Source organism: Kitasatospora sp. NPDC056273 (assembly GCF_042268845.1).
GTDB lineage: Bacteria > Actinomycetota > Actinomycetes > Streptomycetales > Streptomycetaceae > Kitasatospora.
Genome location: NZ_JBHJSJ010000034.1, coordinates 1 through 89,323, shown reverse-complemented (window position 1 = coordinate 89,323; position 89,323 = coordinate 1). Strand labels below are relative to the sequence as shown.

Sequence of the window (89,323 nt, the reverse complement as noted above, 5' to 3'; positions counted from 1 at the left end):
CCGTAGTTGACCGCCCTGCCCCCGCGCCCGAAGCCGCCGGGGGGGGGCGCCCCCCGCGTTCCGGGTCGGGGGGGGGGGACCACCGAGGACGTACGGCTCAGAAGGCGTACGGCGGTTTGCCCGTCCACCAGTTGCCGGGCGCGTCCGGGTCGCGGCTGGTCCAGAACTCGACGATCGCGTTGGTGAACTCGGCCGCGGAGAGCACGCCGTCGCCGTCGGTGTCGAGGTGGCGGAAGGCCTCGTCGGCGTCGTCGCGGGACAGGCCGGCGAAGTGGCCGCGCTGGAAGACGAAGAACTCGCCGGCGTCCACCGTCCCGCTGCGGTCGGCGTCGGCGACGGAGAGGAAGGCCCCGGCGAGCGCGCCGAGGATCTCCTGGGCGGCCTCCGGGTCGTCGGCGAGCGAGCCGGTCGAGGCGACGAACTGCTGCCGGGTGATCGCCTCGGTGCCGGCGGGCAGCCGGGCGAGGTGCAGGTCGTGCCAGGTCGTCAGGTAGGCCCGGACTATCACGGCCTCCGCCTCGGAGCCCTCCTGGTGGCCGAGCGAGCGGGCCACCGAGAGGCCCATCAGGACGTGGTCCCGCTCGGTGAGCAGCCCGTCGCCGTCGGCGTCGAGGTGATCGAAGCCGTGATTGATCTTTGCGATGAGCAGGTCGTCCGACAAAAGTGCCCCCTCGATTGGTGATTCCTTGCCCGGGTCTCCTACGTCACATCGCCTGCACGCTAGCGCCTCGAACCGGACCGGCGCAGCCGAACGACCTGCCGCTTCACCCGCCGGGCCTCGATGATCATCGGTCATCTCAGTGCACCGCGGCCAGCAGTTCCCTCGTGTACTCGGTGTGCGGCGCCGCGAACAACTGGTCCCGGTCGGTGGACTCGACCAGCCGTCCCCGGTGCATCACCGCCACCCGGTCGCAGAAGTGCCGGACCACCGCGAGGTCGTGGGAGACGAACAGGAAGGCGACACCGAGCCGTTCGCGCAGCTCCATCAGCAGGTTGAGCACCTGGGCCTGCACCGACACGTCGAGCGCGGAGACCGGCTCGTCGGCGATGATCAGGCGCGGCTGCGGGGCCAGCGCGCGGGCGATGCCGATCCGCTGGCGCTGCCCGCCGGAGAACTCGTGCGGGTAGCGGTCCAGGTGCCGGGCCTCCAGGCCGACCTGCTCCAGCAACTCGGCGGAGCGCTCCCGCCGTTCGGCCCGGTCCAGCGGGGTGTGCAGGCGCAGCGGGGTGTCCAGGGTCTGGGCGACGGTCCGGCGCGGGTTGAGCGAGGCGTACGGGTCCTGGAAGACCAGCTGGATCTCCCGGCTGAGCCGCTTCCGCAGCTCCCGGTCCGGTCGGGTGACGTCCTGGCCGTCGTACAGCACCCTGCCGCCGGTCGGGCGTTGCAGCCCGGCCAGGACCCGTGAGGTGGTGGACTTGCCGGAGCCGGACTCGCCGACCAGCCCGAGCGTCTCGCCGGGCGCGATCCGCAGGCCGACGCCCTCGACCGCCCGGACCGGTTCGGCCCGCAGGCCGGGGAAGCGCCGGCGTCCGGGGAAGCGCACGGACAGGTCGTCCACCTCGACCAGCCACCGCTCGGGGCGTTCGACGGTCCGCGGCCGGAACGTCCGCGACGGGGCCGGCTCGTCGACCGTCGGCAGGGCGGTGCCCGGCACCGAGTCCAGCCGGAGCGCCGCGCCCACCAGCGCCCGGGTGTACGGCTCGCGCGGTGCGGCCAGCAGTTCGGCGGTCGGCGCGGACTCGACCTCGACCCCGCCGCGCAGCACCAGCGTGCGGTCCGTCGTCCCGGCGACCACGCCCAGGTCGTGGCTGACCAGCAGCACCGCCGTCCCGTGCTCGCGCTGCAACTCGCCGAGCAGGTCGAGGACCTGCCGCTGGACGCGGGCGTCCAGGGCGGTGGTCGGCTCGTCCGCGATGAGCAGCCGGGGGTCGTTCATCAGCGCCATCGCGATCATCACGCGCTGGCGCATGCCGCCGGAGAACTGGTGCGGGTAGTCGCGCGTCCGGGCCGTCGGGATGCCGACCCGGTCGAGCATCTCGGCCGCCCGTCGGCCCGCCTCGGCCCGGCCCGTGCCCGGGTGGTGCAGCCGGTACATCTCGGCGAGCTGGGCGCCCACGCCGTGGAAGGGGCTGAGCGAGGTGAGCGCGTCCTGGAAGACCAGCGCCGCCCTTCCGCCCCGCACCCCGCGCAGCGCGGACTCCTCGGTGCCGACGACCTCCTGCCCGTCGAGCCGGATCGAGCCGGTGACGGTGGTGGTGCGCGGGTCGTGCAGGCCGAGGACGGCGAGCCCGACGGTCGACTTGCCGGAGCCCGACTCGCCGACCAGGCCCAGAACTTCACCCGGGGAGAGGTCGAAGGAGAGGCCCTGGACGGCGGTCACCGGCGCACCGCCGCGCGGGTCGGCGAAGGAGACGGTCAGATCGCGGACGCTCAGCACCGGCCCGACGGTCTCCGCCGCCGTGCTCTCCACCTCTGCGGTCCGCACGCCGGCCCCCGGGACAGTGGAATTCATCGAAGGGCTCCCCATCAGTTCAGCCGGACACGCGGGTCGAGCCAGGCGACCGCGAGGTCGGCCAGCGCGACGAACAGCACCATGAAGCAGGCGGCCAGCAGCACCGCGCCGACCACGGCGGGCAGGTCCTGCCCGGCGACGGCCTCGGCGGCGAACCGCCCGACCCCGTTCAGCCCGAACACCGTCTCGGTGATCACGGCTCCGCCGAGCAGCACCCCGGCCTCCAGCCCGATCAGCTGCACCAGCGGTCCGGCGGCGCCGCGCGAGGTGTACTTGAGGTGGGCGCGCAGCCGTCCCAGGCCCTTGCCGCGGGCCGTGCGGACGTACTCCTCGTTCATCGTCTCCAGCAGCTGCGAGCGCGAAAGCCGGGCGAACACCGCGGAGTTGACGAAGCCGAGGACGAACCAGGGGAGCAGCATCCCGCCCGCCCAGGCGGCCAGGTCGTCGGCCGGCGGGGTGTAGGAGGGCAGCGGCAGCAGCCCGGTGGAGTAGACCAGCAGCCACTGCGCGACGTACCCGAGGAAGTAGATCTGCAGGCTGGCGCCGACCAGGGTGAAGCCGGACAGCAGCCGGTCGGTCCGCCGCCCGTGCCGCAGCGCGGAGACGAACCCGGTGCCGAGGCCGAACACCAGCAGGACGGCGAGCGCCCCGGCGGTCAGCGAGAGGGTGACCGGCAGGTGGTCGGCGAGGGCCTCGCTGACCGGCTGGTGCAGCCGGTAGGAGTAGCCGAGGCAGGGGGCGTCGCAGTGGATGGTCGAGCCGTCCACGTCGCCGATGTCCCGCCCGGCGACGACCCCGGCCAGGTAGTCGGTGTACTGGGTGAGCAGCGGCTGGTCCAGGCCCATGCTCTGGCGCACCGCCGCGACCTGCCCGCTGTCGCAGCGCGGGCCGCAGGCGGCGCGGGCCGGGTCGGCGGGCGCGGCGTAGAAGAGGGCGAAGGCGGCGGCGGAGACCGCGACCAGGACCGCGAGGGCCTGGGCGGTCCGCCGCAGGACGAAGGAGAGCATGGCCGATCCGGGGTCGACGTGACGGGGGGAGGCGTGCGAAACGGACGTGTGCGGGACTGAGGCGGAACCGGGGGCCGGAACCGGAGGCGGAACCGGGGCCCGCTCCCGCCACCGCGCACGGGCGGCGGGAGCGGGCCCCGGTCGGCTCAGGACTTCAGGTACAGCCAGGCCAGCGAGACGGTCCCGTAGATCGGGTGGATGAACGCCCCGCCGACGTTGCTGCCGCGCAGCTGGTTGACCGTCGGGTAGGCGAACGGCAGCACCGGCACGTCCTTCATCACGGTCTGCTCCAGCGCGTACAGCTCCTTGGCCTTGGCGCGCGGCTCGCCGATCTGGTTGATCCGGTCGATCTCCTTGTCGACCTCCGGGTTGCGGTAGAGCGCGGAGTTGATGTCGCTGCCGGCCCGGCCGTCGAAGGAGAACGGGATCAGGGTGGACGGGGTCGGCCAGTCGACCGAGCTGGTCTCCTCGAACAGGTCGTACGGGGCGCCGTCGCGGTGCACCTCGTCCAGGAAGGCCTTGGGGTCGATCGGCTTGGGCACGACGGTGATGCCCGCCTTGCCGAAGCCCTCGACCAGCACCTGGGCGACGCGCTGCCCGGTCGGGGTGTTCCGGTACGCGTAGGTCAGGCTGCCGGGCGCCTGCTTGGCCTTGGCGAGCTGGGCCTTGGCGGCCTCCGGGTCGCCCTCGGGCTTGACCGGGTAGAGGTCGTACTTCTGCCAGTCGATCAGCGCGGGCGAGCTGAGCGTGGTGGCCAGTTCGCCGGTCCGGGCGCCGCCCTGGACCTGGCGGGCCTGCTGGCGCGGGTAGGCCAGGTGCAGCGCCTTGCGGACCTCGACGTCCGACACCCGCTGGTTGTTGATCATCAGCTGGGTGACGAAGGCGCCCTGCCGGCCGGAGACCACCAGCTCCTTGGCCTTCGGGTCGGTGTCGGTGGTCTGGTACAGCTCGGCGGAGAGGGTGTCGGCCGCGGTGGTGGCGTTGGCGCCGCCGTCCCGCCCGGAGAGGATCTCCTGGTTGAGGTTGAGCGCCTCCTTGCCGTACGTGAAGACGAACTTCTCCGGGTACTGGCTGCGGATCGGGTCCGTCTCGGGCTTCCAGGCCGGGTTGCGCTCCAGCACCATGCGGGTGTTCTGGACGTGCTCGACGATCTTGTACGGGCCGGTCGCGAACGGCAGGCGGTCGTAGTCCGTCCCGGTGTCCTTGTCCCGGCGCACCGGGGAGGAGGAGGACTGCGCGGCCATGTACGGGACGTCGGCCTGCGGCTGCGGGAAGTGGAAGACGATGGTGCGCTCGTCCGGCGTCTCGATCGCGTCGAGGTCGCCGGCCTGCGGGCCCGCGTACTTGGTGCGCGCCGCCTCGTAGCTGGCCTCGCCCGTGAGCCACTGCGGCCAGTACGGCGGGCCGACCTCGTAGCCCTTGCCGAAGGTGCGCTCGATGCCGTACTTGACGTCCTGGGCGGTGATCGGCTGCCCGTCCTCCCAGGCGACGCCCTGCTTGAGCTTGTACGTCCAGGTGCGCCCGCCGTCGGCCGGGGTGCCGGTGTCGGTGGCCAGGTCGCCGACCAGCTTGGCCTTGCCGTCCACGACCTGGTACTGGGTCAGCTGGCGGCCCCAGAGCAGCGAGGCGTTGTAGGCGGCGCCCGCGTAGACCTTCTGCGGGTCGAGGTGGCGGAACTCGACGCTGTTGTACACGTTCACGGTGCCGCCCGCACGGGCGCCCGGGGCGGCCGGGGCGGGGCCGGCGCTCTCCTGCTCGCTGCCGAGCACGGCGGTCAGCGGGGAGGTCTCCTTGGCGGAGGCCCCGGCGCCGCCGGAGCCGGTGGTGCTGCCCGCGCCGGCCGAGCAGGAGGTCGCCAGCAGGGCGGTGGCGATGACGGCGAGGGACGGTCTGGTCCAGCGCATGGCGAATCTCTCCTTGCCCCGGCGGTCGTGCCGGGACGGGCTCGGGTGATGGTGGGGAGGGGTGAAGGGTCTTGGGAGCGGCGGGAAGAAGGGGCCTCGGGAGGGCCGAGGGGCTTCAGCGGGCGGTGCCGGCGCGCGGGTCCAGCGCGTCCCGGACGGCGTCGCCGAGCAAGTTGAAGGCGATGACGAACAGCAGCAGCGCCACACCGGGGAACACCATGTAGGTGGGGTCGGCCTGGAAGACCTCGGAGCCGCGCGCGATCATCCGCCCCCAGTCCGGGACCGGCTCGGTGACGCCGACGCCGAGGAAGGACAGCGCGGCCTCGGAGGCGACGAAGGTCGGCACCGCCATGGTGGCGTGCACCAGCAGCTGCGAGCGCACATTCGGCAGGAGTTCGTGGACGACGACATGGAATCGGCTCGCGCCCTGGGCCCGCGCGGACTGCACGAAATCCCTTTCCCGGAGCGAGCGGACGGTGGCCCGCAGGGAAAGCGCGAGCGGAATCCAGCCGAACGCCGAGAAAACCAGGATCAGCACCAGGAACTGCATCCACTCCGGTTCCGCGGTGCCCGGGTCGACCAGCCGGGACTGGATCACCGGGCTGAGCGCGAGCAGTAGGAGCAGCGTGGGAAAGGCCAGCAACACATTGGCGAGGAATCCGAACAACCGGTCGGTGATCCCGCCGAGGTAGCCGACCGCGACGCCGACCAGCACGCCTAGCGTGGTGGTCACCACGGCGGCCGCGAAGGCGATCAGCAGCGAGGTGCGGATGCCGTACAGCAGCTGGGTGAACACGTCCCGGCCGAGGCCGGGCTCCAGGCCGAACCAGAAGTCCCCGGAGATGCCGCCGTTCGGCAGCATCGGCAGGCCGCTGTCGCTGAGCAGGCCCGGAGCGTTCTGGCCGTAGTGGTCGACCGGGTTCTTCCCGTACAGCGCGGCGACCAGCGGAGCGCCGAGGGCGAGCAGCAGGAACAGCACCACCACCGCCAGGGCGGAGGCGCCGACCCGGTCCCGCAGGATCCGGCGGAGCGGGCCGGGGTCGGCGGCGGGCACGGGCCCGGCCGCGGTGCCTGGGACGGTGTCGACCACTGCCATGAGGCGTAACCCCCGAATTCTCCGCCGCCCCATGGGTGAGGGTGCGCTGGTGTGTATTTCCGGTACGGCCTCCGGGGGTTTCCCGGCGGCTGTTCGAGCGCCATTTGATCGGATGCGTCCGAGGTTCCGCAAATCACCTTTGGCGGACGTTCGGGTCATTCCTTTCGAACTGTTTCGGGAAATGTGGCGGCTTCATTTCGCTGAAACACTCGCGTTGCAAAAGAACGGACATACCATGCTGAAACGGACTGCCCGTTCCGCATTCTGAGACCTCCGCCACAGTCCCTCCGGTGTTGGTACGATCCCGGTGGGCCGCAACTGGCGCGTAGGGATGGAATCAACCATCGGGAAGCGGCCCCGTGAATCCTCACGTGAACTTGCCGAGCGCCTGGGCCCCCGCATCCCCACCAGGAGACCGCCATGGCCCAGCAGCCCCACACCGCCGCCTCCGCCGCGGCCGACACCGCCTTCCGCAGCGCCCTCGACGTGGTCGCCGGCGTCGAACCGCGGATCGCCGCCGCGATCGGACAGGAGCTGGCGGACCAGCGCGGCTCGCTCAAGCTCATCGCCAGCGAGAACTACGCCTCCCCGGCCGTCCTGCTCACCATGGGCAACTGGCTCAGCGACAAGTACGCCGAGGGCACCGTCGGCCGCCGCTTCTACGCGGGCTGCCGCAACGTCGACACCGTCGAGGGCATCGCCGCCGAGCACGCCCGCGAGCTGTTCGGCGCCGACCACGCCTACGTCCAGCCGCACTCCGGCATCGACGCCAACCTCACCGCCTTCTGGGCCGTCCTCTCCCAGCGGGTCGAGAGCCCGGCGCTGGAGCGCGCCGCGGTGCGCAACGTCAACGACCTCACCGAGGAGGACTGGGCGCGGCTGCGCCAGGAGCTCGGCAACCAGCGGATGCTCGGCATGTCCCTGGACACCGGCGGCCACCTCACCCACGGCTTCCGGCCCAACATCTCGGGCAAGATGTTCGAGCAGCGCAGCTACGGCACCGACCCGGCCACCGGCCTGATCGACTACGACGCGCTGCGCGAGACCGCCCGCGAGTTCCGCCCGCTGATCATCGTGGCCGGCTACTCCGCCTACCCGCGGCTGGTGGACTTCCGCCGGATGCGCGAGATCGCGGACGAGGTCGGCGCGACCCTCATGGTCGACATGGCGCACTTCGCCGGCCTGGTCGCGGGGAAGGTGCTGACCGGCGACCACGACCCGGTCCCGCACGCCCACATCGTCACCACCACCACCCACAAGTCCCTGCGCGGCCCGCGCGGCGGCATGGTGCTGTGCCAGTCCGAACTGGCCGAGCACGTCGACCGCGGCTGCCCGCTGGTGCTCGGCGGCCCGCTCTCCCACGTGATGGCCGCCAAGGCGGTCGCCCTCGCCGAGGCCCGCCGCCCCGAGTTCCAGGCCTACGCCCGCGCCGTCGTCGCCAACGCCCAGGCGCTCGCCGAGGGCCTGCTGCGCCGCGGCGGGAAGCTGGTCACCGGCGGCACCGACAACCACCTGGTCCTCGCCGACGTCTCCGGCTACGGCCTGACCGGCCGCCAGGCCGAGGCGGCCCTGCTCGACTCGGGCATCGTCACCAACCGCAACTCCGTCCCGCAGGACCCGAACGGCGCCTGGTACACCTCGGGCGTCCGCCTCGGCACCCCGGCCCTCACCACCCGCGGCCTCGGCACCGCCGAGATGGACGAGATCGCCGACCTGATCCACACCGTCCTGCGCGCCACCGCCCCCGCCACCACGGCCAAGGGCTCCCCGTCCAAGGCCGCGTACACCCTGGACGCAGCCCTCCGCGACGCCACCGCCAAGCGCGCCGCCGACCTGCTCGCCCCGTACCCGCTCTACCCGGGCGTGGACCTGGTCTGACGGCGAACGGCGAACAGATGACAGATTTCGAAATCTGTCATCTGTCATCTGTTCGCTGAAAGTTGTCAGCCGTCAGCCGTCAGCCGTCAGCCGTCCGCCGTTCGTCGGCCCCGCCCCGCCCCGTGCACCGGGTCCGCTAGTACTGCAGGGACTTGTACTGCAGGAACTCCTCCAGCCCGTGCCGGCCCAGCTCCCGGCCGAGGCCGGAGCTCTTGTAGCCGCCGAAGGGCGCGAGCGGGTTGAAGCGGCCGCCGTTGAGGTCCACCTGGCCGGTGTCGAGGCGGCGGGCGAAGGCGGCGGCGGTGTCGGTGTCGCGGGCCCAGACGCCGCCGGCCAGACCGTACGGGGTGCCGTTGGCGAGTTCGGCGGCGTGGTCCTCGTCGCGGTAGCGGAGGATCGCCAGGACCGGGCCGAAGACCTCCTCCTGGGCCACCGTCATCTCCGGGGTCACGTCGGCGAGCACGGTCGGGCGGACGTAGTAGCCGGTGGCGGGTTCGGTGACCGGCTCCGAGCCGCCGACGACCAGCCGGGCGCCCTCGGCCAGCGCGCCGTCGATGTAGCCGCGCACCTGGGCCAGCTGCCTGGCGTTGACCAGCGGGCCGATCCGGGTCTGCGGGTCGGTCGGGTCGCCCGGCCGGTACTGGGCGGCGACCTCCTCGGCCCGGGCGACCGCCTCCTCGTACTGGTCCTCGTGCACGAGCAGGCGGGTCAGGGCGTTGCAGGTCTGGCCCGAGTTGGCGAAGACGTTGGCGACGTTCGCCTTGACCGCCCGGGCCAGGTCGGCGCCGGGCAGCACCACGTTGGCCGACTTGCCGCCCAGCTCCAGGGAGACCCGCTTCAGCCCCCGGCCGGCCGTCTCGGCGACCTGCCGGCCGACGGCGGTGGAACCGGTGAACGAGACCAGGTCCACGTCCCGGTGCCCGACGAGCGCCGCGCCCGCCACCGCCCCGGTGCCGGTCACCAGGTTGAAGACGCCCGCCGGGAACCCGGCCGCGTGCACCAGCCGGGCGAACAGCCGGGCCACCAGCGGGGTGTCCTCGGCCGGCTTGAGGACCACCGGGCAGCCGGCCGCCAGGGCCGGGACGGTCTTGGCGACGATCTGGTGCAGCGGGTAGTTCCACGGCGTGATCGCCGCGACCACCCCGGCCGGCTCGGCGTGCACCACCGAGTTGCCGATCCGCTCCTCGAAGGGGTGCTCGGCGAGCAGGGTCAGGTAGGAGGTCGCCACGGCGAGCGGCAGCCCGGCGTGCACGGCGCCGGCGAAGCCGACCGGGGAGCCCAGCTCGGCGACGACCGTCTCGGTGATCTCGTTCTGCGCGGCGGCGATCCCGTCCCGCAGCCGGGTCAGCAGCGCCAGCCGCTCCTCGGGGGTGGTCGTGCCCCAGGCGCGGGCCGCCCGGCGGGCCGCCGTCACCGCCGTGTCGACGTCGGTCGTGCCGCCGGCCGGCACGGTGGCCAGCACCTGTTCGGTCGCCGGGTTCAGTACGGTGATCGACCCGGCGTCCCCGGAGGGCCGCCACTCGCCGTCGATGTACTGGTCGCTGTACTCCGCGTACTGCCGCACCGATCGTCCTCTCGTCCGCCCTTCAACTAGCAGCGCTAGTCGAAGGTCAGTCAATGCGGCCCGGGCGGCCGCGCGCAAGAGTCAATCCCGACCGGCGGACCTGACGGTTACTTCGGAGCGAACCGCGCGGTGTACTCGTCGAACGGCTCGATGCCCACCTCCGCGCGCCGCTCGTCCAGCCGCTCCGGCTCCTCGCACGGCCACGGCACCGGGCGGCCGTCCGCCACCGCGCCGATCTGCGTCCCGTAGCGCTGCTCCCGGCCCTCGTTGACCGCCAGCCGGTCCTGGAGGAAGGCCAGGTCGCGGGCGCTCGCCTCACCCCGGGCGACGGCCTCGCCCATCAGTGCCGCCGCCCGCCGCTGGACGTCGAGCTGCCGGTCCGCGTGCTGCGCCACCAGCCACGCCGCCCGGGCGGCCTCGGGGCCGACGGCGCGCTCGGTCGGCCAGCCGTGCGCCGCCATGATCTCCGCGAGCCGGTCCCCGTGCCGGGCGGTCAGCCGCCGCCAGGCCGCCTGCTCGGCCAGGTCGGGGCTGTTCGCCAGCCGGGCGGCCGCGCCGTCCTCGGCCATCATCGCGACCAGCTCCCGCGCGAGGACCGGATCCTGACCGTACCGCTGTGCTTCCGTCACGTCGACGACGCTCCCTGTAGCCGGGCCCTCCTGCCGAGGACCGCCCGCCACCACGCTAGGCGCGGAGAACGCGACGAAGATCATCCCCGAAGACGGTGACCCGGGGGTGCCGCCCACGGCAGAATGGATGCACACCGGGAACGAAGCGCACCGCGCACGCGGCGACGGAGCGCTCCACGCACACGGCGACGGAACGCACACTCCCGCGAGAGACGCCGAAGGGCCGGTCGGAGGAATCCGACCGGCCCTTCACCGTGTGACGAGGATCAGACCCGGGACGGCTCCGCCGCCTCGGCGCCCTCGGCCTCCAGCATCTCCTCGCGGACCGCGGCCAGCGAGGGGTTGGCCCAGGCGCTGGCGACGCCCCAGTAGTAGAACGCCAGCCCGATCGCGGCGACGATCAGCAGGTCCCAGCCCTCCGGCAGGTAGCCGTGCCCGCCGAAGTCGGCGCTGCCCGCCCAGGAGACGCCGGCCATCACGAACAGGTACGCGACCATCCAGGCGCCCGCCTTCAGGTGCGGCTTCAGCACGGCGAACGGCTTGCGCAGCTCGTACCAGGCCCAGATCGGCAGACCGGCGGCCATCAGCAGGATGACCTTGCCGGTGAGCGGCCAGCGGGCCCAGTAGAGCACCAGCGAGCCGAAGATCATCGCGATCGGGGCGATCACCGGCATGGCGCGCAGCCGGACCGGCCGCGGCAGCTCGGGGGCCAGGCGGCGCAGCGCCATCACGGCGACCGGGCCGGTGATGTACGAGATCACGGTGGCCACCGAGACGATCTCGGCCAGCGAGCCCCAGCCGCGGAAGACCGCGAGGAACATGAACGCGACCACCAGGTTGAGCACCAGCGCCGGGCGCGGGATGCCGGTCTTGGCGTCGACCCTGCCGAAGATCTTCGGCAGGTGGCCGTTCTCCTGCACGCCGTGGATCATGCGCGAGGTGGTGGCGGCGTAGATCATGCCGGTGCCGGAGGGGGAGATGAAGGCGTCCGCGTAGAGCGTGATCGCGAGCCAGTTGAGGCCCCAGGCGATGGCCAGGTCGGCCAGCGGCGAGGTGTAGGAGAGGTTGCTCCAGCCGTTCGCCAGGTCGCCGCCCGGGATGGCGCCGAGGAAGGCGATCTGGAGCGCGACGTAGATCACCAGGGCGATCAGGATCGAGCCGATGACGGCCTTCGGCAGCGACTTGCCGGGGTTCTTGGCCTCGCCGGCCAGGTTCAGCGGGGACTGGAAGCCGTTGAAGGCCCAGACGATGCCGGAGACCGCGACGGCGGTGAACACCGAGCTCCAGCCGTTCGGCGCGAAGCCGCCGTGGTCGGTGAAGTGCGCCGAGTCGAAGTGCGCGAAGAGCAGCGCACCGGCGGTCACCGTCGGGACGACGACCTTGAAGACGGTGATCGCGGTGTTGGTCTTGGCGAACAGCGTGATCGCGAACCAGTTGAGGGCGAAGTAGACGAGCAGCAGCACGCTGGCCAGCGCCACGCCGCTGAGGGTCAGCTCCTTGCCGTCGTACAACCCCTGCGCCCAGCCGAAGTGCCAGGAGCTCATGTACTGCACGGAGGCGGTGGCCTCACCCGGGATGACCGAGACGATGGCGATCCAGTTGGCCCAGGCCGCCAGGTAGCCGGCCAGCGAGCCGTGCGAGTACTGGCCGTACCGGACCATGCCGCCGGCCTTGGGGAACATCGAGCCCAGCTCGCTGTAGGTGAGCGCGATGGTCAGCGCCACCGCGGCACCGATCACCCAGGCGAGGATCGAGGCGGGTCCGGCGAGCTTGGCGGCCCGCTCGGCACCGAACAGCCACCCGGAGCCGATGATCGACCCCAGCCCGACCGCGGTCAGGCTGATCGTTCCGAGCGATCGGCGGTAGTTCTGGTGTGATGCCGTCGACGATTCGGGCTCACTCAACGTATCGGTCCTCTCGCTCGTGGTTCATCGGGTGGTGTCGGTGTTTTTGCGATTTTGCGTCGGTATTTCGGACAAACGGAGAGCAGCCTAAGGTCCAAAAAGGGGCGAAAACCTCAGAGGAAGCTCAAACCATCCGATTGTTGCCATCTCGTGTCCGGCGTCCGGGCCGATGCGGACCGGCGAGGAGACGGACGCCACAGCGCCAGGGAGGGCGGTGGCCAGGGACGGCGACCGGGGCCGGCCCGGGGGAAAGGGGCGGCCCGAAAAACGAAATTCCCCGTGGAAGCCTTTCGGCCTCCACGGGGAATTTCGGCTGTGTCCGAGGGGGGACTTGAACCCCCACGCCCGATAAAGGGCACTAGCACCTCAAGCTAGCGCGTCTGCCATTCCGCCACCCGGACTGGGTGTGTGCTTCGGGGGCTTTTTCCTCGCCCCCTCGGCGACAGAGAGAACATTACCAGGGTTCTGGAGTGCTTCTCACCTGCGCTTCCTCGGGGCCGCGCCGACCGACATCCTGGTCGGGCCGCTCCGGGGTCGCGGGGCCGCGGCGCACCGCCCGCACAGGTTGGTACGGCCTGTGAACGCGCTCGAATCCGGCCCGAACCGGTGGGGTCCGCGAAGGAACCGGTCGACTCCCGCACCGCCCGCGGTCGGTTGCGGCCGGAAGCGGTCCGACACGGGCAACTTGTCGACGGTGCCGCACCCGCCGCGACGGCTCTCCTAGCCTCTGTGGACCGAGGGCGCCATGAAGCGGATCGCCTGATTCCCGGGTCGCGGACGAAGGGCGGCTGGACGTGGAGCAGATCAGCGGAGCGGCGAAGGCCGAACCGAGACGCGGCAGGCGGGGGGAGGGCCCGGTCGGGGCCACGGCATCCGCGGGCCCCACCGAGGGCGTGTGGCGCTTCCCGGTGCCCGCCACCGAGGCCTCGGTGCCGCTCACCCGGCACGCGGTGCGCGACCGCCTGCTGGCCCAGGGCATGACCGGGGTGCGCTACCAGGAGCTGGTGGACGACCTGCTGCTGATCGTCTCGGAGCTGGTGAGCAACGCGGTGACGCACGCCGCCGAGCTGTCGCCCGAGGTGGTCACCGAGCTGTCGCTGCGCCGGGCCTGGGTGCGGGTGTCGGTCGAGGACGGGGACCCGTACCGGCCGAAGGCGCTGGAGAACGACACCGGACGCACCGGCGGGCGCGGCCTGCTGCTGGTGAAGAGCGTCACCCTGCAGGCCGGTGGGGTGTGCGACGTCGAAGACACGGGGGAGGGCGGCAAGGTCATCTGGGCCTCGCTGCCCGTTCCCCCGGGGCCCGACCACTGACCGGCCGGGCCGGACGCCGGACCGACGGCCGACACCTCCGGACCGCCGGTCGGGACGGCCGGACCACCGGCCGGGGCGGGCGGACTACCAGTCCCGCCCGGCGATCTCCCGGATGCCCGGCAGCGCGGCCTCGAAGACCGTCTCGAACCAGACCGAGAACGGCCGCTCCGCCCGCAGCTCGCGCAGCTCCTGCGCGGTCACGAAGGCGAAGTCGTCCACCTCCTCCGGGGCGGGCTCGACCGGCGCGGTGACCAGTCCCACGAACAGGTGGTTCCACTCCCGCTCGATCAGCCCGGACGCCTCGTCCGGCAGGTCGTAGCGGACGGTGCCCGCCTCGCAGAGCAGCGCCGGTGCGACACCCAGCTCCTCGGCGGTGCGCCGGGCGGCGGCGACGAACGGCGGCTCGTCCGGGTACGGGTGGCCGCAGCAGGTGTTCGACCAGACGCCGGGGGAGTGGTACTTGCCGAGGGCCCGGCGCTGGAGCAGCAGCCGGCCCTGGCGGTCGAACAGGAAGACCGAGAAGGCCCGGTGCAGCCGGCCCGGCTGCTGGTGGGCCCAGAGCTTCTCGCCGGTGCCGATCGTGACGCCCGCGTCGTCGACCAGTTCCAGCAGGATCTCGGTTCCGACGGGGGCGGACCCGGTGGCCCGGGGGTCGACCGTCACATCGGTCTCCACGTCGAGACCGGTGTCGATCTCGGCCGCGAAGTGCGTGGGATCGGTCGGAAGACTCTGGGGCATGGGGCCTCTTTCGGGAGCGGGAGCAACGGGAGCATCGGGTGTCTCCGACACACCGGGCGGAGTGCGGCGGACACAGCGGGGGCACCGGCGCCGGCGTCGGCATCCAGTCTGCCGTATGGGTGGCGGTCGGCAGGGGTCCCACGCACAACCGGGCGGATCATGACCCGGAGGAGTCGGAAACCGTCCAGAGAAGGGTCCGGGATGCCCTCGTAAGAGTCACAGAATTCGCAGAACCGTTCGGCGTGCGTTCGGAGCCCGTTCGACCGGCCCGGCGCCTCCTCACGGCCTCCTCGCACCGTCCCGCGGACGGCGCCCGGGCGGATCCGGTGCGGCCCCCGGGCGGCCCGACGGCCGTTCGACGGGCCCTCGGCGGCCGCCCGTCCGCCGCCCCGCTGCCGCCCCCGGGCAGGGCGGGCGCGTTCTGGCCGGTGGCCCCGGTCGCCTACCATCACATACGACACGGTGCCCGGATCTGTGCCGGCACCGGCGCGCCGCCGCCCGGCCCGGTCGAACACCGGACCGGGGGTCCCGGTGGCGCCGCCGCCCCCGGCACGGCCCCGCGCACAGCACGACGGATCAGGAGACCCGCATGATCGGCCTCGTTCTGGCAGCCGGCGCCGGCCGCCGGCTGCGCCCGTACACCGACACCCTGCCCAAGGCGCTGGTGCCGGTCGACGGGGAACGGACCGTCCTGGACCTCACGCTCGGCAACTTCGCCGAGGTCGGTCTGCGCGATGCCGCGATCGTCGTCGGCTACCGCAAGGAGGCGGTGTACGACCGCAAGGACGCCCTGGAGAGCAAGTACGGCGTCAAGCTCCACCTCGTCGAGAACGACAAGGCCGAGGAGTGGAACAACGCCTACTCGCTCTGGTGCGCCCGCGACCTGTTCGCCGAGGGCCTGCTGCTCGCCAACGGCGACACCGTCCACCCGGCCTCCGTCCAGCGCACCATGCTGGAGGGCAACCGGCGCCTGACCGACGCCGGCGCCGCCCCCGGCATCCTGCTCGCCCTCGACACGGTGAAGAAGCTCGCCGACGAGGAGATGAAGGTCGTCGTCGACCCGGCCACCGGCATGCGCCGGATCACCAAGCTGATGGAGCCGGCCGAGGCGAGCGGCGAGTACATCGGCCTCACGGTGATCAACCCGTCCGCCGCCGCCGACCTGACCGACGCGCTGCGCGCCACCTACGAGCGCGACCCGCAGCTGTACTACGAGGACGGCTACCAGGAGATGGTGAACCGCGGCCTGCGGATCGACGTCCAGCCGATCGGCGAGGTCTCCTGGGTCGAGGTCGACAACCACGACGACCTGGCGAAGGCGCGGGAGATCGCGTGCCGGTACTGACCCGACTGGTCCCGTCGCCGCTGTTCGTCGAGATCCGCCCGGGCGCGCTGGACGCGCTCGGCGGCATCCTCGCGGACCAGCGGCTGTCGGCCTCGGGCCGGATCGCGGTCGCGATCAGCAACGGCTCCGGCTCGGCCATGCGCCGCCGCCTGGAGCCGGCCCTGCCCGGCGCCGACTGGTACAACGTGGACGACGGCAGCCTGGACAGCGCGGTGCGGCTGGCCGAGGCGATGCGCGGCGGCCACTACGACGCGATGGTCGGCCTCGGCGGCGGCAAGATCATCGACGCCGCCAAGTACGCCGCGGCCCGGGTCGGCCTGCCGCTGGTCGCGGTCGCCACCAACCTGGCCCACGACGGCATCTGCTCGCCGGTCTCCACCCTGGACAACGACGCCGGCCGCGGCTCCTACGGGGTGCCCAGCCCGATCGGCATCGTGGTCGACCTGGACGTGATCCGGCAGGCCCCGCAGCGCTTCGTGGCGGCCGGCGTGGGCGACGTCGTCTCCAACATCTCCGCGTGCGCGGACTGGGAGCTGTCGCACGCGGTGACCGGCGAGCCGGTGGACGGTCTGGCCGTGGCGATGGCCCGCTCGGCGGGCGAGAACCTGCTGCGGCACCCGGGGAGCACCCAGGACCAGGACCTCCTGACGGCGCTCGCCGAGGCCCTGGTACTGTCCGGCATCGCGATGAACATCGCGGGCAGCACCCGGCCCTCGTCGGGTGCCTGCCACGAGATCTCGCATGCCCTGGACGTGCTGTATCCCAAGCGGTCCGCCCAGCACGGCGAGCAGGTCGGCCTCGGCGCCGCCTTCGCCAGCTTCCTGCGGGGCGAGCGCGAGCTGACCGGTCTGATCGTGGAGCGCCTGGCGAGCCACGGACTGCCGGTGACCGCGGCTCAGATCGGCTTCACCGAGGCGGAGTTCACCGAAGCGGTGCACTACGCTCCGAACACCCGACCGGGGCGCTTCACCATCCTCGAACACCTCGACCTCTCCCCTTCCGCAATCAGGGACGCGTACGCCGACTATGTCCAAGCCGTCAACAGCTGACCCCTCCACCGCGGGCGCCGAACGGCCCCCGGTGGACCTGACCCGCCGGCCCTCGATCGAGGAACTGCGCGCGGTGATCCACCCGGAGGGCATGCTCCAGCGCCGCAGTGCCGAGCACTGGGCCGGTCGCCTGTACATGCGGAAGATCTCGCTGCGGATCACCCGGGTGCTCTCCACCGTGACGGCGATCACGCCCAACGGTCTGACGTACCTGATGATGGTCACCGGCATCCTGGCCGGTGCCGCGCTGGTCCTGCCGGGCATCGCGGGCGCCGTCCTGGGCGCCCTGCTGATCCAGGTCTACCTGCTGCTGGACTGCGTGGACGGCGAGGTGGCCCGCTGGCGCCGGCAGACCTCGCTCACCGGCGTCTACCTGGACCGGGTCGGCCACTACATGTCCGAGGCGGCGCTGCTGACCGGCCTCGGCCTGCGCGCCACCGACCTGCTGCACCGCGAGGGCACCGGGTCGCACTGGGAGTGGGCCTTCCTCGGCACCCTGGCCGCGCTCGGCGCGATCCTGATCAAGTCCGAGACCGACCTGGTGGACGTGGCCCGCGCCCGCAGCGGCCTGACGGCCGTCGAGGACAGCGCCTCGGTGCCGCGTTCGGCCTCCGTCGCCAAGGCCCGCCGGGCGGCCTCCTTCCTGAAGTTCCACCGCCTGGTCGGCGCGGTCGAGGCCTCGCTGCTCATCCTGGCCGCCGGCGTCGCCGACGCCGTGCACGGCGGACTGCTCTTCACCCGGCTCGCGGTGGTCGTCCTGGCCGCGATCGCGATGCTCCAGACCGTGCTGCACCTGCTGAGCATCGTCCTCTCCAGCAGGCTGCGATGAGCGCGCCGGGCACGGCGGAGGACTTCCGCCTCGGTGCCGTGATCATCACCATGGGCAACCGGCCCGCCGAGCTCAACGCCCTGATCGAGGCCGTCCGCGCCCAGGAGGGCCCGGCGGTCGAGCTGGCCGTGGTCGGCCAGGGCGTGGAGCTGCCCCCGCTGCCGGAGGGCGTGCGCACCGTCGAGCTGCCGGAGAACCTGGGCATCCCGGGCGGGCGCAACGTCGGCATCGAGCTGTTCGGCCGGGACGGCGCGGAGGTCGACGCCGTCCTCTTCCTGGACGACGACGGGAACCTGCCGCGCACCGACTCGGCCCGCCTGCTGCGTGAGGCCTTCACCGCCGACCCGGAGCTGGGCATCGTCTCCTTCCGGATCGCCGACCCGGACACCGGTGTCACCCAGCGCCGGCACGTCCCCCGGCTGCGCGCCAGCGACCCGCTGCGCTCGTCCCGGGTGACGACCTTCCTGGGCGGCGCGAGCGCGGTGCGCTGCAAGGTGTTCGAGCAGGCCGGGCAGCTGCCCGCCGAGTTCTTCTACGCCCACGAGGAGACCGACCTCGCGTGGCGCGCGCTGGACGCCGGGTGGGCCATCGACTACCGGGCGGACGTGGTGCTGCATCACCCCACGACCTCGCCCGCCCGCCACGCGAGCTACTTCCACAACGTGGCCCGCAACCGGGTCTGGCTCGCGAGGCGGAACCTTCCGGCCCTGTTGGTGCCTCTCTATCTGGGAACCTGGTTCCTGCTGACCCTGGCCCGCCGCCCCTCCCCGGAGGCGCTGAAGGCCTGGTGGGGCGGGTTCCGGGCGGGCTGGCGCGAACCCTGCGGTGCGCGGCGGCCCATGCGGTGGCGTACCGTCTGGCGACTGACCAGGCTGGGCCGACCTCCGATCATCTGATCACATCTGATGGCATCCGCATCGGATGATCGATCGCTGCGGCCGGTGCCCACACACCGGCCGGCTCCCCCGAGATCCCAGTGGATCCCCATCGGCGCACGACCGGCGGACCCCGCCGACCGGCCGCCCCGACCGATCCCGCGTGAAGGACGAATGTGTCGACAGTGAGTGAACCCGTCAGCCTCTCGGCCCCCAGGGGGGCGGACGCGGGCCTGACCCCCAAGCAGCTTGCGGACAAGTACGGTCTGGCGGTGAGCGGCGCCCGTCCCGGCCTGTTCGCCTACTCCAAGCAGCTCTGGGCCCGGCGCCACTTCATCTGGGCCTTCGCCACCGCCCGCCTGGTGGCCCAGTACACCAACGCCAAGCTCGGCCAGCTGTGGCAGGTGGTGACCCCGCTGCTCAACTGCGCGGTGTTCTACCTGGTCTTCGGCGTGATCCTGGCGAGCAAGCAGGGCTTCCCGGACAACACCTACATCGCCTGGCTGTGCATCGGCGTCTTCGTCTTCCAGTTCACCCAGAACGCGGTGCAGGCCGGCACCCGGGCGATCTCCGACAACCTCGGGCTGATCCGGGCGCTGCACTTCCCCCGGGCCAGCCTCCCGATCGCCTTCACCGTGATCCAGCTCCAGCAGCTGCTCATCTCGATGGTCGTCCTGGTCGTCACCGTGCTCGCCGCCGGCATCACCCCGGGCCGGACCTGGCTGCTGATCATCCCGGCGCTGCTCCTGCAGACGCTCTTCAACACCGGCATCTCCCTGGTGATGGCCCGGCTCGGCTCCCGGACCAGCGACATCTCCCAGCTGATCCCGTTCGTGATGCGCGCCTGGATGTTCCTGTCCGGTGTGATGTTCAGCATCCAGGACAAGATCACGCACTGGCCGCACTACATCCAGACGCTGATGTCGCTGAACCCGGCGTCGATCTACATGGACCTGCTGCGGCACGCCTTCGCGCCGGTCATCTACAACCCGCACCAGCCGGTGCACCAGACCCTCCCGCCGCACCAGTGGGCGTACGGCCTGGCCTGGGGCGTGGGCATGTTCGTCGTCGGATACGTCTTCTTCTGGAAGGCCGAGGAGGAGTACGGCCGTGGCTGACATCGACCTGAGCAACAACGACACCGTCACGGACGCGGACGTCGCCCGCGAGCCCACCGTCGTCGTCGACGACGTGCACATCGTCTACAAGGTGCACGGCGCCGGCTCCGGTAAGGGCAGCGCCACCTCGGCGCTGAGCCGCATCATCAGCCGCAAGCGCGCCTCCGGCGTGCGCGAGGTGCACGCGGTCAAGGGCATCAGCTTCACTGCGTACAAGGGCGAGGCGATCGGGCTGATCGGCTCCAACGGCTCCGGCAAGTCGACCATGCTGGCCGCCATCGCCGGCCTGCTGCCGACCGAGAAGGGCGGCATCTACACCAACGGCCAGCCCTCGCTGCTGGGCGTCAACGCCGCGCTGATGAACGAGCTCACCGGTGAGCGCAACGTCGTCCTCGGCTGCCTGGCCATGGGCATGACCCCGGCCCAGGTGAGGGCCCGCTACCAGGACATCGTCGAGTTCTCCGGCATCAACGACAAGGGCGACTTCATCTCCCTGCCGATGCGCACCTACTCCTCCGGCATGGGCGCCCGGCTGCGCTTCTCGATCGCGGCCGCGAAGACCCACGACGTGCTGCTGATCGACGAGGCCCTCGCCACCGGCGACCAGGCCTTCCAGCAGCGCAGCAAGCGGCGGATCGACGAGCTGCGCAAGTCCGCCGGTACGGTCTTCCTGGTCAGCCACGACAACAACTCGATCCGCGAGGTCTGCGAGCGGACCATATGGATCGAGGCCGGCGAGCTGGTCATGGACGGACCCACCGAGGAGGTCGTGAGCCGCTACGAGCGCGGCGAGCGACCGTAGTCCCCGTCACACTCCCGCGGGGCCGGTTCCGGAGCTTCCGGAGCCGGCCCCGCGCCTTTCCCGCCGCCCGGCGCGGAGGCGAGCGCCCAGTGCCCCGGCGGGGCGCTCTTCTCCGGCGCGCCCGGGCGTGTCAGCCTGGTGGTCGCGGGGGCGGTGTGCCGTGCGTGACGCCCGCGCTCGGACGCGTGTCCGAGTCGGACCGGTCGTGCCAAGCGGTGTAGAACGGGGGAGTGACAGCAGTGTCGGCTTCGGCCCAGCCCAGAGATACGCCGGTGAACGGTTCCGCAGGACAGACCCTGGACAAGGCGGGCGCGGAGAACTTCCCCGTCGCCCCGTTCTTCCTGCCCGCGGCCTGGCGCGACGACCTGATGGCGGTGTACGGCTTCGCCCGCCTGGTCGACGACGCCGGCGACGGCGACCTGGCCGACCCGGCCGCCACCGCCCGGCTGCTCGGGGTCGAGCAGACGCCCCCCGCCACCCCTTCGGACCAGTCCGGCCCGCCGGCTCCGCAGGAGACCGCCTTCCGGCTCGCCCTGCTCGACGGACTGGAGCAGGACCTCGACCGGGTCTTCGAGACGGCCCTGCGCACCGCCGGCGGCTCCGGAGCGGCCGGCGCGGACCGCCCCCGCCACCCGCTGATGAGCGCGCTCGTCCCGCTGGTCGACCGGCACGGCCTCACCCCCGAACCGTTCCGCCGTCTGATCGAGGCCAACCGGGTGGACCAGACCACCTCCCGCTACGCCACCTTCGACGACCTGATCGGTTACTGCACCCTCTCCGCTGACCCGGTCGGCCGCCTCGTGCTGGCCATCGCGGGCGTCTCCACCGCCGAGCGGACCGAACTCTCCGACGCCGTCTGCAGCGGCCTCCAGGTGGTCGAGCACATCCAGGACGTGGCCGAGGACCTGGCCCACGGCCGGATCTACCTGCCCGCCGAGGACCTGGCCCGCTTCGGCGTCACCGAGGCCGACCTGGCCGCGCCCTCCGCCGACGGCGCGGTGCGCGAGCTGATCGCCTTCGAGGTCGAGCGGGCCCGCACCCTGCTCGACCGCGGCGCACCATTGGTAGGTACGGTTCGGGGGAGGCTTCGATTGCTCCTGGCGGGATTCACCGCAGGCGGCTATGCGGCCCTGGCGGCCGTCGAGGACGCCGGGTACGACGTGCTCGCCCAGCAGGCGAAGCCGGACAAGCGCCGCCTCGCAGCGAAGGCGGCGGCCATCTTCGCGAAGGGAAGGTGAACGCCCGCGTGGCGGCATCACCACTGGCGTCGGCCCAGGTCATGGCGGCGTACCGGTACTGCGAGGCAGTCACCGGACTGCAGGCGCGCAACTTCAGCTACGGCATCCGGTTGCTGCCAGAACCCAAGCGGTTGGCCATGTCGGCCCTGTACGCCCTGGCCCGCCGGGTGGACGACATCGGCGACGGCGACCTCCCGGACGACCGCAAGGCCGAGGCGCTGGTGCGCACCCGGGAGCTGGTGGACGAGGTCCGCTCCGGGGTGGTCGCCGACGACGACACCGACCCGATCAAGGTCGCCCTGGCCGACGCGGCCCGGCGCTTCCCGATCCCGCTCGGCGGTTTCGACGAGCTGATCGACGGCGTCGAGATGGACCTCAAGGGCGCCGAGTACCAGACGTACGACGAGCTGAAGGTCTACTGCCGCTGCGTGGCCGGCGCGATCGGCCGGCTCTCGCTGGGCGTCTACGGCTGCGACGACCCGGAGCTCGGGGCGCGCTACGCGGACACCCTGGGCCTGGCGCTGCAGCTCACCAACATCCTGCGCGACCTGCGCGAGGACGCCCTGACCGGCCGCACCTACCTGCCCGCCGAGGACCTGGTCCGGTTCGGCTGCGAGCAGGGCTTCGCCCTGCCCGAGCCGCCGGTCGGCGCGGACTTCACCGGCCTGGTGGCCTTCGAGGCCGCCCGTGCCCAGGCCGCCTTCGAGGAGGGCCTGCGGCTGCTGCCGATGCTCGACCGCCGCAGCCGCGCCTGCACCGCCGCGATGGCCGGGATCTACCACCGGCTGCTCGGCCGGATCGCCGCCGAACCGGAGTCGGTCCTGCGCGGCCGGGTCTCGCTGCCGGGCTGGGAGAAGGCGTACGTGGCGCTTTCCGGGCTCGCCGGGGGGCGTTCTTGATTCTCGCAACAGTTCTGTCACGCTGTGTCAGCTGGGAATCACGTGCGGGTAGTTCCATGTTGAACAAACGAGGATCTTCTTCAGGGACCGCCCGCGGGCGGTCCACCGACTGCGAGGGGGAGGGCCGATGACCGGGCGAGCCGATGCCGCGCGCCCGGCGGCCGTGGTGGTCGGCGGCGGCCTCGCCGGGATCACCGCCGCGCTGCGCCTCGCTGAGGCGGGCCACCGGGTCACCCTCGCGGAGGGGCGGCCCCGGCTCGGCGGCCTGGCCTTCTCCTTCCAGCGCGGCGAGCTCACCGTCGACAACGGCCAGCACGTCTACCTGCGCTGCTGCACCGCCTACCGCGGCCTGCTGGAGCGCCTCGGCGCCTCCCGGCTGGTCCACCTCCAGGACCGCCTCGACATCCCGGTGCTCTCCGTCACCGGGCCGCCGGAGGCCCCGGTGCGCACCCTGGGCCGACTGCGCCGGGCCGGCCTGCCCGTCCCGCTGCACCTGGCCGGCAGCCTGGCCCGCTACCCGCACCTGTCCCCGGCCGACCGCGCCCGGGTGGTCCGCGGCGCGCTCGCCCTGCGGGGCCTGGACCTCGTGGACCCGGCCCTGGACGAGGTCTCCTTCGGCGACTGGCTGCGCCGCAACGGGCAGAACGCCGCCACCCAGGCCGCCCTGTGGGACCTGGTCGGCGTCGCCACCCTGAACGCCCGGGCCGACCAGGTCTCGCTGGCGCTCGCCGGGATGGTGTTCAAGACCGGCCTGCTCTCCGACCCGGGCGCCTCGGACATCGGCACCGCCGCCGTCCCGCTCGGCGTGATCCACCACGACCGGGCGCTCACCGAGCTGGAGCGGGCCGGCGTCCGGGTGCTGCTGCGGTCCCGGGTGGCCGAGCTGAAGCCGGCCGCGCCGCAGCACGCCGTCCGGCTGGAGGGCGGGGAGCTGCTCACCGCCGACACCGTCGTGCTGGCCGGCGCCCAGGACAGCGCGGCCGCGCTGCTGCCGCCGAACGCGGTCCCCGGGCAGGAGCGGCTGGCCGGCTTCGGCACCGCGCCGATCCTCAACGTGCACGTGGTCTACGACCGCAAGGTGCTGCGCCGGCCGTTCTTCGCCGCGCTCGGCTCCCCGGTGCAGTGGGTCTTCGACCGCACCGCGCACTCCGGCCTGGCCGCCACCCCGACGGGCCGGGCCCACCCGGGCGCCCAGTACCTGGCGCTGTCGCAGTCCGCCGCGCAGGACGAGATCGACCTGCCGGTGGCCGAGCTGCGCGGCCGCTACCTGCCCGAGCTGGGCCGGCTGCTGCCGGCCGCGGCCCAGGCCGAGGTGCTGGACTTCTTCGTCACCCGGGAGCGCACCGCGACCTTCGACCCGGCGCCGGGCAACGGGGCACTGCGTCCCTCGGCCCGCACCGAGGTCCCCGGCCTGCTGCTGGCCGGCTCGTGGACGGCCACCGGCTGGCCCGCGACCATGGAGGGCGCCGTGCGCAGCGGCCACGCCGCGGCCGACGCCGCGCTCGCCGCGGCCGGCGCCCGGACGCCGGTGGACCGCGGCGACGGGAGGTGGCCCAGGTGACGGCGGGCCCCGCCGCCGGAGAGCCCGCCAGAGCCGACGGGCGTACCGTCGAGCGCACCGGCGCATCCACCGGGAGCGGCCCGGCCGGCCGTACCGGCACCACCGGCACCGCTGGAACCACCGGCACCGGCACTCGATTCGACACCAGCCGCACCGACAGCGCCCGGCCGCCCCGTGCGGCCCGGCACCACGAGGAAGAGGGAACGCACGTGGAGTCACGCACCGGCTACGCCGTCGGAGGCACGGCGCACGCCGAACCGGTCTCGGTGCCGGAGCTGCTCGCCCGCAGCCGTACGCTCTGCACCCCGCCGCTACGGGCCGCCGTCGCCCGACTGGCCGCACCCATGGACACCGTCGCCGCCTACCACTTCGGCTGGATCGACCGGGACGGCACCCCGGTGACGGGGGACGGCGGCAAGGCCGTGCGCCCGGCGTTGGCGCTGCTGTCCGCCCGGGCCACCGGCGCGGCGGCCGAGGTCGGCGTGCCCGGTGGGGTCGCGGTTGAACTGGTGCACAACTTCTCCCTCCTCCATGATGATCTGATGGACGGTGACGAGACCCGACGGCACCGGGCCACCGCCTGGACGGTCTTCGGGCCGGCCCAGGCGATCCTGGTCGGCGACGCCCTGGCGACGCTCGGCACCGAGGTGCTGCTCGACGCCGCCGTGACCGGCGGGGCGAGCGCCACCGACGCCGCGCGCGCCGTCCGGCTGCTCACCACGGCGACCCGCCGGCTGATCGACGGCCAGGCCATGGACGTCGCCTTCGAACAGCGCGACAGCGTCACGGTCGCCGAGTGCCTGGAGATGGAGGGCGGCAAGACGGCGGCACTGCTGGCCGCCGCCTCGGCGATCGGCGCCGTCCTGGCCGGCGCCGACGACAAGGTCTCCGACTCGCTCCAGCGCTACGGCCACCACCTTGGCCTCGCCTTCCAGGCGGTGGACGACCTGCTCGGCATCTGGGGCGCCACCGAGGTCACCGGCAAGCCGCACTGGGGGGACCTGCGCCAGCGCAAGAAGTCCCTGCCGGTCGCCGCCGCCCTGGCTGAGGGCGGAGCGGCCTCGCGCCGGCTCGCCGAGGAGCTGGCCGACCCGAAGGGACGCGGGGAGGAGAGCGAGCCCGAGCTCGCCGCCCGCGCCGCGCTGATCGAGGAGGCCGGCGGCCGCGCCTGGACCCGGGAGGAGGCCCGCCGCCAGCACACGACTGCCCTCGCCGCCCTGGACGAGGTGCCCATGACCGACGAGGTGCGGGAGCACTTCGTCGCACTCGCCGAATTCGTGGTGGTACGAGAGAGGTGACGTTACGTTGACAGCAACCGCGGACGGCCGGCTCGACCCTGAGTACGATTCCGAGCCGGTCGCGGTGGGCGACCGCCCCCCGGCCCTGCTGGGCACGGGGCGGTGGCAGCCCGAGGACACCGACCAGCCGCGGCCGGCCGGTGAGACGGACCACGGACCGGCCGACGCGCGGGAGGCCCTGGCCCGCGCCACCACCCACCTGCTCTCCCTGCAGTCGTCCGAGGGCTGGTGGAAGGGCGACCTGGAGACCAACGTCACCATGGACGCCGAGGACTTACTGCTCCGCCAGTTCCTGGGAATCCGCACCGAGGAGCAGACCCGCGCCACCGCCGAATGGATCCGCTCCCAGCAGCGCGAGGACGGCACCTGGTCCACCTTCCACGGCGGGCCGCCCGAGCTGTCCACCACCGTCGAGGCGTACGTCGCCCTCAAACTTGCCGGGGACGACCCGGAAGCCCCGCACATGCTGGCCGCCGCGCGCTACGTCCGCTCCGCCGGGGGCATCGCGGCCGCCCGGGTGTTCACCCGGATCTGGCTCGCCCTGTTCGGCTGGTGGCCCTGGGAACGGCTGCCCGAGATGCCGCCCGAGATCATCTTCCTGCCCAGGTGGCTGCCGCTGAACATCTACGCCTTCGGCTGCTGGGCCCGCCAGACCATCGTCCCGCTGACGGTCGTCTCCTCCCACCGCCCGGTCCGTCCGGCGCCCTTCCCGCTCACCGAGCTGCACACCGACCCGAACGACCCGTACCCCCACCGGCCGCTCGCCCCCGCCACCACCTGGGACGGCCTGTTCGAACGCCTCGACAAGGCGCTGCACGCCTACCACCGCCGGGCCTTCCGCCCGCTGCGCCGACTGGCCCTCTCGCAGGCCTGCCGCTGGATCGTCGAACGCCAGGAAGCCGACGGCTGCTGGGGCGGCATCCAGCCCCCCGCCGTCTACTCGCTCATCGCCCTGCACCTGGAGGGCTACGAGCTGGAGCACCCGGTGATGAAGGCCGGACTCTCCTCCTTCGACCGCTTCACCGTGCACACCGAGGACGGCAAGCGCTGGCTGGAGGCCTGCCAGTCCCCGGTCTGGGACACCTGCCTGGCCACCATCGCCCTGGTCGACGCCGGGGTGCCGGCCGACCACCCGGCGCTGGTCTCCGCCGTCGACTGGATGCTCGGCGAGGAGATCCGCAAGCCCGGCGACTGGACCGTGAAGCGGCCCGGGCTCGCCCCCGGCGGCTGGGCCTTCGAGTTCGAGAACGACACCTACCCCGACATCGACGACACCGCCGAGGTGGTGCTCGCGCTGCGCCGGGTCGCCCACCCCGACCCGGCCAAGGTCGACGGGGCGGTGGACCGGGGCGTGCTGTGGAACCTCGGCATGCAGTCCAAGAACGGCGCCTGGGGCGCCTTCGACGTGGACAACACCAGCACGCTGCCCAACAAGCTGCCGTTCTGCGACTTCGGCGAGGTGGTCGACCCGCCGTCCGCCGACGTCACCGCGCACGTGGTGGAGATGCTCGCCGAGACCGGCCGCTCCCGCGACCCCCGGACCAGGCGCGGCATCGAGTGGCTGCTGCGCAACCAGGAGGCGGACGGCTCCTGGTTCGGCCGCTGGGGCACCAACTACATCTACGGCACCGGTTCGGTGCTGCCCGCCCTGGTGGCGGCCGGCGTCCCCGACGAGCACCCGGCGATCCGCCGGGCGGTGCGCTGGCTGGAGGACCGGCAGAACGCCGACGGCGGCTGGGGCGAGGACATGCGCTCCTACGACGACCCGGCGCGCTGGGCCGGGCGCGGCGACTCCACCGCCTCGCAGACCGCGTGGGCGCTGATGGCGCTGCTCGCGGCCGGCGAGGGGCCCAAGGACCGGGCCAACCCGGCGGTGGAGCGCGGCGCGGAGTGGCTGGTGCGCACCCAGCTGCCCGAGGGCACCTGGGACGAGCCGCAGTTCACCGGCACCGGCTTCCCGTGGGACTTCTCCATCAACTACCACCTGTACCGGCTGGTCTTCCCGGTCACCGCGCTCGGCCGCTACCTCAACGGCGCCCCGGGCACGATCCGGGCCGACGGAACCCCGGCGATCGGGACGGCGCGGTGACCACCGCGCCCCTGCTGGTGCTCTGCGCCCTGGGCCCCGAGGTCTGGGCCCTGCGCGGCGGCGACTGGCGCGGTGCGACCGGAGGGTCCCCGGTGCTGGTGCGCACCGGGGTCGGCCGGCGCCGCGCCGGGCTGGCCGTCCGGCGCCTGCTCGGCTCCGCGCCCAGCGGCTACGGCGCCGTGGTGGTGGCCGGCTTCGGCGCCGCGCTCGGCCCGGGCGTCCTGCCTGGCGACGTGGTCGCCGCCGACGGCGTGCGCGACGCCGAGGGCCACCTGTACCCGCTCGACTCCGGCGCGGAGCTCACCCGGGCGCTGAAGGAGCGCGGCCTGACCGTGCACACCGGCGTGCACCACACCGCCGACCACGTGGTGCGCGGCATCGAACGGCGGGCGCTGCACCTCCAAGGCGCGCTCGCCGTCGACATGGAGGCCGCCGCCGTCCTGGCCGCGCTGCGCGAGGTCCGGCCCGTGCTGCCGGCGGCCGTCCTGCGGGTGGTGGTGGACACGCCCGAGCACGAGCTGCTGCGGCCCGGCACCCTCCCGGCCGGGGTGCGCGCCTGGCGGACCCTGCGGGCGACGGTACCCGCCCTCGTCGACTGGTACCGGCAGGAGCGCGCGCCCGGCTCCGTAGACCTGAACCACCCCACATCCTCGACGCTCCCCCAGGAGGCGAGCTAGCCATGGCCATGCCGTTGCGCCAGACCGTGCGGGTCGGCACCTACCTCATGCAGCAGAAGCTGCTCAAGCGCCGGGACAAGTTCCCGCTGATCGTGGAGCTGGAACCGCTCTTCGCCTGCAACCTCGCCTGTGAGGGCTGCGGCAAGATCCAGCACCCGGCGGGTGTCCTGAAGCAGCGGATGCCCGTCGCCCAGGCGGTCGGCGCGGTCCTGGAGTCGGGTGCCCCGATGGTCTCGATCGCCGGCGGCGAGCCGCTGATGCACCCGCAGATCGACGAGATCGTCCGGCAGCTGGTCGAGCGCCGCAAGTACGTGTTCCTCTGCACCAACGCGCTGCTGATGCGCAAGAAGATGGACAAGTTCACGCCCTCGCCGTACTTCACCTTCGCGGTGCACATCGACGGCATGCGCGAGCGGCACGACGAGTCGGTGGCCAAGGAGGGCACCTTCGACGAGGCCGTGGCCGCGATCAAGGAGGCCAAGCGGCGCGGCTTCCGGGTCACCACCAACAGCACCTTCTTCAACACCGACACCCCGCAGACCGTCATCGAGGTGCTGGACTACCTCAACGACGAGCTCAAGGTGGACGAGATGATGATCTCGCCCGCCTACGCCTACGAGAAGGCCCCCGACCAGGAGCACTTCCTCGGCGTCGAGCAGACCAGGGCGCTCTTCCGCGCGGCCTTCGCCGACGGCAACCGCAAGCGCTGGCGCCTCAACCACAGCCCGCTCTTCCTGGACTTCCTGGAGGGCAAGGCCGACTTCGAGTGCACCCCCTGGGGCATCCCCAACTACTCGCTGTTCGGCTGGCAGCGGCCCTGCTACCTGATGGCCGACGGCTACGTGCCGACCTACCGCGAGCTGGTCGAGAAGACCGACTGGAGCAAGTACGGCCGCGGCAAGGACCCGCGCTGCGAGAACTGCATGGCCCACTGCGGCTACGAGCCGACCGCCGTCCTCGCGACGATGGGCTCGCTGCAGCAGTCGCTGCGCGCCATCACCGAGACCGTCAACGGCAACAAGGGCCGCTGAGCGGGGAGCCGACCTCCGGGTCGGCGCCCCGGGCCCCGGGCCCCGCGCCCGGGGCCGGCTCCGCCCCCGCAGCCAGGCCGGCCCGCGCCCGGGCCGGGTGGAGGCACCACCGCACCGCTCCGAGTCGTGAGGTGAACCCATGTCACTGCTCTCCCGCGTCACGTCCCCGGCCGAGCTGCGCAAGCTCCCGGCCGTCGAACTGCCCCTGCTCGCCGACGAGATCCGCGACTTCCTGATCGAGGCCGTCACCCGCACCGGCGGCCACCTCGGGCCCAACCTCGGCGTGGTGGAGCTGACCATCGCGCTGCACCGGGTCTTCGACTCGCCGTACGACCGGATCGTCTTCGACACCGGCCACCAGAGCTACGTCCACAAACTGCTCACCGGCCGCCAGGACTTCAGCCGGCTGCGGATGCGCGGCGGACTCTCCGGGTACCCCGCGCGGGGCGAGTCCGAGCACGACCTGGTCGAGAACTCGCACGCCTCCACGGCGCTCTCCTACGCCGACGGCCTGGCCAAGGCGGCCCGGCTGCTCGGCCAGCACGACCGGCACACCGTCGCGGTGATCGGCGACGGCGCCCTCACCGGCGGGCTCGCCTGGGAGGCGCTCAACAACATCGCCGAGGCGCGCGACCGGCCGCTGGTCATCGTCGTCAACGACAACGAGCGCTCCTACGCCAGGACCATCGGCGGCCTCGCCAACCACCTGGCCACCCTGCGCACCACCCAGGGCTACGAGCGCTTCCTCGCCCTGGGCAAGGAGGCCCTGCAGCGCACCCCGCTGGTCGGCCAGCCGATCTTCGACGCGCTGCACGGCGCCAAGAAGGGGTTCAAGGACGCCTTCGCCCCGCAGGGCATGTTCGAGGACCTCGGCCTCAAGTACCTCGGGCCGATCGACGGCCACGACCTGGGCGCGGTCGAACAGGCGCTGCGCCAGGCCCGCAACTTCGGCGGACCGGTCATCGTGCACTGCCTGACCGTCAAGGGCCGCGGCTACCGGCCGGCCGAGCAGGACGAGGCCGACCGCTTCCACGCCGTCAACCCGATCGACCCGTACACCTGCCTGCCGATCTCGCCCAGCGGAGGGGTCTCCTGGACCTCGGTGTTCGGGGACGAGCTGCTCACCCTCGGAGCCGAGCGGCCGGACCTCGTGGCGATCACCGCGGCCATGCTCCAGCCGGTGGGCCTGGCCCCGTTCGCCAAGGCCTACCCGGAGCGGACCTTCGACGTCGGGATCGCCGAGCAGCATGCCGTCACCAGCGCGGCGGGGCTGGCCACCGGCGGACTGCACCCGGTGGTCGCGGTCTACGCGACCTTCCTCAACCGGGCCTTCGACCAGGTGCTGATGGACGTCGCCCTGCACCGGCTGGGCGTCACCTTCGTGCTCGACCGCTCCGGGGTGACCGGGCCGGACGGCGCCTCGCACAACGGCATGTGGGACATGTCGATCCTCCAGGTCGTCCCCGGCCTGCGGCTCGCCGCGCCGCGCGACGCGGAACAGCTGCGCGCCCAGCTGCGCGAGGCCGTCGAGGTCGGCGACGCCCCGACCGTCGTCCGCTTCCCGAAGGGGAACGTCGGGCCCGCGGTGCCGGCCGTCGAGCGGACCGGCGGGGTGGACGTGCTGCTGCGCACCGGGCGGGCGCCGGAGATCCTGCTGGTCGCCGTCGGCACCACCGCCTCCGCCTGCCTGGACGCGGCCCGGCTGCTGCTCGCCGAGGGCTTCACCGCGACCGTGGTCGACCCGCGCTGGGTCAAGCCGGTCGACCCGGTGCTGCCCGAACTCGCCGCCGCCCACCGGCTGGTGGTCACCGTCGAGGACAACGGCCGTACCGGAGGCGTCGGTTCGGCCGTCGCCCAGGCGCTGCGCGACGCCGACGTGGACGTGCCGGTGCGGGTGCTCGGCCTGCCCCAGGAGTTCCTCGGCCACGCCTCGCGCGGGGAGATCCTGGAGGAGGCGGGGCTGACCGGGACCGGGGTCGCCGCCCAGACCGCCGTCTTCGCCAAGAACCTGCTACCGACCCGAGGAGCGAACCCGCGCCATGCCGGCTGAACCAGACCGCCCCGCCTTCGACCTCGCCGCGCTGATCGCCGAACGCGGCGGCGAGCGCTACGAGTTGCACGGCCGCTACCTCAACCCGCAGCTGCCGCGGATGCTGCGCACCATCGGCTTCGACAGGTACTACGAGCGCGCCCGGGGCCAGTACTTCTACGACGCCGAGGGCAACGAGTACCTCGACATGCTGGCCGGCTTCGGCATCTTCGCGCTCGGCCGCCACCACCCGGTGGTGCGCTCGGCGGTCCAGCAGGTGATGGACCTCGACCTGCCGGACCTGGTCCGCTTCGACTGCTCACCGCTGCCCGGGCTGCTGGCCGAGCGGCTGCTGTCGTACGCGCCCGGACTGGACCGGGTGTTCTTCGGCAACAGTGGCACCGAAGCGGTGGAGACGGCGCTCAAGTTCGCCCGGTACGCCACCGGACGGAAGCGGATCCTGTACGCCGACCACGCCTTCCACGGGCTGACCACCGGCTCGCTCTCCGTCAACGGGGAGAGCGGCTTCCGCAAGGGCTTCGACCCGCTGCTGCCGGACACCGCCGTCCCGCTCGGCGATCTCGGCGCGCTGGCCAAGGAGTTGAAGCGCGGCGACGTCGCGGGGCTGATCGTCGAGCCGATCCAGGGCAAGGGCGTCCAGGCGCCGCCGCCCGGCTGGCTGCGGGCCGCCCAGGCGCTGCTCCACGAGCACCGGGCGCTGCTGATCTGCGACGAGGTGCAGACCGGCATCGGCCGCACCGGCGAGTTCTTCGCCTACCAGCACGAGGAAGGCGTGCTGCCGGACCTGGTCTGCGCCGCCAAGGCGCTGTCCGGCGGGTACGTGCCGGTCGGGGCGACGCTCGGCAAGGGCTGGATCTTCGAGAAGGTGTACTCCTCGATGGACCGGGTGCTGGTGCACTCGGCCAGCTTCGGGTCCAACGCCCAGGCCATGGCGGCCGGGCTGGCGACCCTGGAGGTGATGGGCGACGAGCAGGTGGTGGAGAACGCCCGCAAGGTGGGCGACTACTTCCGTGGACGGCTGACCGCGCTGGTCGACCAGTACGAGCTGCTCGCCGAGGTGCGCGGGCGCGGGCTGATGATCGGGATCGAGTTCGGCCGGCCCAAGTCGCTGAAGCTGCGCACCGGTTGGACCGCGCTCCAGGCGGCGCGCAAGGGGCTGTTCGCGCAGATGGTGGTCGTGCCGCTGCTGCAGCGGCACCGCATCCTGACCCAGGTGTCGGGGGACCACCTGGAAGTGATCAAGCTGATCCCCCCGCTGATCATCACCGAGCGTGACGTGGACCGGTTCGTGGACGCCTTCACCGAGATCATGGACGAGGCCCACCGGGGGAGCGGGTTGATGTGGGACTTCGGGCGGACGTTGGTGAAGCAGGCGGTCGGCGGGCGCTGAGGCTGCCGGGGCCACTGGGGTCGGGATCATGGGTGGCACGGTGTGGGAAGTCGACGGCACGGAGTGGGAAGTCGGCGGGGTCGACTTCCCACTCCGTGGGAGACACCGCGTCAGAGCTCGGTCCGGCGGCGCCGGATGACAACCACGAGATCGACGGCGGCGAACAGGGTGAGCAGGCCGCAGGCCACGGCGAAGCCGGTGAGGGTGCCCCGGCTGGGCGCGCCGTAGGCGGGCGAGACGGCCGCCCAGACGGCGAAGCCCGCCGTGGCCAGCGCGAACAACGGGGTGAAGGTGAGCGAGAGCAGGTAGCGGAGCTTGAGGTCGCTGCGGGCGGTGGCCGGCTCGGTGCCGCTGCGCCAGCGGCGCGGGGTGGTGGTGCGCATGCCGTTCACCTCCGGACCGCGTGGGTCGGGCTACGATTCCAGCGTACGTCCGAGGAGCGAGCCGGGGGAGGCGCGATGTCGGGTTCGGACGCGGTGGGGGCGGGGTCTGGTGCGGCGGGTTCGGGTTCGGGCTCCGGTGCGGGGGCGGCGGGTCAGGACGGCGAGGGGTACGCGGGGCTGCGGATCGAGCGGGCCCGGGAGTTGGCCCGGCGGCACGGCTGGGCGTCGGTCCGGGTGCTGGAGCCGGGGGACCTGATGACCATGGAGTACCGGCAGGGGCGGCTCAACCTCGCGGTGCGCAACGGTGTGGTCGAGCGCAGTTGGGAGGGGTAGGACCGTGGTGACCCGTCGGCTCTGGTTCGGGCGGGCCCGGGTTCAGCAGAGCAGGTGCCGGCGGCCGAAGCGCCGGTGGAGCCGCTGTTCGGCGGCGGCGACCAGGGGTTCCAGCAGCGGCAGCGAGAGCAGGACGAGCAGTCCGGCGGCCCAGCCGGCCAGGACGTCGGTGACCCAGTGGGTGCCCAGGTAGACCGTGGTCAGACCGATCGAGCAGGCGGTGGCGGCGGCGATCACCGCACCGGTCCGTCGCCAGCGGACGGCGAGGTAGGCGAGCACGCCCCAGGTGACCACCGCGTTGGCGGTGTGGCCGGAGGGGAAGATGGTGCCGCCGGAGAAGAGCTCGGGCGAGCCGACGTACTGCGCGTAGTGCGGGCCGAGCCGGCCGGTGACGATCTTGACCGCGCCGACGGTGACGTTGAGCAACAACAGCGCGATGCCCATGACCAGCAGCGGGCGCAGTCGGCCGAGGCGGTGGGCCCGCCAGCCGAGCCAGACGAAGGCGGCGATCGCCGACGGCCCGCGCTGCCCGGCGACCACCCAGGTGTCGAGCAGCGGCTCCAGTCGGGGCCACCGCTCGTAGGGGCGCAGCAGCCGGACCGACCAGTCGAGGTCGACCAGCGCGGTGTTGAGCAGGACACCGGCCAGCACCAGCAGGTAGCCGGCCAGGGTGACGGCGAGGAGGGCGGCCTGCCGTCGGCTCATCGGCGGCCAGCCGGGCTCGCCGGGGTCGGGGCCGAGCGGGGCGAGGTGGCGCGCGGGGGCGGTGGGACGGTCCAGGCGGCCGGTCTCGGCGGTGCGGCGCTCCGGCCCCTGGCGCGGAAGGGGAACGGGGGTACTTCTGGATTGCACGGGGTGACCTTACCCATCCGGACAGGGCTATTCCGGTGGTAATTGTCATTTTCCCGGGAAATCGACAATTGGGCCGACCAGGGGTGGTCCGAGGGGTGATTTCCGCTATTTCAGGATCGAAAACCAGTGTGGTCGTCGAATGGTTCTGCAAAAGCCCCGGTAAAGCAAACGGAGTGGGAGGCCGGTGCGCCCGGCTTCCCACTCCGTGGTAACCCTGTGTAGGTTCCGTGCTCAGTCGAGGGGGCCGCCCGCGACGTAGATCACCTGGCCGGAGACGAAGCCGGCGCCCTCGCTCGCGAGGAACGCGATGGTGTGGGCGACGTCCTCGGGCTGACCGACCCGCTGGACCGGGATCTGAGAGGCTGCGGCCCGCTTGAAGTCTTCGAAGTCCATGCCGACCCGGGCCGCGGTGGCTGCTGTCATGTCCGTGGCGATGAAGCCCGGGGCGACCGCGTTGGCCGTGATGCCGAACTTGCCCAGCTCGATGGCCAAAGTCTTGGTGAAGCCCTGGAGACCGGCCTTGGCGGCCGAGTAGTTGGCCTGGCCGCGGTTGCCCTGGGCCGAGGACGAGGACAGGTTGACGATGCGGCCGAAACCGGCGTCGACCATGTGCTTCTGCACCGCGCGGGTCATCAGGAAGGCGCCGCGGAGGTGAACGTTGATGACCGTGTCCCAGTCGGACTCGGACATCTTGAAGAGCAGGTTGTCGCGGAGCACACCCGCGTTGTTCACCAGGACGACGGGGGCGCCGAGCTCGGCGGCCACCCGGTCGACGGCGGCCTGGACCTGCTCGGCGTCCGAGACGTCGGCGCCGACGGCGAGCGCCCTGCCGCCGGCGGCGGTGATCCGGTCGACGGTCTCCTTGCCGGCCGCTTCGTCCAGGTCCAGGACGGCGACCGCGTAGCCGTCGGCGGCCAGTCGGACGGCGGTGGCGGCGCCCAGGCCGCGGGCGGCGCCGGTCACGACGGCGACCCGGGGGGCGGTGCTCTGCTCGGTCATGCTCGCTCTCGTCTCTCTCGGGAGTGCCTCCCGGGGAGAGCCCCCGGAGAGGGTGGCCACACCCTACCGGCGGGTAGGGGGAGCGGCCAGGGTGGAGAGACGCAGGTGACGGTGGGTAAGGACCGACCGGTCGGCTTTCTGCTGAGAACGGGTTACTGCAAGCTGTTCGCAGCGAGTAAATATGCCAATGTTGCCGAACCTGCGTCTACTATCCGCCCCTGCCTGCCAGCAAGGGCCCGCCGTTTGTATAGTGTCCGCCAGCAGCCACCGGCTGCACGGCTGGAGCGCCCTCCCTCATAGCTGGACGCCCACTCGCCGTTACTGCCCCACCCGGGTGTCCCACACACACCGGGTGTGACATCGGGACGGATACATGGTGCTGGGGGAGATCCCGACAACCCGCGTGTCTACGCGACTGCAGCAGTCGCCAGGACACCTGATTCGCGTGGCACAGCAGGTCCACACCCGCTTGTGGTCCGAACACGTCGGAGCCGATCTCACGGCTCCGCAGTTCGCCGTGCTGCTGGTCCTGGCCCTGGAACCGGGTGCGGACCAGCGGACGGTCGGCGAGCGGGCCTCGCTCGACAAGGCCACGATGGCCGAGATGGTCGCGCGGCTGGTCCGTCGTGGCCTGGTGCTGCGCAGGCGCGACCCGGCCGACGGCCGGCGCAAGCTGCTGGCCCTCTCGCAGGGCGGCGCCCAGGCGGTGCGCGAGGCCACCGGTGGTGTGGTCCGCGTTCAGCGCGTCCTGTTCGAACCGCTCACGGCGGAGGAACAGGTCGAGATCGTCCGGGTGATGGCCAAGATAGCCAGGCTGGAGCCCGCGGCGGTCGCCGTCATCACCGACGCGCGGCCGATACTGGACGCCCAGCGGGCGATCGGCTACCTGATCAGGGTGGGCCAGCAGGTGCACACCAAGCTCTGGTCGGAGCACGTGGGCGCCGAGCTGACGGCTCCGCAGTACGCGGTGCTGGACGCGTTGGAGCTGGAACCGGGCGCCGACCAGCGCACGGTCGGCGAGCTGGCCTCGCTGGACAAGGCCACGATGGCCGAGATGGTCAGCCGGCTGGTGCGCCGCGGTCTGGTGCAGCGTCGGCGCGACCCCTCGGACGGACGGCGCAACCTGCTCTCGCTCTCACCGGCGGGACAGGACCTGCTGCACCGCTCGGCCGCTGGGGTGGCCGAGGTCCAGCGGCTGCTGCTGGCACCGCTGGAGGAGGGTGAGCACGAGGCCGCGCTCGCGCTCATCGCCAAGGCGGGCAGGCTGTAGGTCAAAAGTTCGCCACCGTAGCCAAAACGATTCGCCAAAACGCTGAGGGTCCATGGCCATGGGCTTTGGCGCATCGGGGCACACCGAAGGCCGCCCGCTCCTGTAGAGGTGCGGGCGGTCTTCGTGCGACCGGTGGTCAGCCGGTCGGGTGCTCAGACGGTTCGGGGGCCCGGGAGCCGGGACCCCGGGCGCGTCAGTTCCAGTCGAACTCCTGCGGGTCCGGGCCGATCCGCTTGCCGGTGGCCACGGCGGCGATCGCCGCGAGGTCCTCGGCGTCCAGCTCGAAGCCGGCGACGTCCAGGTTCTCCCGGATCCGGGACGGGGTGACCGACTTCGGGATGGCGATCACACCGCTCTGGAGGTGCCAGCGCAGCACCACCTGGGCGACCGTGCGGCCGTGCTTCTCGGCGATCTTCACCAGTGCGGGCTCGGCGAGCAGCTCCTTGCCCTGGCCCAGCGGGCTCCACGCCTCGGTGGCGATGCCGTGCTCGGCGTGGAACGCGCGCAGCTCCGTCTGCGGGAAGTACGGGTGCAGCTCGACCTGGTTCAGGGCCGGGGCGACGGAGGCCTCGTCCAGCAGGCGCGTCAGCTGCTCGGTGCCGAAGTTGGAGACGCCGATCGACTTGACCTTGCCGTCCGCCTTCAGCTGCTCGAAGGCCTTCCAGATGTTCAGGTAGCTGTCGCCGTGCATCGGGCGCGGCCAGTGGATCAGGTACAGGTCGAGCTGGTCGAGGCCGAGCTTGGCCAGCGAGGCGTCGAACTCGCGCAGCACCGCGTCGCGGCCCTGCTCGCCGGACCAGTCGCGGGTGCCCGAGTTCCACAGCTTGGTGGTGACGTAGAAGTCCTCGCGGGCCACGCCGCCCGCCAGCGCCTCGGTGATCGCCGCGCCGGTGCCGGCCTCGTTCTCGTAGATGGCCGCGGTGTCGATGGAGCGGTAGCCCGCCTCGATCGCGGCGCGGACGGCGGGGGTGGCCTCGGCGTCCGGGACCTGCCACACGCCGAAGCCGAGCTGCGGGATCTGCGCGCCGTCGTTGAGGGTGACGGTGGGGATGCTGCTCACGGGAAGAGGTGCCCTCCTGATTGTCCTGCTGTTCCAGTGGGGGCAACTGGTGTCCCGGTGTGATTGTTCCCGCCGAACGGGCGAATCTTGGGTGAAGCTTTGCGGGGGTTTGGCCTGGGCGGCGGCCGGCCGGTGACGGGGCGGAACCGCCCTGGTGGGGGACGTGCGGGGGGCTCGCGGGAAGCCTGCCGGGAGCCCGCGGGGGCGCACAGGGGGAGTGCGGGCCCGGCGCGTGGCGGGCGGGGCGTGGCACGCGCGGTCGGCGGAGGAAAAACCTGTTGCGCGGATCACATCGAGGTTGGCAGGCTCGCGGCCATGACCTCCTGACTTCCGGGCCCTTCGTGCCCATTCCATGTCCGTCCGGTGTCCGCTCCGGACGCAGCGTCGATGTCGCGCCGGGCGCCGTGCCGCAGCGCCGCGCATCCTCCGCCCGCCGGCCCGGGCCGCCTGCCGTTCGGCCGCCGTGCGTGCTGTGCGCACGGTGCTGAGGCGTTCCGTGCGCCCTGGTCCCCCTGCTTCCCGGTTCCCGGCTCCCCTTGCTTCCTGGCTCCCCCGCACCCCCGTGCGCCCGTGCCCCGCACCCGCGCACCGCTCGTATCGGAGTGTCATGCTGCTCACCCCCCTGCCGCTGGCCGATCCCGGCCGTCCCGACCTCTCCTCACCCCTGGCCTTCCTGCGCTGGCTGCAGCGCGGCCAGCGGCGCGGGCAGCTGCTCGCCACCCTCTGGGCGCTGATCGAGATGGGGGGCCAGGCCGCCCTGCCGATACCGCTCGGGCTCGGCGTGCAGGCCGCCGTGGACGGCGACGCCGGCGGGATCTGGCGGGCCGCCGGGCTCCTCCTGCTGCTGGGCGCGGGCGCTTCGGTCGGCACCGTGCTGTTGCACCGCCAGGCGGTCTGGAACTGGATCCACGCGGCCACCCACGTACGGCAGTTGGTGGCCCGGCAGGCCTCGCACCTCGGCGCCGGGCTGTCCCGCCGGATCGCCACCGGCGAGGTCGTCGCGGTCGGCAGCGGGGACGTCGAGCGGATCGGCTGGTACGTCGAGCTGGTCGCCCGGGTCCGGTCCGCGGTGATCGTCTGGCTGGCCGTCAGCGTGGTGGTCCTGACGGTCGATCCGGTGCTCGGGGCCGGGGTGCTGCTCGGCGTCCCGGTGCTGGCGGCCTCCGTCTGGCCGCTGATCGGGCCGTTCGAGCGGCGCTACGAGCAGCAGCGCGCCCTCGGCGGCAAGGCCACCGAGCTGGCGGCCGACACCGTCGCGGGGCTGCGGGTGCTGCGCGGCATCGGCGGCGAGGAGCTGTTCCTGGAGCGGTACCGGGCCGCGTCCCAGAAGGTCCGGGCGGCGGCCGTCCGGTCGTCCCGGATCTGGTCGCTGATGCAGGCCCAACAGGTGCTGCTGCCCGGCCTGTTCGTGGTCGGCGTCACCTGGTACGGCGCCCGGCTGGTGGCCTCCGGCGAGCTCGCCGTCGGCACCCTGATCGCGGTGTACGGCGCGACGGCCTTCCTGGCCGCTCCGCTGCGCATCCTCGGTGAGGCGGCGCACGCCTGGAGCGTGGCCCGGGTCTCCGCCGGGCGGGCCGTCCGGGTGCTCTCGCTGGACCGGACCACCGGTACGGCCGAAGCCGCGCTGGCCAGGCCGGACAAGGCCGACCTGCACGACCCGGCGAGCGGGCTGACGGCGCGGGCCGGCGAGCTGACCGCGGTGGTCTGCGGGGACCCGGACTACGCCGGGGCGCTGGCCGAGCGGCTCGGCGGCCACGTGCCGTTGGCCGAGGGCGAACGGGCAGAGGCCTCGGCGCGGCTCGGCGGCACGGAGCTGGACGCGGTGCCGTTGGCCGAGGCCAGGGCGGCGGTGCTGGTCCACGACAAGGAGCCGGTGCTGCTCTCCGGCACGCTGGCCGAGCTGTTCGACATCCCGTCCTCGGGGCGGGTCCCGGCGGCCGAGGCCCTCGCGGCGGCCCGGTCCGACGACGTGCTGGAGGCCCTGGTGGAGGGCTCGCCGGAGTGCGGGGGAGACCCGATGCGCGCCCGGATCACCGAGCGCGGACGCTCGCTCTCCGGCGGACAGCGCCAGCGGCTCGCGCTGGCCCGCGCCCTGCTGGCGGACCCTCCGGTGCTGGTGCTGGACGAGCCCACCAGCGCGGTGGACGCGCACACCGAGTCGCGGATCGCCTCCGGGCTGCGGGACACCCGAGCCGGCCGCACCACCGTGGTGTTCGCGACCAGCCCGCTGCTGCTCGACCAGGCGGACCGGGTGGTGCTGCTGCAGGAGGGCCGGGTCGTCGCGGCCGGGCGGCACCGTGAGCTGATGCGGACCGAGCCGGCCTACCGGGCCGTGGTCACCCGCGACGAGGAAGCGGCCCGCCCGGTGGGTGGGGCCGTATGAGGACCACCGTCAACTTCCCTGCCACGCACGCGAGGAGTACGTCATGAAGCCCCCCGTCCAGGAGGAGCAGGGGCCGGCCACCACCCTGCCGGTCGGCTCCCCGGCCGCCGTGCGCGGGTACCTGCTGCTGCTCGCGCGGCGGCACCGCCGCGGGTTCTCCGCGGTGGTGACACTGCACTCGACGGCCACGCTGGCCGGGCTGGTCGGCCCCTGGGTGCTCGGCCGCCTGGTCGAGTCGCTGGCCACCGGGACGGCCGGGTCCACCATCACGGTGGCGGTCGCCTGGTACCTGCTGGCCCTGGTGGCGCAGGCGGCGTTCACCGGCTGGTCGCGGATGCGCGGCGCGGTGCTCGGAGAGAAGGTGCTGGCCGACCTGCGCGAGGACTTCCTGGTCCGCTCGGTGGCCCTGCCGACCGGGGTGCTGGAGCGGGCCGGCACCGGGGACCTGGTCTCCCGGGGCACCACCGACATCGACCGGCTGGACAAGTCGGTGCGCGAGGCGGTTCCCGAACTCGCCGTCGCCGTGGTGTCGTTGCTCCTGGTGCTCGGTGCGCTGCTGGTCACCTCGCCGCTGCTCGCACTGACCTCGCTGGTCGGCCTGCCATTGCTGCTGGTCAGCTCCCGCTGGTACTTCCGGCGCGCGCCGCAGTCCTACCGCAGCGAGTCGGCCGGGTACGCGGCGGTGAGCAACGTGCTGGCCGAGACGGTCGACGCCGGGCGGACGGTCGAGGCCCTGCGGCTGGGCGACCAGCGGGTCCGGCTGACCGACCGCAAGCTGCGCGAGTGGCTGGCCTGGGAGCGGTACACCCTGTGGCTGCGCTCGGTCTGGTTCCCGACCATCGACGCGGTCTACACCTCGGCGGTGCTCGCCACCCTGGTGCTCGGCGGGCTGTTCACCCTCCGGGGCTGGATCACCGTGGGCCAGTTGACCACCGGCGTGCTCTACGCGCAGATGCTGACCGGCCCGGTGGACCTGATCCTGCGCTGGTACGACGAGCTCCAGATCGGCCAGGCCTCGTTGGCCCGGCTGGTCGGCGTGCGCGAGGTGCCGGAGCACGAGGGGGACGAGTCCGCTCGGCCGGACGGCCGTCGGGTCGAGGCGAAGGACGTCCGGTTCGGCTACCGGGAGGGCGCCGACGTCCTGCACGGCATCAGCCTGGACGTCGCCCCGGGCAGCCGGGTCGCGCTGGTCGGGCCGTCGGGCGCGGGCAAGTCCACGCTCGGCCGGCTGCTGGCGGGGATCTACGCCCCCGGCCGCGGCAGCGTGACCCTCGGCGGTGCGGCGCTGGCGCGGATGCCGGCCGAGCGGGTGCGCGCGCAGGTCGCCCTGGTGAACCAGGAGCACCACGTCTTCGTCGGCACCCTGCGGGACAACCTGCGGCTGGCCGCTCCCGACGCGGACGACACCGAGCTGCGGGCCGCGCTGGACGCGGTGGAGGCCGGGGCCTGGGTGGACGCCCTGTCGGAGGGCCTGGACACCGAGGTCGGCTCCGGCGGCACCTCGCTGACCCCGCCGCAGGCCCAGCAGCTGGCGCTGGCCCGGCTGGTGCTGGCCGATCCGCACACCCTGGTGCTGGACGAGGCCACCTCCCTGCTGGACCCGCGGGCCGCCCGGCACCTGGAGCGCTCGCTCTCCAGGGTGCTGGAGGGCCGGACGGTCATCGCCATCGCCCACCGGCTGCACACCGCGCACGACGCGGACGTGATCGCGGTGGTCGAGGGCGGGCGGATCAGCGAGTACGGCAGCCACCCGGACCTGGTCGCGGCGGGCGGTCCGTACGCGGCGCTCTGGCGGTCCTGGCGGGACGAGCGGTAGCGCGACGGCCCGGGGCGGGACGAGCGGGGAGCGGGCCGTCCCGCCAGGAGGGGGCTTCAAACCCGTACGGGGCCGGATTGCCCCGTACGGGTTACTCCCTGGCCCGGAGGGGCGCGTAACCGGGCAAATCGGCCGCCCGGCCCGCAGACTGCTCCGGTGACCAAGATTTCAGACGGCTCGTCCCGCTCCCCGCGCGGTGAGATCGGCGGGATTCCCACGCGCTACATCGGGATCGGCGCCATCGTCGTCCTCGCCGTGTGGTTCCTGTTCGCCAACCTCGACAAGGTCAAGATCCAGTTCTGGGTCTTCACCGTCACCGCGCCGCTCTGGATCGCGCTGCTGGCCACGCTGATCGCGGGCGTCGCGCTGGGCTGGCTGCTGAAGGGACGGCGCAGCAGGTGACCACAGCCCCCGGGCCGGCCCCGGCCGGCGCATCGGCCTTCACCCCGCTGATCGAGATGCGCGGGGTCAACAAGCACTTCGGGGACCTGCACGTGCTGCAGGACATCGAGCTGACGGTGGGACGCGGCGAGGTCGTCGTCGTCATCGGCCCGTCCGGCTCCGGCAAGTCCACCCTCTGCCGGGCCATCAACCGGCTGGAGCCGATCGAGAACGGCACCATCCTGATCGACGGCCGGCCGCTGCCCGAGGAGGGCAAGGGGTTGGCCAGGCTGCGCGCCGAGGTCGGCATGGTGTTCCAGTCCTTCAACCTGTTCGCGCACAAGACCGTGCTGCAGAACGTCTCGCTCGCGCAGATCAAGGTCCGCGGCCGGCCCAGGGCGGAGGCGGACGACAAGTCCCGCGCGCTGCTGGAGCGGGTGGGCCTCGCCGATCAGGCGGCCAAGTACCCGGCGCAGCTCTCCGGCGGGCAGCAGCAGCGGGTCGCGATCGCCCGCGCGTTGGCGATGGACCCCAAGGCGCTGCTGTTCGACGAGCCCACCTCGGCGCTCGACCCCGAGATGATCAACGAGGTGCTGGACGTCATGCGCCAGCTCGCGAGCGAGGGCATGACGATGATCGTGGTCACCCACGAGATGGGCTTCGCCCGGGCCTCCGCGAACCGGGTGGTGTTCATGGCCGACGGCCGGATCGTCGAGGACCGCGCCCCGGAGGACTTCTTCAGCGCTCCTGAGAGCGATCGTGCCCGGGACTTCCTGTCCAAGATCCTGAAGCACTGAGGCGGCGCCGTGAACCGTGAGACGACGCCGGCGGCGAGGCCCGCGGGAAGATCTGTGGGAAGGCCCGTGGCGCGGGCGGGGCGGCGCGTGCTCGCCGCCGCCCTGCTGTTCACCGCGCTGGTGGCGGGCTGCGGCAAGCCCGGCACCCCGCCGCCCAAGGGCCCGCAGCCCAGCGCCCTGCCCAGCTACCAGGTGCAGGACGCCTCCGCGATCACCGGCTCGCCGACCCTGGACGCCGCCCGCGGCCGGGGCCACCTGGTGGTCGGCGCCAAGGAGGACCAGCCGTACCTGGGCCAGAAGAACCCGGCCACCGGCGTGTACTCCGGCTTCGACATCGAGATCGCCAAGATGGTCGGCGCCTCGTTGGGCTTCCCGCCGGACCGGATCCAGTTCAAGACGATCGCCTCGGCCAACCGCGAGACCGCCCTGCAGAACGGCCAGGTGGACTACTACGTCGGCACCTACACCATCAACGACAACCGGAAGAAGCTGGTCGGCTTCGCCGGCCCGTACTTCATCGCCGGGCAGTCGCTGCTGGTGCGCAAGAACAACACCACCATCCACGGCCCGCAGGACCTGGACGGCAAGAAGGTCTGCTCGGCGGCCGGCTCGACGCCGTACCAGCGCATCCAGTCGCAGTACCCGAAGGCCAAGCTGATCGGCTACGACACCTACTCGGCCTGCGTGGACAACCTGATCACCAACCAGGTCGACGCGGTGACCACGGACAACGCGATCCTGCTCGGCTACGCGGCCAAGGTGCCGGACGAGCTCAAGGTGGTCGGCCCGCTGTTCTCGACCGAGCCGTACGGCATCGGGGTGCCGAAGAACGACACCGTGCTGCGCGGCGCGATCAACGACGCTCTGGAGCACCACATGCAGAACGGCGACTGGAGGAGGGCGTTCGAGGCGACCCTCGGCCTCTCCGGGGAGCCGGCGCCGAACCCGCCGCAGATCGACCGGTACTGAGAGGGCCGCGCCGTGAAAACGCTGACCGACAACTGGTCGACCTACTGGGACGGGTTCCTCGGCACGCTCTCGCTGTTCGCGGTGAGCGCCGTGCTGTCGCTGGTGCTGGGCGTGCTGATCGCGGGCTTCCGGGTCTCGCCGGTGAAGCCGCTGCGGGTGTTCGGGACGCTGTGGGTGACGGTGCTGCGCAACACGCCGCTGACCCTGCTGTTCTTCATCGTGGTGCTGGGCCTGCCCCGGTTCGACATCACCCTGCCCTTCTACACCTTCGCGGTGCTCGCGCTGGGCTGCTACACCTCGGCCTTCGTCTGCGAGTCGATGCGGTCGGGCATCAACACGGTGCCGACCGGGCAGGGCGAGGCGGCCCGCAGCCTCGGCATGAACTTCGGGCAGACGATGAGTCTGGTGGTGCTGCCGCAGGCGTACCGCTCGGTGGTGGCGCCGCTCGGCAGTGTGATGATCGCGCTGGCGAAGAACACGGCGATCGCCGGCTCGTTCAGCGTCACCGAGCTGCTGGGCACCTACCGGACCATCAACGAGCTGGGCTACAGCATCATCTGGACCTTCGTCTGGATCGCCGTCGGCTACCTGATCATCACCCTGGCCATCAGCGCCGTCTTCAACCTGCTGGAACGACGAGTGGCGGTGTCCCGATGACGGTCGAATCCTCGGCGCTGTACGACATCCCCGGCCCGAAGGCGCTCTCCCGGCACCGGCTGTACGGCGGGATCGCGCTGCTGCTGATCGCGGCGCTGATCGGCTGGGTGGTCTACATGCTCTTCCACACCCACCAGTTCACGTACGCCAAGTGGCAGCCCTTCGAGTACCGGGGCGTGCAGGACCTGCTGCTGCGCGGGCTCGGCAACACCTTGCAGGCCTTCGGCTGGACGGTGCTGTTCGCGCTGCCGTTCGGCGCGCTGTTCGCGGCCGGGCGGCTCTCCGACCACCGGGTGGTGCGCTGGCTCGCCACGCTGGTGGTGGAGTTCTTCCGGGCCATGCCGGTGCTGGTGATGATCTTCTTCGTCTTCGTCGCGCTCAAGGTGCAGCCGCTCTGGGCGCTGGTGGCCGGGCTGGTGCTCTACAACGGCTCGGTGCTGGCCGAGGTGTTCCGGGCCGGCGTGCTCGCGGTGCCCAAGGGGCAGCGGGAGGCGGCGTTCGCGCTGGGGATGCGCAAGACCCAGGTGATGACGTACGTCCTGGTGCCGCAGGCCAACCGGGCGATGCTGCCGGCCATCATCAGTCAGCTGGTGGTCGCGCTCAAGGACACCTCGCTGGGCTTCCTGATCACCTTCGAGGAGTTCCTGCACGCGGGCAAGCTGATCGCCACCAACCTGGACTACGACCTGCCGTTCATCCCGGTGGTGATGGTGATCGCGCCGATCTACATCGGCATGTGTCTGCTGCTCTCCTGGCTCGCCCGCTTCGTGGAGCGGCGCAGCCGGCGCAGTCCGAGCGCGCGGGGCGGGGCACCGGTGGCCAAGGCCGGGGTGCCGGTGGGGCTGCCGCCGTCGGCGCAGCAGTGAGGCCGGCGCGGCGGTGAGGTCGGTGCAGCTGTGAGAAGGCCGGTTCGGGGCTGAACCATAGGTACGGGTGGGGTTGGGGTCGGTACCTCCAAATTCCTCTTATGATTCTCGGGCGCCCGGGCGCGGCCCGTGGACGACCGGAGCGCGGCCGGAACGGGGCTGCCGACGGTGGACGAGAGGGCGGGAGGGACCATGGAGCCGGTGTTCGATTCGCGGCACATCAGGACGTTCCACGAGGTCGTCCGGGCCGGCTCCTACTCGGCCGCCGCCCGCGAACTGGGCTACACCCAGCCCGCCATCACCCAGCAGATGAAGGCGCTCGAACGCACCGTCGGCGTCCCGCTCTTCACCCGGGCCGGGCGCGGACTGCGGCTCACCGAGGCCGGCGAGGCGCTCTCCCGGCACGCCGAGCTGATCCTCGGCAGCATGTCCGCCGCCCAGCAGCAGCTCGCCGCGCTGGCCCGGCTGCGCGCCGGTCGGGTGCGGGTCTGCGCCTTCCCCAGCGCCAACGCCACCCTGATACCCCAGGCGATGGCCCGGCTGCTGGCCGAGCACCCCGGTGTGCGGGTCGAGCTGCTGGAGGCCGAGCCGCCGGACTCCGTCCAGCGGCTGCTGCGCGGGGAGTGCGACATCGCGCTGGCGTTCCGGTACCCCGGCGCAGCGGCCGAGGTGCCGGAGGGCGTGGACGAGATCCCGCTGATGGAGGACCTGCTCACGGTGCTGCTGCCGGTCGGGCACCCGCTCGGCCGCCGGCACGCCGTACGGCTGGCCGACCTCGGCGGCGAACGCTGGATCGCCGGCTGTCCGCGCTGCCGGGCCAACCTGCTGCACGTCTGTGCGGAGGAGGGCTTCGCGCCGGACATCGTCTTCTCCACCGACGACAACCTCGCGGTGCAGTCGCTCGTCGCCGCCGGGGTCGGGATCGCGCTGATGCCGGCGCTGGTGCTCTCCTTCATGTGCCACCGCAAGGTCACCGGGCGGGCCGTCGAGCCGCACCTGCGGCGGCAGGTGAGCGCGTACGTGCTGCGCGAGCACCGGCGGATCCCGGCCACCGGGCTGGTGCTGGACCACCTGCGGCAGGCGGCGGCGAGCCGGGTCGGGTGCTGACCCGTCGGCGGGCGACATGACCGACGAGCAAGGACTGCCACCCGCGACCTATAAGCGTTGATGGGGAGATTGCTTACAAACCCTCCTTGGACGTGATGGGTCCATAGGTTCGAACCTGCTGGGATGACACCCTCAGCCACGGTCGGCAGCGACCGGCTCACCGAGCGGATGACCGCGCTGATCAGTGAGATCCGCGCCGTCGTGGACCGCGGGCTCCCGCCGGAGCTCACCGCCTACCTGGTCGGCGAGCGCCTCGCCCCGCACCTGCACGCCGACCCGGACGGGCCCGACGCGCTGCTCACCCTCGCCCAGCGCGAGGGCGACCCGCAGCGCTACCGCCAGCACGTCCTGCACGCCGAGGGGGACGGCAGCTTCTCCGTCGTCGCCCTGGTCTGGCTGCCCGGGCAGCAGACCCCGATCCACGACCACGTCTCCTGGTGCGTGGCCGGCGTCCACCAGGGCCAGGAGAGCGAGACCCGCTACCGGCTGGTCTCCGACGGCCCCACCTCCCGGCTGGTCGAGACCGAGCACGTGGCCGGCCCGGCCGGCACCGTGGCCGCCTTCGCCCCGCCCGGCGACATCCACCTGGTGCGCAACTCCTGTAGCAGCACGGCGATCTCCATCCACGTCTACGGCGCGGACGTCTCGCGGCTCGGCACCAGCATCCGGCGGGTCTACCGGCTGCCCGCCGACCGGCAGCAGTGAGGGCGGCGTGGCACTGACCCTCAGGCACCGCACCGCCGGCACCCGCTCACTGCCCCCGATGCGCGGCGACGCCCCCGGGCTGCTGCTCGCGGCCCTCGGAGTGGCCGCCGCGCTGGGCATCCACGCGCTGGTGCCGGCCGTGCCCGAACTCACCGCCGCCGTCCTGCTCGGCATGCTGGTGGCCCACCTGCCCGGGCTGCGCCCGGTGGTCCGCGGGATCGCCCGGCCGGGGCTGTCCACGGCCGGGAAGCGGCTGATGCGGCTCGGGATCGTCCTGCTCGGGCTCAAGCTCAGCCTGGACGACGTGCTCGGCCTCGGCTGGGCCACCGTCGCCATGGTGCTCGCGGTGGTCGCGGCCACCTTCGCGGGCACGCTCTGGCTGGGTCGGCGGCTCGGCCTGCCCGGGGACCAGCCGCTGCTGGTCGCCACCGGGTACTCGATCTGCGGGGCCTCGGCGATCGGCGCGGTCAGCCAGGCGGCGGGCAGCGAGGAGGAGGACGTCGCGGCCTCGGTGGCGCTGGTGACCCTCTGCGGGACGCTGGCGATCGCCGTGCTGCCGCTGCTCCAGCACCCGCTCGGGCTCGGCGAGCTGGAGTTCGGGCGCTGGGTCGGGGCGAGCGTGCACGACGTCGGGCAGGTGGTCGCCACCGCGCAGACCGGCGGGGCCGGGGCGCTGCGCGAAGCGGTGCTGGTCAAGCTGATGCGCGTGGTGCTGCTGGCGCCGCTGGTCGCGGGGGTGGCCGTGGCGGTGCGGCGGAACCTGCGGGCGGCGCGGGTGGCGGCCTTGGCGGAGGTTCCGGTCGGGGCGCCGGTGGGCGCTCCGGTGGGGGTCTCAGCGGCGGGCGGGGCGGGTGAGGAGGGCGCGGCGGGCGCAGTGTCGGGCGATAAGTCGAGCGCGAAGCCGGCTGAGAAGTCGGTGAAGACCGGCAGCCGTCCGCCGATCGTGCCGCTGTTCGTGGCCGGGTTCCTCGCGATGATCGTCCTGCGGACCACCGGGGTGCTGCCCGAGCGGGCGCTCGACCTGGCCGCGGACGCCCAGGGGCTGCTGCTGGCCGCCGCGCTGTTCGGCCTGGGCAGTGCGGTGCACCTGCCGACCATGGCCCGCACCGGCGGGCGGATCGCCCTGCTCGGACTCGGGTCCTGGGTGGTCGTCGCGGGCGTCTCGTACGTCGGGGTGCTGGTCACGGCCTGACGGACCCGGGTGCGGACTCGGCTATTGTCGGGCAGGTGCCCGCCCCGTCCGTACGGGGGCGGCACCGCAGCCGAGTTCGCCCGAGTCCACCAAGGGGGACGGATGACCACCGCACTGCCCGAACGCGACGGCCACGAGGCCGTCGTCACCCTCGACCGGCGGGAGGGTCCGTACGGCGAGGTGGTGCTCCGGCAACGCGGTCGGGACTTCGAGATCATCGCCAACGGCTGCTTCCTGATGGACACCGCCGACGGGCGCTCGGAGCGGCTGCTGATCCAGGCGGCGCTGGACGAGTTGGACCGCACGGGCGGCCCGGTCGAGCGGCCGTCGGTGCTGATCGGGGGCCTCGGGGTCGGCTTCTCGCTGGCGTACGCGGCGGCCGAGCCGCGCTGGGGGCGGATCGCCATCGTCGAGCGGGAGACCGCGATCATCGACTGGCACCGGACCGGCCCGCTCGGCGCCTTCTCCGACGGTGCGTTGGAGGACGCGCGGGTCGAGGTGCTCCACACCGACCTGCTGGAGTACCTCGCGGCGGCGGACGGCGAGCGCTACGACGCGCTGTGCCTGGACATCGACAACGGGCCGGACTGGACCGTCACCGAGTCCAACGACGGGCTGTACGGCGCGGACGGGCTCGCGGTGCTGTGGCACCGGCTGCGGACGGGCGGGGTGCTGGCGGTGTGGAGTGCGCAGCCTTCGCCGGCCTTCGAGGAGGCGCTGCGGGCGGTGGGGTTCTCGGACGTGGTGACGCACGAGATCCCGGTCGCCCGGGGGGTGCCGGACGTGGTGCACCTGGCCCGGCGGGCGGGCTGAGGGCGCGCCGAGGGCCGGCTGAGGGCGGACGCGGATCGGGCCGGGTGCGGCCGGATCGCGGGTGAACCCGGCTGTGGCGGCGGGTGGTTGGCGCCTGGTGCGTCAACTGCTGTCGGCACCACGGCTGTTGAACGGCAGGTTGATGGTGGGATCGGGTGGCTGAGAGCGGGAGTCCCTCGGAGCGGATCGCGGCCGAGCTCCGACGTCGCATCGCGGTAGGGGAGTTGGCGCCGGGGGCGCGGGTGCCGTCGACCCGGCGGATCACCCAGGAGTGGGGCGTCGCGATGGCCACGGCGACCAAGGTGCTGAACCGCCTCCGGGAGGAAGGGCTCGTACGGGCCGTTCCCGGGGTGGGCACGGTGGTGGCCGGGAAGGCAGCTCCGGAGGAGGTCCGGGCCCGGGAGCCGCGGCGGGAACCGGCGCGGGAAGCGCGGCTGGTGGCGGAGCCGACCGCGGAGCTGACCGTGGCGCGGCGGGTGAGAGCGGGCGGCGAGGGTGAGCTCACCCGGGAGCGGATCGTCGCGACGGCCGTCCGGGTGGCCGACGAGGAGGGGCTGGCGGCGCTGTCGATGCGCCGGGTCGCGACCGATCTGGGCGTCGCGACGATGTCGCTCTACCGTCATGTGCCCGGCAAGGACGAGCTGTTGCGGCTCATGACGGACGTGGCGTTCGGGGAACAGCCGCTGCCCGAGCCGCCGGCGGAGGACTGGCGGGAGGGGCTGGAGACGGTCGCCCGGCTGCAGTGGCGGATCTACCGGCGTCACCCGTGGCTGGCCTCCACGATGTCCTTCACCCGGCCCGTGCTGGCGCCGGACGCCGCAGTGCACACCGAGCGGTCGATGGCCGCCCTGGCGGGGCGGGGTCTGAGCGGCGAGGAGATGGCCCAGGCGGCCGTCGCCCTGGCGGCGTTCGTGTGCGGGCTGGCCGTCCACTTCGAGCGGGAGGCGCAGGCCGAGCAGGACAGCGGGCTGTCCGCGGAGGAGTGGATGGACCGGGTGGAGGGTGAGGAGCACGCCCGGCTGATGGCGGATCCGGAGCGGTTCCCGATGTTCGACGCGATGAACCGGGGGCCGGAGATCGACCTGGGCCTGGAGGCGCTGTTCGAGTTCGGGATGGCGCGGATGCTGGACGGGGTCGGTCTGATGATCGAGCGGCGGGGCAGGGGGCGGCGGGGACAGGGGACGGCGAACAGCTGACAGATGACAGGTAACAGATTTCAGATTTCGTTCGCTGTTATCTGTCAGCTGTTATCTGTCGGTTGTTACCTGTCAGCTGTCCGTTGACGGCCGTCACCCGTTCGCGGTGACGGCGCGCAGCGGCTTCCCCCGCCTCCGGCTCAGCCGAACGGGCGGTTCTGCGGCTCGGCGTCCGCCTCCTCCGCCGGCTCCGGTTCGGGAGCCGACAGGTCCGGGAGGCCCCCGATGGCGAAGGGGTTGAAGTCCGGCGGCGGGACCATCACCGGCGTGCCCTTGCCCGGAGCCGGCTCCTCCGCGTCCCCGCCCTGCCCCGAACTCCGCTCCGCCGCCGCCGCCGCGGCCGCGGCCGCGGCGGGCGGTGCCTGGGCCGGGATGACGGGCGGGGTCGAGGGCGGCGGCGGGACGGCCGGGCCCTGGGAGGGGAGAGTCGTGCCGAACGGGTCGGCCTTCTGCTCGGCCGCGACCGTGGTGCCGAACGGATCGGCGACCGGAGCCGCCCCGGCGGGCCGGGTGGCGGGCGCGTCGCCCGACACGTCCGGGACGCCCCCCATGGCGAAGGGGTTGAAGTCCGGCGGCGGGACCATCACCGGGGTGCCCTTCGGTCCGCCCTCGGCGTCCGGTGCCGCCTGGTCCCCACCGGCGGCGGGGACCTCCGGGGTCTCCGCGACCGGCGCGAAGGGGTTGAAGTCCGCGGGAGGCACCCGCACCGGTGTGCCGCGCAGGTGCACCGGCCTCTCCTCCGGCGCCTCCGCCGGGGCCTCCTCGACGGCGGCAGCAGGCGACGGGGTCGGGGCGGGAGCGGGCGCCGGGGTCGGAACACTGCTCACCGCGGCGGCCGGGACGGCGGCCGCGGCGCCTGGGACCGGTACGCCGTCCCAGCCGAACTGGATGCTCTTCAGCAGCTCCGCGAACGCCTCCGTGTACAGCTCCCAGTCCTCCGGCCGTGCCGTGGACAGCTGGGCGCACAGCACTGTCCCGCCGTCCGGCAGCGGCACGAAGGCCTGGACGGCCGAGGTGACCACCCAGCGCCGCTGTCCGTCGGCGGCCAGCGGTCCGGGTACCGGGACGGTCCGGCCCTCGACCAGGACGGCGGCCGGTCCGGCCGGCAGCAGTACGGTCCACACCTCGGCGTGCCGCCGGACGGTGGCCAGCTCGGTGGCGAGCGCGGTGATCGGCAGCGGGTGCCGGGCGAGCGAGACGACCAGGGCGGCGTCCGAGGCGCGGTCGTCCAGCTCCAGGGCGCAGACGCCGGCGTACACGACGCCCGCGTCGCGGATCAGGTCGGCCAGGGTGGCGGAGATCACCGCGAAGTCGCGCCGAGGCTCCGGACCGGTGGCGCTGAACAGCTCCTCGGCGACCTCGGCCAGGTGCCGGGCCAGCTCATCGGCGGCCGCCACGGTGGCCGGGGCGCTCCCGCCGCTCGCACTCCCACCGCTCGCACTCCCACCGGTCGCGCTGCCGCCGGTCCGGTCCGCGCCGTCGGGCAGCGGGGGCACCGTACGGGCGGAGACGCCGGGCGGGCCGCCCGGGGAGGTCAGCGAGTGGAAGCCGGGCGGTACGACCAGCCGGACCTCGGCGCCCGCGCCGGTGGGCAGTTCGACCGGCTGGCGGGTCTGCTGCCCGGCCGCCAGCGCGGCCAGCGCGGGGGCGAACGGCGGACGCAGCTTGGCGTCGGCGAACTCGCCGGTGACCGGGAGCTGGAACAGCGCGGCCGAGGTGGTGCCCCGGTCGGCGATGGCACCGCGCACCGCGCCGCCGCCGTACCGGGCCTGGAGCGCGGTGACCACCCGGTCGGTGAGCCGCGCGCCGGTGCCAGGCCGTCCGGTGCCCGCGGTGGTCACCGTGCCGAGCCGGTCGAGGGCGGTGTGCACCGGGCCGTTGGGGGCCAGCGGCAGGGCGAACAGCGCCTCGGCGGCGGGGTGTTCGGCCGTCCGCAGGGCGCTCAGCGAGGCCGCCGGGTGGCGCGAGGTGTGTTGGTCGAAGAGGGCGTCGGTGAGGGTGCCGAGGGTCGCGCAGACCTGCTCCGCTGCCGCGAAGGGATTGGCCTCCACGCTGAACTGGACGTCCTGGGTCACCTGGTGAGCCCCCCGCTCTGCTCCGTCTGCTGTCGGTGGTTCGGGTGGGACCGGCCCCGGCGCGGCGGCGCGCCGTCAGATCCCTGCTCATTCCTATCAGAGCCCACTGTCCTGACCGAACCGCAGGATCACCCGATGATCACTTGGACGGTCGGCGAGCGGCGACGAGTCCGGCGCCGACCCCGGTTACCGCTCCGCCGGGCACGGCCGTCGATCCGCCGACCGCGCGGCTCACTCGGCGGCGGCCCCGGTGGCCTGTGCGGACCCGTCGTCGGGGGTGCCGGCCGCGAGCGCGGTGACCGCCTCGACGATCCCCGGCACGGCGAACAGCCCCGCGAGGTCCCGCACCAGGCGCCCGGTCGGGCCGTCGGGGCGCTCGTCGGCGAAGAAGGAGGCCAGTTCGGCGGCGAGGGCCGGCTCGCGGGCGGCGGTGAGGGTGAGCGCCGCGACGAACTCCTGCACCAGGTGCAGCTGGAGCTCCGCCAGCGGCACCGAGCGCTCGGACAGCCACTCCAGCGAGGTGATCTCGGCGTTGGCGATCCAGGCCCGGACGGTCAGCCGCAGCCCGACGCTCGGCGCGGGGATCGCCAGGTGGGCCAGGATCTGCTCCTGCGCCGCCCGGCGCACGTCGTCGATCACCGCCGAGGTGCCCGCGCTGGCCGCCACCGAGCCGCCGCGCAGCAGGGCGGCGAAGCCCGGCCCGTGGCTCTGCACGAAGTCCAGGTAGCGGCCCATCACCCGGTGCAGCCGCTCCGACAGCGGCCCCTCCATGGGCTCCTCGAACCGCGCCGACAGCTCCTGCCCGGCCCGCCGCAGCGACTCCTCGTACAGCGCCTGCTTGCCGGGGAAGTAGTGGTAGACCAGCGGCCGGGAGGCGCCCGCGGCGGCGGCGATGTCGTCGATCGACACCTCTTCCGGCGGCCGGCGGCTGAACAGCTCCAGCGCCACGGCGATCAGCTGCTCCCGCCGCTCGTCCACGCTCAGCCGCCGACGCGGCCGCCCGCCCGCCGCCCCGGCGGATGCGGAGGTCCGTGCTGCGTGGTCGGCCGTCGGAGACGGCGTACGGGAGGCCATGCGCGCCACCCTAGTTCGTCGCGGGCCCTCCGGTGGAGCCTGGGGCGCGCCGCCCGTCGGCCCGCACGCCGTCTCCGAAGCCCGCACGCCGCCCCGCACCCCGAACCGTCGGCTCCGAGGCCTCGGCGGCGCTAGGCGGACCGGAGCTCCAGGTAGCGGCGGTAGGCCTCCAGGCCGTCGGGGACGAAGGTGTCGCGGGTGAGGCGGTCGGCGAGTTCGGCGGGGGTGAGCCAGGCGTGCCAGGCGACCTCGGACTCCTGGGGGGAGACCGGGCCGTCCCACTCCGCCTCGTACATGTCGCACCACCAGGAGAGCCGGTCCTGTTCGAAGAGGAACTTGAACAGGGGCCGCGGGGTGACGCCGTGGACGCCGAGTTCCTCCTCGGCCTCGCGGACGGCGGCCTCGGCGTAGGTCTCGCCGGAGCCGACCACGCCGCCGACGAACATGTCGTACGCGCCGGGGGCGAACAGCTTGGTGTCGGTGCGGCGGTGGACGAAGATCCGTCCGGCCGGGTCGCGGACCAGGATGAAGACGCAGCGGTGGGTGAGCCCGCGCCGGTACACCTCGCCGCGCAGGGCGGTCCCGATCACGCGGTCGTGCTCGTCGACGATGTCCAGCAGTTCCTCGGCAGGGTTGGTCATGGGGGACAGGTTAGGGTTTCGGGGCTCGGTTCGAACGAATTCGATCGAAGAAGGATCGAAGGAGATCGAAAGCGAGCGCACATGGCATGAGAAGCAGCGGAACTGGTCGAGGACGGCACGCGGTGGTGGAGATCTGGGGCGAGACGGCCGAGGGGTTCGAGCCCGTACGGGAGGCCTTCGCACGGAACTTCGCCGACTACGGCGAGCTCGGCGCGGCCTTCGCGCTGTACGTGCGCGGCCGCAAGGTGGTCGACCTGTGGGGCGGCGACGCCCGGCCGGAGGTCGGCGGCCGGCCGGCGCCCGCGGTGCCGTGGACGGCGGGCACCGCCCAGGTGCTGCGCTCGGTCACGAAGGGCCTCACCGCGACCGCCGCGCTGCTGCTGGTCGAGCGCGGCCTGCTCGACCTGGACGCCCCGGCGGCCTCGTACTGGCCGGAGTTCGCGGCGGCCGGCAAGGGCCGGGTCCCGGTGCGCCAGCTGCTCTCGCACCAGGCCGGGGTGCCCGCGCTGGACGTGCCGCTGCGGCTGGAGGACGTGCTCACCTGGGAGCGCGCGGCCGCCGCCGTCGCCGCGCAGGAGCCCGCCTGGGAACCCGGCACCGCGCACGGCTACCACCCGTACACCTTCGGCTGGCTGGTCGGCGAGGTGGTGCGCCGGGTGAGCGGCCGGACCATAGGCCAGTACTTCGCCGAGGAGGTCGCCCGGCCGCTCGGGCTGGACCTGTGGATCGGGCTGCCGGCCGGCGCCGCGCCCCGGGTCGGCAAGCTGGTCGACCTGCCGGCCCCGGAGACGGCGCGGACCGGTCCGAGCGGGCTGCGGCTGCGGCCCAAGCAGTCCGTCCGGGACGCCTACCAGGACCCGGCCTCGCTGACCGCCCGCTCCTTCGCCTCGGTGCGCCCCGGCGTGGACCTCAACGACCCGGCGGTGCAGGCCGCCGAGATCCCCGGGGCCGGCGGCATCGGCACCGCCCGGTCGCTGGCCCGGTTCTACGCGGCGCTGATCGGTGCGGCCGACCGTGCGGACGGCTCCGGCGCGCTGCTGCCGCCGCTGCTCGGCCCCGAGGTGCTGGCGCGCGCGGTCGGGCCGGCGGTAAGTGGGCCGGACCGGGTGCTGATCGTCAACTCCACCTTCGGCCTGGGCTTCTGGCGGCACGGCCCGACCGCGCCGATGGCCTCCCCGGCGAGCTTCGGCCACCCGGGCCGGGGCGGCTCGCTCGGCTTCGCCGACCCCGACCTGGGGCTGGGCTTCGGCTACGTCACCAACGGCATGCAGCCGGGTGTCACCGGGGACGTCCGCTCGCGGAACCTGATCCGCGCGGTGCGGGGGTGCCTGGGGCTGGACCGGTAGCCCCGGGGTCAGCCTGTAGCCCCGGTCCCGGCCGGTAGTCCCCGGCCTGGCTGGTGGCCCCGAGCCAGGCCGGTCGCTTCAGGCCTGGCCGGTCTCGAAGCGGCGGATCTTCCCGCCGTCGACGGTGAAGCGCCACGCGGTGCGCATCGTGCCCCAGGTCTCGTTGGTGAACTCGGCGACCAGCGCGTGGCCGCCGTGCGACTCGGTCTGGACGGCCATCCGGCCGTTCGGGCCGAAGATCTCCCGGTCGACCCAGTCCGCCAGGTCGCGCTCGGACCCGTCGTCGGACATGGTCGCGTCCGCGGCGAGCAGCGCGAAGAAGGCCTCGCGGTCGCCCGCGTTGACCGCGGTGACGAAGGCGCGGACGGCGGGGTCGCTGAGTTTCGTGGGGGCGATGGTCACGCGGGACTCCCGGATCGGGGGTTGGGGTACGGGGAGTCCTGTCTACGGCTTTCGCGCGGGCCGTCCGGGCATGTCGGCGGCGCGTCGGTGAATTGGGCGCATTCATGTGCTTTGATCCCCGGAACAGGCGAATCGCCCCGGAGCCCGCCACGGGGAGTGGCGAGGAGCGGGAGGCCCCGGTGGGCCTCCCGCTCCGCTTTGCCGCTCCGCTTCCTGGAGGAAGCCGACTTCCTAGAAGAAGCCGACCGCGTCGGGGGAGTAGCTGACCAGCAGGTTCTTGGTCTGCTGGTAGTGCTCCAGCAGCGCCTTGTGGTTCTCCCGCCCGATGCCGGAGTTCTTGTAGCCGCCGAAGGCCGCGTGGGCCGGGTAGGCGTGGTAGCAGTTCGTCCAGACCCGGCCCGCCTGGATGGCGCGGCCGGCCCGGTGGGCGGTGTTGAGGCTGCGGGTCCAGACGCCCGCGCCGAGCCCGTACTGGGTGTCGTTGGCGAGGGCGACGGCGTGGTCGAAGCCGTCGAAGCGGGTGACCGAGACGACCGGTCCGAAGATCTCCTCCTGGAAGACCCGCATCGAGTTGTCGCCCTCGAAGACCGTCGGCGTGACGTAGTACCCGCCGGCCAGCGCACCGCCGAGGTCGGCCCGCTCGCCGCCCGCCAGGAGCTTGGCGCCCTCTTCCTGGCCGATCTCGAAGTAGGAGAGGATCTTCTTCAGCTGTTCGACACTGGCCTGGGCGCCGACCTGGGTCTCGGTGTCCAGCGGGTCGCCCTGGCGCATCGCCCGGACCCGCTCCAGGCCGTCGGCGAGCAGCCGCTCGTAGATCGCGGAGTCGATCAGCGCGCGGCTGGGGCAGGTGCAGACCTCGCCCTGGTTGAGGGCGAACATCGCGAAGCCCTCGACGGCCTTGTCGTAGAAGGCGTCCGAGGCGGCGGCGACGTCCGCGAAGAACACGTTCGGGCTCTTGCCGCCGAGCTCCAGCGTGACCGGGATCAGGTTGTCGGCCGCCGAGCGGGCGATCAGCCGGCCGGTGGTGGTCTCGCCGGTGAAGGCGACCTTGCGGACCCGGGGACTGGCGGCGAGCGGGGCGCCGGCCTCCTCGCCGAAGCCGGTGACGATGTTGAGCACGCCGGGCGGCAGCAGGTCGGCGGTCAGCTCGGCGAGCAGCAGCACCGAGGCCGGGGTCTGCTCGGCGGGCTTGAGCACCACCGCGTTGCCGGCCGCGAGCGCCGGGGCGAGCTTCCAGATCGCCATCAGGATCGGGAAGTTCCACGGGATGATCTGGCCGACCACGCCCAGCGGCTCGTGGAAGTGGTACGCCACGGTGTCCTCGTCCAGCTGGGAGAGGCTGCCCTCCTGGGCCCGCAGCGCACCGGCGAAGTAGCGCAGGTGGTCGACGGCGAGCGGGAGGTCGGCGGCCAGCGTCTCGCGCACCGGCTTGCCGTTCTCCCAGCTCTCCGCGACGGCCAGCCGCTCCAGGTTGGCCTCCATCCGGTCGGCGACCCGCAGCAGCACCTGCGCGCGCTCGGCGGCCGAGGTGCGGCCCCAGGCCGGGGCGGCGGCGTGGGCCGCGTCCAGGGCGGCCTCGATGTCCTCGGCGGTGCCCCGGGCGACCTCGGTGAACACCTCGCCGGTGACCGGGGTCGGGTTGCCGAAGTACTCGCCGCGCACCGGGGGCGTCCAGTCGCCGCCGATCCAGTGCTCGTACCGGGAGCGGTAGGCGACGATGCTGCCGGGGGTGCCGGGGGGCTGGTAGACCGTCATGCTCGGTGTCTCCTCGCTGCGTCGGGTGCCGTCGGCGCGGCTCGGGCCGCGGGCGGCACGCCGGACCGCCCGGTCAGGGGGCGGTCCGGCGGGAGGGGTGGGACACGCCATCGGACCGGCGCCCCGCCGGGCGCCCGCCGTCGAGCACGATAACCGCCCGGCGCCCGGCGCGGCTACGGTCCGTACGCCGGGCCCGTACGGAGGGTGTGTCCGCCGGCCGCTCCCGGGGGTGTGCCGACGGGAGTCCGGGACCGATCACCAGGGGCGCCCCGGAGCGGATCACCTCGGGCGCCCGGAACCGGATCGCTGCGGGGCGCGCGTTCCGGCCGCGTTCCCGCGGCGTGCCGCCGCACGCCGCCGCGTGGCCCGGACGGCGCTCCCGGCGGGCCGCCGTACGCCCGTCGGGCGGTTCGGGGCGGACGCCGGTCAGACAGCGTGGTACCGCCCGGTGCGGGCCTCCCAGCTGAGGTAGCCGGCCAGCCAGGTCAGCAGTCCGTCCGCGTACCGCTCGGCGATCACGCGTTCGATCCGGGAGAGGCCCAACTCGCGGTGGACGTCCGGCAGTCGGTCGCGCAGCTCGGCGCATCGGTCGACCATCAGCTGGGCCTCGGCGATGACCGCCGCGCAGGCCTCCTCGGCCGAGCAGCACCGCTCCCGCTGGACGATCATGACCAGGTTGTTCACGTCCCCGCGCGGCGCCTCCAGCGGGTAAGAGCGCACGTCGTTGCTGAGGGACGGTATGTCGGCGGCCAGCTGGCGGAGTTGGCGCAGCACCGGGTGGTGCAGGACGGCGGCCGGGACCTCGAACTGGCCCAGGCGTTCGACCATGTCGAAGATGGTCTCCATGGCCGCGGTGCCCCGTCGGAGCTCCAGGTAGCCGTCGCGGTCCGGCGGCCGGGTGGAGATCCGGCCGGCCGCCTCGGCCGGGTGACTGGCCAGGTAGTACTCCCAGTTGTAGGCGGCGCGGGCCTGCCAGCGGGCCGGCATGCCCTGGACGCTGCGGTCCCACAGGTCGGCGAACGCGGTCTCGACCGGGGAGTCCTGGTCGGGGCGGGCACCGTGCAGGACGGCGATCAGCCGTTCGCAGATCGGGGCGACTTCGGCGGGGCGGCGGCCGAGCGGGCCGTCGAACTGGTCGTCGAAGAGGAAGTAGAAGCCCATCAGGTCGGCAGCCAGGGCGAGTTCGTCCGGACCGGCGTCCGGGTAGCCGAGCGCGGCGAGGTCCACCACTTCCCAGTGGGCGTAGCCGGGGTGGTCGGCGTCGGGTAGCAGGGGGTGGCGGATGAGCCAGTCCCGGTGCAGTGCGGTGGCGCGCGGGCCGTGCGGACTGCGGCGGTGCGGGAACGGAATCTGAAGTGAGGTGTCGTCAGACATCGGACTCCCGGTGCAGCGGAGGTTGGGGGCGCTTTTTGTTCGAGCGCTGATGGTGGGGGGAGTTGACGCGGCGAGGCGCGGGCGGTGGGGGTGGGTTCCGCAAGATCATCCGAACCTCGAAGGCCGTAGGGTATCTGATGCAATGATCGGACGTTAGGGATATAGGGCAGTTGCCCTTGACAAGCCGCCCGAACCCTCACCGTCCGCCCCAGCCTGCACGAATGCCCCACGGGAACGGCCGCGCGGCGCTAACCTCGGCTGCACGCAGTGATGGAGCTGTGACGCGAGCGGGCGAGGCGGAGGCACGACGGTGACCGAGCAGGAGAACGCAATTCGGGCGGGTGCTGGTTCCGCCCACGAGGGCGACGGCACCGCGCCCCGGGTCCGGCTGCACGACCGCGACTCCGAACTGCGCTCGGTGGAGGCCGCCGTGGACCAGCTCTGCCGCGGCTTCGCCGCAGGTGGCACCGAGATCGGTGACCTGCTCACCTTCTCCGGCCGCCCCGGCATCGGAAAGACCAGTCTGCTGCACGAGGTCCGGCGGCTCGCCAAGCTCCGCGACGGCGCCACCGTGCTCTTCGCCCGAGGCGGAGAACGGCAGTTCAAGGATCCGTACCACGTGCTGCGGCAGCTGCTCCAGCCCGTGCTCAGTGACCTGCCGCCGGACGTGTTCGCCCAGGTCATGGGCACCTGGGAGGAGGTCGTCGGACCGGCCATGGGCCTCAAGCAGCCCAAGGCCGGCGCCCGCCGCCTCGACCCGCAGGGCGTGCGCGACGGCCTCGACTACGTCCTCACCCAGCTCGCGCCGCGCCGGGCGCCGATGGTGATGATCGTCGACGACCTGCACTGGGCGGACGGGGAGTCACTCTCCTGGCTGACCAAGTTCGCCATCCGATCGAGTGAACTTCCCGTCCTGCTCGTCTTCGCCTTCCGGGAGGACGAGAGCGACTGGCCCACCGAGACCCAGGAATTCCGCCGGGCCGTCCTCGGACTCAAGGCGCGCAGGCACGAGCTCAACCGCCTCAACCTCAGCTCGGTCACCGACATGATCCGTGCCGAACTCGGCGACAAGGCCGAGGAGGCCTTCTGCTACGAGTTCTGGAACGTCGTCAACGGCAACCCGTTCGAGGTCATCGCCCTGCTCGACCAGGTCCGCGACCAGGAGCTCGAACCGGTCGAGGAGAACTCCCGGCAGCTGCGCGAACTCGCCGTCGACGCCACCGGGATGACCCTCAAGAGCTGGCTGGACCGGCTCGGCGCCAGCACCCTGCGGTACGCCTGGGCCTGCGCGATGCTGGGCACCGACATCCGGGTGGACCTCGCCACCCGGATCTCCACCCAGAGCACCGAGGGCGCCCGCGAGTCCATCAAGCAGCTGCGCAAGCAGCGCGTGCTGACCCAGACCCCCAACGGGAACCTGGAGTTCGTCCACCCGCTGATCGCCAGCTCCATCTACAACACCATGCCGGACGCCACCCGCCTCGGCATGCACGGCATCGCCGCCGCCGAGATCGAGAACGCCGGACTCGGCCTGCTCGCCGCCTCCCGCCACCTGGTCGAGACCCACTCCGGCGAGGGCGACGACCGGATCGTCAAGAAGCTGCGCCGCGCCGCCATCGAACACCAGCTGATCGGCGCCCCCGAGGCCGCCCAGCGCTGTCTGCACCGCGCGCTCAACGAGCCGCCCGCCGACGAGATCAAGGCCGAGGTGATGTACGAACTCGGCTGCTCCGCACTGCTCACCGACCCCGTCGCCACCGTCAACCAGCTCAAGCTGGCCCTCGACCCCGACGAGCTGCCGCTGCGGCCCGAACTGCGCGTGGACGCCACCTTCCGGCTCTCCGAGGTGCTCGCCCACGCCGGTGAGCTGGGCGAGGCCGCCCTGGTCTGCCAGCGCGAGGCCGAGCAGACCGTCGACCCGGCCGGCCGTCAGCGGCTCCAGGCCGCCTCGTTCATGTGGCACGCCTTCCGCAAGTCCGAGGAGGACGGCCCGGGCCGCTCCGCCCGGCTCGGCGAGATGTGCCGGAGCCTGAACGGCAAGGAGGCCTCCGCCCGGGCCGTACTCGCCATGCGCGCCTGGGACCTCACCCTGCGCGGCGCCCCGTCCGCGGAGGCGCTCGCGCTCGCCGACGAGGTCCTCGACGGCGGACGGCTGCCCAAGGGCCTCGGGTGGACCGACACCACCTGGGGCTTCGAACTGCCCTCGATGCTCTGCCTCACGTACATCTACAACGACCGCATCGCCCAGGCCGAACGGCTGGCCGCGGACGCCATCATCCAGTTCGAGGTGGCCGGTTGGAGCGGTGCCCACCGGGGCTTCGCCTACTTCCTGATGGGCCTGGCCCGGTTCCGCCGCGGCCTGCTCGCCGAGGCCGAGGACTTCCTGCGCCGGGCGCACCGCATCTCCGAGCGGATCGGGGACATGCTGCCGCTGGCCTGGGACGCGGTCGGCGTGCTGGTCGACACCCTGCTCGCCCGCGGCCGGATCGACGAGGCCTGGCAGCTGGCCAACGACTCCGGCTTCCACCCGCCGTACCACGCGACCGCCATGGTGCTGCCGGACGCCGCCTCGTTGTACGGCAAGCTGCTGGTCGCCAAGACCCGCAACGCGGGCGCGGCCGCCGCGCTCACCGAGGCCGGCTCCCAGCTGGAGATCCGCGGCTGGCGCAACACCGTCTGGGCGCCCTGGGCAGGCCACCTCGCCATCGCGATCGCGGGCGACGAGCCCGAGCGTGCCCGGGAGTACGCCCAGAAGGCGGTCCATGACGCGCGGGCCTTCGGCACCGCCTCGGCGATCGGCAGCGCGCTGCGGCTGTACGCGCGGATCGAGCACGGCCGACAGGCGGTCGAGCTGCTGGAGGAGGCCGTGGCGTACCTCGGGCAGTCCCCGGCCGGCTACGAGCACGCCGTCGCGCTGGTCGACCTCGGGGCCGCGCTGCGCCGGGTCGGTCGGCTGGACGACGCCCAGGAGTGCCTGTACCAAGGCATCGAGCTGGCCCAGCACTGCTCGGCGGAGGGGCTGGTCGACCGGGCGCGGCAGGAGCTCGCCAACTACGGCCTGCGGCCCAACCGGGTGGGGCTGCGCGACTTCCGGGACACCCTGGAGACGCTCAGCAGCTCGGAGTGGGAGGTCGCCAAGCGGGCCGTGCAGGGCGTGCCGCCGCAGCGGATCGCCGACGAGCTCGGGGTGCCGATCGGAATCGTCAACCGGCGGCTGGCGGCGGTCTACCGCAAGGCGGGCAGCGGGCCGGACGGCCTGGCCTCGGCGCTCGGGCTGCCGCCGCAGCAGCGGGACCTGGGGCGGCTGGGGGACCTGAACGACTAGGCGGGCGACCGGCCGGTGCCGGGCGCGGCGGTCAGCGCCCGGCGGTCGGGTCCGGCGCACGGCGTGCGGATGGTGGACGGCGGCGCGCGGGGCGGCGCGTGGGCTGGTGGAAGCGCCCCCGCTGCCGCCGCCGTCGCTAGGCTGACGGACACGGGGCTGCCGCGGCGCCCCCTCGACGGACCCGGAACCGGGCGGCCGCGGTGCAACGCCCGCCGCCAGTGAGGAGCAGGCCAATGGCGAGCGAGGCCACCAGCGTGCGGCAGGAACCCCTGGACCCTTCGGGCGCGGGTGCCGCGATCGAGCGCTGGACGCTCACGGCCGGCCCGTACGAGGCGAGCGTGCTCACCCTCGGGGCGACCCTGCACACCCTGAGCGCACCGGACCGCTCCGGCCGCTCCGCCCAACTGCTGCTGGCCACCGACCGGTTGTCCGAGATCCTCGGCCCGGCCCGGCACTACGGCACGGTGGTGGGCCGGTACGCCAACCGGATCGACCGCTCGTCGGTCACCATCGACGGCGAGGAGCACCAGCTCGCTCCGACCGGCGGCGGCATGACCATCCACGGCGGTCCGGACGGCTTCGCGCACCGGATGTGGGCGGCCGAACCGGTCGAGGGCGGGGTGCGGCTGGCGCTGCACAGCCCGGACGGGGACCAGGGCTTCCCCGGCGCGTTGGACGTCACCGTCACGTACACCCTGGACGCCTCCGGCGAGCTGGTGATCGCCTACCGTGCCGTCACCAGCAAGCCGACCGTCGTCAACCTGACCAACCACGCGTACTTCAACCTCTCGGGTGAAGGCAGCGGTGATGTCCTGGGCCACCTGCTCACCCTGGACGCCGACGCGTACACCCCGGCCGACGAGCGGCAGATCCCGTACGGTCGGACCGAGCCGGTGGTCGGCACGCCGTTCGACTTCACGGCGGCCACGCCGATCGGCAAGTCGGTGCACGACGAGCACCCCCAGCTGGCCGGGCCCGGCGGCTACGACCACAACTGGGTGCTGCGCGCCCGTCCCGCGGACGGGGCCCCGGTGCGGGCCGCGCTGCTGGAGGACCCGGTCAGCGGCCGCACCCTGGAGGTGCTGACCACCGAGCCGGGCATCCAGGTCTACACGGCGAACAAGTTCCAGGGCGCGGTCACCGGCGCGAGCGGCGTCCCGTACGGGCCGTTCGCCGGGATCGCCCTGGAGACCCAGCACTTCCCGGACTCCCCGCACCACCCGGCGTTCCCCAGCACGGAGCTGCGGCCGGGGGAGGAGTTCCGCTCGACCACCGTGCTCCGGCTGGGGACCCACCAGTAGGACCGGTGGGAAGGGCTGACGGCTGGGACCGACCGGCAGGGCTGATCAGGAGGACCGGCCTGCCGGGGCCGGCGCTACGGCCGCAGGTCCCGGCGCATGCAGAGCCGGGGCCAGCGGTCCAGGCCGTGCTCGGCCTCCTTGCGGCGGATCTCCCGCAGGCCCGGCGTGAGTTCCTCCTCGGCCAGCGGCCGGAAGCCGCAGCGGGCGTAGTAGGGGGCGTTCCAGGGGACCTCAACGAAGGTCGTGAGGGTGAGCGCCGGGGCGTCGGCGGTTTCGGCGAGGTGCTCGATCAGCGCCCGGCCGATGCCGCGGCGGGCGTGGTCGGGGTGCACGGAGACCTGTTCGATGTGGAGGGCGCCGTCCACCGGCTCGGCGAGCAGGTAGGCGGCGACGGTTCCGTCGGCGGCCTCGGCGAGCAGGGCGACGCCCCGCTCCAGGTAGTGCGCCAGCTCCTCGGGTGCGGGGGGTTCGTCCTCGGCGATCTCCGGCATGCCGATCGCGGCGAAGGGTGCGCCGGCGGCCCGCTCCAGCTCGGCGAGCAGCGGAAGTTCGTCCCTGGTGACGGCTCTGATTCGCATGCGTCCAGTCTGCTGCAGAGCGTTTCCGGCCACGCACGGTGGTTCCGTCGGCCAGCCCACGGAGGGGTGAATCGGGCGAAACGGGGCAATCGGTGCCGCCGTCAACTACCGAGTGGCTACGTCCAGGACACGCGGGCGTAACGATCGCGGTTTCTTGCAGAAACTTGCTGCAAGGACTTTCCGTCCCTCTTGCGCCGCTGTTAACTTCCTTCCCGAGCCCGACGGCAGCAACGGTGCGGTCGGCACGAGGCAGCCATTATGCGCCTGTCTCGGAACATCTCGGGCACCCCCACCCTCCCTAGGAGTTCTCATGCGGCGTGGCATCGCGGCCTCTGCCCTCGTTGTGGCCCTCGCGGTCTCGATGGCTGCCTGTGGCAGCAGCGGCTCCAGCTCCGACGGCAAGGCCGACGGGCCGGTCACCCTCACGTACTGGGACACGTCGAACGCCACCAACGAGGCGCCGAACTACCAGGAGCTCGTCAAGAAGTTCGAGGCTGCGAACCCGACCGTCAAGGTCGACTTCGTCAACGTGCCGTTCGACCAGGCGCAGAACAAGCTGCAGACCGCCATGGGGGCCAAGGGTGCTCCGGACGTGTTCCGCTCCGAGGTCGGCTGGACCGCCGCCTTCGCCAAGGCCGGCTTCCTGGAGCCGCTGGACGGCACCCCGGCCGCCGCCGACACCTCCGCCTTCCAGCCGAGCCTGATCCAGCAGGCCAAGTACGAGGGCAAGCTGTACGGCGTTCCGCTGGTGACCGACACGCTCGGCCTGCTCTACAACAAGGAGCTGTTCACCAAGGCCGGCATCACCGAGGCGCCGAAGACCTGGGACGAGCTGAAGACCGACGCCGCCGCCGTCAAGGAGAAGGCCGGCGTGGACGGCTTCTGGCTGAAGGCCGCGGACGGCTACTACGCGATGCCGTTCCTGTACGGCGAGGGCACCGACACCGTCGACGCCGCCGGCAAGAAGATCAGCGTCGCCTCGCCGGAGGCCGTCAAGGCCGTCGAGACCTACAAGACGATGTTCACCTCGCCCGGCACCGTCAAGGCCGACGTCACCACCGACGCCTACGCCCACATGATGGACGCCTTCAACAGCGGCAAGGTCGCGGCGATCGTCCAGGGCCCCTGGGAGATCACCAACATCTACAAGGGCTCGGCCTTCGCCGACAAGAACAACCTCGGCATCGCCGCCGTCCCGGCCGGCTCCAGCGGCAAGGCCGCCGCTCCCACCGGTGGTCACAACATCGCCGTGTACGCGGGTGCCGACAAGGCCCACAAGGCCGCCGCGGAGAAGTTCGCCGCCTTCATGACCTCGGCCGAGAGCCAGGCGTTCATCGCGCAGAAGAACTCCACCCTGCCGACCCGCTCCGACGCCTTCACCGCCGACGTCAAGGCCGACCCGGGCATCGCCGGCTTCCAGGCCGTGCTGAGCAGCGCCAAGCCGCGCCCCGAACTGCCCGAGTACAGCTCGCTGTTCGCCTCGCTGAGCACCAACCTGGGCAAGGCCGTCCAGGGTACGAGCACCCAGGACGCGCTGAACACCGTCTCCACCGACTACGCCAAGCTCCTGCCGGGCTTCGCCAAGTAGTCCCTGTGCCCGGCCCGCCGGTCGACGGGTGACAGCGGACGAGGAGCGGCCGAACGCGTGACGGCGAACGAATAACAGAGAACAGATTTCATCATCTGTCAGTTGTTCACCGTCCGCCGTTCGGCGCCGCCCCTCACCTGTCGCCCCCCGGAGGGCCGGGCCGTCGGCTCCCCCCGAGAATCCCCCCGAGAAGGTGCAAACGATGTCAGTCGCCGTGCAGGGCGCCACCGGCAAGGGCAGCCGGGAGCGCGAGCAGCGTCCGGGCCTGCTGGAACGCGTCAAGCGCTCCTACGCCAAGCACTGGTACGCCTACGCGATGATCGCCCCGGTCGTGCTGGTGCTCGGCGTGCTGGTGCTCTACCCGCTCGCCGAGGGCATCTGGCTCACCCTCACCGACGCCAACAGCCTCAACATGGCGCGCAAGATCGGCGTCAACGAGATCCCGGCGACCTACCAGTTCGTCGGCTTCCACAACTACGCCGACATCCTGTGGGGCCCGGGCTCGTACGACCGCTTCTGGTCGCACTTCGTCTGGACCATCGCCTGGACGGCCGTCTGCGTCTTCCTGCACTACACCCTCGGCCTCGGCCTCGCGCTGCTGCTCAACCAGAAGCTGCGCGGCCGCGCCGCCTACCGGATGCTGCTCATCCTGCCGTGGGCCGTACCGACCTTCGTCACCGTCTTCTCCTGGCGGCTGATGCTCGCCGACGGCGGCGTCGTCAACAGCATCCTCTCCTTCCTGCACCTGCCCGAGCCGGGCTGGCTCACCGAGCCGTGGGCGCAGAAGGCGGCCGCGATCATGGTGAACACCTGGGCCGGCGTGCCGTTCATGATGATCTCGCTGCTCGGCGGCCTCCAGTCGATCCCGGCCGAGCTGTACGAGGCCGCCGAGATGGACGGCGCCACCGCCTGGCAGCGCTTCCGGTACGTCACCCTGCCCGGCCTGCGCTCCGTCTCCTCCACGGTCGTGCTGCTCGGCGTGATCTGGACGTTCAACCAGTTCAACGTGATCTTCCTGCTGTTCGGCACCGGCGCCCCCGACGCCCAGCTGCTGGTCACCTGGGCGTACCGCCTCGGCTTCGGCCAGATCCCGCGGGACTACGCGCAGTCCGCCGCCTACGGCGTGATCCTGCTGTCCATCCTGATCGTCTTCACCGCCTTCTACCGGCGCTGGCTCGCCCGCAACGAGCAGGCCAACGGCTGAGGCCCCGGACCCAGTTGACCCACGAAGGCAGGTACCCCCGATGAGCACCACCACCGAACTCCCGGCCCGTGCGGCGGCCCCGGCCCCGGCGGCCCGGCCCGCCAAGGTCCGCCGTCGCGGCGAGCGCAGCCCGCTGGCCCGGGCGCTGTCCCACGGCACCCTGATCCTGGCCGGCCTGATCGCGCTGTTCCCGGTCGCGTGGATCCTGTTCGTCTCGCTCGGCCCGGACAAGACCGACTACCTCCACCCCGGCCAGATCCTCGACAAGCTGACGCTGTCGAACTACCAGCACGTGCTGTCCGACACCGACTTCTTCACCTGGTTCGGCAACGCCCTGCTGGTCTCCGGGGTCACCACCGTGTTCGGCGTGATGCTCGCCGCCACCACCGGCTACGCCGTCTCCCGGATGAAGTTCCCCGGGCACAAGCCGCTGATGTGGTCGCTGCTGGTCACCCAGATGTTCCCGATCGCGGTGCTGATCGTGCCGATGTACACGATGCTCTCCGAACTCGGCCTGCTGGACAGCTACACCGGCCTGATCCTGGTCTACTCGACCACCACCGTGCCGTACTGCGCCTGGCTGCTGAAGGGCTACTTCGACACCATCCCGGTGGAGATCGACGAGGCCGGCCGGGTCGACGGGCTCAGCCCGTTCGGCACCTTCTGGCGGCTGGTGCTGCCGCTCGCCCGCCCGGGCCTGGCGGTGGCGGCCTTCTACTCGTTCCTCACCTACTGGGCCGAGGTGCCGTTCGCCTCCACGTTCATGCTCAGCTCCGACAAGTACACGCTGGCCGTGGGCCTGCAGACCTTCGTCAGCGAGCACGACGCCCAGTGGAACCTGATGGCCGCGACCGCCGTGCTGATCGCGATCCCGTCCGCGGCCTTCTTCTACCTGGTGCAGCGCCACCTGGTCACCGGTCTGACCGCCGGCGCCTCCAAGTCGTAGCGCGCCACCGCGTCGTCACGCACCACCCGCAACGCCGCCGCTCCCGACCACGTCGTCACGCGCCTCCACGTCCCGGCGCCTTCCGCTCCTCTAGTCCCCAAGGGATACCGTCCATGACCCAGAACCTGGCCGACACCTCCCGGCCTGCCGCCGACACCGCTCACGAGGCGAACGTCAGCGCGTCCAGAGGCTGGTGGCGGGACGCGGTCATCTACCAGGTGTACCCGCGCAGCTTCGCCGACTCCAACGGCGACGGCATGGGCGACCTGCCCGGCGTCCGCAGCCGCCTGCCCTACCTGCGCGACCTCGGGGTGGACGCGGTCTGGCTGTCGCCGTTCTACGCCTCGCCGCAGGCGGACGCCGGCTACGACGTCGCCGACTACCGCGCCGTGGACCCGATGTTCGGCACCCTGCTGGACGCCGACGCCCTCATCCGGGACGCCCACGACCTGGGCCTGCGGATCATCGTCGACCTCGTCCCCAACCACTCCTCGGACCAGCACGAGTGGTTCCAGCGCGCCCTGCGGGAGGGCCCCGGCTCCCCGCTGCGCGACCGCTACCACTTCCGCCCCGGCAAGGGCGAGCAGGGCGAACTCCCGCCCAACGACTGGGAGTCCATCTTCGGCGGCCCGGCCTGGACCCGCAGCGAGAACCCGGACGGCACCCCCGGCGACTGGTACCTGCACCTGTTCGCCCCTGAGCAGCCCGACTTCAACTGGGAGAACCAGGCCGTCGCCGACGAGTTCCGCTCGATCCTGCGGTTCTGGCTCGACATGGGCGTGGACGGCTTCCGCATCGACGTCGCCCACGGCCTGGTCAAGGCCCCCGGCCTGCCCGACCTCGGCGGCGCCGACCAGCTGAAGCTGCTCGGCAACGACGTCATGCCGTTCTTCGACCAGGACGGCGTGCACGAGATCTACCGCAGCTGGCGCACGATCCTCGACGAGTACCCGGGGCAGCGGATCGGCGTCGCCGAGGCCTGGACCCCGACCGTCCAGCGCACCGCCAACTACGTCCGCCCCGACGAGCTGCACCAGGCCTTCAACTTCCAGTACCTGGGCACCGGTTGGGAGGCCGCCGCGCTGCGCGAGGTGATCGACCTCTCGCTCGACTCGATGCGTCCGGTCGACGCCCCCACCACCTGGGTGCTGTCCAACCACGACGTCACCCGGCACGCCACCCGGTTCGCCAACGAGCCCGGCCTCGGCACCCAGATCCGCACCCCCGGCGACCGGGCGCTCGGCCTGCGCCGCGCCCGCGCCGCCACCCTGCTGATGCTCGCGCTGCCCGGCTCGGCGTACGTCTACCAGGGCGAGGAGCTCGGCCTGCCGGACGTCACCGACCTGCCCGACGAGGTCCGCCAGGACCCGTCCTTCTTCCGCCAGGCCGGCCAGGACGGCTACCGCGACGGCTGCCGCGTCCCGATCCCGTGGTCCGGCACCGAGGCCCCGTACGGCTTCGGCCCGGTGGCCGGCGGGCCGTCCTGGCTGCCGCAGCCGGCCGAGTGGGCCGAGCTGAGCGTCGAGGCGCAGACCGGCGACCCGAACTCCACCCTGGAGCTCTACCGCAGCGCGCTGGCCGTCCGCCGGGCCCAGCCCGACCTCGGCGCCGGCACCGGGGTCGAGTGGCTGGAGAGCCCCGAGGGCACCCTGGCGTTCCGCCGCGGCGCCTTCGTCTGCACCGTGAACACCACCGGCGAGCCGGTGCGGATCGCGGCCCCGGGCACGCTGCTGCTCGCCTCGACCGACCTCGTGGTGGACGGCGGCGAGACGGTGCTCGCTCCGGACAGCACCGGCTGGTGGGCGGTCTGACGTGGTTGGAATAGGCTCTGGGACCGTGACTACGGCGCGACTCTCAGACATCGCGGCGCAGGCGGGGGTCAGCGAAGCCACCGTCTCCCGCGTGCTCAACGGCAAGGCGAACGTTTCCGCCGCCACCCGGCAGACCGTGCTGGCGGCACTCGACGTGCTCGGGTACGAGCGGCCGACCCGCCTTCGCCAGCGCAGCGCCGGGCTGATCGGTCTGATCACGCCGGAGCTCAGCAACCCGATCTTCCCGGCGCTGGCCCAGGTGATCGAGCAGGTGCTCAGCCGGCACGGCTACACCCCGGTGCTGTGCACCCAGACGCCGGGCGGGTCCACCGAGGACGAACTGGTGGACATGCTGGTGGACCGGGGCGTGGCGGGCATCGTCTTCGTCTCCGGCCTGCACGCCGACACCACCGCCGACCACGACCGCTACGCCCGGCTGGCCGGGCGCGGGGTGCCGTTCGTGCTGATCAACGGCTACAGCGAGAAGATCGACGCGCCGTTCATCTCGCCGGACGACCGCGCCGCGATGTGGATGGCCGTCCAGCACCTGGCCGAACTCGGGCACGAGCGGATCGGGCTGGCCGTCGGTCAGCGCCGGTACGTACCGGTGCTGCGGAAGATCGAGGGCTTCACGGCGGCGATGCGCGAGGTGCTCGGGCTCGGCCGGGAGGAGGCCGAGAACCTCGTCCACCACACGCTGTTCAGCGTGGAGGGCGGGCACGCGGCGGCTGGCGCGCTGCTCGACAAGGGCTGCACGGCGATCGTCTGCGGGAGCGACATGATGGCGCTCGGGGCGATCCGGGCGGTGCGGCAGCGCGGGTTGTCGGTGCCGCAGGACGTGTCGGTGGTCGGCTTCGACGACTCTCCGCTGATCGCCTTCACCGAGCCGCCGTTGACCACGATCCGCCAGCCGGTCGAGGCGATGGCCACGGCGGCGGTGGACGCGCTGCTGGAGGAGGTCGGCGGGAACGCCGCCCAGCGCGGCGAGTTCATGTTCCAGCCGGAGCTGGTGATGCGCGGGTCCACCGGGGCCTGCGCGCGCTGAACCCCGGCCGCCACGGCCGTCGGACGGGCCCCGGAGGGCGATCGCTCTCCGGGGCCCGTCGGCGTGCGCGCGGTCGGCCGTCGCGGGCCGTGCCGGACCGTGGCGGGCCGTGGGGTGGGTCAGCCCTCCTGGGCGGTCGGGCGGTCGGCGGTCAGGCGGTGCCCGTCGGCGGCCTCGCCGGTACGGGTCTCGGTGCGGCGGCCGCGGGCCAGGTAGTCGCGCAGGACCAGTTCGACGGCGTCCTGGGGGCTCTTGGTGCCGGAAAGCATCATCGCGTCGATCGCGAGGTTCGCGTCGAGGGTGACGGTGACCTGGGCCATGTGACTCCTCCTCGGGTGCAGAGCAGCAGCATGCCCGCTGGGGCGGCGATCCACCACGGAACGGGGCGGAACCGCGGTCGGGAACGGTCGGGCACGCCGTGGCCCCGGGAACGCCGGAACCCCCGGGGAGGAGCGACCAGACTCTCCCCGGGGGTGGTGGGCGGTCAGCGTTCGGACGACGGCCGACAGCTGACGGATAACAGCTGACAGATGTTGAAATCTGTCAGCTGTTATCTGTTACCCGTCAGCTGTTACCGGAGGTCCGTCAGCCGTGGACCGTGGACCGCGCGCCGTCCTCAGACCCGGCCGGCGAAGTCCGGGGCCCAGTTGGCGATGCTCTGCTCGCGGACGCCCGAGCTCGGGTTGGCGGCCTCGACGTACTTGCCGTTGCCGATGTAGATCGCGACGTGGTAGACGCCGGAGTCCTTGCCGTTGTTGGACCAGAACAGCAGGTCGCCCGCCTGGAGGCTGTCCAGCGAGACGTGGGTGCTGGCGGCGGCCTGGTCGGCGGCGACGCGCGGGACGGAGACGCCCGCGGCGCGCAGCGCGGCCTGGGTCAGGCCGGAGCAGTCCCAGCCGCCGTTGCCGGTGCCGCCGTAGACGTACGCCTGACCGACCTTCGACTCGGCGAAGGAGACCGCCGCGGCCATGCTGCCGGTCACGGCCGGCGCCTGGGTCTGGGTCTGGGTCTGCGTCTGGGCCTGGGGCTGCGGAGCGGGCTTGGTGGCGGGCTTCGCGGCCGGCTTGGTGGACGGCTTGGCGGCCGGGGCCTCGGGCTGCGCGGTCGGCTGGGCGTTCACGGCACCGCCGTTCGCGGACTGGCCGGACTTCTGCGAGCGGTCGAACCAGGTGAAGTCCGAGCCGGACGTGCCGGCGGAGGACTGGCCGGCCCGGGCCTGGCCGTTGCCGCCGAAGGACAGCTGCTGGCCCGGGTAGATGGTGTCCGGACCCTCGGTCAGGGTGCCGCGGTTGAGGTCGTACAGCCGCTGCCAGCCGCCCTGCACCTTGTGCTGGTCGGCGATCGCGGACAGCCAGTCGCCCTCGACGACGGTGTAGTCGCCGCCCTGGGCCTGCTGCTGGCGCTTCTGCACCCAGTCGCTCCGGTTGCCGGAGGCGGCGGAGTCGGTGGAGGCCTGCGCGTCGCCCTGGGCGGGCGCGGCGGGCTTCGCGGCGGGGGTCTGCGGCTGCGCGGGCTTGGCGCTGGGCTTCGCGGCCGGAGCGGCCGGAGCGGCCGGCTTGGCGCTCTGGGCGGGCGCGGCGGGCTTGGCGGCGGTCGAACCCGCCGAGGTGTCAACGGCGGCCGCGGCGCCGCCCTTGGTGAGCCCGGCCTGGACGGAGCAGACCGGCCAGGCGCCGGGGCCCTGCGAGGCGAGGACCTTCTCGGCGACGGCGATCTGCTGGTCCTTGGTGGCCAGGTCGGCGCGGGCCGCGTAGGCCGTGCCGCCGAAGGCGGACCAGGTGCTGGAGGTGAACTGGAGGCCGCCGTAGAAGCCGTTGCCGGTGTTGATGCTCCAGTTGCCGCCGCTCTCGCACTGGGCGACCTTGTCCCAGGTGGCGACGGAGGCGGCCGAGGCGGTGCCGGTGGTGAGGCAGGGGACGGTGAGGCCGACGCCCGCGACGCCGAGGGCGGCGATCACGCGACGGGTACGGCCGGACAGACGGGTGCCGTTGGTGGGCAGCATGAAGACGTGGTCCTCTCCCACGCCTGCGAGGTGAGCTGTCGGATTCGGGCTGGAGTTGCCCGGCCGTGCGGTGAGCACGGCTTCACCCCTAGCCCTGGACCGTTCCGGAGAGCGGTCCGGGGCGACTTACCTGTGGGTCCCCCGCTCCTGCCGTGGTGCGTTTTCGCGCTTCCAGGACATCCGACGGCAGGACTCGGCGTTGCGGATGACCGGGTTCGTGTGGTCACGAACGGGGAGCACGTTAATCAGACTTAAGTTCAAACTGCAAACCACTGTGATGTGCATCACGGTTTAGTGGAAACTGCCAAAATTGCCACTCACCATGATCGTAAATGATCGTTTTCAGGCAATGCTGTTGTGGAAGCCGACAACTGGCTCCGCCTCAGGAGTGGCGTGACGGTGCGTCGAATCGCGGAGTGGCGCACTCCGGCGGGTGGGGGAGCGGTCGCGATCGGAGCATGTGAATCCACGCTCCCTATTTCCTTTCAAATAGCGCCAGAACGGACATTCCCCTTCATTGCCGGGTGACTCCCGTACGGGACGGACGGGGTGGGGGAAGTACACGGAAGGGCCCGGAACGCGATCCGTTCCGGGCCCTTCGGTGCGCGCGAACCCGCGCGCGGTGTCCTTATCGTCCGCCAGGCCCCTCGGCGGCCGCGTGGGCGCCACGGGAGCCCTCCACGACCCCCTCGGCCTCGGCGGCGGCCGCCGCCTCCGCCTCGGCCCGTGCCAGGTCCTCCGGGGACGGCGTGGGCAGCGCGGCCAGGTAGGTGGAGGCGATCAGCTGGCCGACCGACGGGTAGGCGCCCAGCGGCGCGGCCGACGGGCAGCCGGTCTCCTCGGCGGCGGTGGCGAGCAGCTCGGAGTCCGCCTCCGGGCCGATCACCAGCGGGGCCAGCGCCGGGCGCTGCGAGCCGGTGTCCTTGAGGTGGTTGACGGCCGCGGCCACCGAGCCGGGCACGTCGAGCGCGGCGGCGACGACCGGCACGGCCAGCCGGGCGGCCAGCAGCACGCCGGTGATGCCGGCCGCGGCGGCCGCGTCCTCGCCGCCGACGGTGGTCAGCACCACGCCGTCCGCGGCGGTCGCGATGGCGAACAGTCGGGCGCGGTCGGCCCGGGCCAGCCCGGCCTCGGAGAGCCGGACGTGCACGGCCTCGGCCAGCAGCGGGTGCGGGCCCAGCGGGTCGGTGACGGGCGCGCCGTACTCGGCGGCGAGCGCGTGAAGCCCGGTCAGGAAGGTGTGCGGGCCGGGCACCAGCGGCACCAGGACGGGCATCGGCCGCCCGGCCTCGGCGGCCAGGGCCAGCAGCTCGGCCACGGTGCGGTCCTCGCCGCTCGCGCCCGCCGCACCGTCACCGGGGAGGTAGCCGACGGCCGTCTGGACGCCGTTCTGCTCGGTGCGGACGATCGAGAGCAGCTCCTCGACGACCGAGCGGGACTCGGGCCCGGCGGTCGCGGGCACGGCGAGCACCAGGGCCGGGGCGCCGGCCGGGATCTCGGGGCGCTCGGGACGACGGTGGCGCCCCCGCGCACGGGAGCCTGGAGTACGGACGGGCAGTGGCGCGCCCGGAATGGCTGCGGTGCTCATGCCGGAGATCGTAGGACATCGGCCCGTCCGGCTTGCAGTCGGCTGCCGTACGGGTTTCGCGTGCTCGCGGTACGGACCCGGTGCGTCTCCGGCGCCGGTCCGGGCGCTTTGCCTACAATCCGGACATTCTTCGCCCAACCCCCGCGTGGTGGCCGGTGCTTGTCCCGACGCGATCCGAGGGGGCGGGCGTTGCACCCGGGGCGCGTGAGATGTCTCACAGCATGAGCCCGGCTTGACGGAGGGTCACGGGCGGGCGACTCCCGGCATTCGAAGATCAACATTCAGCGGGGAGGTGCTCACGGCCGGTTATCGCGGGCTCGACGATTCATCGGCTATGTCCGTTTACGTACCGTCAGGGGAAGGGCCCGTGAAGAGTTCGCGGCTGCGGGTAAAAGGCCTCGTGCACCTGCAATGTCCCGTGCTGATGCACGTGCACTGCGGCTATCATCACGTCAAGTGAGGCGTTGTGCCGGACCGGTACGGGGCCGGTCCGTTCGTTTCGGCGGTGCCGGGGGCGCCGCGCTGGACGACAACTCCGGAGCTCTTCGGGAGATTTCTATGCACGACTCGCAGGACACGCACGGCTCGTACGACACCTACAACGGGATGGCCGCCGCCGATCTCCAGGGGGTGGTCTGGCAGAAGAGCCGGCACAGCAACTCCCAGGGCAACTGCGTCGAGTTCGCGGCCCTGCCGGGCGGCGATGTGGCGATGCGCAACTCGCGGTTCCCGGACGGCCCCGCCCTCATCTACACCCGGGCCGAGATCTCCGCCCTGCTGCTGGGGGCGAAGGACGGGGAGTTCGACCACCTGGCGGTCTGACCGGCCGCCGTGCTCCATCATCGGGGGGCCGTCGTGGGTGCCGACACCACGACGGCCTTTGTCTTTGTCTCCTCCGGATGTCTTCGCTCCGGAGGCCTCTCCCGGATCCGTCCGGCCGCCCGGCCCGCCCGGCCGCGCTGAGCCGCTCGCGGTTCCGTGGTGCCGGAGGCTCTCGACGGGGCCTGCTGGAAGCGCCCGGGGTGCGGTCCTCCCGGGGTGTCCGTCGACCGGCCGCGCGCCGTCCGGCGCGGGGTCCGTCCCGAAGGCAGGGCTCCTCCGGAGCGCAGGGCCTGTCCCGGGGTCAGGGCTCGTCCGGAACGCCGGGCCCGCTCGGAGCACGGGGCCCGCTGGGAGTACAGGACCCGCTCGGAGCGCGGGGCCCGTCCTAGGCCGAGCGCCGATGCCGTCCGCCGACGTCGACGGGACCGTCGAGCGGTGAGCGGCCGCCGAGCCCGGGGTGTCCGTCCAGCGGGGAACCGCCGACCGACTCGGCCTCGAACATCGCCCAGACCACCTTGCCGCTGCCCAGCGGGTGCCAGCCCCAGGAGCGGCTGAACGACTCCACCAGGTGCAGCCCGCGGCCCGATTCGGCGACGAAGTCGGCCTCCCGGGCGACCGGGCCGGTGCTGCTCGGATCGCTCACCGCGCAGACCACCTGGGGTGCGCGGTGCACCAGGCTTATTCGGATCGGCAGCCGGCCGTCCGCGGTCGGCTTCATGGGAAAGTCGTACTCGCCCAGGGCGCCGCCCGACGGGTCGGGCCGTGCGCCGATCGCATGCCGGAGCGCGTTGGTCACGAGTTCCGAGGCCACCAGCGCGACGTCGTCGAACAGTTCCGTCAGGCCCCAGAGCTGGAGCGTGCTCCGAGCGAAGTCCCGCGCGGTTCTGACGGCTTCGAAGCGAGGAGCGAGCGTACAGGTGACCACATGGGGGTCAACCGCCAAAGCCGTACCGGTGCTCATGAAGAGCTCCTCCCATAAGGGGGCGGACACGGCTGGACCCGCCGGGGTCATGCCGGTCACCTCCGACTCGCTCGGCCGCTCGGCCGCCCCCTCGACCAGGCGCGCGCGCACTCGAACGCCCGATGACGCGGGGGACGCCGTCGGGTCGGTGCACGGAGTCGCGCGTGGGGTCGACGCGGAGCCCGCGGGATTGCCAGGGATGTGCAGGTGCACGTGCACCATGGTGGTGTGCGCTCACTGCAGATGCAAGAGTCGATTCACGTGCAGTCGCACTATTGGCATATGCAAGCGCCGAATGCACGTGCATCCTGGTGCGTGGAGTGCAGAACTGATAGGAACATCCGTCAGTATCGGCACCGTGAGCGCTCAACTGATGGCAGACTGTGCGCTGTTTGCCCTAGGTGGAGGTTTCGACCGCATGACCACAGTTCAGCCGGGCGGCGGCTCGATGGTCCGCCGGATCCTCCTCGGCTCGCAGCTGCGCCGCCTGCGTGAGGCGCGCGGCATCACCCGCGAGGACGCGGGCTACGCGATCCGGGCCTCCGAGTCCAAGATCAGCCGCATGGAACTCGGCCGCGTCAGCTTCAAGGAGCGCGACGTCGCCGACCTGCTCAGCCTGTACGGCGTGGACGACGGCATCGAGCGGGAAGCCCTGCTCGGCCTCGTCCGCGAGGCCAACAAGTCCGGCTGGTGGCACAGCTTCAACGACGTGCTGCCGGGCTGGTTCCAGACCTACGTCGGCCTGGAGGAGGCCGCCCAGCTCATCCGCACCTACGAGGTGCAGTTCATCCCCGGACTGCTGCAGTCCGAGGAGTACGCACGGGCGGTTTTCGGCCAGAGTCGGCCGGTCATCAGCGAGGAGGAGGTCGAACGGCGGGTCAGCCTCCGGCTGCGCCGTCAGAAACTGCTGACCGAGGGGGCCAGCCCGCGCCTGTGGGCGGTCATCGACGAGGCCGCGCTGCGCCGGCCGGTCGGCGGGCCCCAGGTGATGCGCGGTCAGGTGCAGTACCTGATCGACGTCGCCGAGCAGGCCAACGTGGTGATCCAGGTCATGCCGTTCCGGTTCGGCGCGCACGCGGGCGAGTCCGGGGCGTTCACGATCCTGCGCTTCCCGGAGCAGGACCTCGCGGACGTGGTCTACCTGGAGCAGCTCACCAGCGCGCTCTACCTGGACAAGCGCGACGACGTCGACGCCTACATCCAGGTCATGGAGCGGCTCTGCGTGGACAGTCTCACGCCGGAGCGCACGATAGACCTGCTCGCCTCGATCCTGAAGGAACGCTGAGCCGCTGCCGTCCGGGGCCTGTGAGATCCCTCCCTCGCGAGGCCCCCGGCAGTCGGTCCGCCAGGCCGCCCACCCGCCGTCAGTCGCGGGCCGGCGGCCTCTCGCGTTCCGGCGGGGACGGTTGCGGCGGGCGGCCCAGCTCCCAGGCCAGGTCGTAGCGGCGGAAGAGGTCGGCCCGGATCGGCGCCAGCGGGATCTCGGCGCCCGGCAGCAGCACCCCGATGCAGCCGCCCATCAGCGCACTGCGCAGGACGGCGTGCTCGGCGACCGGGTCGGGCGCGCCCCAGTCGAGCAGCAGGCCCTGGAGCAGGGCCCCGAGCTGCTGCTGCTCCGGGTCCTGGACGAAGGCGCCGGTGTCCGGGTCGAGGATCAGCGCCAGGTGCGAGCGCATCACCCGGGGGTGGTCCAGCGCCAGCCCGAGGACGGTGTCGATCGCCCGGGCCAGCCGCGCGTTCGGCGAGGAACCGGGTGCCAGTTCCGCCAGGGCGCAGGCCAGCGACTGGTGCATCATCCGGTGCGTCGCGGACTGCATCAGCAGCCGTTTGCCGTCGAAGTAGTACGAGAGCAGCCCGCGGGCGAGTCCGGCCCGCTCGGCGATGTCCGTCAGCGTGGTGCCCGCGTATCCGCGTTGGTCAACCAGCTCGACGGTGGCCCGCATGATGCGTCGGCGGGAGCGTTGCCGCATCTCCTCATTGACCGAATCCCCGCGAGGTGCCATCGTGTCTGCTCCGAACGTTCGTTGGCTGCGAGCCAATATACTTGCGGAGCCGACAGCCGCACCGAGGAACCGTGCCCCGAGGGGCGCTGCCCGGGCGGCCGGCACGAAGACGGCCGGCTCCACCAACACGGGGGTTTGGTGGAGCCGGCGCCACGGCCCGACGGCCCGGAGATCGGCCGCGGGCGGGGCCCGGGGTCAGCGCTCGGTCAGGACTTCGGCGCGGGCCGCGGTCGACCCGGCTGATGAGTAATCATAATCCGGCACCGGCGCGGGAGTTGAGGCGCGGCGCCGGTCCACCAGGGCGCCCGCCGCCGCGACCACCAGGCCGACCAGGGCGACCATCGTGACGAACAGCAGCGCCGGCCGGTAGCCGTCCAGCTGGGCCTGTGGGCTGTCGCCGCCCGCGCTGCCGGCCGTGATCATCGCGGTCGCTCCGGCCAGGACCACCGCGGTGCCGACCTGGATCGCGGTGTTCACCAGGCCCGAGGCCAGGCCCTGCTCCTCGTCGCCCACGCCGTCGGTGGCGGCGATGTTCACCGAGGGGAAGGCGAAGGCGAAGCCCACGCCGAGCAGCAGCATCGAGGGCAGCACCAGGCCGGGGTACGAGCTGTGCTCGTCCAGCCGCAGGAACAGCGCGAAGGCGGCGACCAGCGAGAGCAGGCCGATCGGCAGCAGCCGCCCGGTGCCGAAGCGGTCCACGATCGGGCCCATGAAGGGTGCCGAGAGCGCGATGAGGGCCGCGGCGGGGAGCAGGCCGAGGGCCATCTCCAGGGCCGACCAGCCGAGCAGGTGCTGGAGGTAGAGGGTGACCACGAACTGGAAGCCGCCGTAGGCGCCGGTCATCGCGAAGGCGACCACGTTGGCCCGGGCGACCGAACCGTTGCGGAAGATGCCGAGCCGGACCAGCGGGTGCGCGGCGCGGCTCTCCACCCGCAGGAAGGCGGCGGCCAGCAGGGCGACGACGAGCATCGAGCCGAGCGTGCGCGCGCTCAGCCAGCCGGCGCCCTGGGCCTCGGTGACGGTGAAGACCAGCAGCAGAACGGTCGCGGTGCCGGTGATCGCGCCCAGCGCGTCGTAGCCGCCCTTGGCGCGCTCCTCGACCGGGCGGGGGAGCAGCCGGACGGCGAAGACCAGCGCGAGCAGTGCGACCGGGACGGGCATCAGGAAGGTCCAGCGCCAGCCGACCGAGGTGAGCAGGCCGCTGAGCACCAGGCCGAGCGAGAAGCCGCTGGCGCCGCAGGTGGTGTAGATCGACAGGGCGCGGTTGCGGGCCGGGCCCTCCGCGAAGGTCGTGGTGATGATCGACAGGCCGGCCGGGGCGGTGAAGGCGGCGCTGACGCCCTTGAGGAAGCGGGCCGCGATCAGCAGGCCGCCGTCGTCGACCAGGCCGCCGACCAGTGAGGCGGCGGCGAAGACGCCCAGGGCGACCAGGAACACCCGGCGGCGGCCGAGCAGGTCGGCGGCGCGTCCGCCGAGCAGCAGCAGACCGCCGTAACCGAGCACGTAGCCGGAGACCACCCACTGCAGGGTGGAGGTGGACAGGTGCAGGTCGGAGCCGATGGACGGGAGGGCGACGCCCACCATGGAGACGTCCAGGGCGTCCAGGAACATGGCGGCGCAGAGCACGATCAGGGTGCCCCAGAGGCGGGGAGTCCAGTGCGGCCCGCTGGTTGACGGGGCATCGGGTGATGGGACGGTCGCGGTGGTCATGGGGAGGACAGTACATGCACATGCATTCAATGCAAGTGAATTAGATGTGAACGCAATAATTGTCGATGCACGTGCTAGGGTGGCGGCGTGGCTGAACTCGACTCCCCGGCGGAGACCGGTCTCGTCGCGCAGTGGCGCGAGCTGCTGGCCCGGCACGCTGCCGCTGCCTGCATGCTCGACCGCGAGCTGGGCGACCGGTACGGGCTGGGCATGAGCGAGTTCGAGGTGCTGGAGCGCCTCGTCGAGGAGTGCGGGGGCGGCGGCGGGCCCGCGGTGCGGGTGAGCGAGCTGGCCCACACCGTCCACCTGAGTCAGAGCGCGCTCTCCCGGCTGATCGCCCGCCTGGAGAAGGCCGGACTGGTCACCCGGGCGATGTGCGAGAGCGACCGGCGGGGCGTCGTGCTCACCCTCACCGAGGCCGGGCGGGAACGGTACGAGCAGGCCAGGCCGCTCCACCGCCAGGTGCTGGAGCTGACCCTCGGCGGCGGACTCGGGCCGGCCTGCGGATCGTCCACCGACTGACGGATCGGCTTTCCGGCTGACGGAACGTCAAGAACCCCTGGCTGACGCCGGGTTGGCCTCAGAGTAGCGAGTGCAGCCCCGGTGCGGCGGCCAGCAGGACGACCACGGCGGGCGCGGCGAGCGCCCCGACGGTGAGCCGCAGCCGGTGCGGGACGGAGAGCCGCGGACGGCCCGCGAGCAGCCGGTCGACCCGCTTCGGGGACTGTGCCAGGCCGGGCGGACAGGAGCCGAACACCCCGCGGTCCAGGTTGAGTTCGGCCAGCGCGAGGGCGGTGGTGTGCCGACCGTGCCGACGGGCGGCCCGGTCGTCGGCGGCCAGCTCGACCAGCTCCGCCACCTGGTCCCGGAAGGCGCTGAACACGCCGACCCCGGGGAAGCCGGAGGCGAGCGCCTGGGCGAACTGCTGGAGCCAGTGGTGCCGGGCCCGGACGTGGCCGCGCTCATGGCTCAGCACGGCCGCCAGCTCCCGGTCGGTCAGCTGCCGGAGGGCGCCGGTGGTGACCACCAGCCGGGAGTCCGGTCCGGGCAGCGACCATGCCTCCGGGCGGACGTTCTCCAGGACCACCAGCCGCTCCCGGCGGCTCCGGTCGCTCTCGATGCTGTCCGGCAACTCGGGTGCGCGGGTGGCCAGTTGGGCGTGCCGGCGATTGCGCAGCGCCTTGGCCGTGCGGACCTCGCGGGTGAGTGCCAGCACCGTCTGCACCCCGCCCGCGGCCAGTGCCGCGGCGCACAGCCGGCCCCAGCCCTCGGCCTCCTGGAGGCCGTACGCCGCCTCCACACCGTGCGGCGCGCCGCGGAACAGCAGCGCGCGCAGCTCCGGCAGGGCGGCGGAGGCCGCCAGGAGGAGGCCCAGCGCACAGCAGAGCAGGACGGCCACCACCAGGCACTGCCACACCAGCAGTGCCAGCACCGGTTCGCGCTCCGCCCAGCGGGCCCGGGCCAGCAGCCGGGGCGCGACGGTCGAGAGCAGCAGGCCGAGCAGCAGCAGGCCGATCAGGGCAGGCATCGATGGGCTCCCCGAGTACGCACGGAACGCGACAACGCGCTCCCCGCCAACCTATGCGCTGGCGACGTCCGGTGGAACGGCTTTCGTCCGGCCAGTGACCAACGCCACGCCCGGACGGGGGCCTTGGGGTGCCGGAGGTCGTGGCGTGCGGCCGTCACATGGTCAGGAGCATGGCGAACATGCCGATCCCCATGGTGAGTCGGCAGGCCTGCGGCAGACCGGCGGTGCCGACCGCGAGGGCGCCCGCCGGGGTGCGCAGCAGCCGGCTGCCGGTCCAGAGGGTGTACCCGCCGAAGTAGAGGAGGAGCGCCCCGGTCAGCGCCGGAAGGCCCAGGGCGGCGGCCTGGTGGTGCCCGTGGCCGGAGGCGCCGGCCATCGCGAGGGCCATGTACGTCATGGCGAGCGCGCCGACCGCGTGGTGCAGGCGGTGCGCCCGCCCGGCCGGGGCGTGGACGGCGGCGAGCAGGAAGGCGGCGGCGGGGAGGCCGAAGAGCCCGGCCCAGACGGCGGCCGGGACGGTGGCGCCGGTGACGGCCATCGCGGCCATGCCGAGCCCCATCAGGGCCTCGGCGGCGTCGGACTCGCGGGCGAGCGGCCGGTGTGCGCCGCCCGGGGCGCAGGGGGAGTGGCGCAGCCGGGTCAGGCAGGAGGTGCCCGCGCCGGCGGCGAGGAGGGCGAGGAGCCAGTTGACCAGGGCGGGTCCGTGCAACGGCGGCCTCCCAGGGCGGTGGGCGACGGGGCGGCGGGCGGCGAACAGATGACAACGGACAGCGGTCAGCGAACAGATGATGAAATCTGTCGGCTGTCAGTTGTCACCCGTCGGCTGTCGCCCGTGCGCCGCCCCCGTGCGCGGCGACGGACATCCGGTCCACGATCACCGCACCCGGCCGGGCGTGGCCAGGGCGCGTACGGGGGCGCACAGTGGTGCCCGTCCTCGCGAAAGCCCTGGCCGCACGCCTGTCGCACGCCCACCGCACGCCTCGTGGCAAACCCCGGCCGCATAGTGCGGTACCCGCCGGCCGGGCGTGCCCGCTCAGCCCTGGAGCCGCCCCGAGGCGACCACCCGGCTGAGGAATTGCCGGGTGCGCTCCTCCCGCGGGTCGCCGAACACCTGCTCCGGCGGCCCCTGTTCGAGCACCACCCCGCCGTCCAGGAAGCAGACCCGGTCGGCGACCTCGCGGGCGAAGCCCATCTCGTGGGTGGAGAGGACCATCGTCATCCCCTGCTCCTTGAGGTCCCGCACCACCGACAGCACCTCGCCGACCAGCACCGGGTCGAGCGCCGCGGTGATCTCGTCCAGGAGCAGCAGCCGCGGCCCGGTGGCCAGCGCGCGCACGATGGCGACCCGCTGTTGCTGCCCGCCGGACAGCCGGTCCGGGTACTCCTTCGCCTTGGCCGCCAGCCCGAGCCGGTCGAGCAGTTCCAGCGCCCGCGCCTCCGCCTCGGCCCGGGCGACCCGGTGCACCCGGCGCGGCGCGAGCGTGATGTTCTCCAGCACCGTCAGATGCGGGAACAGGTTGTACGACTGGAACACCACGCCGATCCGGCGCCGTACGGCGTCCTCGTCCGCGCGCGGATCGGTGATCTCCTCACCGTCCAGGAAGATCGCCCCGTCGTCGATCCCCTCCAGCAGGTTGACGCAGCGCATCAGCGTGGACTTGCCGGAGCCGGACGCCCCGATCAGCGCCGTCACCGAGTGCTCGGCCACGGCGAGGTCCACGTCGCGCAGCACCACCTGGTCGCCGAAGGTCTTGCGCACCGACTCCAGCCGGAGCACCTCGCTCGACGTCACACCGCACCTCCCTGCAGCTGACGGCGGGTCATCCGGGTGGTCAGCCAGTCGGCGAACCGGGTCAACGGAATGGTCAGCACGATGAACACCAGCCCCGCCACCAGGTACGGCGTGAAGTTGAAGGACCGGGCCGCGATGATCTTCGCCGCGTACACCGCGTCGATCGCCCCGCCGATCGAGACCAGCCCGGTGTCCTTCTGGAGGCTCACCAGGTTGTTGAGCAGCGGCGGCACCACCCGGCGGACGGCCTGGGGCAGCACCACGTACCGCATCGCCTGCGCGTTGGTCAGCCCCAGCGACCGGGCCGCGGCGCGCTGGCTCGGGTGCACCGACTCGATGCCGGAGCGGAACACCTCGGAGACGTACGCCGAGTACGTCAGCACCAGCGCGGCCCCGCCCAGCAGCAGCGGATCGGTGGTCACCCCGGTCAGCCGCAGCGCCGGCACCCCGGTGATCATCACCAGCAGGCAGATGATCATCGGCAGCCCGAGGAAGAAGTCCACGTACGCGGTGGCCAGCAGCCGCACCGGCAGGAAGACCGGCCCGCGCAGCGTCCGCAGCACCGCCAGCAGCAGCCCGAACACCAGGATCAGCGCCCCGCAGCCGAGCATCAGCTCCAGGTTCAGCCGCAGCCCCTTCAGCACCTCGGGCAGTGCCTGGCGGGCGTAGTCGAGGTTGAAGAAGGTCCGCCGGGTCACCTCCCAGCCGGGGGAGTTGACGACCAGCAGGTAGAGCACGACGGCCGTCGCCAGGGTCGACGCGGTGGCGATCAGCGCCGAGCGGCGGGCCCGGGAGCGCCGGTAGGCCTCGTGCGCCAGCCGCCGCTCGGACGGGCGGTAGCCGTCCTCCGCGGCAGGCGTCCCGGTCCGCGCCGCCGGGGCCTTGGCGAGGTCCACCGAGCCCTCCCGGCCCGACGATTCCCCGCCCGACGACTCCCCGCTCGGCCGGGGGCCCAGGTCAGCACTCACTTCAGCACCGGTGCCGAGACGGCGTCGGAGAGCCACTGCTTCTCCAGCTTCGCCAGCGTGCCGTCGGCGCGCAGCGCGTCCACCGCCTGGGAGACGCAGCCGGTCAGCTTGGAGCCCTTGTCCAGCACCAGGCCGAACTGCTCGGCCCGCGAGGACACCTCGAACTGGCCGACCACCTGGGCCTCCGGCACCTCGGCGCCGGTGATGTAGAAGGCGGTCGGCAGGTCCACCACCAGCGCTTCGATCTGGCCGTTCTTCAGCGCCGCCTTGGCCAGGTCGTTGGAGTCGAAGACGGCCGGCTGGGTGCTCGGCTTGATGGTGTCGGTGATGGTGTCCAGGCTCGTGGTGCCGACCTGCGCGCCGAGCTTGGCGCCCTTGAGGTCGGCGATGCTCCTGGCCCCCGCCGCCTTGGAGTTCTTCAGTGCGATGACGGTCTGGCGCACGTCGTAGTAACCGGAGGAGAAGTCCACCGCTTGCTTGCGTTCGTCGCTGACGGACACCTGGTTGATGTCGAAGTCGAAGTCCTTGGCACCCGGGGAGGTCGCCTTGTTGAACGGCGCCACCACCCAGCTGACCTTCTCCTTCGGGTAGCCGAGCTTCTCGGCGACCGCGTAGGCCACGGCGGACTCGAAGCCCTTGCCGTTCTCCGGCTTGTCCTCGGTGAACCACGGGTCGTACGCGGGCTTGTCGGTGCCGACGGTCAGCGTCCCGGCGGTACGCGTGGCCAGCGCCCCCGGCGCGCAGCCCGCCGCCGACCCGGCCGCGCCCGAGGCGCCCGGGGCGGCGTCGGACTTCGAGTCCTGCGGCGCGCAGGCGGTCAGCACGGCCGCGGCGGCGACCAGCGCGGCGATGGGCAGTACGGCGGACGGCTTGCGGAGGGTCATGACGGGGCTCCAGGGAAAGGACCGGCGGGACGGAAGGAAGGTGAGGGGCACGGGAGGGCGCGACGGGCGGCCCGCATCCCGGCGGGTCACTTCCCCCCGGTGGCGGCGCCGGAACACAGGCGGCATGGTCGGCGTACGGGCCCGCGTCCGCGGCGCCCCCCGAGCCGGACCGGCGGCAGCCGGGTCGGCGGCAGGCCGGTCAACAACAGCGGCGACAGCGGCAGCAGAGGCCGCGCGCGCGACAGCGACAGCGACAGCAGACGTGCCGACGGGAGGGCGCCCGGAACGGGCTGTCGTGGCGTACGGCCACCGTGATCACCGCCGGGAGCATGCGGGGAGGTTCGCATCAGAACGGCGCATCTGTCCAGAACATCCAGATCACTGTCCACATGCCGGACAACCCGCCCCCCGCCGAAGGTTTCCGCGCCGGAGCGGTGGTGCGCCGGAGCTTTGCCCGTCCGGCCCCCCTTGAACGGGAGAACCTTTCGTACTTATGGTGTTCCCGTTGAAATAACTCCTGTCGAAGTGAGTCCACGATGCAGAATCTTTCGCCATGGCTCGCTGTGGCGGCCGACGCCCCGGTCTCGACCCTCGCCGGCCACCCGGCCTGGCTGCGCCTGAAGGAGGCCGTCGAGACGCTGCGCCCGCTCCAGTCGAAGGACGGCTCGATCGACCTGGCCGCCGTCCAGCGGCACACGGTCGACCCGCTGGTCGCGACCGTCCGCGCCGCCGTCCAGGAGCTCGCTCCGAACTTCCCGCACGACGCCGCCTACCTGGCCGCCGTCGACGCGGACCTCGCCAAGTGGGCCGACACCGGCTACCGCGAGCCCGACTTCCTGGACTCGCTCCTCGCCTTCCAGCCCGCCGCCCAGCGCGAGGACGGGCTGGAGCACCTGGTCGTCTTCCCGATGTACACCCAGAACGGCAACCCGGACCGCAACCTGGAAGCCGTCCTGCTGAGCGTCGTGTGGCCCGACTGGCTGGCCGAGCTGGAGCGCACCCGCTTCGACAACCCGATGTTCGTGCCGATCACCTTCACGGACTTCACCGCCGGCTACGACACCAACTCCGCCGTGCTCTTCCCCGAGACGGTCTCCGTGCGCAAGGCGCCGGAACGATTCACCTGGGGCGGCATCTTCTGCGACCGCGAGGCCGCGCGCTTCCGCGCCGTCACCACCAGCGCCGTCCAGCAGCTCGGCCTGGAGATCCCGGCCGACGCCGAGGGCCTGCTCCAGGACCAGCAGCGCGCGCAGGAGACCTTCGTCCTGTGGGACCTGGTCCACGACCGCACCCACAGCCACGGCGACCTGCCGTTCGACCCCTTCATGATCAAGCAGCGCAGCCCGTTCTGGATGTACGGCCTGGAGGAGCTCCGCTGCGACCTCACCACCTTCAAGGAGGCGGTGCAGCTGGAGACCGAGGGCAACCCGCACGCCCGCGACGTCCAGTACGCGGTCCTCTTCGACCGCCTGTTCCGCTTCCCGGTCTCCGGCGACCGGGTGCGCAACTACGACGGCCTCGGCGGCCAGCTGCTCTTCGCCTACCTGCACAAGCACGACGCGCTGCGCTGGCGCGACAACCGCCTCAGCATCGACTGGGAGCGCGCCCAGCAGGTCACCAACGCGCTCTGCGCCGAGATCGAGACCCTCTACCGCGACGGCATCGACCGGCCGAAGCCGGCCCACTGGATCGCCGCGTACGAGCTGGTCTCCCGCTACCTCACCCCGCACCCGGCCTCCACCTGGGCGAAGGGCTCCGAGGCCCTGCCGCTCGACATCACCGACGGCAAGGCCCTCAACAAGGCCCTCTGCGACGCCGTGCTCCCGGACGAGTTCCCGCTGAGCATGTTCTACGAGGCCCTCAACAAGAAGCTGAGCGGCGTCATCGCCGCCACCGCCGGCATCACCGGCGCCGGGATCCAGGGAGCCGCCGCGTGACCACCTCCACCAACGCCCCGCTGGCCGGCAAGGTCATCGCCGTCGCCGGAGCCAGCGGCCCGGCCGGCCGCGCCGTGCTGCGCCGCCTCACCGCCGACGGCGCCACCGTGATCGGCGCCGACATCGACGCCCAGCGCCTGGAGTCCGCGCTGGACGCCACCCGGGTGGCCGTCCGCGGGGCCAAGGTCAGCGGCCAGGTGATCGACCTGCTCGACCCGCAGGAGGTCCACGACTGGGCCGACCACCTGGAGTCCGAGCACGGCCACGTCGACGGCCTGTTCCACCTGGTCGGCGGCTGGCGCGGCGGCAAGACCTTCTTCGACACCCGGCTGGACGACTGGGACTTCCTGCACGACACCGTCGTGCGCACCCTCCAGCACACCTCGCTGGCCTTCCAGCCCGCGCTGGTCCGCAGCACCGCCGGCCGCTACGCGATGATCTCCGCCGCGGCCGCGCACAAGCCCACCGCCGGCGGCGCCGCCTACGCGGCCGCCAAGGCCGCCACCGAGGCGTGGACCCTCGCCATGGCCGACTCCTTCAAGAAGGAGACCACCGCCCCCGACGGCGAGCCCACCGCGGCGGCTGCGATCCTGGTCATCAAGGCGCTGGTCAGTCCCGAAATGCGGGCCGAGAAGCCGGAGGCGAAGTTCGCCGGCTTCACCGACACCGCCGACCTCGCCGGACACCTGGCGGGCCTCTGGGACCGCCCCGCAGCAGAACTGAACGGACAGCACCTGTGGCTGACAGCCCGATGACCGACCTCACCCGTACGGACGCGGTACGGCGGCACGACCCCGCCGTCCGCGGCTTCGCCAGCGACAACTACGCCGGCGTGCACCCGGAGGTCCTCGCCGCGATAGCCCTCGCCAACGGCGGCCACCAGATCGCCTACGGCGAGGACGACTACACGGCCCACCTCCAGGACGTCTTCCGCCGCCACTTCGGCGACAAGGCCGAGGCCTACCCCGTCTTCAACGGCACCGGCGCCAACGTGGTCGCCCTCCAGGCCCTGCTCCCGCGCTGGGGCGCGGTGGTCTGCGCCGAGTCCGCCCACATCCACGTGGACGAGGGCGGCGCCCCGGAGAAGATGGGCGGCATCAAGCTGCTCACCGTCCCCACCCCGGACGGCAAGCTCACCCCCGAGCTGCTCGACCAGCAGGCCTGGGGCTTCGGCGACGAGCACCGCGCGCAGCCGCTCGCGGTCTCCATCACCCAGAGCACCGAGCTCGGCACCCTCTACACCGCCGACGAGATCCGCGCGATCACCGAGCACGCCCACCAGCTGGGCATGCTCGTCCACGTGGACGGCTCCCGCCTGGCCAACGCCGCCGCCTCGCTCGGCCAGCCGCTGCGCGCCTTCACCACCGACGTGGGCGTCGACGTGCTCTCCTTCGGCGGGACGAAGAACGGCCTGCTGTTCGGCGAGGTCGTGGTGGTGCTCAACCCGGAGCGGGTTCGCAACATCACGTACCTGCGCAAGACCTCGATGCAGCTCGCCTCGAAGATGCGCTTCGTCTCGGTCCAGTTCGAGGCCCTGCTCTCCGGCGACCTCTACCTGCGCAACGCCGGCCACGCCAACGCGATGGCCAGCCGCCTGGAGGCCGCGGTCCGGAAGATCGACGGCGTCGAGGTGGTCCGCCCGGCCCAGGCGAACGCGGTGTTCGCGATCCTCCCGCGCGAGGTGAGCGAGCGGCTCCAGAAGCGCTACCGCTTCTACTTCTGGAACGAGCACACCGGCGAGGTCCGCTGGATGTGCGCCTTCGACACCACGGAGGCCGACATCGACGCCTTCGCGGCGGCCATCGCCGAGGAGATGGGCCGCGCCTGACGGTGCTCGAACGACGGATCGTCCCGTCCCGCGACAGCGGGGCGGGACGATTTGCATGTGGCGGGCCGGTGCCCGTACAGTTCCGGAGTCGCCGCGGGAGACCGGGGCGGCAAAGCGGAAAGCGAATCCGATGAATGAAACTCCGGAAAACGGAGCGGAAAGCGTCTGATAAGCTGGAAACACGAAAGAACGAAGCCCGGAGGGTCCGCTGGAAGGCGGTCCGAAGGAAGCGTCCGTTCCTTGAGAACTCAACAGCGTG

Annotated in this window: 76 protein-coding genes, 1 tRNA gene and 2 riboswitches; of the genes, 45 read left to right on the top strand and 32 right to left on the bottom strand. The window is 72.6% G+C overall.

The window, feature by feature from the left end:
• Window positions 1–97: 97 nt before the first annotated feature.
• The 5 genes from ACFCY1_RS26840 to ACFCY1_RS26820 form a co-directional block, all read right to left on the bottom strand.
• Window positions 98–661: an EF-hand domain-containing protein gene (locus ACFCY1_RS26840; protein WP_049649817.1), complete on the bottom strand. Its 564-nt coding sequence runs from the start codon at window positions 659–661 to the stop codon at window positions 98–100.
• A gap of 136 nt (window positions 662–797) precedes the next feature.
• The gene (locus ACFCY1_RS26835) at window positions 798–2,513 is read right to left on the bottom strand and encodes a dipeptide ABC transporter ATP-binding protein (RefSeq protein ID WP_375876309.1); all 1,716 of its coding nucleotides are present in this window, start codon (window positions 2,511–2,513) and stop codon (window positions 798–800) included.
• 14 nt (window positions 2,514–2,527) lie between these two features.
• The gene (locus ACFCY1_RS26830) at window positions 2,528–3,520 is read right to left on the bottom strand and encodes an ABC transporter permease (RefSeq protein ID WP_049649815.1); all 993 of its coding nucleotides are present in this window, start codon (window positions 3,518–3,520) and stop codon (window positions 2,528–2,530) included.
• A gap of 146 nt (window positions 3,521–3,666) precedes the next feature.
• The gene (locus ACFCY1_RS26825; RefSeq protein ID WP_375876308.1) at window positions 3,667–5,424 is read right to left on the bottom strand and encodes an ABC transporter substrate-binding protein; all 1,758 of its coding nucleotides are present in this window, start codon (window positions 5,422–5,424) and stop codon (window positions 3,667–3,669) included.
• 115 nt (window positions 5,425–5,539) lie between these two features.
• Entirely contained in the window at window positions 5,540–6,520 is a 981-nt protein-coding gene (locus tag ACFCY1_RS26820) for an ABC transporter permease (RefSeq protein ID WP_049649813.1), read from the bottom strand.
• A gap of 304 nt (window positions 6,521–6,824) precedes the next feature.
• A riboswitch (ZMP/ZTP riboswitch) is annotated at window positions 6,825–6,921 on the top strand.
• A gap of 19 nt (window positions 6,922–6,940) precedes the next feature.
• On the opposite strand from ACFCY1_RS26820, the gene ACFCY1_RS26815 reads away from it, so the two are divergent.
• Complete coding sequence (locus tag ACFCY1_RS26815) at window positions 6,941–8,398, top strand: glycine hydroxymethyltransferase (protein WP_375876307.1); 1,458 nt, start codon at window positions 6,941–6,943, stop codon at window positions 8,396–8,398.
• 136 nt (window positions 8,399–8,534) lie between these two features.
• On the opposite strand, the gene ACFCY1_RS26810 is transcribed toward ACFCY1_RS26815, so the two are convergent.
• The 4 genes from ACFCY1_RS26810 to ACFCY1_RS26795 all read right to left on the bottom strand — a co-directional run bounded on the left by ACFCY1_RS26810 (window position 8,535) and on the right by ACFCY1_RS26795 (window position 12,896).
• The gene (locus ACFCY1_RS26810; protein ID WP_375876306.1) at window positions 8,535–9,962 is read right to left on the bottom strand and encodes an aldehyde dehydrogenase family protein; all 1,428 of its coding nucleotides are present in this window, start codon (window positions 9,960–9,962) and stop codon (window positions 8,535–8,537) included.
• 107 nt (window positions 9,963–10,069) lie between these two features.
• Window positions 10,070–10,534 (bottom strand): DUF6624 domain-containing protein, encoded by a 465-nt coding sequence (locus ACFCY1_RS26805; protein WP_375876313.1) that lies wholly within the window; start codon window positions 10,532–10,534, stop codon window positions 10,070–10,072.
• Between the two features lie 323 nt (window positions 10,535–10,857).
• Window positions 10,858–12,495: an APC family permease gene (locus ACFCY1_RS26800; protein ID WP_074004361.1), complete on the bottom strand. Its 1,638-nt coding sequence runs from the start codon at window positions 12,493–12,495 to the stop codon at window positions 10,858–10,860.
• Between the two features lie 316 nt (window positions 12,496–12,811).
• Window positions 12,812–12,896: transfer RNA gene (locus ACFCY1_RS26795), tRNA-Leu, on the bottom strand.
• A gap of 507 nt (window positions 12,897–13,403) precedes the next feature.
• On the opposite strand from ACFCY1_RS26795, the gene ACFCY1_RS26790 reads away from it, so the two are divergent.
• Complete coding sequence (locus tag ACFCY1_RS26790) at window positions 13,404–13,808, top strand: ATP-binding protein (RefSeq protein ID WP_375876305.1); 405 nt, start codon at window positions 13,404–13,406, stop codon at window positions 13,806–13,808.
• Window positions 13,809–13,892: 84 nt separating this feature from the next.
• Here the strand turns inward: ACFCY1_RS26790 and idi are convergent, their stop codons facing one another.
• Window positions 13,893–14,546, bottom strand: coding sequence for an isopentenyl-diphosphate Delta-isomerase (gene idi / locus ACFCY1_RS26785; RefSeq protein ID WP_079272473.1), 654 nt, complete (start codon window positions 14,544–14,546; stop codon window positions 13,893–13,895).
• 589 nt (window positions 14,547–15,135) lie between these two features.
• Between idi and ACFCY1_RS26780 the strand changes: the two genes are divergently transcribed.
• From ACFCY1_RS26780 to ACFCY1_RS26710, 15 genes are all read left to right on the top strand, one after another.
• Window positions 15,136–15,891 (top strand): sugar phosphate nucleotidyltransferase, encoded by a 756-nt coding sequence (locus tag ACFCY1_RS26780; protein WP_049649809.1) that lies wholly within the window; start codon window positions 15,136–15,138, stop codon window positions 15,889–15,891.
• Window positions 15,879–16,940, top strand: a complete 1,062-nt coding sequence (locus ACFCY1_RS26775) for an iron-containing alcohol dehydrogenase family protein (RefSeq protein ID WP_049649808.1) — start codon at window positions 15,879–15,881, stop codon at window positions 16,938–16,940. Before ACFCY1_RS26780 ends, ACFCY1_RS26775 begins: the two co-directional genes overlap by 13 nt.
• A gap of 91 nt (window positions 16,941–17,031) precedes the next feature.
• Window positions 17,032–17,769, top strand: a complete 738-nt coding sequence (locus tag ACFCY1_RS26770; protein ID WP_049649827.1) for a CDP-alcohol phosphatidyltransferase family protein — start codon at window positions 17,032–17,034, stop codon at window positions 17,767–17,769.
• Complete coding sequence (locus ACFCY1_RS26765) at window positions 17,766–18,665, top strand: glycosyltransferase family 2 protein (RefSeq protein ID WP_049649807.1); 900 nt, start codon at window positions 17,766–17,768, stop codon at window positions 18,663–18,665. The genes ACFCY1_RS26770 and ACFCY1_RS26765 overlap by 4 nt, the downstream gene beginning before the upstream one ends.
• 155 nt (window positions 18,666–18,820) lie before the next feature.
• Window positions 18,821–19,762, top strand: a complete 942-nt coding sequence (locus ACFCY1_RS26760) for an ABC transporter permease (RefSeq protein WP_049649806.1) — start codon at window positions 18,821–18,823, stop codon at window positions 19,760–19,762.
• Window positions 19,755–20,564, top strand: coding sequence for an ABC transporter ATP-binding protein (locus ACFCY1_RS26755; protein WP_234348229.1), 810 nt, complete (start codon window positions 19,755–19,757; stop codon window positions 20,562–20,564). The genes ACFCY1_RS26760 and ACFCY1_RS26755 overlap by 8 nt, the downstream gene beginning before the upstream one ends.
• 272 nt (window positions 20,565–20,836) lie before the next feature.
• Entirely contained in the window at window positions 20,837–21,802 is a 966-nt protein-coding gene (gene hpnC, locus ACFCY1_RS26750) for a squalene synthase HpnC (protein WP_375876304.1), read from the top strand.
• Between the two features lie 41 nt (window positions 21,803–21,843).
• Window positions 21,844–22,701 (top strand): presqualene diphosphate synthase HpnD, encoded by an 858-nt coding sequence (gene hpnD, locus ACFCY1_RS26745; protein ID WP_375876312.1) that lies wholly within the window; start codon window positions 21,844–21,846, stop codon window positions 22,699–22,701.
• A 127-nt stretch (window positions 22,702–22,828) separates the two neighbouring features.
• Window positions 22,829–24,262 (top strand): hydroxysqualene dehydroxylase HpnE, encoded by a 1,434-nt coding sequence (hpnE, locus tag ACFCY1_RS26740; protein ID WP_375876303.1) that lies wholly within the window; start codon window positions 22,829–22,831, stop codon window positions 24,260–24,262.
• Between the two features lie 209 nt (window positions 24,263–24,471).
• A complete protein-coding gene (locus ACFCY1_RS26735) occupies window positions 24,472–25,560 on the top strand; it encodes a polyprenyl synthetase family protein (RefSeq protein WP_117492733.1) in 1,089 nt (362 codons plus the stop codon).
• 64 nt (window positions 25,561–25,624) lie between these two features.
• Window positions 25,625–27,649: a squalene--hopene cyclase gene (shc, locus tag ACFCY1_RS26730; protein ID WP_049659813.1), complete on the top strand. Its 2,025-nt coding sequence runs from the start codon at window positions 25,625–25,627 to the stop codon at window positions 27,647–27,649.
• Complete coding sequence (locus tag ACFCY1_RS26725; RefSeq protein WP_074004365.1) at window positions 27,646–28,326, top strand: hypothetical protein; 681 nt, start codon at window positions 27,646–27,648, stop codon at window positions 28,324–28,326. The genes shc and ACFCY1_RS26725 overlap by 4 nt, the downstream gene beginning before the upstream one ends.
• Before the next feature lie 2 nt (window positions 28,327–28,328).
• Window positions 28,329–29,357: an adenosyl-hopene transferase HpnH gene (gene hpnH, locus ACFCY1_RS26720; RefSeq protein WP_049649487.1), complete on the top strand. Its 1,029-nt coding sequence runs from the start codon at window positions 28,329–28,331 to the stop codon at window positions 29,355–29,357.
• A 139-nt stretch (window positions 29,358–29,496) separates the two neighbouring features.
• On the top strand, window positions 29,497–31,407 hold the full coding sequence (dxs, locus tag ACFCY1_RS26715; protein ID WP_049649488.1) for a 1-deoxy-D-xylulose-5-phosphate synthase: 1,911 nt from the start codon (window positions 29,497–29,499) through the stop codon (window positions 31,405–31,407).
• Window positions 31,397–32,797, top strand: coding sequence for an aspartate aminotransferase family protein (locus ACFCY1_RS26710; protein WP_049649489.1), 1,401 nt, complete (start codon window positions 31,397–31,399; stop codon window positions 32,795–32,797). Before dxs ends, ACFCY1_RS26710 begins: the two co-directional genes overlap by 11 nt.
• Window positions 32,798–32,907: 110 nt before the next feature.
• Here ACFCY1_RS26710 and ACFCY1_RS26705 read toward each other — a convergent pair whose 3' ends face one another.
• Window positions 32,908–33,180, bottom strand: coding sequence for a DUF6343 family protein (locus ACFCY1_RS26705; protein ID WP_375876302.1), 273 nt, complete (start codon window positions 33,178–33,180; stop codon window positions 32,908–32,910).
• 75 nt (window positions 33,181–33,255) lie between these two features.
• Between ACFCY1_RS26705 and ACFCY1_RS26700 the strand changes: the two genes are divergently transcribed.
• A complete protein-coding gene (locus tag ACFCY1_RS26700; RefSeq protein WP_375876301.1) occupies window positions 33,256–33,513 on the top strand; it encodes an I78 family peptidase inhibitor in 258 nt (85 codons plus the stop codon).
• Window positions 33,514–33,555: 42 nt separating this feature from the next.
• Here ACFCY1_RS26700 and ACFCY1_RS26695 read toward each other — a convergent pair whose 3' ends face one another.
• A complete protein-coding gene (locus ACFCY1_RS26695) occupies window positions 33,556–34,365 on the bottom strand; it encodes a phosphatase PAP2 family protein (RefSeq protein ID WP_241853035.1) in 810 nt (269 codons plus the stop codon).
• Between the two features lie 231 nt (window positions 34,366–34,596).
• Entirely contained in the window at window positions 34,597–35,364 is a 768-nt protein-coding gene (gene fabG, locus ACFCY1_RS26690) for a 3-oxoacyl-ACP reductase FabG (RefSeq protein WP_049649491.1), read from the bottom strand.
• A 445-nt stretch (window positions 35,365–35,809) separates the two neighbouring features.
• On the opposite strand from fabG, the gene ACFCY1_RS26685 reads away from it, so the two are divergent.
• Window positions 35,810–36,634: a MarR family winged helix-turn-helix transcriptional regulator gene (locus ACFCY1_RS26685; RefSeq protein WP_375876300.1), complete on the top strand. Its 825-nt coding sequence runs from the start codon at window positions 35,810–35,812 to the stop codon at window positions 36,632–36,634.
• 193 nt (window positions 36,635–36,827) lie between these two features.
• On the opposite strand, the gene ACFCY1_RS26680 is transcribed toward ACFCY1_RS26685, so the two are convergent.
• Complete coding sequence (locus ACFCY1_RS26680) at window positions 36,828–37,694, bottom strand: aldo/keto reductase (RefSeq protein WP_375876299.1); 867 nt, start codon at window positions 37,692–37,694, stop codon at window positions 36,828–36,830.
• Window positions 37,695–38,301: 607 nt separating this feature from the next.
• On the opposite strand from ACFCY1_RS26680, the gene ACFCY1_RS26675 reads away from it, so the two are divergent.
• The 12 genes from ACFCY1_RS26675 to ACFCY1_RS26620 all read left to right on the top strand — a co-directional run bounded on the left by ACFCY1_RS26675 (window position 38,302) and on the right by ACFCY1_RS26620 (window position 50,576).
• Window positions 38,302–40,077 carry an ABC transporter transmembrane domain-containing protein gene (locus ACFCY1_RS26675; RefSeq protein WP_375876298.1) on the top strand — a complete coding sequence of 592 codons (1,776 nt, stop codon included), beginning with the start codon at window positions 38,302–38,304 and terminating at the stop codon, window positions 40,075–40,077.
• A 43-nt stretch (window positions 40,078–40,120) separates the two neighbouring features.
• Window positions 40,121–41,893: an ABC transporter ATP-binding protein gene (locus tag ACFCY1_RS26670; RefSeq protein WP_375876297.1), complete on the top strand. Its 1,773-nt coding sequence runs from the start codon at window positions 40,121–40,123 to the stop codon at window positions 41,891–41,893.
• A 156-nt stretch (window positions 41,894–42,049) separates the two neighbouring features.
• Window positions 42,050–42,295 carry a lipopolysaccharide assembly protein LapA domain-containing protein gene (locus ACFCY1_RS26665; RefSeq protein ID WP_049649495.1) on the top strand — a complete coding sequence of 82 codons (246 nt, stop codon included), beginning with the start codon at window positions 42,050–42,052 and terminating at the stop codon, window positions 42,293–42,295.
• 47 nt (window positions 42,296–42,342) lie between these two features.
• Window positions 42,343–43,071, top strand: coding sequence for an amino acid ABC transporter ATP-binding protein (locus ACFCY1_RS26660; protein WP_375876311.1), 729 nt, complete (start codon window positions 42,343–42,345; stop codon window positions 43,069–43,071).
• Window positions 43,072–43,137: 66 nt separating this feature from the next.
• Window positions 43,138–44,040 carry a glutamate ABC transporter substrate-binding protein gene (locus tag ACFCY1_RS26655; protein ID WP_117492530.1) on the top strand — a complete coding sequence of 301 codons (903 nt, stop codon included), beginning with the start codon at window positions 43,138–43,140 and terminating at the stop codon, window positions 44,038–44,040.
• A gap of 12 nt (window positions 44,041–44,052) precedes the next feature.
• A complete protein-coding gene (locus ACFCY1_RS26650; RefSeq protein ID WP_074004373.1) occupies window positions 44,053–44,697 on the top strand; it encodes an amino acid ABC transporter permease in 645 nt (214 codons plus the stop codon).
• On the top strand, window positions 44,694–45,563 hold the full coding sequence (locus ACFCY1_RS26645; protein ID WP_375876296.1) for an amino acid ABC transporter permease: 870 nt from the start codon (window positions 44,694–44,696) through the stop codon (window positions 45,561–45,563). The genes ACFCY1_RS26650 and ACFCY1_RS26645 overlap by 4 nt, the downstream gene beginning before the upstream one ends.
• A 201-nt stretch (window positions 45,564–45,764) precedes the next feature.
• Window positions 45,765–46,670, top strand: coding sequence for a LysR family transcriptional regulator (locus ACFCY1_RS26640; RefSeq protein ID WP_049649505.1), 906 nt, complete (start codon window positions 45,765–45,767; stop codon window positions 46,668–46,670).
• A gap of 123 nt (window positions 46,671–46,793) precedes the next feature.
• Entirely contained in the window at window positions 46,794–47,375 is a 582-nt protein-coding gene (locus ACFCY1_RS26635; RefSeq protein ID WP_117492524.1) for a cysteine dioxygenase family protein, read from the top strand.
• A 58-nt stretch (window positions 47,376–47,433) separates the two neighbouring features.
• Window positions 47,434–48,567: a YeiH family protein gene (locus ACFCY1_RS26630; RefSeq protein WP_375876310.1), complete on the top strand. Its 1,134-nt coding sequence runs from the start codon at window positions 47,434–47,436 to the stop codon at window positions 48,565–48,567.
• Between the two features lie 102 nt (window positions 48,568–48,669).
• Entirely contained in the window at window positions 48,670–49,380 is a 711-nt protein-coding gene (locus ACFCY1_RS26625) for a spermidine synthase (RefSeq protein WP_117492522.1), read from the top strand.
• A gap of 155 nt (window positions 49,381–49,535) precedes the next feature.
• Window positions 49,536–50,576: a TetR/AcrR family transcriptional regulator C-terminal domain-containing protein gene (locus tag ACFCY1_RS26620; protein WP_375876295.1), complete on the top strand. Its 1,041-nt coding sequence runs from the start codon at window positions 49,536–49,538 to the stop codon at window positions 50,574–50,576.
• 140 nt (window positions 50,577–50,716) lie between these two features.
• Here the strand turns inward: ACFCY1_RS26620 and ACFCY1_RS26615 are convergent, their stop codons facing one another.
• From ACFCY1_RS26615 to ACFCY1_RS26605, 3 genes are all read right to left on the bottom strand, one after another.
• Window positions 50,717–52,651 (bottom strand): hypothetical protein, encoded by a 1,935-nt coding sequence (locus ACFCY1_RS26615; protein ID WP_375876294.1) that lies wholly within the window; start codon window positions 52,649–52,651, stop codon window positions 50,717–50,719.
• Window positions 52,652–52,882: 231 nt separating this feature from the next.
• Window positions 52,883–53,725 (bottom strand): TetR/AcrR family transcriptional regulator, encoded by an 843-nt coding sequence (locus ACFCY1_RS26610; protein ID WP_375876293.1) that lies wholly within the window; start codon window positions 53,723–53,725, stop codon window positions 52,883–52,885.
• A gap of 131 nt (window positions 53,726–53,856) precedes the next feature.
• Window positions 53,857–54,366: an NUDIX hydrolase gene (locus tag ACFCY1_RS26605; RefSeq protein WP_049649511.1), complete on the bottom strand. Its 510-nt coding sequence runs from the start codon at window positions 54,364–54,366 to the stop codon at window positions 53,857–53,859.
• A gap of 122 nt (window positions 54,367–54,488) precedes the next feature.
• Here ACFCY1_RS26605 and ACFCY1_RS26600 point away from each other — a divergent pair, with 122 nt between their 5' ends.
• A complete protein-coding gene (locus ACFCY1_RS26600; protein WP_375876292.1) occupies window positions 54,489–55,712 on the top strand; it encodes a serine hydrolase domain-containing protein in 1,224 nt (407 codons plus the stop codon).
• Between the two features lie 78 nt (window positions 55,713–55,790).
• On the opposite strand, the gene ACFCY1_RS26595 is transcribed toward ACFCY1_RS26600, so the two are convergent.
• The 3 genes from ACFCY1_RS26595 to ACFCY1_RS26585 all read right to left on the bottom strand — a co-directional run bounded on the left by ACFCY1_RS26595 (window position 55,791) and on the right by ACFCY1_RS26585 (window position 59,243).
• Complete coding sequence (locus ACFCY1_RS26595; protein WP_049649513.1) at window positions 55,791–56,114, bottom strand: hypothetical protein; 324 nt, start codon at window positions 56,112–56,114, stop codon at window positions 55,791–55,793.
• A gap of 231 nt (window positions 56,115–56,345) precedes the next feature.
• Window positions 56,346–57,869: an aldehyde dehydrogenase family protein gene (locus tag ACFCY1_RS26590; RefSeq protein ID WP_049649514.1), complete on the bottom strand. Its 1,524-nt coding sequence runs from the start codon at window positions 57,867–57,869 to the stop codon at window positions 56,346–56,348.
• A gap of 426 nt (window positions 57,870–58,295) precedes the next feature.
• Window positions 58,296–59,243, bottom strand: coding sequence for a hypothetical protein (locus ACFCY1_RS26585; protein ID WP_049649515.1), 948 nt, complete (start codon window positions 59,241–59,243; stop codon window positions 58,296–58,298).
• A gap of 310 nt (window positions 59,244–59,553) precedes the next feature.
• Here ACFCY1_RS26585 and ACFCY1_RS26580 point away from each other — a divergent pair, with 310 nt between their 5' ends.
• Both ACFCY1_RS26580 and ACFCY1_RS26575 read left to right on the top strand, forming a co-directional pair.
• Window positions 59,554–62,568, top strand: coding sequence for an AAA family ATPase (locus ACFCY1_RS26580; RefSeq protein ID WP_079272478.1), 3,015 nt, complete (start codon window positions 59,554–59,556; stop codon window positions 62,566–62,568).
• Window positions 62,569–62,801: 233 nt separating this feature from the next.
• Complete coding sequence (locus ACFCY1_RS26575; RefSeq protein ID WP_375876291.1) at window positions 62,802–63,869, top strand: aldose epimerase family protein; 1,068 nt, start codon at window positions 62,802–62,804, stop codon at window positions 63,867–63,869.
• A 74-nt stretch (window positions 63,870–63,943) separates the two neighbouring features.
• Here the strand turns inward: ACFCY1_RS26575 and ACFCY1_RS26570 are convergent, their stop codons facing one another.
• The gene (locus ACFCY1_RS26570) at window positions 63,944–64,447 is read right to left on the bottom strand and encodes a GNAT family N-acetyltransferase (protein WP_375876290.1); all 504 of its coding nucleotides are present in this window, start codon (window positions 64,445–64,447) and stop codon (window positions 63,944–63,946) included.
• Between the two features lie 310 nt (window positions 64,448–64,757).
• On the opposite strand from ACFCY1_RS26570, the gene ACFCY1_RS26565 reads away from it, so the two are divergent.
• From ACFCY1_RS26565 to ACFCY1_RS26545, 5 genes are all read left to right on the top strand, one after another.
• Window positions 64,758–66,035 (top strand): extracellular solute-binding protein, encoded by a 1,278-nt coding sequence (locus tag ACFCY1_RS26565; RefSeq protein WP_074004381.1) that lies wholly within the window; start codon window positions 64,758–64,760, stop codon window positions 66,033–66,035.
• A gap of 202 nt (window positions 66,036–66,237) precedes the next feature.
• Complete coding sequence (locus ACFCY1_RS26560) at window positions 66,238–67,239, top strand: carbohydrate ABC transporter permease (protein ID WP_049650566.1); 1,002 nt, start codon at window positions 66,238–66,240, stop codon at window positions 67,237–67,239.
• 40 nt (window positions 67,240–67,279) lie between these two features.
• Window positions 67,280–68,185, top strand: a complete 906-nt coding sequence (locus ACFCY1_RS26555; RefSeq protein ID WP_049650565.1) for a sugar ABC transporter permease — start codon at window positions 67,280–67,282, stop codon at window positions 68,183–68,185.
• A 113-nt stretch (window positions 68,186–68,298) separates the two neighbouring features.
• Complete coding sequence (locus ACFCY1_RS26550; protein ID WP_049650564.1) at window positions 68,299–69,996, top strand: glycoside hydrolase family 13 protein; 1,698 nt, start codon at window positions 68,299–68,301, stop codon at window positions 69,994–69,996.
• Between the two features lie 25 nt (window positions 69,997–70,021).
• On the top strand, window positions 70,022–71,041 hold the full coding sequence (locus tag ACFCY1_RS26545; RefSeq protein WP_181970866.1) for a LacI family DNA-binding transcriptional regulator: 1,020 nt from the start codon (window positions 70,022–70,024) through the stop codon (window positions 71,039–71,041).
• A 119-nt stretch (window positions 71,042–71,160) separates the two neighbouring features.
• Here ACFCY1_RS26545 and ACFCY1_RS26540 read toward each other — a convergent pair whose 3' ends face one another.
• The 3 genes from ACFCY1_RS26540 to ACFCY1_RS26530 form a co-directional block, all read right to left on the bottom strand.
• Complete coding sequence (locus ACFCY1_RS26540) at window positions 71,161–71,361, bottom strand: hypothetical protein (protein ID WP_117492512.1); 201 nt, start codon at window positions 71,359–71,361, stop codon at window positions 71,161–71,163.
• Between the two features lie 296 nt (window positions 71,362–71,657).
• Window positions 71,658–73,064 carry a transglycosylase family protein gene (locus ACFCY1_RS26535; protein ID WP_375876289.1) on the bottom strand — a complete coding sequence of 469 codons (1,407 nt, stop codon included), beginning with the start codon at window positions 73,062–73,064 and terminating at the stop codon, window positions 71,658–71,660.
• Window positions 73,051–73,221, bottom strand: a riboswitch (cyclic di-AMP (ydaO/yuaA leader). (Overlaps the previous gene by 14 nt.)
• A 450-nt stretch (window positions 73,222–73,671) precedes the next feature.
• Entirely contained in the window at window positions 73,672–74,631 is a 960-nt protein-coding gene (locus ACFCY1_RS26530; protein ID WP_234348297.1) for a hypothetical protein, read from the bottom strand.
• Window positions 74,632–75,189: 558 nt separating this feature from the next.
• On the opposite strand from ACFCY1_RS26530, the gene ACFCY1_RS26525 reads away from it, so the two are divergent.
• Window positions 75,190–75,453: a DUF397 domain-containing protein gene (locus ACFCY1_RS26525; RefSeq protein WP_074004386.1), complete on the top strand. Its 264-nt coding sequence runs from the start codon at window positions 75,190–75,192 to the stop codon at window positions 75,451–75,453.
• 385 nt (window positions 75,454–75,838) lie between these two features.
• Here the strand turns inward: ACFCY1_RS26525 and ACFCY1_RS26520 are convergent, their stop codons facing one another.
• Window positions 75,839–76,414, bottom strand: a complete 576-nt coding sequence (locus ACFCY1_RS26520) for an ATP-binding protein (protein ID WP_241853036.1) — start codon at window positions 76,412–76,414, stop codon at window positions 75,839–75,841.
• A gap of 418 nt (window positions 76,415–76,832) precedes the next feature.
• Between ACFCY1_RS26520 and ACFCY1_RS26515 the strand changes: the two genes are divergently transcribed.
• On the top strand, window positions 76,833–77,699 hold the full coding sequence (locus tag ACFCY1_RS26515) for a helix-turn-helix transcriptional regulator (RefSeq protein ID WP_049650560.1): 867 nt from the start codon (window positions 76,833–76,835) through the stop codon (window positions 77,697–77,699).
• A 79-nt stretch (window positions 77,700–77,778) separates the two neighbouring features.
• On the opposite strand, the gene ACFCY1_RS26510 is transcribed toward ACFCY1_RS26515, so the two are convergent.
• Together ACFCY1_RS26510 and ACFCY1_RS26505 are read right to left on the bottom strand one after the other, a co-directional pair.
• Complete coding sequence (locus ACFCY1_RS26510) at window positions 77,779–78,384, bottom strand: TetR/AcrR family transcriptional regulator (RefSeq protein ID WP_049650559.1); 606 nt, start codon at window positions 78,382–78,384, stop codon at window positions 77,779–77,781.
• 228 nt (window positions 78,385–78,612) lie between these two features.
• Entirely contained in the window at window positions 78,613–80,127 is a 1,515-nt protein-coding gene (locus tag ACFCY1_RS26505) for an MFS transporter (protein ID WP_375876288.1), read from the bottom strand.
• An 87-nt stretch (window positions 80,128–80,214) separates the two neighbouring features.
• Between ACFCY1_RS26505 and ACFCY1_RS26500 the strand changes: the two genes are divergently transcribed.
• Window positions 80,215–80,649, top strand: a complete 435-nt coding sequence (locus ACFCY1_RS26500) for a MarR family winged helix-turn-helix transcriptional regulator (protein WP_049650557.1) — start codon at window positions 80,215–80,217, stop codon at window positions 80,647–80,649.
• Window positions 80,650–80,707: 58 nt separating this feature from the next.
• On the opposite strand, the gene ACFCY1_RS26495 is transcribed toward ACFCY1_RS26500, so the two are convergent.
• The 5 genes from ACFCY1_RS26495 to ACFCY1_RS26475 all read right to left on the bottom strand — a co-directional run bounded on the left by ACFCY1_RS26495 (window position 80,708) and on the right by ACFCY1_RS26475 (window position 85,299).
• Window positions 80,708–81,655: a M56 family metallopeptidase gene (locus tag ACFCY1_RS26495; RefSeq protein WP_117492506.1), complete on the bottom strand. Its 948-nt coding sequence runs from the start codon at window positions 81,653–81,655 to the stop codon at window positions 80,708–80,710.
• A gap of 154 nt (window positions 81,656–81,809) precedes the next feature.
• A complete protein-coding gene (locus tag ACFCY1_RS26490) occupies window positions 81,810–82,364 on the bottom strand; it encodes a DUF5134 domain-containing protein (RefSeq protein ID WP_375876287.1) in 555 nt (184 codons plus the stop codon).
• Between the two features lie 324 nt (window positions 82,365–82,688).
• Window positions 82,689–83,447, bottom strand: coding sequence for an amino acid ABC transporter ATP-binding protein (locus ACFCY1_RS26485; protein ID WP_049650554.1), 759 nt, complete (start codon window positions 83,445–83,447; stop codon window positions 82,689–82,691).
• Window positions 83,444–84,343, bottom strand: coding sequence for an amino acid ABC transporter permease (locus ACFCY1_RS26480; RefSeq protein ID WP_375876286.1), 900 nt, complete (start codon window positions 84,341–84,343; stop codon window positions 83,444–83,446). The genes ACFCY1_RS26485 and ACFCY1_RS26480 overlap by 4 nt, the downstream gene beginning before the upstream one ends.
• A gap of 68 nt (window positions 84,344–84,411) precedes the next feature.
• Complete coding sequence (locus tag ACFCY1_RS26475; RefSeq protein WP_049650552.1) at window positions 84,412–85,299, bottom strand: ABC transporter substrate-binding protein; 888 nt, start codon at window positions 85,297–85,299, stop codon at window positions 84,412–84,414.
• A gap of 536 nt (window positions 85,300–85,835) precedes the next feature.
• On the opposite strand from ACFCY1_RS26475, the gene ACFCY1_RS26470 reads away from it, so the two are divergent.
• From ACFCY1_RS26470 to ACFCY1_RS26460, 3 genes are read left to right on the top strand one after another with little or no spacing between them, the layout of a single operon-like run.
• Window positions 85,836–87,236 (top strand): DUF6421 family protein, encoded by a 1,401-nt coding sequence (locus ACFCY1_RS26470; RefSeq protein WP_375876285.1) that lies wholly within the window; start codon window positions 85,836–85,838, stop codon window positions 87,234–87,236.
• The gene (locus ACFCY1_RS26465) at window positions 87,233–87,991 is read left to right on the top strand and encodes an SDR family oxidoreductase (RefSeq protein ID WP_079272480.1); all 759 of its coding nucleotides are present in this window, start codon (window positions 87,233–87,235) and stop codon (window positions 87,989–87,991) included. The genes ACFCY1_RS26470 and ACFCY1_RS26465 overlap by 4 nt, the downstream gene beginning before the upstream one ends.
• Window positions 87,988–89,064 (top strand): low specificity L-threonine aldolase, encoded by a 1,077-nt coding sequence (locus ACFCY1_RS26460; RefSeq protein WP_049650550.1) that lies wholly within the window; start codon window positions 87,988–87,990, stop codon window positions 89,062–89,064. The genes ACFCY1_RS26465 and ACFCY1_RS26460 overlap by 4 nt, the downstream gene beginning before the upstream one ends.
• Window positions 89,065–89,323: the final 259 nt, after the last annotated feature.

Bases quoted from the DNA above. Each gene is read 5' to 3' on its own strand.
- ACFCY1_RS26835 (WP_375876309.1), bottom strand. From the start codon at position 2,513: ATGAATTCCACTGTCCCGGGGGCCGGCGTGCGGACCGCAGAGGTGGAG.
- ACFCY1_RS26830 (WP_049649815.1), bottom strand. From the start codon at position 3,520: ATGCTCTCCTTCGTCCTGCGGCGGACCGCCCAGGCCCTCGCGGTCCTG.
- ACFCY1_RS26825 (WP_375876308.1), bottom strand. From the start codon at position 5,424: ATGCGCTGGACCAGACCGTCCCTCGCCGTCATCGCCACCGCCCTGCTG.
- ACFCY1_RS26820 (WP_049649813.1), bottom strand. From the start codon at position 6,520: ATGGCAGTGGTCGACACCGTCCCAGGCACCGCGGCCGGGCCCGTGCCC.
- ACFCY1_RS26815 (WP_375876307.1), top strand. From the start codon at position 6,941: ATGGCCCAGCAGCCCCACACCGCCGCCTCCGCCGCGGCCGACACCGCC.
- ACFCY1_RS26805 (WP_375876313.1), bottom strand. From the start codon at position 10,534: ATGATGGCCGAGGACGGCGCGGCCGCCCGGCTGGCGAACAGCCCCGAC.
- idi (WP_079272473.1), bottom strand. From the start codon at position 14,546: ATGCCCCAGAGTCTTCCGACCGATCCCACGCACTTCGCGGCCGAGATC.
- ACFCY1_RS26780 (WP_049649809.1), top strand. From the start codon at position 15,136: ATGATCGGCCTCGTTCTGGCAGCCGGCGCCGGCCGCCGGCTGCGCCCG.
- ACFCY1_RS26770 (WP_049649827.1), top strand. From the start codon at position 17,032: ATGCTCCAGCGCCGCAGTGCCGAGCACTGGGCCGGTCGCCTGTACATG.
- ACFCY1_RS26765 (WP_049649807.1), top strand. From the start codon at position 17,766: ATGAGCGCGCCGGGCACGGCGGAGGACTTCCGCCTCGGTGCCGTGATC.
- hpnD (WP_375876312.1), top strand. From the start codon at position 21,844: ATGGCGGCGTACCGGTACTGCGAGGCAGTCACCGGACTGCAGGCGCGC.
- hpnE (WP_375876303.1), top strand. From the start codon at position 22,829: ATGACCGGGCGAGCCGATGCCGCGCGCCCGGCGGCCGTGGTGGTCGGC.
- hpnH (WP_049649487.1), top strand. From the start codon at position 28,329: ATGGCCATGCCGTTGCGCCAGACCGTGCGGGTCGGCACCTACCTCATG.
- dxs (WP_049649488.1), top strand. From the start codon at position 29,497: ATGTCACTGCTCTCCCGCGTCACGTCCCCGGCCGAGCTGCGCAAGCTC.
- ACFCY1_RS26710 (WP_049649489.1), top strand. From the start codon at position 31,397: ATGCCGGCTGAACCAGACCGCCCCGCCTTCGACCTCGCCGCGCTGATC.
- ACFCY1_RS26705 (WP_375876302.1), bottom strand. From the start codon at position 33,180: ATGCGCACCACCACCCCGCGCCGCTGGCGCAGCGGCACCGAGCCGGCC.
- ACFCY1_RS26700 (WP_375876301.1), top strand. From the start codon at position 33,256: ATGTCGGGTTCGGACGCGGTGGGGGCGGGGTCTGGTGCGGCGGGTTCG.
- fabG (WP_049649491.1), bottom strand. From the start codon at position 35,364: ATGACCGAGCAGAGCACCGCCCCCCGGGTCGCCGTCGTGACCGGCGCC.
- ACFCY1_RS26675 (WP_375876298.1), top strand. From the start codon at position 38,302: ATGCTGCTCACCCCCCTGCCGCTGGCCGATCCCGGCCGTCCCGACCTC.
- ACFCY1_RS26670 (WP_375876297.1), top strand. From the start codon at position 40,121: ATGAAGCCCCCCGTCCAGGAGGAGCAGGGGCCGGCCACCACCCTGCCG.
- ACFCY1_RS26645 (WP_375876296.1), top strand. From the start codon at position 44,694: ATGACGGTCGAATCCTCGGCGCTGTACGACATCCCCGGCCCGAAGGCG.
- ACFCY1_RS26635 (WP_117492524.1), top strand. From the start codon at position 46,794: ATGACACCCTCAGCCACGGTCGGCAGCGACCGGCTCACCGAGCGGATG.
- ACFCY1_RS26630 (WP_375876310.1), top strand. From the start codon at position 47,434: ATGCGCGGCGACGCCCCCGGGCTGCTGCTCGCGGCCCTCGGAGTGGCC.
- ACFCY1_RS26625 (WP_117492522.1), top strand. From the start codon at position 48,670: ATGACCACCGCACTGCCCGAACGCGACGGCCACGAGGCCGTCGTCACC.
- ACFCY1_RS26610 (WP_375876293.1), bottom strand. From the start codon at position 53,725: ATGGCCTCCCGTACGCCGTCTCCGACGGCCGACCACGCAGCACGGACC.
- ACFCY1_RS26605 (WP_049649511.1), bottom strand. From the start codon at position 54,366: ATGACCAACCCTGCCGAGGAACTGCTGGACATCGTCGACGAGCACGAC.
- ACFCY1_RS26590 (WP_049649514.1), bottom strand. From the start codon at position 57,869: ATGACGGTCTACCAGCCCCCCGGCACCCCCGGCAGCATCGTCGCCTAC.
- ACFCY1_RS26585 (WP_049649515.1), bottom strand. From the start codon at position 59,243: ATGTCTGACGACACCTCACTTCAGATTCCGTTCCCGCACCGCCGCAGT.
- ACFCY1_RS26575 (WP_375876291.1), top strand. From the start codon at position 62,802: ATGGCGAGCGAGGCCACCAGCGTGCGGCAGGAACCCCTGGACCCTTCG.
- ACFCY1_RS26570 (WP_375876290.1), bottom strand. From the start codon at position 64,447: ATGCGAATCAGAGCCGTCACCAGGGACGAACTTCCGCTGCTCGCCGAG.
- ACFCY1_RS26565 (WP_074004381.1), top strand. From the start codon at position 64,758: ATGCGGCGTGGCATCGCGGCCTCTGCCCTCGTTGTGGCCCTCGCGGTC.
- ACFCY1_RS26560 (WP_049650566.1), top strand. From the start codon at position 66,238: ATGTCAGTCGCCGTGCAGGGCGCCACCGGCAAGGGCAGCCGGGAGCGC.
- ACFCY1_RS26555 (WP_049650565.1), top strand. From the start codon at position 67,280: ATGAGCACCACCACCGAACTCCCGGCCCGTGCGGCGGCCCCGGCCCCG.
- ACFCY1_RS26550 (WP_049650564.1), top strand. From the start codon at position 68,299: ATGACCCAGAACCTGGCCGACACCTCCCGGCCTGCCGCCGACACCGCT.
- ACFCY1_RS26540 (WP_117492512.1), bottom strand. From the start codon at position 71,361: ATGGCCCAGGTCACCGTCACCCTCGACGCGAACCTCGCGATCGACGCG.
- ACFCY1_RS26530 (WP_234348297.1), bottom strand. From the start codon at position 74,631: ATGAGCACCGCAGCCATTCCGGGCGCGCCACTGCCCGTCCGTACTCCA.
- ACFCY1_RS26525 (WP_074004386.1), top strand. From the start codon at position 75,190: ATGCACGACTCGCAGGACACGCACGGCTCGTACGACACCTACAACGGG.
- ACFCY1_RS26520 (WP_241853036.1), bottom strand. From the start codon at position 76,414: ATGAGCACCGGTACGGCTTTGGCGGTTGACCCCCATGTGGTCACCTGT.
- ACFCY1_RS26515 (WP_049650560.1), top strand. From the start codon at position 76,833: ATGACCACAGTTCAGCCGGGCGGCGGCTCGATGGTCCGCCGGATCCTC.
- ACFCY1_RS26510 (WP_049650559.1), bottom strand. From the start codon at position 78,384: ATGCGGCAACGCTCCCGCCGACGCATCATGCGGGCCACCGTCGAGCTG.
- ACFCY1_RS26505 (WP_375876288.1), bottom strand. From the start codon at position 80,127: ATGACCACCGCGACCGTCCCATCACCCGATGCCCCGTCAACCAGCGGG.
- ACFCY1_RS26495 (WP_117492506.1), bottom strand. From the start codon at position 81,655: ATGCCTGCCCTGATCGGCCTGCTGCTGCTCGGCCTGCTGCTCTCGACC.
- ACFCY1_RS26475 (WP_049650552.1), bottom strand. From the start codon at position 85,299: ATGACCCTCCGCAAGCCGTCCGCCGTACTGCCCATCGCCGCGCTGGTC.
- ACFCY1_RS26470 (WP_375876285.1), top strand. From the start codon at position 85,836: ATGCAGAATCTTTCGCCATGGCTCGCTGTGGCGGCCGACGCCCCGGTC.
- ACFCY1_RS26460 (WP_049650550.1), top strand. From the start codon at position 87,988: ATGACCGACCTCACCCGTACGGACGCGGTACGGCGGCACGACCCCGCC.